Annotated in this window: 67 protein-coding genes, 3 tRNA genes, 1 rRNA gene, 1 pseudogene and 1 riboswitch (2 of these 73 only partly in view); of the genes and pseudogenes, 50 read left to right on the top strand and 22 right to left on the bottom strand. The window is 42.0% G+C overall.

All coding sequences use genetic code 11. The features are described 5' to 3' along the window. From BRLA_RS19320 to BRLA_RS19270, 11 genes are all read left to right on the top strand, one after another. A 23S ribosomal RNA gene (locus BRLA_RS19320) occupies positions 1 to 752 on the top strand; it begins 2,178 nt to the left of the window's first position. A gap of 55 nt (positions 753 to 807) precedes the next feature. Continuing rightward, positions 808 to 884, top strand: a tRNA-Arg gene (locus tag BRLA_RS19315). 9 nt (positions 885 to 893) lie between these two features. Next, positions 894 to 970: transfer RNA gene (locus BRLA_RS19310), tRNA-Pro, on the top strand. Between the two features lie 9 nt (positions 971 to 979). Continuing rightward, positions 980 to 1,062, top strand: a tRNA-Leu gene (locus tag BRLA_RS19305). 162 nt (positions 1,063 to 1,224) lie between these two features. Next, positions 1,225 to 2,886, top strand: a complete 1,662-nt coding sequence (locus BRLA_RS19300; RefSeq protein WP_003334732.1) for a dynamin family protein — start codon at positions 1,225 to 1,227, stop codon at positions 2,884 to 2,886. Between the two features lie 11 nt (positions 2,887 to 2,897). Then, positions 2,898 to 4,880 carry a dynamin family protein gene (locus BRLA_RS19295; RefSeq protein WP_003334733.1) on the top strand — a complete coding sequence of 661 codons (1,983 nt, stop codon included), beginning with the start codon at positions 2,898 to 2,900 and terminating at the stop codon, positions 4,878 to 4,880. A gap of 168 nt (positions 4,881 to 5,048) precedes the next feature. Next, entirely contained in the window at positions 5,049 to 5,252 is a 204-nt protein-coding gene (locus tag BRLA_RS19290) for a cold shock domain-containing protein (protein ID WP_003334734.1), read from the top strand. A gap of 130 nt (positions 5,253 to 5,382) precedes the next feature. Continuing rightward, positions 5,383 to 6,582, top strand: a complete 1,200-nt coding sequence (locus tag BRLA_RS19285; RefSeq protein WP_003334735.1) for a M20 metallopeptidase family protein — start codon at positions 5,383 to 5,385, stop codon at positions 6,580 to 6,582. 55 nt (positions 6,583 to 6,637) lie between these two features. Further along, positions 6,638 to 7,477, top strand: coding sequence for an alpha/beta hydrolase (locus BRLA_RS19280; RefSeq protein WP_003334736.1), 840 nt, complete (start codon positions 6,638 to 6,640; stop codon positions 7,475 to 7,477). Positions 7,478 to 7,711: 234 nt separating this feature from the next. Beyond that, the gene (gene cimA, locus BRLA_RS19275; protein ID WP_003334738.1) at positions 7,712 to 9,334 is read left to right on the top strand and encodes a citramalate synthase; all 1,623 of its coding nucleotides are present in this window, start codon (positions 7,712 to 7,714) and stop codon (positions 9,332 to 9,334) included. A gap of 116 nt (positions 9,335 to 9,450) precedes the next feature. Then, a complete protein-coding gene (locus BRLA_RS19270) occupies positions 9,451 to 11,568 on the top strand; it encodes a S9 family peptidase (RefSeq protein WP_003334739.1) in 2,118 nt (705 codons plus the stop codon). Positions 11,569 to 11,652: 84 nt separating this feature from the next. On the opposite strand, the gene BRLA_RS19265 is transcribed toward BRLA_RS19270, so the two are convergent. From BRLA_RS19265 to BRLA_RS19250, 4 genes and pseudogenes are all read right to left on the bottom strand, one after another. Next, positions 11,653 to 11,883, bottom strand: a complete 231-nt coding sequence (locus tag BRLA_RS19265; RefSeq protein ID WP_003334740.1) for a DUF1128 domain-containing protein — start codon at positions 11,881 to 11,883, stop codon at positions 11,653 to 11,655. A gap of 32 nt (positions 11,884 to 11,915) precedes the next feature. Further along, positions 11,916 to 14,408: a U32 family peptidase gene (locus BRLA_RS19260; protein WP_003334741.1), complete on the bottom strand. Its 2,493-nt coding sequence runs from the start codon at positions 14,406 to 14,408 to the stop codon at positions 11,916 to 11,918. A 492-nt stretch (positions 14,409 to 14,900) separates the two neighbouring features. Then, positions 14,901 to 16,662: pseudogene (ade, locus tag BRLA_RS19255) on the bottom strand (adenine deaminase). Positions 16,663 to 16,817: 155 nt separating this feature from the next. Next, a riboswitch (purine riboswitch) is annotated at positions 16,818 to 16,919 on the bottom strand. A 205-nt stretch (positions 16,920 to 17,124) separates the two neighbouring features. After that, positions 17,125 to 17,730: a TetR/AcrR family transcriptional regulator gene (locus tag BRLA_RS19250; protein ID WP_003334745.1), complete on the bottom strand. Its 606-nt coding sequence runs from the start codon at positions 17,728 to 17,730 to the stop codon at positions 17,125 to 17,127. Positions 17,731 to 17,898: 168 nt separating this feature from the next. Between BRLA_RS19250 and BRLA_RS19245 the strand changes: the two genes are divergently transcribed. The 9 genes from BRLA_RS19245 to BRLA_RS19205 all read left to right on the top strand — a co-directional run bounded on the left by BRLA_RS19245 (position 17,899) and on the right by BRLA_RS19205 (position 27,435). Continuing rightward, complete coding sequence (locus BRLA_RS19245; protein ID WP_003334746.1) at positions 17,899 to 18,387, top strand: N-acetyltransferase; 489 nt, start codon at positions 17,899 to 17,901, stop codon at positions 18,385 to 18,387. Between the two features lie 189 nt (positions 18,388 to 18,576). Next, on the top strand, positions 18,577 to 19,326 hold the full coding sequence (locus tag BRLA_RS19240; RefSeq protein ID WP_022585948.1) for a GTP pyrophosphokinase: 750 nt from the start codon (positions 18,577 to 18,579) through the stop codon (positions 19,324 to 19,326). Next, positions 19,313 to 20,764, top strand: a complete 1,452-nt coding sequence (pepV, locus tag BRLA_RS19235) for a dipeptidase PepV (RefSeq protein ID WP_003334748.1) — start codon at positions 19,313 to 19,315, stop codon at positions 20,762 to 20,764. The genes BRLA_RS19240 and pepV overlap by 14 nt, the downstream gene beginning before the upstream one ends. Positions 20,765 to 20,917: 153 nt before the next feature. Further along, entirely contained in the window at positions 20,918 to 22,378 is a 1,461-nt protein-coding gene (locus BRLA_RS19230; RefSeq protein ID WP_003334749.1) for a DEAD/DEAH box helicase, read from the top strand. 147 nt (positions 22,379 to 22,525) lie between these two features. Next, the gene (locus BRLA_RS19225; protein ID WP_003334750.1) at positions 22,526 to 23,284 is read left to right on the top strand and encodes a hypothetical protein; all 759 of its coding nucleotides are present in this window, start codon (positions 22,526 to 22,528) and stop codon (positions 23,282 to 23,284) included. Positions 23,285 to 23,472: 188 nt separating this feature from the next. Further along, on the top strand, positions 23,473 to 23,910 hold the full coding sequence (locus tag BRLA_RS19220) for a MarR family winged helix-turn-helix transcriptional regulator (protein ID WP_003334751.1): 438 nt from the start codon (positions 23,473 to 23,475) through the stop codon (positions 23,908 to 23,910). Continuing rightward, positions 23,907 to 24,566: an HlyD family secretion protein gene (locus BRLA_RS19215; protein WP_003334752.1), complete on the top strand. Its 660-nt coding sequence runs from the start codon at positions 23,907 to 23,909 to the stop codon at positions 24,564 to 24,566. The genes BRLA_RS19220 and BRLA_RS19215 overlap by 4 nt, the downstream gene beginning before the upstream one ends. A gap of 10 nt (positions 24,567 to 24,576) precedes the next feature. Then, a complete protein-coding gene (locus tag BRLA_RS19210; protein WP_003334753.1) occupies positions 24,577 to 25,797 on the top strand; it encodes an efflux RND transporter periplasmic adaptor subunit in 1,221 nt (406 codons plus the stop codon). 12 nt (positions 25,798 to 25,809) lie between these two features. Beyond that, positions 25,810 to 27,435 (top strand): DHA2 family efflux MFS transporter permease subunit, encoded by a 1,626-nt coding sequence (locus BRLA_RS19205; protein WP_003334754.1) that lies wholly within the window; start codon positions 25,810 to 25,812, stop codon positions 27,433 to 27,435. A gap of 202 nt (positions 27,436 to 27,637) precedes the next feature. On the opposite strand, the gene BRLA_RS19200 is transcribed toward BRLA_RS19205, so the two are convergent. Next, positions 27,638 to 28,417, bottom strand: a complete 780-nt coding sequence (locus BRLA_RS19200) for an AIR synthase related protein (protein WP_003334756.1) — start codon at positions 28,415 to 28,417, stop codon at positions 27,638 to 27,640. A gap of 31 nt (positions 28,418 to 28,448) precedes the next feature. After that, positions 28,449 to 29,147, bottom strand: a complete 699-nt coding sequence (locus BRLA_RS19195) for a class I SAM-dependent methyltransferase (protein ID WP_003334757.1) — start codon at positions 29,145 to 29,147, stop codon at positions 28,449 to 28,451. A 186-nt stretch (positions 29,148 to 29,333) separates the two neighbouring features. Here BRLA_RS19195 and hppD point away from each other — a divergent pair, with 186 nt between their 5' ends. From hppD to BRLA_RS19175, 3 genes are all read left to right on the top strand, one after another. Next, the gene (gene hppD, locus BRLA_RS19190) at positions 29,334 to 30,425 is read left to right on the top strand and encodes a 4-hydroxyphenylpyruvate dioxygenase (RefSeq protein WP_003334758.1); all 1,092 of its coding nucleotides are present in this window, start codon (positions 29,334 to 29,336) and stop codon (positions 30,423 to 30,425) included. Positions 30,426 to 30,656: 231 nt separating this feature from the next. Further along, the gene (locus BRLA_RS19185; protein ID WP_003334759.1) at positions 30,657 to 32,741 is read left to right on the top strand and encodes a carbon starvation CstA family protein; all 2,085 of its coding nucleotides are present in this window, start codon (positions 30,657 to 30,659) and stop codon (positions 32,739 to 32,741) included. Positions 32,742 to 33,126: 385 nt separating this feature from the next. Continuing rightward, on the top strand, positions 33,127 to 33,339 hold the full coding sequence (locus BRLA_RS19175) for a CstA-like transporter-associated (seleno)protein (protein ID WP_031413057.1): 213 nt from the start codon (positions 33,127 to 33,129) through the stop codon (positions 33,337 to 33,339). Positions 33,340 to 33,384: 45 nt separating this feature from the next. On the opposite strand, the gene BRLA_RS19170 is transcribed toward BRLA_RS19175, so the two are convergent. After that, positions 33,385 to 33,678, bottom strand: a complete 294-nt coding sequence (locus BRLA_RS19170) for a hypothetical protein (protein WP_238547453.1) — start codon at positions 33,676 to 33,678, stop codon at positions 33,385 to 33,387. Positions 33,679 to 33,823: 145 nt separating this feature from the next. On the opposite strand from BRLA_RS19170, the gene BRLA_RS19165 reads away from it, so the two are divergent. After that, complete coding sequence (locus tag BRLA_RS19165) at positions 33,824 to 34,690, top strand: inositol monophosphatase family protein (RefSeq protein WP_003342415.1); 867 nt, start codon at positions 33,824 to 33,826, stop codon at positions 34,688 to 34,690. Between the two features lie 296 nt (positions 34,691 to 34,986). Here the strand turns inward: BRLA_RS19165 and BRLA_RS19160 are convergent, their stop codons facing one another. After that, complete coding sequence (locus BRLA_RS19160; protein WP_003334765.1) at positions 34,987 to 36,102, bottom strand: FUSC family protein; 1,116 nt, start codon at positions 36,100 to 36,102, stop codon at positions 34,987 to 34,989. 354 nt (positions 36,103 to 36,456) lie between these two features. Between BRLA_RS19160 and BRLA_RS19155 the strand changes: the two genes are divergently transcribed. The 5 genes from BRLA_RS19155 (at position 36,457) to BRLA_RS19140 (ending at position 39,712) form a co-directional block, all read left to right on the top strand. After that, positions 36,457 to 36,879, top strand: a complete 423-nt coding sequence (locus tag BRLA_RS19155; RefSeq protein WP_003342421.1) for a hypothetical protein — start codon at positions 36,457 to 36,459, stop codon at positions 36,877 to 36,879. Positions 36,880 to 36,940: 61 nt separating this feature from the next. After that, entirely contained in the window at positions 36,941 to 37,405 is a 465-nt protein-coding gene (locus BRLA_RS24885) for an AEC family transporter (RefSeq protein ID WP_003334768.1), read from the top strand. Positions 37,406 to 37,416: 11 nt separating this feature from the next. Further along, positions 37,417 to 37,728: an AEC family transporter gene (locus BRLA_RS24880; protein WP_003334769.1), complete on the top strand. Its 312-nt coding sequence runs from the start codon at positions 37,417 to 37,419 to the stop codon at positions 37,726 to 37,728. 318 nt (positions 37,729 to 38,046) lie between these two features. Beyond that, positions 38,047 to 38,673, top strand: coding sequence for a YitT family protein (locus BRLA_RS19145; protein WP_003334770.1), 627 nt, complete (start codon positions 38,047 to 38,049; stop codon positions 38,671 to 38,673). Positions 38,674 to 38,845: 172 nt separating this feature from the next. Then, the gene (locus tag BRLA_RS19140; RefSeq protein ID WP_003334772.1) at positions 38,846 to 39,712 is read left to right on the top strand and encodes an ABC transporter ATP-binding protein; all 867 of its coding nucleotides are present in this window, start codon (positions 38,846 to 38,848) and stop codon (positions 39,710 to 39,712) included. Positions 39,713 to 39,847: 135 nt separating this feature from the next. Here BRLA_RS19140 and BRLA_RS19135 read toward each other — a convergent pair whose 3' ends face one another. Further along, a complete protein-coding gene (locus BRLA_RS19135; protein ID WP_003334773.1) occupies positions 39,848 to 40,609 on the bottom strand; it encodes a DUF3050 domain-containing protein in 762 nt (253 codons plus the stop codon). 304 nt (positions 40,610 to 40,913) lie between these two features. On the opposite strand from BRLA_RS19135, the gene BRLA_RS19130 reads away from it, so the two are divergent. Continuing rightward, positions 40,914 to 41,735, top strand: coding sequence for a stalk domain-containing protein (locus BRLA_RS19130; protein WP_003334774.1), 822 nt, complete (start codon positions 40,914 to 40,916; stop codon positions 41,733 to 41,735). Positions 41,736 to 41,794: 59 nt separating this feature from the next. On the opposite strand, the gene BRLA_RS19125 is transcribed toward BRLA_RS19130, so the two are convergent. Beyond that, entirely contained in the window at positions 41,795 to 42,829 is a 1,035-nt protein-coding gene (locus BRLA_RS19125) for a DUF418 domain-containing protein (protein WP_003334775.1), read from the bottom strand. Between the two features lie 173 nt (positions 42,830 to 43,002). Continuing rightward, positions 43,003 to 44,199 carry an MFS transporter gene (locus tag BRLA_RS19120; protein ID WP_003334776.1) on the bottom strand — a complete coding sequence of 399 codons (1,197 nt, stop codon included), beginning with the start codon at positions 44,197 to 44,199 and terminating at the stop codon, positions 43,003 to 43,005. A gap of 154 nt (positions 44,200 to 44,353) precedes the next feature. On the opposite strand from BRLA_RS19120, the gene BRLA_RS19115 reads away from it, so the two are divergent. From BRLA_RS19115 to BRLA_RS19085, 7 genes are all read left to right on the top strand, one after another. Next, positions 44,354 to 44,749: a hypothetical protein gene (locus BRLA_RS19115; RefSeq protein ID WP_003334777.1), complete on the top strand. Its 396-nt coding sequence runs from the start codon at positions 44,354 to 44,356 to the stop codon at positions 44,747 to 44,749. Continuing rightward, complete coding sequence (locus BRLA_RS19110) at positions 44,750 to 44,959, top strand: YqgQ family protein (RefSeq protein ID WP_003334778.1); 210 nt, start codon at positions 44,750 to 44,752, stop codon at positions 44,957 to 44,959. Positions 44,960 to 45,148: 189 nt separating this feature from the next. Continuing rightward, positions 45,149 to 47,155, top strand: coding sequence for a transketolase (gene tkt / locus BRLA_RS19105; protein ID WP_003334779.1), 2,007 nt, complete (start codon positions 45,149 to 45,151; stop codon positions 47,153 to 47,155). A gap of 330 nt (positions 47,156 to 47,485) precedes the next feature. Beyond that, positions 47,486 to 48,382: an EamA family transporter gene (locus BRLA_RS19100; protein WP_003334781.1), complete on the top strand. Its 897-nt coding sequence runs from the start codon at positions 47,486 to 47,488 to the stop codon at positions 48,380 to 48,382. A gap of 166 nt (positions 48,383 to 48,548) precedes the next feature. After that, entirely contained in the window at positions 48,549 to 49,145 is a 597-nt protein-coding gene (locus BRLA_RS19095; RefSeq protein WP_003334782.1) for a DUF4269 domain-containing protein, read from the top strand. 89 nt (positions 49,146 to 49,234) lie between these two features. Then, positions 49,235 to 51,790: a transglycosylase domain-containing protein gene (locus tag BRLA_RS19090; protein WP_041752382.1), complete on the top strand. Its 2,556-nt coding sequence runs from the start codon at positions 49,235 to 49,237 to the stop codon at positions 51,788 to 51,790. 254 nt (positions 51,791 to 52,044) lie between these two features. Beyond that, positions 52,045 to 52,392 (top strand): hypothetical protein, encoded by a 348-nt coding sequence (locus BRLA_RS19085; RefSeq protein ID WP_003334785.1) that lies wholly within the window; start codon positions 52,045 to 52,047, stop codon positions 52,390 to 52,392. A 172-nt stretch (positions 52,393 to 52,564) separates the two neighbouring features. On the opposite strand, the gene BRLA_RS19080 is transcribed toward BRLA_RS19085, so the two are convergent. The 3 genes from BRLA_RS19080 to ilvD form a co-directional block, all read right to left on the bottom strand. Then, positions 52,565 to 52,897, bottom strand: a complete 333-nt coding sequence (locus BRLA_RS19080) for a hypothetical protein (RefSeq protein WP_003334786.1) — start codon at positions 52,895 to 52,897, stop codon at positions 52,565 to 52,567. Positions 52,898 to 53,374: 477 nt separating this feature from the next. After that, positions 53,375 to 54,031 carry a tRNA (guanosine(46)-N7)-methyltransferase TrmB gene (trmB, locus tag BRLA_RS19075; protein WP_003334787.1) on the bottom strand — a complete coding sequence of 219 codons (657 nt, stop codon included), beginning with the start codon at positions 54,029 to 54,031 and terminating at the stop codon, positions 53,375 to 53,377. Between the two features lie 150 nt (positions 54,032 to 54,181). Beyond that, on the bottom strand, positions 54,182 to 55,855 hold the full coding sequence (ilvD, locus tag BRLA_RS19070) for a dihydroxy-acid dehydratase (RefSeq protein ID WP_003334788.1): 1,674 nt from the start codon (positions 55,853 to 55,855) through the stop codon (positions 54,182 to 54,184). Positions 55,856 to 56,082: 227 nt separating this feature from the next. On the opposite strand from ilvD, the gene lepB reads away from it, so the two are divergent. From lepB to BRLA_RS19040, 6 genes are all read left to right on the top strand, one after another. Continuing rightward, a complete protein-coding gene (gene lepB / locus BRLA_RS19065; RefSeq protein WP_003334789.1) occupies positions 56,083 to 56,601 on the top strand; it encodes a signal peptidase I in 519 nt (172 codons plus the stop codon). Between the two features lie 308 nt (positions 56,602 to 56,909). After that, the gene (locus tag BRLA_RS19060; RefSeq protein WP_022585971.1) at positions 56,910 to 57,863 is read left to right on the top strand and encodes a DMT family transporter; all 954 of its coding nucleotides are present in this window, start codon (positions 56,910 to 56,912) and stop codon (positions 57,861 to 57,863) included. Between the two features lie 225 nt (positions 57,864 to 58,088). Continuing rightward, positions 58,089 to 58,571, top strand: a complete 483-nt coding sequence (locus BRLA_RS19055; RefSeq protein WP_003334791.1) for a PaaI family thioesterase — start codon at positions 58,089 to 58,091, stop codon at positions 58,569 to 58,571. A gap of 80 nt (positions 58,572 to 58,651) precedes the next feature. Then, positions 58,652 to 59,434 carry an inositol monophosphatase family protein gene (locus BRLA_RS19050; protein ID WP_003334792.1) on the top strand — a complete coding sequence of 261 codons (783 nt, stop codon included), beginning with the start codon at positions 58,652 to 58,654 and terminating at the stop codon, positions 59,432 to 59,434. Positions 59,435 to 59,521: 87 nt separating this feature from the next. Then, positions 59,522 to 60,265, top strand: coding sequence for a UMP kinase (gene pyrH / locus BRLA_RS19045; protein WP_003334793.1), 744 nt, complete (start codon positions 59,522 to 59,524; stop codon positions 60,263 to 60,265). Between the two features lie 184 nt (positions 60,266 to 60,449). Next, positions 60,450 to 61,058, top strand: a complete 609-nt coding sequence (locus BRLA_RS19040) for an HD domain-containing protein (RefSeq protein WP_003334794.1) — start codon at positions 60,450 to 60,452, stop codon at positions 61,056 to 61,058. Between the two features lie 56 nt (positions 61,059 to 61,114). Here BRLA_RS19040 and BRLA_RS19035 read toward each other — a convergent pair whose 3' ends face one another. After that, positions 61,115 to 62,467, bottom strand: coding sequence for a hypothetical protein (locus tag BRLA_RS19035; protein ID WP_003334795.1), 1,353 nt, complete (start codon positions 62,465 to 62,467; stop codon positions 61,115 to 61,117). A 329-nt stretch (positions 62,468 to 62,796) separates the two neighbouring features. Here BRLA_RS19035 and BRLA_RS19030 point away from each other — a divergent pair, with 329 nt between their 5' ends. The 3 genes from BRLA_RS19030 (at position 62,797) to BRLA_RS19020 (ending at position 67,243) form a co-directional block, all read left to right on the top strand. Beyond that, positions 62,797 to 65,886 carry a DNA translocase FtsK gene (locus BRLA_RS19030; protein WP_003334796.1) on the top strand — a complete coding sequence of 1,030 codons (3,090 nt, stop codon included), beginning with the start codon at positions 62,797 to 62,799 and terminating at the stop codon, positions 65,884 to 65,886. A 40-nt stretch (positions 65,887 to 65,926) separates the two neighbouring features. Next, positions 65,927 to 66,331, top strand: a complete 405-nt coding sequence (locus tag BRLA_RS19025) for a hypothetical protein (RefSeq protein WP_003334797.1) — start codon at positions 65,927 to 65,929, stop codon at positions 66,329 to 66,331. Positions 66,332 to 66,499: 168 nt separating this feature from the next. Next, a complete protein-coding gene (locus tag BRLA_RS19020; RefSeq protein ID WP_003334799.1) occupies positions 66,500 to 67,243 on the top strand; it encodes an IclR family transcriptional regulator in 744 nt (247 codons plus the stop codon). Positions 67,244 to 67,311: 68 nt separating this feature from the next. Here BRLA_RS19020 and rsgA read toward each other — a convergent pair whose 3' ends face one another. The 4 genes from rsgA to moaD all read right to left on the bottom strand — a co-directional run bounded on the left by rsgA (position 67,312) and on the right by moaD (position 73,393). Further along, positions 67,312 to 68,376: a ribosome small subunit-dependent GTPase A gene (gene rsgA, locus BRLA_RS19015; RefSeq protein WP_003334800.1), complete on the bottom strand. Its 1,065-nt coding sequence runs from the start codon at positions 68,374 to 68,376 to the stop codon at positions 67,312 to 67,314. 367 nt (positions 68,377 to 68,743) lie between these two features. Continuing rightward, a complete protein-coding gene (acnA, locus tag BRLA_RS19010) occupies positions 68,744 to 71,461 on the bottom strand; it encodes an aconitate hydratase AcnA (RefSeq protein ID WP_003334801.1) in 2,718 nt (905 codons plus the stop codon). Between the two features lie 159 nt (positions 71,462 to 71,620). Continuing rightward, positions 71,621 to 72,649 (bottom strand): ThiF family adenylyltransferase, encoded by a 1,029-nt coding sequence (locus tag BRLA_RS19005; RefSeq protein ID WP_003334802.1) that lies wholly within the window; start codon positions 72,647 to 72,649, stop codon positions 71,621 to 71,623. A 39-nt stretch (positions 72,650 to 72,688) separates the two neighbouring features. Continuing rightward, positions 72,689 to 73,393, bottom strand: coding sequence for a molybdopterin converting factor subunit 1 (gene moaD, locus BRLA_RS19000; protein ID WP_041752380.1), 705 nt, complete (start codon positions 73,391 to 73,393; stop codon positions 72,689 to 72,691). A gap of 255 nt (positions 73,394 to 73,648) precedes the next feature. Here moaD and moaC point away from each other — a divergent pair, with 255 nt between their 5' ends. Next, positions 73,649 to 74,137 carry a cyclic pyranopterin monophosphate synthase MoaC gene (gene moaC / locus BRLA_RS18995; RefSeq protein ID WP_003334804.1) on the top strand — a complete coding sequence of 163 codons (489 nt, stop codon included), beginning with the start codon at positions 73,649 to 73,651 and terminating at the stop codon, positions 74,135 to 74,137. 98 nt (positions 74,138 to 74,235) lie between these two features. On the opposite strand, the gene BRLA_RS18990 is transcribed toward moaC, so the two are convergent. From BRLA_RS18990 to BRLA_RS18980, 3 genes are all read right to left on the bottom strand, one after another. After that, the gene (locus BRLA_RS18990) at positions 74,236 to 75,864 is read right to left on the bottom strand and encodes a YcdB/YcdC domain-containing protein (RefSeq protein WP_003334805.1); all 1,629 of its coding nucleotides are present in this window, start codon (positions 75,862 to 75,864) and stop codon (positions 74,236 to 74,238) included. Continuing rightward, entirely contained in the window at positions 75,848 to 76,387 is a 540-nt protein-coding gene (locus tag BRLA_RS18985; protein WP_003334806.1) for an RNA polymerase sigma factor, read from the bottom strand. Before BRLA_RS18985 ends, BRLA_RS18990 begins: the two co-directional genes overlap by 17 nt. Before the next feature lie 74 nt (positions 76,388 to 76,461). Further along, on the bottom strand, positions 76,462 to 77,934 hold the full coding sequence (locus tag BRLA_RS18980) for a YcdB/YcdC domain-containing protein (RefSeq protein WP_003334807.1): 1,473 nt from the start codon (positions 77,932 to 77,934) through the stop codon (positions 76,462 to 76,464). A 475-nt stretch (positions 77,935 to 78,409) separates the two neighbouring features. On the opposite strand from BRLA_RS18980, the gene BRLA_RS18975 reads away from it, so the two are divergent. The 3 genes in view from BRLA_RS18975 to BRLA_RS18965 are tightly spaced (at most 21 nt apart) and all read left to right on the top strand, a layout consistent with a single transcriptional unit that may run on beyond the window. After that, entirely contained in the window at positions 78,410 to 78,880 is a 471-nt protein-coding gene (locus BRLA_RS18975) for a MarR family winged helix-turn-helix transcriptional regulator (protein WP_003334808.1), read from the top strand. Continuing rightward, entirely contained in the window at positions 78,855 to 81,983 is a 3,129-nt protein-coding gene (locus BRLA_RS18970) for an efflux RND transporter permease subunit (protein WP_003334809.1), read from the top strand. The genes BRLA_RS18975 and BRLA_RS18970 overlap by 26 nt, the downstream gene beginning before the upstream one ends. Positions 81,984 to 82,004: 21 nt before the next feature. Beyond that, positions 82,005 to 82,329: the beginning of an efflux RND transporter periplasmic adaptor subunit gene (locus BRLA_RS18965; protein ID WP_003334810.1), read on the top strand. The gene runs 917 nt beyond the window's last position; 325 of the gene's 1,242 nt are visible here — the first part of the coding sequence; its start codon is at positions 82,005 to 82,007; its stop codon lies off the right edge, out of view.

Here is an 82,329-nt window from a genome sequence, read left to right as displayed (position 1 = left end):
GCCTTCGTGGAGCTGTCGTTGGGATACCACCCTTGATGTACGGAGTTTCTAACTTGCCGCCCTTATCGGGTGGAAGGACCATGCCAGGTGGGCAGTTTGACTGGGGCGGTCGCCTCCTAAAGAGTAACGGAGGCGCCCAAAGGTTCCCTCAGAATGGTCGGAAATCATTCGTAGAGTGTAAAGGCACAAGGGAGCTTGACTGCGAGACCTACAAGTCGAGCAGGGACGAAAGTCGGGCTTAGTGATCCGGTGGTTCCGCATGGAAGGGCCATCGCTCAACGGATAAAAGCTACCCTGGGGATAACAGGCTTATCTCCCCCAAGAGTCCACATCGACGGGGAGGTTTGGCACCTCGATGTCGGCTCATCGCATCCTGGGGCTGAAGTAGGTCCCAAGGGTTGGGCTGTTCGCCCATTAAAGCGGTACGCGAGCTGGGTTCAGAACGTCGTGAGACAGTTCGGTCCCTATCTGTCGCGGGCGTAGGAAGTTTGAGGAGAGCTGTCCTTAGTACGAGAGGACCGGGATGGACGCACCTCTGGTGCACCAGTTGTCACGCCAGTGGCACAGCTGGGTAGCTATGTGCGGACGGGATAAGCGCTGAAAGCATCTAAGCGTGAAGCCCCCTTCAAGATGAGATTTCCCATAGCGCAAGCTAGTAAGACCCCTTATAGACGATGAGGTTGATAGGTTCGGTGTGGAAGTGCAGTAATGCATGGAGCTGACGAATACTAATCGGTCGAGGACTTATCCACATTGCCTTTATGCTGACTTCGTTATCTAGTTTTGAAAGAACAATTCTTTCTTTTTGTGCCCTTAGCTCAGCTGGATAGAGCGTTTGACTACGAATCAAAAGGTCGGGAGTTCGAATCTCTCAGGGCACGCCATCATTATAACGGGAAGTAGCTCAGCTTGGTAGAGTACTTGGTTTGGGACCAAGGTGTCGCAGGTTCGAATCCTGTCTTCCCGACCATTTAAATATGCCGGTATGGCGGAATTGGCAGACGCGCGCGACTCAAAATCGTGAGGGAAACCGTGGGGGTTCAAGTCCCTCTACCGGCACCATACATAATCAAAGCCTCGAGACGATGTTATCATCTGTCTCGGGGTTTTTTCCTTTTATGCCAACTGTATACTTATGAAAATATTCGCACATATAGATTGAACCTGAGGTAGTAGTATGGTACATTCGGTCATGGTAGAGTCATTAAGATGGAGTGATTACACGTGATTGCATATACAGAAGAGATGAAACAAGAAAATAAGAAAGCACTACAACAACGAGTGGAGCAGCTAGGTCATGTGGCACTGCTCATGCGCCAACATGGTGATGAGTCGCAAGCACTTAAAATAGAACAGCTTGTGACAAAAGGAAATGCTGAAGAGATGAGCATTGCTTTTTGTGGACACTTCTCTGCTGGAAAATCTACAATGATTAACACCATACTTGGACAGGAGCTATTACCTTCAAATCCAATTCCAACAAGTGCAAATGTAGTAAAGATTCGTGGTGGACAGCCTGCTGCTAATGTATATACGCGTCATAGCGGAGTTCTTCATTTCGATCCACAAACGAACTTGGAGGAATTAAAAAAGTTTGCTGTAGATGGTGACCAAGTAGAATGGGTAGAAATATGCTATCCAGGACTGTTTCTTGATGAGAAATCAAGCTTATTGGATACACCGGGAATAGATTCCACAGATGCCGCACATAAAGTAGCGACAGAATCTGCGTTGCACTTGGCAGATGCAGTGATATATATGATGGATTACAACCATGTTCAGGCAGAAGAAAACTTTAATTTTACCAAAATGCTTACAGATCGTAAGAAGCCTGTCTATCTTGTCATTAATATGATTGATAAGCACGTTGATTTTGAATTAGATTTCGATGATTACAAGGAGAGTGTAGAAGAGGCATTTGCCACTTGGAATATCAAACCAAACGGGATCTTCTATACCACTCTAGCTGAACCAGAGCATCCGGAAAATCAATACGAGGAATTCCGTGAACAATTGATTAGCTTATATCACCACCGTACAGAATTGCTAGCAGACAGTATCCTACATGCGTCTCTTGCCTTGATTGAGGAGCATATTCGCTTTTTACGCCGTGCTAACCAGACCCAGCTTGAAGAAGTAATCGAGCAAATAGATAATGGTTTATCAGCTCTACAGGAAAAAGGATACGATGTAACAAATGAAGAGAGCCTGATGCAATTACTAGCTTTGACTGAAAAAGAATGGTCTCACTTACAGCAAAATAACCAACAAGCCTATAACGAAATGGAAAAGGAGCTTACAAGCTTATTACAAAACGCTCGCTTAACCTACTATAGTACAAATCAGGCCGCTGAAGCTTACGTAGAAACGCGCAAGCCGGGCTTTAAGGTAGGGTTCTTGTTTACAGCTAAAAAGACGGAAGAAGAGCGACAAGCAAGGCTACAAGCGTTGCTAAATGACGTAACAGAAAAAGTAGCCGGTAATCTCGACTTCCACTATAAACAACTACTGTTAGCCTTTGCTGATCGTTATAATATTCGTGATGAGGCTTACAATAAAGCTGTTCACGCTAATCAGATCGAACTTACCTCCGAGTGGCTTGCTTCTCTAGTCAAAGAAGGAGCAGGAACTAGTGAGTATGTCATGAATTACTGTCAGGATATTTCTGATAGCATTAAAGCAAAGTATCGAAAACAAGGCCTATCATTCATAGATCAATTAAATTCAAAACTGACTGAACAAGCGATCACTGAAGAAAACAAGGTAAAAGAACGCTTGGATGAATTAAGAAAATTAGAACAAGCGTTTAAGCAACAGAAGACTTATCTCGATCAGGAAACGAACACAAAACAAAAACTAACATCGTTGTTAGCAGGAGACATATAAAGGAGACTATTATGAACCAAGTAAAACAGATGTTACGTACAAGTGCAGGCAAGCTACGTCACGCAAGCGAGTTAATCAATCAGATTACTGGGTTAAAGCAACAAGCCCAAGCAATGACAGAGCGTGCGCAGCGTATGGAGGAAAATCGATTTACTGTTGCTTTATTCGGTGCGTTTAGTGCGGGAAAATCATCCTTTGCAAATGCATTAATGGGAGATATGGTCCTGCCCGTCTCTCCCAACCCTACTACGGCAGCCATTAATAAAATAATGCCACCAACCGATGAATATCCACATGGAACTGTACGTGTTGTACTAAAATCACATGAATCAATCGAGCAGGATGTTCTGCGCTCGTTAGAGGTGTTTGGTAAGCAGGCGCATGACTTGACTAGTGGATGTGAGGCGGTGTCTTCCATTGACATATCAGACATCGCTCCAAATGCCAAGCCTCATTACACCTTTTTAAAGGCAGTAATAAAAGGGCTGCCAGAGATTGAAAAGCATCTCGGTCAGGAGCTTTTGGTAGATGAAAAAGAGTTTAAAAAGTTTGTTGCTAAAGAGGAAAAAGCATGTTTTGCCGATTATATTGAGCTGTATTACACGTGTCCCTTGACGGAGCAGGGAATGGTATTAGTAGACACACCAGGAGCTGATTCTATCAATGCCAGACACACAGGAGTGGCTTTTGAATATTTAAAAAATGCAGATGTAATTTTATTCGTGACTTATTATAATCATGCGTTTGCCCAAGCTGATCGAGAATTTTTACTACAAATGGGTCGTGTAAAGGATACGTTTGAGTTAGATAAAATGTTCTTTATTGTCAACGCGGCTGATTTAGCACAAAATGATGATGAATTACAAGATGTTCTTACGCATGTGGAGAAAAACCTGTTATCCTGTGGCATTCGACATCCGCGAATTTATCCGGTATCGAGCCAGACAGCATTGCTTGCACACCTGCATAAAAACGGGAAGCTCACCTCCTCTTCTGAGAAAATTTATCGACAGCGTGTCAGCGTTAACGAAAGTGAACCACTGCCTGATTTTCATGAAGGATTGAAATTATCAGGCTTGGATAAATTTGAACAGGATTTCTTACACTTTACAATAGATGGTCTAGCTCATATGGCTGTAGCCGCAGCAGAGGGTGAGATTAACCGCGCTCGCACGATCTTAGCAGAGTTTCTAGACCTGTCGCAACAAGGAGAGACAGTCAGAGAAGAGAGACGCGCACATCTTGAAGAGGAAAGAGCGACTGTAATCCAACGCGTGCAGGCAGCTCAAATAAGCTCAGTTACTCGTTTTATGGAACAGGAGCGAGTTGAACTTTTATATTATGTGAAGCAACGACTATTTTTACGGTTGTCGGAGTTATTTAGTCAAGCATTTAATCCCTCTGTTTTAAAAGATGATGGTCGTAATCTGAAGAAAACGGCTCAAGCATGCTTGGATGACTTGCTGCGTTCGATTGGGTATGATTTAGCACAAGAGATGCGAGCTACCTCTCTACGATTAGAAAAGGTATTGCATAAGGAAGGAAATAAACGTATACAGGCTTGGCAGCACGATGTGAAGGAAACCTTTCACGGCTTGTTACTTGCCCCGTATACCCAACAGCAGATTGAAACACCAGCAGTACCAGAGCAACTGAAAGAAATATCCACTCAATACTTTCAACCTGCCTTACAAGCTTTTAAAAACCCACGTGATTTCTTTGAAGGGGAAGGCAAAACCAAAATGCGAGAAATCATAGAAAAATTATTGCAGGAACCAATAGATCAGCAGCTTGCTTGGGGAAACCAGATTTTAGAGGGCGTGTTCACAAAAGCGGTAGCGGATATGTGGCAAAAGGAGCAGGCCAAAGTGGAAGAGCAAGTGGATGAATACGTGAACGGTTTGCTGGCAGCGCTAGATAGTAATATTGATATAGCCAAGCTTCAAGCTGTACAGGCAGAGCTTCTTAGCATTTCAACAGAGTCTGTAAGCTAGTTGGCTTCTTCTTACAAATGTTTATAAGAACAAGCTAAAGAATACTGCTTCTTAGAAAGACAGATGAAATTTTCTTGCTTTCCCGCAAGCATTTGGGAAGATCCCTGCATAACATGCCAAGAAAGCATTTGTTGCTTTACTGATTGAGGGTAAGGGAGGCATTTTTGAATGCAAGGAAAAGTAAAATGGTTTAACAAGGAAAAAGGGTATGGATTTATTGAAAGGGAAGACGGTACGGATATTTTCGTTCACTATACCGGCATTAATGGTACAGGGCTCCGTAATCTGGAGCAGGGTGAACAAGTAACATTTGATATTGTGGAGGGGCAGCGTGGTCCACAAGCAGCCAACGTTGAAAAAGTGAATCCATAATGTTACACATAAATCACGACTACTTTTGCCTTTCGGGGCTTAAGTGGTCGTTTTACTTTTTGATAAGACTTTCGTATTGCTCATTGGTTTGTTATCATCAGAAAAAAGAGACAAAAGAGGAGTAATTGCTATGACCAGTCAAGTTGGAATGCCCTTAGGTGCATATTTGAAGGAATGCTTTACTCAAATGGTGGAGTGGCGCCGTCACTTCCATCAATACCCTGAGCTGTCATTTAAGGAAGAGAACACACCTGCGATGATTGCCAGCATCTTACGAGAAATGGGCCTAGACCAAGTACGTGAAAAAGTGGGCGGCCGTGGTGTCGTGGGAACTCTGATTGGAGGAAAGCCAGGAAAAACGGTTGCGATTCGCGCTGATTTTGATGCATTGCCAATTCAGGATCAAAAAGATGTCGAATATAAATCCAAGATTCCAGGTGTCATGCATGCATGTGGGCATGATGGTCATACGGCAGGCTTATTAGGGCTTGCTAGTGTTTTAGCACAGCATCGTGAAGAGATTCCTGGTACTATCGTATTCTTGTTTCAATTTGCTGAGGAAGAGAACCCAGGTGGAGCAACCTATATGGTGCAGGATGGAGCTATGGACGGAGTAGATGCAGTATTTGGAGCGCATCTCTGGGCTGATTTTCCATATGGCAGTGTAGGGATTGCACCAGGTCCAGTAATGGCTAATGCTGATGATTTTACTATTAAAATTCAGGGCAGGGGTGGGCATGGTGCCATTCCACATCAAACAGTGGATTCTATAGTAATCGGCTCACAGATTGTCAATAACATTCAAACGATTGCTAGCCGTAATGTGGACCCATTGGAGAGTGTTGTTGTGACGATTGGAACCTTCAACGCTGGAGATAACTTTAATGTGATCGCTGACTCTTGCAAAATGACTGGAACTCTACGTACGTTCTTGCCAGAAATCCGTGATTTGAGTGAACGGCGATTAAAAGAAATCGTGGAAGGTACAGCTACTATGATGGGAGGAACCGCTGTATTAGATTATGACAGAGGCTATCCTGCCGTTATCAACACAGCAGCGGAAGCAGAAATGGTACGTCAAGCGGCTATATCAGCGGTTGGGGAAGAGCGACTTATCCCGTTAAAGCCGACCATGGGCGGAGAGGATTTTTCATACTATTTACAAAAGGCTCCAGGGGCTTTCGTTTTTATTGGAGCAAGGAATGAAGAGATTGGCGCTTGTTATCCTCACCATCATCCACGTTTTGATATTGATGAGAGAGCCATGCTAGTTGCCGCTGAAGTATTGGGACGGGCAGCATTAGCCTTTTTACATAATCATCAGGGATAATGGGGATAGGATGAAAGAATATTGATCTATAACAAAATGGTGGGGGGAATTTATTATGCAACAAGCTTTTGTGTTACCTCTTGAAGATTCTTTTGTGATACGCGGAGATGTGCATACTACAGCGGGTCCAGGAGAGAAACAGCCTGTCCTGATTTTTTGCCACGGATTTAAAGGCTTTAAGGATTGGGGTAGCTTCCCTTATGTAGCAGATACCCTAGCCGCAAAAAATATGACAGTCATCCGCTTTAATTTTTCAGCAAATGGAGTTGGGGCGAGCCTGACTGAATTCGATGAGCTAGAAAAATTCGGAATCAATACGTATGCACGTGAGCTCGCTGATTTGCATGTACTCATGAGGGCGATACTAGACCGTGAGCTACCTTTGGCAGAGCATTTTGATACTGAACACATTTTTGTAATGGGGCATAGCAAGGGCGGCGGTGATTCTGTTTTATTTGGAGCGGATCATCCAGCTATCAAGGGAATTATTACCTGGAACGGCATAGCCAACGTCAATTTATTTGATGAAATTGTACGTCAAGAAGTAAAGGAGAACGGCATAGCTTATATGATAAACGGGCGAACTGGACAAAAAATGCCAATTACGCCTGAGGTGATTGAGGATGTCGATCAAAATGAAGAGGCTTATGATTTGGTGAAAAAAGTGTCCCAGCTTGATAAACCTCTCTTGATTGTACAAGGTGAGAAGGATTTTGGCCGCCTGGTACAAGGCGCTAAACGATTGAAAGAAGCCTATCCGAAAGCCATGTTGCACTGGATTGGCGAAGCGGACCATGTAATGAATACAAGACATCCGTTTACGGGAACGAGTGCGGAATTGGAAGAGGCGATTGAAGTTACTGCCCAATTTGTCCTACAAAATACTCAACTGTAATGAAGTAGTGGGGGAAGTCAGCGTTACATGTATTGTTTTCGATTTCCCCTGCCATTCCCTTTCATTTTTAAAAATCTTGCTCGATTCATTCAAATGTCGATTGTTTTTCCGATAAATGCCTTTTTTTCGCTCTTTTGCTTATGATATACTGATAGGCAAAATAGAGGGCTTGGATTGGAGAATGATTTTTCTAAAAAATCAAAATAAAAAGACGAATGATGGAGAGGGATCAGAATGAAGGGGAAAAAAATCTATCTGTACGATACAACCTTACGGGACGGTACCCAGGGAGAGGGCATCAGTCTATCTGTGGAGGATAAGGTTAAAATCGCTGTACGCCTAGATCAGTTTGGAGTCGATTATATTGAAGGCGGTTGGCCGGGGAGCAATCCTAAGGATATGGCTTTTTTCAAAAGAATGAAGGAGATAGGGCTAGAGCATTCGAGATTAACAGCCTTTGGTAGCACCTGTCGACCTAATCTTCAAGCTTCTCAGGATGATAATTTACGCGCAATTCTGGAAAGTGGTGTGTCTGTAGCCTCCATTTTCGGAAAAGCTTGGGATTTACATGTATCTGACGCACTAAAAACTACGCTAGCCGAAAATCGGCGTATGATTTATGATTCCGTAAAATATTTACATGAAAATGGGCTTGAAGTCATGTTTTTAGCAGAGCATTTTTTTGATGGATACAAAGCGAATCCTCTATATGCATTGGATGTATTACAAGCAGCAGAAAAAGCTGGTGCAGACTGGATCGTTTTATGTGATACGAATGGCGGTACGCTTCCTCACGAAATGAAAGAGATTGTTCTCCAGATAAAGGAAGCCTGTAGGAAGCCGATTGGCATTCATCCTCACAACGATTGTGAGTTGGCTGTGGCCAATGTGATTGCAGCGGTTCAAGCTGGTGCAGAGCAGGTTCAAGGAACGATAAATGGGATTGGTGAACGATGTGGAAATGTAAACTTAGTTTCTGCTATTGCTAATCTACAGGTGAAATTAGGCTATCATTGTGTATCTGACGATCATTTAAAGCAGCTAACCAGTCTTTCTCGCTATGTTGCCGAAATAGCTAACATTACGTTGGCAGTTAATCAACCATTTGTAGGTAATAGTGCTTTTGCTCACAAAGGCGGCATCCATGTGAGTGCCGTTATGAAAAACACAGCTACTTATGAGCATATTGAGCCGGAAGTTATCGGGAATCGCAGACGAATTCTTGTTTCGGAGCTATCCGGACAGAGTAATTTAGTAGCAAAGGCAGAAGAATTACAATTACATTTTCATGGAGAAAAATCAGTGTCAAAAGAAGTGGTACAGCGTCTGAAGGATAAAGAGTATGCTGGTTACCAATACGAGGGTGCAGAAGCTTCTCTTACCCTCATGCTCTTACAGGAATCGGGAGAAGAATCTGAGCTATTCCAGTTAGAATCCTTTAAAGTATTTATGGAAAAAAAGCCGGATAAATCCATTGTCTCTGAAGCGATGGTGAAATGTAAGATCAGTGGTCAAACCGTACATACGGTAGCAGAAGGAAATGGGCCGGTCAATGCGCTAGATAATGCATTACGAAAGGCATTAGAGCAGCACTTCCCAACTCTTAGTCACATGCATGTAAAGGATTATAAGGTACGTGTACTAGATGAGAGTGAAGCGACATCAGCTAAAGTGCGTGTGCTAATTGAATCCACTCATCAGGGAGAGAACTGGAGTACAGTGGGAGTATCAACGAACGTGATTGAGGCTAGCTGGGAGGCACTTACAGATAGTATTCGATATCTACTGTGGAAACAAGGGGCAGAGGCTCTGGAGCTTGAGCAGGAAGAGGTACGAGTAGGCATTGTTAATCATTAAACATCCATCCAGGACACGACCTATTGCTTTTAGGTAAGTCGTGTCTTTTTTTAGTAACATACGTGAAAGTACATGTGTGGTGTATAGCCACATGATGGACATGAGGGGGAATGAATATGGTGACCAGAAAACGAAAGATGACTGCGGAAGATTTGTTACGTTTTGAATGGTTGGAGGACCCGCAAATATCTCCTGATGGGAATAAAGTCGTATACATAAAAAGAACGATTGATTCTAGCGGAAAGTATATTTCTAACTTGTTTATCCGTTCTCTAGTAGACTCTTGGGAACAGCAGTGGACGTATGGTAACCACCGGAATTCTCATCCCAGGTGGTCACCAGATGGCAATTGGCTTGCATTTGAGTCAGATCGTTCTGGAGATACACAGGTTTGGCTCCTTTCTGTTAAGGGAGGAGAAGCTCACCAGCTAACAACGAACAGACATGGTGCAGCAAAGCCGGTTTGGTCACCAAATAGTGAAAAACTGCTAGTTCAAGTAAGATTATCTCCAAATGAAACGCTACATGAAACGCAGGAACAGGAAACGACAGCTTCTGAGGATTCACCACGTAGCTCTTTGCATGCTAAAACAACAAATATACCTGTCTTATCATCGGCATCGGACAAAGACAGCAATAGCAAGCCTGACCAGAAGGAAAGCATAATCAGCCCGTTACCTGCGTTACAAGGAAAGCCAGTTTTACAGGTGGATTATATTCGTTATAAATCTGATGACGCTGGTTTTTGGGATGGAAAGTACAGTCAACTTGTAGTTTGCGATCGAATCAGCGGTCAATTGCATCAAATCACGACTGAAGAGCAGGACCATTCGATGGCCGCCTGGTCACCGGATGGCAAACAGATTGTATGTTGTGTGATAGAGCGCAAAAGTGAACGATTTTATCCAACCTGCGATTTATGGCTACATTCAGTAGAAGATGGCTCTTGGAGTAATTTGTCTGGTTCAACGGGAACGTTCATGTATCCGACCTGGTCGCCAGACGGCAAAACGATCGCGTGTGTAGGCTACGAGCGGAAATTTGAACAGGAAAAATTAATGCATGTGTGGCATTTTCAAGTAGATACAGGGAATCGGTGCTGTTTGACAGAAAAGTGGGATGTACATTTTTCAGATGCAATGGTTGGAGATATGCGCAGTAGGCACGTTCATCCAGGTGCTGTCTGGAGTGCAGATGGTCAGGGCAACTATATCACGGTTTCAAAGCAAGGTAGAGTGAATTTTCATTATATCTCCGTCACGGGAGAGAACATTCCGATTGTAAGTGGAGAGCACCATGTATATGGATGGACTCTCCATCCTATGAGCGGTAAGGCTGTCGTGGCAATAAGCGATCCATTGACTCCTGGGGATTTGTTTTTCATTGATATAAAAAAAGGAAAGAGCAAACGGCTAACAACAAGTAATCAATGGTTAAAAGAAGTGGAGCTATCCAGCCCTGAGATGCTTACCTACCAAACCGAAGACGGATGGAAGATACAGGGGTGGCTACTAAAGCCGTCTTTTTATCAAACAGGTAAAACCTATCCGCTGATCCTGCAAGTTCATGGCGGACCACATACAATGTACGGCTATACATTTTTTCACGAGCTACACTTTTTAGCGGCTAAGGGCTATGCTATTTTGTACACGAATCCACGCGGGAGCCATGGATACGGTCAAAAGTTTGTCAACGCAGTTCGTGGCGATTATGGAGGAAAAGATTATCAAGACCTGATGAAGGGGGTTACTTATGTAGTAACCCATTACGATTATTTAGATGAGCAGCGGATGGGAGTAACCGGTGGGAGCTATGGTGGTTTTATGACGAATTGGATTGTTACACAGAATAAACGGTTCAAAGCGGCGGTGACCCAGCGCTCTATTTCGAACTGGATCAGCTTTGCTGGAGTAAGTGACATAGGCTATTATTTTGCGAAATGGGAAATTCATGGTGATTTGGTTACGGATCCAGATAGGCTCTGGCAGCATTCTCCGTTACGCTACGCTCAAAACGTTGAAACACCCTTGCTCATTTTACATGGTGAACGTGATTATCGATGCCCCATTGAACAGGCAGAACAATTTTTTACTGCTATTAAACAGCATAAAAAGGCTTCTGTACGTCTTATGCGTTTTCCAGATGCAACACACGAATTGTCGCGAAGCGGTGACCCTGGGCATAGAATTATCCGGCTACAAGCGATTGCTGGATGGTTTGACGAATATGTCTAAATGCTTCTAACAGAAAAGGACCACATCTCTAGGGGACGTGGTCCTTTTTGTTCTCATGCCGTTTCGGCACTAGTTTACTGCATTCTAATCTGTTTTACGCATGCTACCTAACTCTTCAACAATCGCGGTCATTTCATTCACGCTAAAGCTGGTTTTCTTTTGCACCATGTTATATAGATATAACAGGTCCTCATAGCTATCCATTTTAAAATCCTCTGGGCGCATTACTTGGGTATTTGCCATGTTTAGCTTGCTTTTAATTCCCTCGATAATAACAGTCAGGTTTTCTAACGTTGCTTCTTGCAAATTGGCCATGATCTACTCTCCTTTGTTTTCAACTTTTTTGTCTATTTGGTTAGTTGTCCGCGTGTTACACCAAGCTGATTGGTTGCTTTTAACGCCTTCCAAACCTTTGTGCCAGAAATCTCTCCGCGTAGAGCTTTGCGATATAAGTGAATCACTTCTTGTACGCGAGAAGGTTCTTCCTCTAAAAATTCTATGCGGTATGCCCCTACTCCTAATCGCTTAAATTCTGACAAATATTCGGCACCAGACTGGTCAATCGCATTATAAACCGTATTACGGCAACCGGTATCTACACGGACTGGATGAGAGAAGCCTACGCGATCTCGCAAGGAAGCGCGTGATGTTTCACAAGGAGTACCACAATTCGTGTGATCTGTCCCTTCACTCATGAATGTACAATAGATGCAATGCTCGGTATGGAACATTGGCAAATGCTGATGAATAACTAATTCTAACGGAGCGGCATCTGCATGTTCAAGCATGTCGACCATCTGTTGAATATTTAAGTCATAGGATGGTGTGACGCGCTCAAGACCATAGCCCATGAATAATTCAACAGCTTTATGATTAGCAATATTTAAAGAGAAGTCACCGATTAACGGAATTTTTATTTCATCACGGCGTGAGAGATAGTAGTACAACGCCCCTGTGTTACGGACTAGGATAGCATCCGGCTTACTTTTTGCAATGAGAGCCAGTACGCCATTTTCATCCGGCATATGAATACGCATAGTAGCAAGTCCAATTTTTTTTCCGTACTGATGTGCTAGTTTAACTGCTTGCGGATATTGCTTTACAAATTCGAAGTCTGCATAAATAAAGTCAACATCGGTTTTTGCAGCCGCTTCTATCTGTTCCAAGGAACGACAAAGCACAGTTAGTAGGGGATTTTCCACTGGTTTATTTTTGGCCACACTAGCATACACGTCTACTGGATTTTTTTGATAAACAGGCGGTTTACGGCGAAGATAAAGCAGTTGCTCGCTTGCTTCACGACGCATCCGATTCAACTCACTGACAGGAATGATTACCTCACCCTCCAAGTCTAAGGAGAGACGATCCTCTGGCAGATGGAACAAGGTTCCTCCAAGTCTGCTAAATTGATCATATAAGGAGGCATGGGTCATTGGTCGCTTCATCGCTTGCTCTAAAGGCATTGCAGAAGCAATCGTTACCGCATGATTAGCCTGCTCATCGATCCACACGGTTTGTAGTGGCTCTCCTACGCGTCCAGAAACATGCAGGGCTACTGGGAAGGTTGTATAAGGCTTTTCGGTTTCAAAGGTTTTACGCAGCTGCTTGTTTAATTCAGGATCATTCGTTTTCCACACACGATCACCTACATGGATACGACCTAGCTTTACATCGTTTCGACCCATGACAATTTCATATAAACCTTCCTGCACCTGACCTTCTACTTTGTCACCATGCACTAAAATATCGTAAACACGACCGCCTTCTTCTTTCTGAGTCGGATCACCTGCATCAAATACGATACCATCTCCACGTTTTAATGGAGAAGTAACTTCTACTAAGAGAGCGTGCTTTAACACCTTCTTTACAGTACCAAGGTAGACACCGCGGCTTTTCGGGAAGCTACCGTCTAATAAGAGGCGGTTATTTGTTCCCTCAAGAAAACCATGAGTAAATCCGCGGGAAAAGCTTTGTTGTAGCTCACGAATTTCTTCCTTGCTTGGCTTAGCGTTATTTCCAGCAAAATATCGATCAATAGCTGCTCGATACTTGCTAACTACGTTGGCTACGTATTCTGGTGTTTTTAAACGTCCTTCAATTTTAAAGGAAGTGACTCCTGCCTCAATTAATTCTGGCATGATTTCAATCGCAGCCAAATCCTTTGGAGAGAGTAAATAAGCGATATTCCCCATCTCTTTTTGGATTCCATCTACCATTAAATCATAGGGCAGACGACAGGCCTGTGCGCATTCACCACGGTTGGCAGAGCGACCGCCCCACATTTCTGAGGTAAGGCATTGTCCAGAATAGGAAACACAGAGGGCTCCATGAACGAATACTTCCATCGGTAATTTTGCCTTTTCACCGATTTTCCTGATTTCTTTTAATGAGTTTTCACGACCTAATACGACTCGTTCCATGTTATATGGTTTAGTAAATTCGACCGCTTCTGGAGAGGTGATGGTCATTTGGGTAGAACCGTGAATAGGGAAGTCTGGGCTGATTTCACGGATTAGCTTGACCAAGCCTAAATCCTGTACAATTACTGCGTCTACACCAGCTTCAATACAGGCATCAATTAACTCTTTTGCATCTTCTAATTCATTTTCAAAGACAAGAATGTTAAAGGTAAGGAAGCCCTTCACCCCGTACATATGCAGGTAAGCCATAATCTCAGGCAGTTCTTTCATTTGAAAGTTTTCGGCACGAGCGCGAGCATTAAACTTCTCTACACCAAAAAAGATGGCATTTGCTCCGTTGGCAACAGCGGCTTTTAGGCAATCCCAATTACCTGCCGGTGCTAGCAATTCAATATCTTCTCGTCTGATTTGATTCTTCACGAATGGTAACCCTCCAAACAAATATGACGCTCCTTTTCATAGGATGAAAAATACGAAAAGAGCAATTGAGAATAGCAAAACAAAGCATGTAGTAAAAAACAGACATTTGCTTTTAGATCGTAAGGCAAATGTCTTTGAGTCTGCGATATTATCGTTTCTTCAATAGGGATTAGATTTATTTTGCCCATGTTCTCATAAGGCTTAGACAGGCACAAATCTAGCAATCTAGAAAAAATCTCTACCCTCCATCATAGGAGAAGATAGGATGAGTCGCAAGAAAAAGATGTGCTGAAGAAGAAATTGGTCGTTGTTACTGCGAGTGATGATGATCTCTACTCATTCATTCGGCAAAATATAACATAAATTTACATTTTATTCACTTTTTTGTTTGTAATTTGTGGTAAACTTAGTGTATCGATGGTAGATAGTAAAAAAGGAACAACGGCGGTTCGTAAACACCTATTGTTCCTTATCTATTTAGCCTACTTATTTTTACTTCATCACTAATTCACGTTCATCGGCAGATACGTTCATGTGTAAAAATTNGCTTCACATCAAAAAGTCCCATGTCAGTCAGCTTCAATGCAGGGATGACGGGGAGAGCTAGAAAGGAAAGCGTCAGGAATTGAGAGAATTCCTGAGATGCCCCAATACGAAGTAGCGCTTGGTCTAACTGGTGGAGTTCTGCCATCACACGTTCTGCTGGACGTCTTGTCATTAGACCAGCAATTTCTAGCGAGAGGGAAGCTAGTACCTTTCCGTTTTCAACAATGACAAGCCCACCCTGCATCTCTTCTAGTGTTTGAATTGCAATCAGCATGTCCTCATCGTTAGTTCCGACAGTAATAATATTATGGGAATCATGTGCAATCGTAGTAGCCATTGCACCTGAGCGTAAGCCAAAGCCCTTTACAATTCCTACTCCGATATGACCTGTTTGGTGATGGCGCTCCACTACAGCCATTTTAGCCAGATCACGGTCGATGGAGGGCTGGAAAAATCCATTGGAGATGTCTACGTCTTCAATCAGATGCTCGGTTACAATGCTATTAGGAATGACACCAATTATATGTGCTTTCTTCCTAGTAATAGGTAGTTGAAGCTCATGTTTTGTCACCGGTTTGATACGTACGCTGTTGGTGATCGTAGGTGGTACATTTGCAGGAGAAGTGATATTTCCTTCGTAGCGACCGTTTTTAGCAACCTGCTTACCATTTTTCCAAACATCGGTGATACGAACTTGTTCTAAATTGTCCATGATAACTAGATCAGCTATATAGCCGGGAGCAACAGCGCCTTTTTCTGCAAGACCGTAGCATTCAGCAGCGGTAAGTGTAGCCATGCGAATTGCCGTAATTGGATCAACACCGCATTGAATAGCGAGACGTATGCTGTAATCTATGCTGCCTTCTTTAAATAGATCATCTAAATGCTTATCGTCAGTACAGAACAGACAGCGTGCTGCTGTACGTTCATTTACGATCGAAATAAGATTCTTCAAGTCTTTGGCAGCCGATCCTTCGCGAATGAGTAGGTACATTCCTAATTGAAGACGCTCCTTGGCATCTTGCAAGGACACCGCTTCATGATCTGTGCGGATTCCCGCTGTCATGTATACGTTAATGGCATCCTTGGAAAGTCCAGCGAGATGTCCGTCCAGTTTTTTACCACGTTGTCTGGCATCAGCGATTTTTTGAACCATATCTTCATTGCCGCTCATGACAGCAGGATAGTCCATGACCTCAGCTAGGCCAAGCACACGGGGATGATGATAAAAGGGAGCAAGATCCTTGGCATACAGCTTCGCACCTGAGTGTTCAAAGGAAGTAGCAGGTACACATGAAGGGAGCATCACATATACATCAAGGTCAAGCTCTTCGGATGAATCTAGCATGTATTGAATACCAGCGGCACCTGATACATTGGCAATCTCATGAGGATCGCAGACTACAGTAGTTACTCCATGAGGGAGGACAATTTCGGCAAATTGAGCAGGTGTTACCATAGATGATTCAATGTGAACATGTCCGTCTATGAAGCCTGGAGCGATATATTTACCTTTAGCATCCCAGACATCCTTACCTTCATAGGCTCCGATTCCAATGATCATACCATCTGTAATGGCGACATCTGCCTCGACAATTTCTCCAGTGAAGACATTTATGATTTTGCCATTTTTAATAACCAAATCAGCTTTCGTGTGTTTGGAGGCTGCTTGGATACGCTTTTGTAAGGCAGAAGGTTGAATGTTCATTTGAATCGCTCCTCTAGCAATTAAAGTTTTTACATAACGAGAAAAACCCCAGGAATCGACCTGGGGCTCTATGAACACAGAAGCACGTGATAAGACGTGAAGGATGCAGGGAATTTGTTATAGGTATAACAAAATAAACCGCTAGATCATTCGCAGTCTTATTGTATCATCCGCGTAGTCAGGCTATTTACGGTAACCCGGTAGAGACTTATAGGCCATATTCCTATGATTATACGTGGCTATCATGTTTAAAGTTGTAAAGGCATTTCTTGAGAGGCTTTTTAATATAGATATTGTTTTGTATTGTAGTAGCACAAGAAAGATAAGTCAATATATTTATGGTTCGTTAAGCAAGGGAGCTATTGGAAGGGGGTGGACTACTATTTGATACAGAAATCAATATCATAAACAAACCGGCTACCAAAAGTCTTCGGGTAACCGGTTCACTAGAAATCGCTATTCTTATGATTGGGTAGATACATCAAGTCCTTCAAATACAATCGAGACCTTTTCCTCCATGATCTCCTCCAAAGGCCAGCCACCATCGCTACGTACCCAATCATACAAGGCATTGTAATAGATGTTTTCCAGCATATTGGCAGCAATTAATGGATTAATTTTACTTTTCAGTCTCCCTTTTTCTTGGGCATCTTCAATCAAATCAGCAAATAATTCTCTTAGCTCAAAGTACATATTTTTCTTTTCTGATTCCAGAACCTTACGATGCTTCATAGAGGATTCAATCAATACTTTTAGAAAATCATAGTTCTGTATATTTACTTCGTTTAGGATTTTATAAATGCGTAGGACGCGTTGTTTACAACTATCTCCAAAATCCCATTCTTCGCGCCTATCTTCAATTTCCTGTAAGCGTTCATAGCCCCAATTGGCAAGAATCGCTTCTTTTGAGGTGAAATGTAAAAAAATGGTCCCTCGCGCCACATCCGCTTCCTCGGAGATCATATCAATTGTGGTCGCTTCAAAACCATATTCTTTAAACAATTTAATAGCGGCATTAAAAATACGTTCCTTTGTTTCACGCTTTTTTCGCTCTCTGCGAGTAATCAAGCTAACACCTCCTGGTAGAAGTATATCATAATCTTGCTGACTCACTAAGAAATCGTCAAGAAAATTGTGCGATTATTTCAACAAAAAACACTTTACGTTGGCAGAGTTTGAATGTATATTTATTATAAATTATGTATTTTTATACGTTACGAGTGGAGGAATATAACCATGAGTATGACAGGTACACTGGTAATTCGCCAGGCAACTATAAACGATGTAGATCAAATGTTGGAAATTATTAATCATTTTGCCGCAAAAGGCTTAATGCTCCCCCGTACGAAGCTGTCCATTTGTGAGCATCTGCAATCTTATATCATCGTACATGATGGGAAAGGTGTAATGGGTATGGGTGGCCTGCATATTTTATGGGAGGATTTAGCGGAGATTCGTTCGCTTGCGATGGCTGAACGAGCGCAGGGAATGGGGATTGGGAAGAAGCTTGTGCTGGCTTTGGTAGAAGAAGCGAGAAAATTAGGAATTCGGCGAGTCCTGTCCCTTACGTATCAGGTTGAGTTTTTTCACAAATGCGGCTTTCAGATTGTTCAAAAAGAGGCCTTACCTCAAAAGGTATGGAAGGATTGCATCAATTGCTCCAAATTACCGATGTGTGATGAAATTGCTATGGTACGCATATTAGAGCCAACTGAATATGAATAAATGAGGAGCAAAGCGGGAAGAATGTGCCAGACCTAATGGTGGCAGCTTTTTCTCGCTTTTTCACTCTCAGTTTATGCGTGAAGAACGCAATGTGTTTACATAATTGTGTAAGGGCTTTCAAAAGCAGGATATTCCTTATTACCTGTTGAATAAATATAAGGACAAGGAATCCAAGTCGGAGGGAAAAACGTGCAAAAAATGGATTGGGACTTGTATCTAATGCCTTATGAGCAAGCTGTAGAGGAACTAAAGGTTAAATTAAAAAATATTCGTAATGAATTTAAAAAACGGAAAGTTCACTCGCCGATAGAATTTGTTACCGGTCGAGTCAAATCAATTAATAGCATTTATAACAAAGCGACTCGCCTACATTTTCCCATCAATGATAATATTGCATGGGAAATTCGAGACATTGCCGGATTAAGAATTATTTGTCAGTTTATTGATGATATATCGTTTGTCGTAGATATGCTACGCGAGCGCAGGGATATGAAGATTTTTCTGGAAAAGGATTATGTGACACAGCCTAAAGAGACGGGATACCGCGGCTATCATCTAGCAGTGGAGTATCCGATCATGACCATAGACGGACAAAAAACCATACCTGTTGAAATACAAATTCGAACGCTGGGCATGAATTTTTGGGCCACAATTGAGCATTCCTTACAGTATAAATACGAAGGAATTATTCCAGAGGATATCAAGCTGCGTCTGGTTGAATCAGCCAAAGCTTCCTATACGCTAGATAACGAGATGAATAAAATTCGTGATGAGGTTAAGGAGGCCCAGATCGAATTTACTAGGAAAAAGGAGTCCCCGATTGACCCATTACTAAGCATTGTGGAGCTTGATTTAGACGTGGACACTGAATCGGTCTATTTTGATGAGAAGCCAATCGAACTACAAGAGGACAAGGAGGAAGAAAATGAACACAATTAATTGGCAGCAGGAAGTGGAAAAACGACAAGACGAGTTAATTGCTGCGACACAGCGTTTTTTGCAGATCGATAGCGTGCTGGACCCAGATACGGCTGGGGAAGGGGCTCCATTTGGCAAGGGAGTTCAGGCAGCGCTGCAATTCGCTTTGCAAACATGTGAGGATGCAGGTATGACTATCAAAAATATTGATGGATACGCTGGCCATGCTGAGTTTGGACAGGGTGAAGAGTGCATTGGCGTTTTAAGCCACGTAGACGTAGTCCCTCCAGGGGATGGCTGGACGATTCCTCCGTTTGCAGCAGAGATCATTGAGGGAAAAATAATCGCACGTGGAGCCTTGGATGATAAAGGACCTGCTATGGCGGCTATTTTTGCTGCCAAAATAATTAAGGAGCTTGAGTTGCCTCTTCAAAAACGGGTTCGACTGATTTTTGGTACGGATGAAGAATCGGGCTGGGATTGCGTAAAACGTTATTTTGAATCTGAGGAAATGCCGACAATGGGCTTTACTCCTGATGCAGACTTCCCGCTCATTTATGCTGAAAAAGGATTAACTCATCTAGTTTTACGCCAAACAAATGAAAGCTTTGCACAATTGACGAATTTGGCTCAGATGACTAGTAGTCAGGAAGGAACCGCGAAGCTTCTCTCCTTCCATGCCGGAATGCGTGTGAACATGGTGCCAGAGACAGCGGAAGCGGAGCTAGCCTGCTCGCCTGAACAAGCCGCGGCATGGACAGAAGCCTACCAACTTTATTTGGAAAAAGAACAGTGTCGAGGTCATTTCACACAAACAGAGAAAGGGATAGCATTTCATTTACAGGGAGTTTCTGTTCATGGAATGGACCCAGCGAAAGGGGTAAATGCAGGAGCTTATCTGGCACACTTTCTACAAAAATGTGATTTGGACGTACGGGGACGAGCATTCGTTGATTTTATCGCCAGTTATTTGTTCCAGCAGCATGATGGTGAGGCATTTGGAATTAAAGCAGAAGACCAGGAGATGGGAGCACTCACCTTGAATCCTGGAATTTTTCACTATATAGCGGATGAGGACGTACGTTTTGATCTGAACATTCGTTATCCTCATTCTATTTTGTTTGAACAATGGAAGCCAAGACTTGAACAAGTCGCAGCTGGGCATGGTTATCTGTTGGAAATCATTACTCATAAAAAACCGCATCGTGTAGACCCGGCTCATCCTTTAGTAACAACTTTACAGCGTGTCTATACGGAGCAGACCGGTGAAAAGGCTGAATTGTTAGCAATCGGTGGGGGAACATACGGGCGTGCCCTAGATGTTGGCGTTGCTTTTGGGCCACTATTTCCTGGGAGACAAGATACGGCTCATCAACGAGATGAATACCTGTTAGTGGAAGATTTATTGAAGTCGACAGCAATCTACGCACAGGCAATTTTTGAATTAGCCAAAGACTAAGCCATATCTTTCTTGTCTTTTAGGAAATACTTATATTACTATAGAGAAAGTGTCTTCTAGGACAAACATGAGCGAATAGGCTGGTAGATCCAAAAGAGAGTGACAGCAGACTGGATCAGACAGTACGGTTTTCGTTAAGAAGGAAGTGAAAAGATGGCTAAGTTCGAACAATTTGGTTTGCGACCGGAGATTATGCAGGGGATTTCCGACCTGTTTTATAAAGAGCCGACAGCTATTCAAGAAGAAGCGATTCCATTGATTTTAGAAGGTAAGGATGTCATCGGACAAGCGCAAACGGGTACTGGGAAAACAGCAGCGTTTGTATTGCCGATCCTCCAAAAGCTACAGGAAGGAAAAAAGGATATCCAGACATTGATCCTTACTCCAACCCGTGAGCTTTCTATTCAGATTGCTAGTGAAATTGAGAAGCTGGGGAAACACCTGAATATGAGTGTTTTATCCTTGCATGGCGGTACAGATATTGAACGTCAAATGAATAAGCTAAAAGGGACTGTTCATATCGTAGTGGGAACTCCAGGACGCGTACTTGATCATATGCGTCGTGAAACACTACATTTTGGCCGCATTCATACATTGGTATTGGATGAGGCTGACAAGATGCTAGAGATGGGCTTTTTAGAGGATGTGGAAAAGATTATTGTTTCCACACCAAGCAGCCGACAGGTATTGCTATTCTCGGCGACTATGCCTGATATGGTAAAGAAGCTGGGACAACGTTTTATGAAGCAACCGCCGCATATTAAAATTGAATCAAAGCAAAAAACGGTTGCTAATATCACACAAGAATACTATGTAATCAATCAAACAGATAAAATCGATGCGCTTCTTGATCTCATTGAGGTCACTAAGCCATTCCTAGGTATTATTTTTGCTAACACACAACAGCGCGTAAAGATCTTAACAACACGTTTACAAGAGGCTGGCTATGATGCCAAAGCGTTATACGGTGATTTGTCTCAAAAGAAACGCGAAACCCTGATGAAGGATTTTCGGAATATGAAATTCCAGTTTCTTGTAGCTACCGATATTGCGGCTCGCGGACTTGATGTCGAAGGGGTTACTCATGTATTTAACTACGATATCCCAAGCGATGTAGAAAGCTATATTCACCGTGTTGGACGTACGGGACGCGCTAATCAGCTTGGAAATTCTATTTCTTTTGTGACTCCACGCCAAAAAAGCGTCATGGCTCGCTTTGGTTCTGCAACAAAGGCGGATATCGAAGAAAAATTACTTACGCATACTCGTCACTTGGATGCAGGGCGCAAAGCACGTGCAGCAGAGCGTGAGCAGCATTATACTGAGCTCAAAACCGAGAAGAAGAAACAGCAGCAAATTGCAAAAGCAGAAAAAGAAGCTCCACTTAAAAATGCTCTTGTGAAAAATAAAAAGGTAAAGCCTGGTTATAAGCGTAAGCTGAAGCAAGAAATGGAAGAGTGGAAAACACAATACGACCGTAATCAAAAGCGTGAAGAAGCAAAGAAAACTGCTAAAGCAAATAAAGGTAAAGCAAAACCTCGTTCAGGAGGACAGTCAGCGGCTGGTCGTCCGGGACAAGCACCAAGCAGACCTGGTAAACGCTTTGGCAAATAAGCGTCTTTTCGCTCGGACAAAGTAAAATAACGCAACGGAGAAGCTCTTTTCCTATTTATGTAACGGGACTAGGGCTTCTTTCTGTTACAGAAAAGGATTTTGACGAAATATGGCGAAATGTATCGGGTGTAGAGTGAGGTGAAAAGCATGAAAAACTCCCGATCAGAAAGACATCGAATGCGCCGCCGAGCTGATCGAGATGTGAGCCGATTTTGGATTATGGGCTTCATCTTTAGCTTAATAGTCTTAACCGTTGAATTTTTTGTTACCATACCTGCTGAAGCAACGTGGCTGTTAGAAATGGAAATGATTTTGTTTAGCGCCAGCTTTACATTACTTGCTTTTTATCTGCTGGGCTTAACCTTTGTTTTTTCCAAACAAGGTGAAGCTGGTGGGGTTAACCATCAAGTGATTATCTATGTGTGGTTGGGAGCTATTTTGTACCATTTGTTTGTACTAGTAACCAATATAACCAATCAGCATGTATATAAAGCAGGGATCATTCTTTTTTTAGGTCCTCTATTTTTAACAATCTATCATTTTATTACGTACCTGTCTGCTTTGCTTCAAGCACGGCGTGAGGAAGAACAAACATCGGTAGCTGCTTTAGAACGAACTGCCTATCAACTAATCAGTGAAGCCACGAAATTATATGAAGAGATACGTAGGCTCAAAACGGAATTCCCAGAAGTAGAACAGATGCTTAATGCCAATCAATTTGCACACAAGCTCGAAAAATACACGCTTGAGATGCAACAGTATTTACAAGTTGATTCGTTCCAACGAAGAGATTTGGAGTTTCTGGAAGGGCATTATCTATTCATCGAAAATATTTTAATCATTGTAAAACAGCACCCCGGTATTTCAGAATCACGTAAATATCTAGCAAGAGAAAGAGTGCTATAACCCGAAGAATGGGCCATGAACATACGGTCCATTTTTCGGGTCTTTTTATTTGCAGATAGGAAAAGTGCATTTTTTATTAAAAAATTTCTTGCATAAATTTTTTTTCTCCCCTATATTATTTCGTGTACGAAATTTTTGAGTGCGAAATAATAGTAGCGATCGCGAATATATGTAAGAGGTGATATGAGGTGCCTAAAGGGCTGATCATACGTGATGGGGTAAGACAACTTAATAAAATCATTGGAATGATGATTACACAGGAGCTTAGCGAAGTAGGAATTACGATGCCTCAGATTAGTGTGATGCGCAAGATTAAGGATGGACCTATGACGATTGGCCAACTAAGTAAGGACCTCTATCTCTCTTGCAGTACAGTTTCCGGGATAGTCGATCGCTTAGAGAGGGAGGGGTACATCGAACGTGTGCGGGATACTGCTGATCGGCGCGTGGTCTGGATTCACATCACAAACAAATTCGAGGAGATGGCTAATTCCATCCCGGTGATGCAAAAGGAATATTTTACAGAACTCATAAAAGACCTATCGGAAGAAGAGATAGACAAAATCGTCGATGCCCTACAACTGCTCATTAGACAATTTGAGAAGAGGATTGAGGAGAGAACATGAAAAAGAAATTTATTCTATCCACCATACTACTGCTTATGGTTGTAGCAGGTGGAGGAATCGGTTATTACTATTGGTACCAAGGTACCCATTACATAACTACGGAAGATGCTCGTGTTGCGGGTGATACGTATCGTGTAATGCCACGGATATCTGGCAAATTAACTTCGCTAGACCTGTCAGATGGTCAAAGCGTCATAGCAGAGCAAATTGTGGGTCAACAGGATACAACAAATATCGCTGGCAACATGTTAGATAATGCTACTTTGCGTGCTCCGATTACCGGTACAGTGTTAAAGGTAACGGCTAAAAGTGGAGAAGTGGTAGCTCCTGGTCAGTCCGTTGCAACGATTGTGGATATGAACAAGCTCTACGTGTCAGCTAACATTGAAGAGACAGACTTAGGTCGGATTCATGTAGGGCAATCTGTTGAATTCACCTTAGATTCATTTAAAGGTCAGACATTTAGAGGACAGGTTTCCGAATTGGGAACAGCGACAGCCTCTACGTTCTCTTTGTTGCCAGCAACTAGCACAAGTGGTAACTTCACAAAAGTAACACAGCGAATACCAATTAAAATTTCTATTAACGATAAACAAAACAGCCGCATTTTACCAGGTATGAGTGCTGTGATTAAAATTCATTTGAAAGGGAATTAGGGTGAAGAGTATGAATAAAAGACAAAAAGGGATAGCAGGTACTTTTGCCATAATGGCTTTGTTGCTCGGTGGCTGTAGCAACAATAGCGACAATGAAACAACAAATGCTCCCATTGTACAAACGATGAAAGTTGTATCTACTACGAATTCTTCTGGCTTGATGGCATCAGGCAAAATTGTACCCGATCAACAGGTTCAGGTGGTTTCCAAATTGTCCGGTCGAGTAGCAAATGTCAACGTAAAAGAGGGCGATCGTGTCAAAAAGGGAACGGTGTTAGCAACTCTTGAAAACGCTGAGCTAGTACAACAAGTACGACAAGCTGAAGCTGGTATTGTTGCTTCTCAAGCAAAATTAAATGATACCAAGGCAGGTGCACGTCAACAGGATTTGGAGCGGCTAAACAGCGCCTTACAGCAAGCAAAAGTGGGATGGGATGTCGCTCAAAAAACCTATGATCGCATGAAGGCTTTATTTGATACAGGGGCTGTGCCTCAAGCTGAATTAGATAAAGCATCGCTTGCATTAGAACAAGCTAAATCAGGATATGAGCAAACCAAGGCACAGCTTGATTTAGCCAAAGCAGGTGCAACCTCCAATTCTATAACAGCTCTGCAAGCGGATGTAACGCGTCAAAAAGCAGGTTTGGATTTAGCGAAGACAACATTATCTAACGCAACGATCACATCGCCAATCGATGGAATGATTGCGATTCGCAATATCGAGCCGGGGGAAATGGCGGCGCCTAGTATCCCGCTAATGACCATCGTCAACATGGATACAGTAGTGATAAAAGCGAGTGTTCCTCAAGAACAAGTAAATCCTTTGAAAAAGGGACAGACGGTACAGGTTGTAGTAAATAAGGATAAGAAAATGGTAGGAACCATTGATTTTATCAGCCCTGTATCTGATGCAAACAGTACGACTTTCCCTGTTAAAATCAGAGTGAAAAATGACGGTTCGTTATTAGCCGGAATGATTGCTGAGGTCTATTTTGGCACAGATGCTCAAGTAGCTACAGGAGTAGAGATTCCGAAAAGCTCTGTCATTAATCAGGATGGTAAAAAATTTGTTTATAAAGTAGATGGAAATACCGTTCACATGACTCCTGTTGAAGTAACAGAGAAAAATCCTGATTGGTTATATGCAAAATCAGGTGTTACTGCTAACGATCAGATTGTTACACAACCAGCTAAAGATCTGCATGATGGTAGTCAGGTCCAAATAAACTAGGAGGCGATCAATTTGTCTGCTTCTAACAACAAGGAGAACGCTTCTTATAAATGGTTGGCGTTGGCTGCTATTGTAATGGGGACTTTCGTGGCCGTCTTAAATAATAGCTTAATCAACATTGCCCTCCCTAAGCTGGTAGCTGTATTTGGTTCCACCACTGACACTATTCAATGGGTGCTGACAGGGTATATGCTTGCTTCCGCGGTTGTGATTCCCATGAGCGGGGCGCTTGGAGATAAGTTTGGTTATAAGCGGGTATTCGTAACCTCACTTGCTTTTTTTACAATCAGCTCAACGTTTTGTGGATTTTCATGGAATGATAGCAGTATGATTTTTTTCAGAGTGGTGCAAGGGTTAAGCGGTGGTTTCATTATGCCGATCGGGATGTCTATCATCTACACGATTATGCCACGGGAACAAATCGGGACAGCGCTTGGCTTATGGGGGATTTCAGCCATGGTAGCTCCTGCTGTCGGTCCTACGTTAAGCGGATACGTCATTGAATATTTCAACTGGCGGTTTCTCTTCTTCATGGGTGTGCCAGTAGGGGTTATAGCGGTAATTATGAGTAGCATGATTTTAAAAGAAACACCACTAAAAAAGGATTTGAAATTTGATTTTCCCGGGGCCATCTTATCTATCATTGGTTTTGCTTCGTTATTGCTAGCCTTATCAAAGGGACAATCAGAGGGTTGGACATCATTGTACATCGTTAGCCTATTATTTGTGGCTGTGTCTAGCTTATCGTTATTGGTCTATGTAGAGCTAACTACGGAGCAACCATTGATTGAGCTCCGTATTTTAAAGAATGGAACATTCTCACTTAGTTTATTGATTGTTAGTTTTCTTACTATGGGAATGTTCGGTGGTATCTTTATGATGCCGTTGTATATGCAGAATATCCAAGGCTTATCTGCCATGCAGACAGGTATTCTATTGATGCCCCAGTCAATTGCCATGGCGTTAATGATGCCGTTAGGCGGTAAATTATTTGATAAATTCGGCGTTGTTCCATTAGGATTGATTGGATTGACTCTCGCGGGGATAACCACCTTCGAGCTTCAAAATTTAGCTCAGGACACTCCCCATCGTTGGATTGATGTGTTATTAACCATTAGGGGCTTGGGAATGGGGCTCTGTATGACACCACTTTCAACAGTGGGGATGAATGCCATCGAGAAATCTATGGTTGGTCGTGCTTCTTCGTTATCTAATCTGATTCGCCAAGTGATGGGCTCCTTTGCTATTGCGATTTTGACAGCACTGATGAGTAATCGGCAAACCTTCCATGCCGTGCGGATCAGTGAAAATATGCAAGTGACAAACGATACAGCAAATCAAATGCTGAGCATGCTATCAGGGGTATATGCACAAAGTGGGGTAGACTCCGCTACTTCAATGGGAGGCGCCTCTGCCATACTAGCGGGTTTGATTCAGAAAGAAGCCTTCACGAGAGGGATTGCCGACACTTTTATGGTATCGGCGTTGCCAATTCTTTTATGCATTCCATTGGTGCTGTTTTTCCTAAAAAAACGAAAAGCACCGGATGATTTCGTAGCAGCAAAAAGAGTTCCTGTTGAAAAACCAGCAGGGGCAACACCTCAAACCTCAGGTACTACCTCACCTATGGAGGGATAAATGTAAATACTGGCTTCCTCAGTTTGTTTTCGCTAACTGAGGTCTTTTTTTTGAGTGGGAACAGAAAGAGAGAACAGCTTCTTCTAAAGGTAGAAGATAGCTGTTCTCTCCCTTGCGATGGATACAGTCCACTGCTCTGCACTTGTTGGACAAGCTGTTTTCTTACTTAGTAGGCAATGCCCTTCACGCTGTCCCTTTTACTTTATTCAAGAATAGCTAAAACATGTACAGGACAACGTAATTGATTTCGAAATTCTTCAAGAAGCTCAACTGCCGCTGAAAAGATCACACAAGTAGAAGGGCCGCCAGATTGCTTCAGATCAAGAGGAAGAGGAGTAGTGAGACGATATGTAAGCGAGGCACTTGCAGCTAACTGCTCCATTTCATAAGCGATTCCTTTTGAGCCAACGGGCAACAGATCATGAACACCAGGATGAGCCCGTAGTTGGATTAAGTCAGCTAGGGAAAGCATCTCGGGATCGTCTAATCGAACCTCATGCTTGGGTCCGCTTTTTGGAATACCTGCACACATGATAGCTTCTTGAGGCTGGGCTGTTCCTGGGGAAAACTGAGCTTGCTGTACCAGCCCAAGTACGGTTATACCAATCCCTGTCTGCGTGGTTGGAATGTTTTCCTCTGTACTTCCTGTAAACTGTATATCCTCAGTGACGCCTGCTTCTTGCGCATATTCCTTAATACCACGGAGAATTTCTTCCCCATAGCCCTCAAGCTCTACCGCTAGCGTATCGCATATCATAAACGGAGTGGCTCCACAAGCAATCAATTCAAAAAGCGGTACACGAACAGCAAACCGTCCTAACAGATCGGGTGCTATTTGGACGATATCCTGTGGTTTGGTGCCGATGCCGCCATCTGAATCGCAGGCGATAACGATGCTTTGTGCTTCATTGATCCGAAGTAGCGTCAGATCACGTACCTTTTGCAAATGGTGTAATGGATTTGTGAGATAGGGTACTTGCATAGCTGGCTCCTTTACAAAATGAATGATTTGTTTAGAGATCTGGGTGCTTACGTAAGGCAAGCAAGGTTACAAAACTGACTGCTTCACGTAATTCCATGCTCAGAGAATGAGCGAGGACAGGAGGAAAATCATCTTTATACACATGTGATTCCTTTTGCAGAAAAAATCCATTCTCCTGTGCTAGCTGTTTTGCTTCCCAGGGCATGATCGTATTCTGGATAGTGGCTTTCCCATACAAACGTGGATAGCTATGTGCCCGCGGGCCTGCTGTGGGTCCCAAGACCCCCAGTAGTAGCAATCCATCTGGTTGCAGGATGCGTCGAAATTCTTGAAGGACAACTAGGGGAGAGGAAGTAAACTCCATCGCGTTAATGGATAAGATACCTGCAAAGGATTGGTCTGGATATGGCGTAGCAGAAATATCTCCCTCCATAAATTGTAGAGAAGGAGAATCGGTAAGCCGGTTGGCCTGCTTGGTGGCATAGGCTATCATTTCTGAGGAAATATCCAAGCCTGTTACATCATACCCTACAGAGGCTAGCTTGAAGCTAGCATATCCATCTCCACAGCCAGCATCCAGTATTTGACCCTTGCTGGCAGGAAGAAGCTCTGTAAATAAAGGGAGGATCGTTTTCCGACTGCCCTGTTCCCACATTCCCTTGCTTCGCTCATGCCAATCACCTGCCATTTGATTCCATTGCTCTGAAACAAATGTATTCCACTCCTGCATCGCACTTCGCTCCCTTCAACTATCCTTTTACCTATCATAACTGATTAGAGCAGATAGACAGAAGACTATTATTGATATTGCATGAAAGCGTTTAAGCGTTACTCCATATTCTTGCATGAAAAAAACAGACCATGTAATCTCAAATAAATAGGTTTAAAAATTCAGAATAGTCGGAGGTTGAGCGGTGTGAGCGTAAAAGACTTTTTCCCTATTCAAGATTGGGACTATGTTGAGTTGTATGTAGGAAATGCGAAACAGGCACTGTACTATTACGCAAAGGCATTTGGATTTGAGCCGTATGCTTATCGTGGTTTGGAAACAGGGAGTCGCACTCAGGTCTCTTATGCGTTAAAGCAGAATCACATTCGTTTGGTGTTGACAGGAGCATTAGAGCCTGATCATCCGATTACTGATTTCATTAAGCTACACGGCGAGGGAGTTAAGGACATTGCTCTTCGCGTTGAAAATTGTGAAAAGGCTTACCAGGAAGCGATTTCCCGTGGCGCTACATCTATCATGGAGCCTACGGAATTTAGTGATGAACATGGAACCATAAAAAAAGCAACGATTGCTACTTATGGAGAAACAGTCCATTCCTTTATTGAACGGAAGGATTATAAAGGGGTGTTTTATCCAGGCTTCCAACCTTATCAAGCTCCGTTTGCCTGTCAGCCTACAGGTCTAATTGGTATCGATCATATCGTAGGGAACGTTGAGGTTATGGACGAATGGGTTGGATTCTATGAGAAAGTTATGGGCTTTACATCTTCCCAAAACTTCAGCGACGATGACATTTCTACTGAATACTCCGCGCTCATGTCCAAGGTTATGCAAAACGGTACTGGGCGAATTAAATTTCCAATCAATGAGCCTGCGGAAGGCAAACGCAAATCGCAAATCCAAGAATATCTGGAATTTAACAAAGGGCCAGGGGTTCAACATATTGCTGTATTGACTAATGATATTTTGACAACTGTTTCGCAATTAACGGCAAATGGGGTTGATTTCTTAGGTGTACCGGACACCTATTACGAAAATTTAGCGGAGCGTGTAGGGGCAATTGAAGAGGACATCGAGAAATTAAAAGAGCTAAAAATTTTAGTGGATCGCGATGATGAAGGCTACTTATTGCAATTGTTTAGTAGGCCAGTAGTAGATCGTCCGACATTATTCTTTGAGATTATCCAGCGTAAAGGTAGCCGTGGTTTTGGGAATGGTAACTTTAAAGCGTTATTTGAAGCACTGGAGCGGGAGCAGGAGTTGCGTGGAAATCTATAACAATCCCATAACGAAATAAGCAGGAAAGCCACTTTTTACGTCGGTATGAAAAGTGGCTTCCTTTTTTATAATCAGCTATTTCTTGAAAAAAATGTATATTTTTCTAAAAAAAGCTTTTCAGCTTATCTACATGTAAGGTATCATAAAAAAAGATTCAGGTTATTTTGTTAAAAATCAGATAATTTAGATTATTGTTGTGTGTCTTACATTCTGAAAGGAGGAGCACTTTTTATGAAGCGAAAGTTACTTTCCATAATCATTTGGACAGTTATTTCTGCATTAGGAGGCATTGGATTTGGAGCGTTGGCTTTATCCAAGGGAGAACAGGTAAGCTCTTTTTGGTTATTAACGGCTGCTTTATGTACATATGCAGTAGGTTATCGATTTTATAGCCGTTTTATTGCCCGTAAAATAATGGGCTTGGATGACAGACGAGCTACTCCCGCCGAAATACATAACGATGGCAAGGATTTTGTGCCAACCAATAAGTGGGTTTTATACGGACATCACTTTGCGGCCATTGCAGGTGCAGGGCCGTTAGTAGGACCTACATTGGCAGCTCAAATGGGATATTTACCCGGTACCATTTGGATTATTGTAGGGGTTGTATTGGGAGGAGCCGTGCAGGATTTCATTATTCTATTTGGCTCGATGAGACGCAATGGAAAATCCTTAGGTCAGATTGCCAAGGAGGAGATCGGACCTATTGGGGGCGTCCTTGCGATGATTGGAATACTAGCTATCATGGTTATTCTTATTGCTGTATTGGCGCTTGTTGTTGTTAATTCTCTTACTCATTCTCCATGGGCAACCTTTACGATTGCGATGACGCTACCAATTGCTATTTTGATGGGGTTGTACATGCGCTATTTCCGACCGGGAAGAGTGCTGGAGGCCTCTGTTATCGGAATTGTGCTGTTGTTTGCTTCTCTTTATTTTGGCCAAGCAGTGGCAGAATCGCCTACCTGGGCCCCGTTGTTTGATTATGAAGGTACACAGCTTGCTATTATGGTTATCATTTATGGTTTTATCGCCTCTGTTTTACCGGTATGGTTTTTATTAGCCCCACGCGATTATCTCAGTTCCTTTCTAAAAATTGGTACAATCGCTTTTCTAGCCATTGGCATCGTTTTCACATTACCTAATCTACAAATGCCGGCTTTAACAAAGTTTATTGATGGTACTGGGCCAGTATTTACCGGTAACCTTTTTCCCTTCCTCTTTATTACGATCGCTTGCGGAGCCATCTCCGGCTTCCATGCTCTAGTCGCTTCAGGCACAACGCCAAAAATGATTATCAAGGAAAGCGATGCTCCTTTAATTGGCTATGGGGCAATGCTAACGGAATCTATGGTTGCTATCATGGCGATGATTGCGGCCTGCGTATTAACACCTGGCTTGTATTTTGCAGTAAATGCACCCGCATCAGCAATCGGAACTGATGCAGTTACAGCGGCAGCTACGATTACCAACCATTATGGCTTCCCAATTACTCCGGAGCTATTAACGGAAACAGCCAAGGATGTAGGAGAGACAAGTATTTTATCCCGAACAGGAGGGGCGCCTTCCTTCGCGTTGGGAATGGCACATATTTTTTCAGGTTTTATCGGCGGAAAAGTCTTTATGGCCTTTTGGTATCATTTTGCAATCCTGTTTGAGGCCGTGTTTATCTTAACTACCATTGATGCTGGAACACGTGTTGGCCGTTTCATGGTACAGGACATGCTGGGCAACGTGTTCCCAAAATTAAAACGCATGGACTACCTACCGGGCAATCTAATCGGGTCTGCTGCTGTGACAGCGGGATGGGGCTACTTTTTGTATCAAGGGGTTATTGATCCATTGGGCGGGATTAAAACACTTTGGCCATTATTCGGTATTGCCAACCAAATGCTAGCGGCAATTGCTTTTGTAGTTGGTACTACGCTCATTATTAAAATGGGCAAGGCTCGCTACGCTTGGGTTACACTCGTTCCAATGGCATGGCTTTCATCGGCCACCTTGTATGCGGCTTGGCAAAAGATTTTTTCTAATGATATTACGATTGGATTTTGGGCGCATGCCAACTACTTCAAGGAGACTTTAGCGGCAGGACTGTTGCCAAAAGGAGTAACATCTGTCGAGGCAGCCGAGAAAATGATTTTTAATGATATGGTAGATACCATTGTTTGTGCGATCTTTTTACTAATTACAATAGCCATTATTGTTGATGGAATACGTCTATGGCTCTCTATTGCGAATGGAAAGAGATACGAGCTGAAAGAGGAACCTTTTGTGCTAACCAAACGTGATCATAAGGGGAATCTAATCGCTTAACTAGACCAATAAAAAAGCGAAAAACCGCTCATGTGCTGGTTTTTCGCTTACCTTTAGCTTCAAAGGCTTGTTGCCAGTCCGCTTTCAGAACTGTTCAAAAAATGCTGTGAAGGAGAACTATAGGGGTGCGTTTTAACGCGGTTTGGGATAAAGTTCTACATTTTAGGAACAGAGAGCGGACTGACAACAAAACTAAGAAAATGCTCAATCTATATCATAAAACAGTCTCAATAAAGAAATCTATATGTTTACCCAAAGAAATTTCAAAAAATATAGTAAAAAATCATATTTTTTTAGTAGTGGAAATGTTTAATAAGGTTATAGTGGTATTAAAAATAATATAGTCAGTTATGGATATTATGTTGGAAAAGTGAGGTGTGTGAGAATGCGAAAGAAAATAAGATACTGGAAACGGCGACTCAAAAAGGTGCGTTCCATCATTAAAACAATTTTTGGTATGCCCGATTATGATCGTTATCTGGAGCATTGGTATACGACACACGGAGCTCCTGGAATATTTCCGATGACAGAGAAGGAATTTTATCTTTTCGCATTAAAAAACAAATATGAAAGCGGTGAAGTGAATCGCTGCTGTTGATGGGAAATAGGGCTATGTAGCAAAAAGGGGGCTACTACACTAGTCCTATTTATTTTTATGCCAAAAAGAACGCAGGAAGATATGTGCCTGAGTCTCATCCTTGTGCAAGACTTCTACATAGGAGAGCCTTTTGTTCGTAAAAAGATGGTAATCTTCAAACAAAGTAGCAGTTACAGAATTACGAATTCGACAGCGGATGCCCTGCTGTTGTAAAAACGTATATAATTCAAATGCTTCCCATTCAGGTCCCTCGTAAACCATGTGATATCGATAAGCACTTATCATATCCATTATTTTCAGGCTACTAAATAGTACGACTATCAATACAAAAAAGGTCAAGTATAATCACTTCCGTTCTAAATATGTCGCGAAATGGAGATAGTATTACTAGTGTAGCATTTATAATAGATAAACTATTCATCGCCGTTGTTTAGGAATGTAAGGTGTAGGAGAAGGGGAAATATGATACACTAAAGAAAATTGGATGGGTTGGGTGGCGATATCTTTGCAACCGAATGAACTGGAACAGTGGAAAGAATTGGCGATCACATGCGCCAAAACAGCCGGTAAGCTAAGTTTGGAGAAAATGAATCAGCCCTATACAGTCAACTATAAAACCTCTGCCTCTGACTTAGTCACAGCTGTAGATGAAGAAGTAGAGCAGATGGTTATTGATATGATTCTTAAGCAATATCCTGAGCATGGCATTTTGGGTGAGGAAAATCGGTTTCAGGGTATGGCCCCTTCTGAATATGATACCCTGTGGATCATTGACCCTATTGATGGAACAACTAATTTTGTTCATCAGCAAATTAATTTTTCGGTTTCAATCGCCGTGTATCACAAAGGGGAAGCAATTGTTGGTGTTGTCTATGACCCATCACGTGATGAGCTGTTTTATGCAACTAAAGGTGGAGGAGCTTATTTAAACGATCGACAGCTACGTATTCACCGTCAAGTAAAATTAGAGGAAGCCTTACTTTGTACAAGTGTGTTTTGGCATAAACGCGCTGAGCAGATAGGCATCGATGTTATTTTCAAAGAGTTAGCGGGGAAAGTTCGCGGTATGCGCTTGTTAGGAAGCGCGGCCTTGGAGCTATCTTACGTAGCAGCAGGACGACTGGATGGTTACGTCAGCTTGCAATTAAACCCATGGGATTTTGGAGCAGGCAAGCTTATTATTCAGGAAGCGGGCGGTACTGCTACCACAATGGAAGGCAAGGAACTTCCATACGATGCTAAAAGCAGTGTAATGGGATGTAATCCGACGTTTTATGAGGAGTTACAACAGTTTATTCGTAGTAACATGAACCTGATTCGTTCCGCGCAAGATGCAAAAGATCATACATAGGTATTTTTCCATAGCAATCTGCCTTTTTTGACTTTTATACGCGCTTATCCAAGCATCACATGACCGAAATTCATAGGGTACTAGCAGGAGTATGTGAGTCCATGCATTCTCCGCTACTAGACCGTGAGAAGGAGGAAGGATCATGGGATGCGGTAGAAGAGGTGGTATATTCGGTGGAGGCTTTTTATGGATTATCATTATTATTGTAATATTGGTGTGTTTCTGTGATGATTAATCATACGTAGTTTGCAGAAATAAAAGAGCCTTTCCCTTTTTGGGGTAAGGCTCTTTTTCTACTATGCTCTGTATGCGTAATTCGTTGACACTCGCTCGTCAGTGCAGTCTTTAGAAGCTGTGGATAACTCCCATACGTGAGCAGAATATTCCATCTCAACAATCATACGATTTATCTCTGCGTACAGGCAGCCAACCTCTCGTAAAGAGGAGATACCGGCAGTTTCTATTGATGTGATGAACTGCTGAGATTGTTGTTGTTGTACCCTGTATAACAGATTCAGTAGCTCCTGATGGGCCTCTGCGGACGGATTTGCAACAAAGGCGCCATATGTTGAAATGGCGGCACTAGCATCAAGCAAAGGCTGATCAAGAGTATGCCGAAGAGTGGGGAGATATTTTAATTCCTGAGCAGTATATAGGATACTACATATAGAGATCAACATCTTTTGAACAGAATCAATTTGTTGTTCCAGATAATAGAGCGTATTAAGGTCTTTTCGGTAAAATACATTATATTTTAGGCTTTTCTTTGCATGCTTTAATGAAGCCTCCAGCTCATTATTCCATTTTAAAAGGGAGGCAGGATCGACAGTCGGAGTAGTTGCACCATCAGAGTGATTATTTAATGCAGTGGCCATAATTGTTAATGTCTGTGCTAATTGCTTACAAGATTCGGCATGTTTCTTTTGAACAGTAGGAACATAGTTCTCTGGTCGAATAACCATTTGAATGAAAACAGCCACGATTGCTCCGATAATGGTTTCTAAAATCCTGCCAGTCGAATAACCTTGCATTTGTTGAAAGGTCATTACCATCACAGAACTAACACCGATTTGTGAAATAATTTGTGGATTTAAGCGTAAAGCGGTAGCGGTACCCATACCTACCAATAGAACAAGGACGAGACCTAGAATTCCATTTTCAAAATAAGGAAGAATAATAATACTAGAGACAACTCCGCCAATGACACCAATTATACGATAAATTCCCTTTTCCAGAGTGTCTGCAATGGTAAGTTGCATGGTTAATACCGCAGCAAGCGGAGCAAAGTAGGCAAAATGATTGCCGAACAATAGTGAGGCGATCAACAATGACAAGCCGGATGCTAAGACGGTTTTACACACATGAAACGTGAGACCAAAGCGAGCGCACCAATTCATACTGCGCTGCACCATGGAACTCACCTCCTTGTTTTTCTAAGCTGTTTTAGTGTTTGTTACAACCATCATGGTAAACCAAAAATGTTGATACAAATGCTTATAATTTTGACAGATTTTCGATAAAGTTCTTCTTTTCACAATTATAAGCGTTTTTTCATGAATGAAAGCGAATACATTTACAAACATGTGCATTCTTCGCATTTTTGTACAGGAGAGCTTGCTTCGATATGCTAAAATAAAGGATATCTTTTGACAAACAGCTAAAATGAAAAAAGCAGAGTCGAAGATAATATCTGTTACTGATGTTGGATTATTTTGAACAATATTACTTTTATAAGGTTGAACATAATGAATAAAGGGGCGAGGCGATTGAACGATTGGCGCATGTACACAGATGAACGCAAAGAAGAAAGAAAACATGTGTCTTGGCACGAGGTGCTGCGAGAAATTGCGAGCTTGGATGGGAAAATGAGAACGTTGGTACATGCTGCCTATGGCGACCATGTTGATTTGGTTGTGTCGGGCGGTGATGAAGGATACGTCTTAATTCAATGGAAAGAGTATGCACGTGACATCAGTCATTATGTACTAACCACGAAGCAGGGTGATGCGGAAGTGGCGGGAAGAATCATCACCGTAGAAGGCGAAGGGCTGCCAGTACCAGCAGATTGGGCTATTTCACTTGAAAAGGCCATTCCTTTACTTGGGGATTTGTTGCAAACCTGCGAGCAAAAAGAGAACGTAGATTTGCAATGGTTATTACTGGAGACAGAACCTGGGCAAATGTCTTAGGAGCATCAGACATAATCTTTGAATTTCACCATACTATTAGTGTAACAGGAGGGAAATTCGCTTGGCCCTTGCACCATTGTTCTCATCTGTGGGTATGATGGCTGTCATTATTGGAATAGGGGCAATGATTGGTCGAATGAAACCAGTCACTGCTGATGCTCGCCAATTGTTGATTACCATTGTTATCAATGTAGCCGTTCCATGCATCATTCTCAACGGAATTTTTCACACACAGATGAACCAGCAACTCTTGCATCATATTTTTCTCATCTTTTTTATTGCTGTTGGTCTAAGCTGTCTTGGAATGCTTCTTGCTTTTTTATTTGCAGTCCTATGTAAGGTGCCGATCAATAAGCGAAAAGAATTTTCCTTTATTGCTGGACTGGGCAATACCGGATTTATCGGGCTTCCTTTGTGTGTCGGGCTGTTCGGACCGACAGGGGGACTGCTTGCGGCAGTCTACGATGCTGGGCTTGATCTGGTGCTCTGGACAATCGGTGTTATGGTTTTGAAGTCGGTTTATTAATTCCCGATCTGTTGGTACGTAAACAACAAACAGCACAAGCACTCCCCATTTTAAGTTTGTCTATGCTTGTTAAGCTTTTCTTGTATCCAGTCATTGTTGCTGGTTTGCTTTGGAGCTTTCACTTAGCGACAGAGATTAGCCAAGTTACTTTAGTGATGGCAGCAATGCCTACGATGACGCTAGCCTCCATGTTATTCGCCAAATACGCGGCTGATGAAGATTTAGGAGCGATGGCGACCGTTAGTTCCACAATTATCAGCTTCGTTACCATTCCTTTAGTTGTTATGTTAGGTCAATTTATCTTGTCTGTATCACTTTTTTAAAGTGTGTAATCATGTAGAAAAAATATAAAAAAAGAGCCTATATTACCACTTGTTTGATTCATGAAGCGATTTTTATGTTATAATGAAAATGTAACTTTACAATGAAAGGATCGGATAGTGATGTTACCGCGAAGGACAATCTGGAAACGGTTTGATCTCTCAGATACGTAGCGTAGTAGTTAGAGCGTTCCACTCTTGATCTGTGAACACTAACTACGAAAGAGAGATGCTTTATGATACAAGCAAGCGATCCTGTCAGGACCTGCTTCGTAGTTAGTGGAGAAAGTGACTAACTAACTACGAAAAGAGGAAGCCTCGATGAGGACAAAACCATACCAACAAACCTTCATGATTTTACTGGGAACTTTTTTATTGGCCTTTAGCTATTACCACATCAACTTTCAGAATAATTTAAGTGAAGGTGGATTTGTGGGGTTATCATTACTTGGAAAATACGCTTTTGATTGGTCACCGTCTATTACGATGCTAGCATTAGACATTCCAGTCATTTTAGTTGCAATGATGATCAAGGGACGTAAGTTTTTGATTAATACCATTGTAGCAGCGACATCGTTTTCCTTTTTCTATGAACTATGTGAGCGTTTTTCGCCGCTAGTATTTGACTTTAGCAATGCCATGTTGCTCGCTGTTTTATTATCTGGAATCAGCACAGGCTTCGGTCTAGGATTGGTTCTTAGATTCGGTGGGGCAACAGGTGGAGACGATATTTTGTCTCTATTCATAAGTAAGTGGACGGGTATGTCAGTAGGTACCGTTTTATTAATATTTGACGTCCTTGTGTTATTGCTTTCGTTATTTTTCTTGCCAATACCTCAAGTCTTGTACACGCTTCTAGCAGTTTCAATCGCTGGTAAAGTGGTTACATGGACCTACGAATATGGTACAAAAGAAAAACAAACGAAGCTGGCACACAGTGCGGCGTAACGAAAAAACCAGTTAATAAGGTGAATGTTAGTCTGCTTGGCAGCTAACAATGCCCTTGTTAATTGGTTTTTTTATAGAAAATGTTTGACAATGATAATGAGAACCAATATCATTTTAAGGGAAGGTACTATCATTCAGGATATTATTGCGTGACATCGAAAGGAAGATGATCATGGTTCGCTTACATACACAACAGTTAAACATTGGCTATAATGATAATCTCATTGTGGAAGACTTAAACATATCATTACCTGATGGAAAAATCATTGCTCTGGTCGGTGCAAATGGATCAGGTAAGTCTACCATTCTAAAAACGATGGCACGTCTTTTGAAACCGAAAAAAGGTGGAGTCTTCTTGGATGGTAAATCCATTCACCAACAGGATACTCGCAAAGTAGCCAAGGATTTAGCTATTCTGCCGCAAAATCCAGTAGCTCCGGATGGACTTACTGTAGAAGAATTGGTTTCTTATGGACGCTTCCCTCATCAAAAGGGTATGGGGAGCATGACGCCAGAGGATAAAAACATTGTACAATGGGCACTGGAAGTTACCGGTATCAATGAGTTTGCTACAAGAGGAGTCGACCAATTGTCAGGTGGTCAGCGTCAACGTGCATGGATTGCAATGGCGTTAGCCCAGCAGACGGATATTTTGTTCTTGGACGAACCAACGACGTTCCTTGACATGGCTCACCAATTAGAAGTGTTACAGCTCCTAGCTAAGTTAAATACAGAAGAGAAGCGTACGATTGTTATGGTTGTTCACGATCTAAACCATGCTACTCGTTATGCCGATCATGTTATCGCTATTAAAAAAGGGAAAGTAATGGCTCAAGGGACCCCTGCTGAGGTCATGACGCATCAAATGCTGTGGGATGTATTTGGCATTGAGGCTGACATTATTCCAGACCCTCGCAGCGGTGTTCCTCTATGCATTCCATACGGATTGGCTTCAGGAAGTGTTTCTGGTAAACCAAAGAAAGATAGTGTCATTTTAGATTCAAATGAAGAGAACGCGACCTTGGCTGTAGCGCGTTAGCACCACAGATCACCAGAAGAATCTCAAAAGCAAAGAGCTTGTTTCCTCGAAAAAATGAAGAGGTGACAAGCTCTTTTTTTGTAAAGGATTTCCTACATAACCCCGTTACAGGAGAGTGTGAGTCCCCCAAAAGAATTATTTTTGAATATCTGCTAGAACACCATCCCATAAGGAAATGCGGCTGGTAAGGGATTGAATAGCTGTTGCTTCTGCTTCTTTCCATTTTTGGGCATCTTCTTTACAAAGAGAAGCAAGAAGTTTTTCAGCTAAAGGTCCATGTTCATCTCCATCTAGCTCAATGTGACGATTTAGATAATACAACAGGCAAGCAGGAGCTTCTCCTTTGGAGGTCAATTCCTGTACAAGTACCTGAAACATGTCTGGTATAATATCTTCACGACCAAAGAAAAAGGCAGCACAAACCTCGTGGGTTCCCCCCTCTTTAGCCAAGTGAAGAGTTTGTTTTACAAAACGCTGTACACTGTCAGGAGCGTTGCATAATGCTAGAGCTTCATCAGGAGAGGTACCCTTTTCTAGCAGCCCCAGAAAATGCTCGATCTTAGATGTATCAGCCCCTACTTCCTTCATAGCCTGCAAGTACAGCTCAAAGTGACTGGTAAAGCCGCCATTGCCATCTTCATCAGTTTCTTCTCCGAGTACAATTTCATTAATGAAACGAGCATATGCAGCATGAGGAGCAGGAAGCCAAGGTACACTTGTGCAAGTTACATCTAATTGTAAACGTTTTAATAAACTCATAAAATCCCATACAGCGAACACATGGTGTTCCATAAAGGTACGAACGCTTTCCGGTGTCTGCATAGCAATCGAAATTGGATGAGAAATCAGTTGTTGGCGAACCACGTCAACCTTTGGCATGGACATAAGTGTTGTCATTTGAAAACTCCTTTGTTATCGAGCTTAGTTGGTAAAATCTTCTTCGTACCTATAATTATCGCATAAATAAAAATAGGCAAAATAGCAGTGTGACAATTGTCACTCATTTGCCTTATTTATGTAGCCAATTGGTAAAAATTATGGGTAAATAGTAATATCAGCATGAAGCGAAAAAAAGATAATAAGATGTAGGTAAGAAAATGAAACATTATGGGGAATCTTTAAGTCAAACAAGTAGCATAAGAAAAATGAACAAAGTAACAATAGCGGAACCTGACGAAAAAAGCGAAGGGATTGAGTACAAATGTTACGAAAAACGACAGCAGTAGCCGTAATGGGGCTTACACTTGTAGGCTCAGCTATACCAGGCATGGCTCAAGCAACAGTAAAACCGGTGTCCACTTCTCTTATGATAAATCAACAGAAGGTAATCAAACACTCACCATTGATTAGTGTTAACCAACGGACAATGATTAACCTACAGGAATTACGTAATATAACAGGCGGTCAGCTCACAGAAAAAGCAGGAACCTATCAATTGAAGGTTCAACAGAAATCTCTGATATTTCAGACAGGTAAATCTACTGTAACGGTGAATGGAAAAGAACAAAAGGTAGAGCAGGGAGCTGTGCTTTATCAGGGCAAGGTGTATGTGCCCCTGCGCTGGACAATGGAATCCTTATCCGCACAAGTAAAGTGGGATGGTAAAACGGATGAAATTCAGGTTACAAATCTACCCGTGGTTCAGGGAGAGAAGCCTGCTTCTACCTTCCAAACACTGACAGAAGAGCAATTAAGCGCGGAGGAGAAAGCTTTTATCGAAAGCGTTAAAGGAGAACGCGGGGTTCATCAACAGGGTGATTTATATGTGATTGCCTATGGAGAAGCTCCTAATCCTGGGTATGGCTTAGTTGTGGATCATACGGAACAAAGCTGGGAAATGCTAAAAGTATATGTAAAACAGACCAAGCCAGAGGCAAATAAAATGTATCCGATGGTCATTAGCTACCCTTATGTCGCGGGTAAGATCAGTACGCCACCTTATACAACGGTCACCTTCTATGATGTAGATACGGGCAACGTGCTATTTGAAGGGGATAAGAACACACCTCAGAAAGGGAAGTAAGGTGTATTGCCTGAGGAGAACTTTGAGAGAAACTTTATAATAATCGAAAACGCATCCGACTACCAGGATGCGTTTTCGCTGTTACGTTTTATCAGAGGTGTAAATGTTCCATACGTCAACACACGCCAGCCCCATTCCAGTGGACCCATGGTAAAAATCGACAACCATAGGTAGCTGGCTAGCATTTGTAGTGCATAAATACCAAGACAGATTAGCGTAGTTTGCAAATGGCCCAGCTTGCCTGAAAGATTACATAAATCACGCAACGCAATAATGATCAGAGTTTGCCCGATATAGTTCGTTAAAGCCATGCGACCGTAATACTTTAAGGGAGCTAACCATTTCTGCACAGTTGTTTGCTGTAGCAGGCGGATAATGCTAGTTACATAGAATACAGCCATCACGAGTCCAACAAAGACAATGCACAGGCTGTAATTGTGTAAGGCATGAATATAGGAGTCATCGAAGTCAGTTGAAGCTGTTTTCGTCAAGAGCACATATTGAACAAAAAGCCCGACTATCATGAGAATGAAAGAAACCATTTGCCATTGCTTTATCTTGGGCATAAAGTCTGGAATATTTCGGAAGACTCCGTATTGTCCGATAGCAAGCCCTAACAAAAATAATGGGAAAACAACAAGAATCTTTCCTCCCAAAATAGAGGTAGGAATAAGCAGAAATAATGAAAGCAGTAGATTTTTTTTGGCCGATAAACGATAAAAAGGCAGTAATACAAAGCCAAAAATAGCATAGATGAATAATGCTTCTCCCGGCTGCAATAGCTGATGAAGATATCCAATCGCGAATAGGACTAGCAACCGGCGAATAAATAGCAATGTACTTTTGTGCCCTTTTGCTTGAGAGCGGCTTTTAAAAATATAAAATCCTACTCCAAATAAAAATGAGAAAATAGCAAAAAAACGAGATTCTACGGTGAAGTTAAGCATGTGCTCAATAAAAGCATTTGCACTGCTAACAGGGGCTGATTGTACTTTCATTAAAGCCAAGATATTAACAAGAAGAATACCCATCAGAGCAAAACCACGAAGATAATCAAGGGTATCGATCCGATCTTTTTGTGTGAAATCGTTCATTACTTACTCCTTCTTTTGTGATGTCATCTCATCTCTAATTTACTATAAGGAAATGCAGTGTTTCGTAACATCGATCCAGATTACCCTAAGCTTACAGGTTTGTAAGCATAAAAAAGGAACCAACTGGTGTATCCCAGCTCGTTCCTTTTATATGTATAGAAAAAATGAAATGGTTACTGAGAGGCGGGAGAATACGCGTCCGACTCAGATTCTGGCTCTGGTTCTGGCAGGTGATGCACTCTGCCTACATAGATCGCTAAAAGACCGAAGCACAGTATGCCACTGATTATAAATGGCAAGCTATGTGAGAAGGTAAAGAGCCACCCAGCTAAAATGGGACCTGCAATTCTCCCCATGGTATCCATGGCGCTCATGTTCCCGGATGTAGCCCCCTGTCCATCGGGCGTACGTTGCGAAATCATGGCGGTGTTCGTAGTTCGCATCATACCTTGACCTAGACCAAATAAGCAAAGGGTGAGTGCAAATTCTAGGAAAGTAGAAGCGAGTAAAACACAGAAGAATCCTAGAACATAAAAGAATATTCCTGTAGCCAGCAATTTTGATTCACCAAATCGTTTTACTAATTTGCCAATCCCACCCTGTAAACTAGCAGAGATTAAGCCCATGATAAGAAACATATAGCCCATGTCCTTGGAGGTCAGATTGAATTCATATGATATGTATAAAGCAAAGACCGTCTCCATCGCTGCAAAAGCAAGCGATGTAACCAGCATGATCTGATACAATAATCCTAGGTTACTAAAAATGGCTCCCAATGAACTGATAGGCTTTTTCTTAAGGTATTTACCGCGCTTTTCCTTGGGCAAGCTTTCTGGAAGTAAAACCCATGTAAAAACGAATGTAATAAAAGCTAGACCTCCTGAAACGAAGAATGGCAGTGACAAGCTAACGTCTCCTAGGATACCGCCGAGCGCGGGACCGAATACGAAGCTAAGACCTACACCTGCTCCTACAATCCCCATTCCTTTTGCCCGTTCCTTTGGCGGAAAAATATCTGCTACCATTGCTGTGATGGTTGGGATACCCGCAGCGGAAGTAATCCCAGCAAGTACACGGTAAAACAGCATTTCGTAATAGCTACTTGAAAATCCAAATAGAATAAAGCTGGCAGAAAATCCAAATAGGGCTAAAAGGATAAACGGCTTTCGTCCATAGCGATCCGATAAGCGTCCCCAGATGGGAGCAAATATAAATTGCATGATATTATAGCTGGCAGATAATATCCCCAATTGCGTTGTGGTCGCCCCGATTTCCGTAACGAAAAAAGGCAATATAGGGATAATAATTCCAAAGCCAAGCATCATTAAAAAGATAATGCTAAAGAGAAGGAAGAGATGTTTCTTTTCCACAGGAAAAACCTCTTTTCTATACAATAAAAAAGTTCAAGCTACTCTCCACCATACGAAATGGACGGAAAGAAGTCAAGGTGAGAACTGGGGTCTGATGCAGTTGACATGTTATAATGAAAGCACTTGGAAGTAAGGCAAAAGGAGAATGAATGAAATGGCCAGTAAGATGTTATATTATCTCGCAGCAGAAGAGGATCATTGGTTGGATGAGCTGTTAGATTATTTTCCTATTATGAATGCAACGGTACCTACTAAGAAGTCGCTTCAAATGATAGAAGAGCAGTTGAAGGCAGGCGAAATTACTCAGTCTGTACTTGTGATCAATGTGTCTGGATTGGAAGACCGTCTATCTACTTTACTGGAAGAATGTCAAGAGCTTGAACATGTGCAAAAGCAACCTCTTTACCTGGTAGGCATAAAAGAGGGAGAAGAGGAACAGTGGAGAAATAATTATCCACAGGCGAAAATTGTTGCCATTACTGGTTTCCTTGTCGAGTTTGACTTTGAAGCCGTATGCCGAGAAATTGAAGCTGATTTGGGAGGGAAATAAATGAGCGATAGAAATACGTTTCATCTTCCTGAGTTTTTACGTCGTTTTCAAATCATGATTTATACCGGAGATCCGCTGGGTGATTGGTTGATGATTGAAGATGAAATCCGCGATCTACTGACATCTAAGGTCATTGATAAAGAAGAGTTTTCTCTTGCGATGAAAGAAATTGATAAGCGTAAAAGAATGTATGCTGATGAAACTCAGTGAAAGTAAGATATAGCGCTTGGTTTTCTCTCATAAAAAAGCTAGTTATGCAACACACTAACCTAGCATGTAATGATAGGGAATTGTTACGTTTCATAGAAAATACTCTGTTTTTGTAAAGCGCTTTTACTCTATTCGCTTTTCCTATGTTATAATCACACTGCAGTTACTTGTAGGGGGGAATTAACCGTAATGACTACTCAACAAATGAATGTAGATCAATTGGCAATCAATACTATTCGTACACTATCAATCGATGCTATTGAAAAGGCGAATTCTGGACATCCAGGAATGCCAATGGGATCGGCGCCTATGGCACACGTGTTGTGGAGCCGTTTTATGAAAGTAAGCCCGAAAAATCCATCATGGATTGATCGTGATCGCTTTGTATTATCTGCTGGTCACGGTTCTATGCTGTTGTACTCTATGCTACATCTCATGGATTATGGCGTAAGCATGGATGACTTGCGTAACTTCCGCCAATGGGGAAGCAAAACGCCTGGTCACCCTGAATTCGGCCACACTCCTGGTGTAGATGCAACAACAGGCCCATTGGGACAAGGAATTGCGATGGCTGTTGGTATGGCTATGGCTGAGAGACATTTGGCCGCAACATACAACAAAGATAACTATGAACTAATTAATCATTTTACATATGTTATCTGTGGAGATGGAGACTTGATGGAAGGCGTTTCTTCTGAAGCTTCTTCTCTAGCTGCTCATCTTAAACTAGGTAAAATGATTGTTCTTTATGATTCTAATGATATTTGTCTAGATGGCGATCTAAGCCAATCCTTCACAGAAGATGTAGCTGCACGTTACAAAGCGTACGGCTGGCAATATATCCGTGTAGAAGATGGAAACAATGTGGATGCTATCGAAAAGGCTTTGGCTGAAGCACGTACAGATTTGGAGCGTCCAACACTGATTGAAGTGAAAACAACAATTGGTTTCGGTTCTCCAAATAAAGGCGGGAGCAGTGCCAGCCACGGTGCCCCACTTGGTACAGATGAGGTTGTTTTAACAAAACAAACCTATGCATGGGAGCATGAAGCATTCCACGTGCCACAAGAGGTAAAAGAGTACTACGCTACTCTAGTAGAGGCAGGTCAAAAGAAGGAAGCAGAATGGGATGAGCTGCTAGCAGCTTATGAAAAAGCTTATCCGGAACTAGCTGCACAATTTAAACAAGTAAGTAATGGAGAGGTATCCAAAGATTTTGATGCTGATCTACCGACTTATGAAATTGGCAGTAAGCTAGCGACTCGCGCGGCTTCCGGTAATGCAATCAATGGATTGGCAAAACGTATGCCTAACTTAATTGGTGGCTCCGCTGACTTGGCACACTCTAACAACACGCTAATTAAAGGTGCTAAAGACTTCTTGCCGGGTTCTTATGAAGGTCGCAATCTTTGGTTTGGTGTTCGTGAATTCGCTATGGGAGCGGCTCTAAATGGAATGATGTTGCACGGTGGTGTAAAAGCTTTCGGCGGTACGTTCTTCGTATTCTCCGACTATGTTCGTCCGGCAGTGCGTCTATCTGCTCTTATGAAGCTGCCTACCACATATGTATTTACTCATGACTCTATTGCAGTTGGGGAAGATGGACCAACTCATGAACCGATTGAGCATCTAGCTGCCTTCCGTGCTATGCCGAACCTAACTGTGTTGCGTCCAGCTGATGCGCATGAAACAAACGAAGCTTGGCGTTATGCGGCTATGAGCAAAGACGAGCCTATTGTACTAGCTTTAACTCGTCAAAACCTGCCTATCTACCAAGAGACCAAAGACTTGGCTCGCGAAGGTTTAGCAAAAGGTGCTTATGTTCTAAAAGAGGCATCTAATGGTGAGCCTCAGGTTGTATTGATTGCGACCGGCTCCGAGGTATCTCTGTGCATGGAAGCTCGTGAAAAACTAGAAGCAGACGGCATTCCAACACGTGTCGTAAGCATGCCTAGCTTTAATCTATTTGATCGTCAATCTAAAGAGTACCGTGACTCTGTGATTCCTCCGCATGTTAAAGCACGCGTTGGCGTAGAGATGGGTTCTCCACTAGGTTGGGAGCGCTACACAGGTGACCATGGAGCAATTATTGCTATTAACCAATTCGGTGCTTCTGCTCCTGGCGAGATTATCATGAAAGAATACGGCTTTACTGTTGAAAATGTCGTGAAAACAGCACAAAGCTTAGTAAAATAAGAAGTTACCATGTTTACTAAAGCCTCCTCTCTTTTAAGTAGAGGAGGCTTTAGACATGATTTTTCCCCTATAGATATAAAAGCTGTGACCGCTTTTATCCGATTTTTCGCACCTTTTCTCATTGACTTTTAATTCTGCTCTTCTTAAAATAAGTGAGAATCTTTTTAATTACAATGATGAGAAACTTGCTTGTATGACTACATGTAAGTGGCGAAATTTTCAAAAGAGATGATCAGATATGCATTTCTTTTTTTCGTTCGCCCCCTATCCGTTGGATGGGGGGTTTTGTGTTTGCAAAAATCGATGTAAGGAGAAAGGAAGGCAACAAAAATGCTTAAGTATGCTCTGTTGGTTTTTTTAGGGGCTTGTAGCTATGGAGGCTTGTCGACCATTATTAAGCTAGGTATGAAGGAAGGCTTTCAGGTAAGTCAGCTAGTAGGAAGTCAATTTTTTATTGGATGGTTACTGTTAATCCTTCTGACATTGCTGTTTAATAGAAAGCGTGTGCCTGTACGCTCTATTTTGCAATTGATAGCAGGCGGATTTGCATTAAGTGGCACCACCATCTTTTATAATTTGTCTGTAGCTGAATTACCTGCGTCGATTGCAGTAGTCCTCTTATTTCAGTTTACGTGGATTGGCGTCCTCTTAGAAGCTATTGTGGATCGGAAGAAACCCAGCAAGGAAAAGATATTTTCCATCGTTGTATTGCTTATGGGAACAGCTCTTGCAGGAGGATTACTAGAGCGTGGATTTGAATCACTTTCGTTAGCTGGTATCCTATATGGTTTATTATCGGCGGTGACATTTGCGCTCTATATTTTTGCTAGTGGTCGATTGGGCTTGGATGTTCCCGTGTTTACAAAAAGCTTAACTATGGTTACAACGGCTGTGATTGTTGTATTTACGGTGTTTTCCCCATCCTTCTTAGTGGATGGAGCTTTAGGGCAGGGTCTGTGGATGTATGGCTTGGCACTGTCTTCCTTAGGTATAATTATTCCCGTTGTCTTTTTCTCGATAGGAGTACCAAAGGTTGGTTCTGGATTGGGGACGATTCTTGGTGCAGCAGAACTTCCAGCCGCAGTGATTGCCTCTGTAACCGTATTAGGAGAACATGTAAGCACGCTCCAATGGAGTGGTATTCTGCTGATTTTATTGGGAATCGCTATACCTCCTTTGATGCTAAATAAGAAACAGACACGGCAGGCAAAAGCTGCTGTTCATTAAAAGGAAGTACATTATATATTCTATAGCTTTTATCTTCAGCTAAACGAACCTCTAAACGAAATGCTTTTGGCAGGAATTGTTTGGTACAAAGCAGCCACTTTATACTATCATGGTAGAGTGGCTGTTTTGTATCTGTGGTTCAATTTTGGAAAGCAGGTGAATATACATGATACATCTAGACAAGCCAGATTATTTACAAACAGGCACGAAACGGCAAAGGCAAGCATTTATTGTGTTACAGGAGCTTGATTTGTTTAAACAGCTGTCTTCCTACGATCCGATACTGACAGGAACGATTCCACTTGGAATTGAGATAGCGACAAGTGATCTCGACATTATTTGTCAGGTGAATGATTCCGATCTGGATCAGTTTACACAGCAGGTTGTAAAGGCGTATGGAGATTGTACAAATTTTCAATTGGAGTTTGTCGATGAACTACGAGGAGGAAGAGCCCTCGTTCTATCGTTCTCTTATCAAGAGTGGCCCATTGAAATTTTTGGTCAATCGATACCTGTACGACAACAGAATGCATATCGACATATGATTGTTGAAGAACGGCTGCTGCATTTGGCAAAGGACTCGGCACGTGCTGATATTCAAATTTTGAAGGAACAGGGATATAAGACGGAGCCTGCTTTTGTTCACTATTTTCAACTGGGTGGGGATGATCCCTATGAGCGTATGCTAGAGCTTTACGGTTACACAGACAGCCAACTGCTTAAGCTCATACACCCATCAAAAAGAACCGAGGGCAGTTACTAATTAGATGCTGCATTGTTTCGGGTCAGAAACTTTTTTTTGACTTAATCGTCTAAAAAGGTGGAGAGAGGAAAGAAATCTGGAGGTAATATATGGCTCAAGCCAAGAAGAAAAAAAAGAAAAAACAAGTAAATAAATGGATAATGCTTATTATTGGATTTGCTGTCTTTTTAATTTTATCCGTCATCGGAGGTTACTTCGCTCTCTTATATGCGGGCGGTAAAATGGTGGAGATGGATGAAAATAAATTAAGAGACATTAAACTGGAAGCAACCAAAATAATGGATGTGAACGGTAAAGAGCTATCCAAATTATATGTTCTAGAGGATCGTGAATACGTCACAATCGACAAAGTGCCTAAAAAGTTGGTGCAAGCATTTGTGGCTGTAGAAGATAAACGCTTTTTTGAGCACAATGGTGTAGATATGATCCGGATCGGTGGAGCGATTTGGAAGGATATTCGAGCAGGCAGTGCAGTTGAAGGAGCAAGTACAATAACCCAACAGCTAGCGAAAAATGTGTTTCTCTCTCATGAAAAAACGTTCTGGCGAAAAACGAAAGAGGTTAGTATTGCCATTAACCTAGAGAACAGATTCACGAAAGATCAGATTATGGAGATGTATCTAAATAAAATTTATTTAGGTCATGGTGCTTATGGAATTAAGGCAGCCGCTAATTATTACTTCGGTAAAGAAAAGGCAGAACACCTGGACACTCTAACGACTGCTGAAATTGCTCAGTTAGCGGCGATTCCAAAGGGACCGTCTATCTATTCTCCATTTAACAATCCGGCTAAATCTAAAGAACGCCGTGATACGATCATTCGCTTAATGGCCGAACAAGGAATCATTACGGTGCAGGAAAAAGAGGCTGCTCAACAAGAAGCGCTTCCTACTAAAAAAGTCACCGAGGGCAATTCGTATCAGGCATTCCTTGATTACGTAGTTGATGAGGCCGAAGAACGCTATGGCATTGCTGAGAATGAGCTATATAGCGGAGGATATCAAATCTATACGACGCTAAATACCGATGTACAGGATGCAATGGTGAAGAACTTTGAGAATGCCAAGAATTTCCCGAAGGATGGAAGCACCAATCAGGTTGATGCCGGAATGGTAGTTCTCGATGCTAAAACCGGTGGTATTGCCGGCATTGTAGGTGGCCGGAACTATGTGCACAAGGGCTGGAATAATGCGCTGAGTCTGCATCAGCCGGGTTCATCCTTTAAACCATTAGCTGTTTTTGCACCAGCATTAGATACAGGGAAATGGCATGCAGGTTCTCAGTTAAGTAACAAACGTCAAAGCTTTAATGGCTATGAGCCAAGGAACTGGAATAACCAATACAGCGAATCCATACGTATGGATAAAGCTGTTCAGATGTCACTCAATGTTCCTACGGTCTGGTTGTTAAATGAAATTGGAATTGATAATTCCTTGAAGTACATCAAGGATTTTGGTATTTCGCTTGATCCGACCGATCGTAATTTATCCATTGCATTGGGTGGTTTGCATAAAGGAACATCACCACTGCGAATGGCACAAGCGTATACAGCATTTACAAATGGCGGTGTAGTAAAAGAAGCACATGCCATTGATAAAATTAAAGACCTCAGAACAGGGAAAGAAGAGATTAGACCTGTAAAGGAAACACAAGTTATTTCACCTAATGCCGCTTGGGAAATGCACGAATTGCTACGTAATGCCGTTCAAAGGGGTACGGGTACCAGTGCGAAAATGAAAAATTGGCCGGTAGCAGGTAAAACGGGAACCACGCAATCAGCCCTAAGCTCCAAGGCAAACAAGGATGCTTGGTTTGTTGGATATAACCCTAGGTATATCGGCTCCATCTGGATGGGCTTCCCAAAAGAGGATAAGGGCCACATTATGTATGATGGTAGCGGTAAGACGGCGCGTATGTTTAGCATCGTGATGCAGGAAGCGTTAAAGAATGAAAAACCAATGGATTTTGAACGACCAAATGGAGTAAGCGAACGTCACGAAGTAGAAGAGAATCAGGAAGTAGCAACCACACCACCTGCTCTGTCTGTTCGACTTACCATTGAAGGTTCTCAGCCAGTAGCCTTATTAATGTGGGATGATGCTAACGAAAAAACGACGGGTTATGATGTAATGCGTTATTTAAATAATCCTGAGTCGGCAGAAAAGATATCATCCAAGCAAAGTGGTAAAACCTTTGTTGATCAGGTTAAGGAAGGCGTCTTATACAAATACTTTGTTGTACCTTATGATGAAAATGGTAACCCTGGAAGCCCATCTAATATTGGAGAAGTAAATACCAAACAATTAGAAGAGCTTCTGCAAAATGGTGAAAATCAGCATGAAGAGAACAATAGCGGAGATAACCAAAACTCAACTGAGGGTGATCAATCTCCGAATAACGGTTCAAATGGATCTTCTGAGCAAGAAGGCCATGGCAACACTGATAACAGTGGCAATAGCAATTCGACACCTCAGGGTTTACCAAACGGCAATAACGGAGGAAATAATCAGAACAACGGACAAGGACATGGACAGGGAAATGGCTCTTCAGGCAACGGTGCTGATCCCAATGCCAGTCAAAGACCAGCCGACATCCCAGACCCTACTCAATCAACTGATCCCTCCCAGCAAGGAACAGGTAATTAATAGAGACTATAGTAAGATGAATAGAAGAAACTAACGAACAAAGATTGAAAAAGGCAACCGTAGCATAGGACGGTTGCCTTTCTTCATAACCAAGGTGTCCTGTTCCATTTCATATAGTTAGATTGACAAGATTATGACTATTTTCACAGACTGCAGTGCGTGTTAGAATGGTGATATAAGTTTTGTTGATAACTCGGAATGACTCGGAATGGTTCATACAACGAAACTGTAAATGGAAAACTGGAGGGATTCATGTGTCTACCTTTTCTCAAAAGGATTTGCAATCTTACTTCCAGGAGAAACTGGAACACGCGAAAGTTCACTTTGAACGGGCTCTTGACTGTAAACATACAGAGTTTGATGATTTATATCCATATATGAATGAACAGCCGCAATTTTTCTGGTATAAGCGATATGTAGCTTGGTCAGAGCTACTCACGGTAGTGAAGATGGCGGAAGAGCTTCATGTAGAATGGAAAACCTGTTTTTCTGCCAATCAGATCGAGTTTATTGAAGGGCGTGTCCTTCAAGGTAAAGTATTGGATCATTGGCATCCCGAAGAGGAAAGAGAAGTTGAAGAGGTAAGCCAGCTAGAAGAATAGCTGATACAGCTTTACAGAGGCATATAGAAAAAACGCGTAGCGATGATGTTACGCGTTTTTTTTATTTTTGTAAGACAGTACCTATATAGAAAAAAGAGCCCCCAACAAGTGGAGGCTAATGACCAGTTTTTTAAAAAGAGGGTAAAAAAGAGAGAATTTTTATAGCAAGTAATTATCCGAAAATTACTGTGCTTTTAAAAACTTCACCTTTTGTTGCAGATTGGATACCAGTTGCTGGTGTTGTAGTATCTGTTACTTGAGTAGGAGCAGATACTGGAGTAAAGATAGAGAAATTTACTACTTCACCTTTTGTAGTGTCACTAGTAAATTCAGTTGGTACAACAACAGATGCAGGTGCAACTGTTTGTGGTGCTACCTGAACGTTAAAGAATGTTTGTGGTGCCATTGTTTCGCTTTTTGTTGCGTTCTCCTCAGCAGCAAATGCAGAAGACGCAGAGAATACACAGGCTAGTACAGTCATGCCTAAAATTAATTGTTTTTTCATAGAGTCCACCTATCCTTCCAAAAGTACATATATTTTTTGTATTGACCAGTCAGCACAAAAGTCCTTCAGCAATTATTATTTTACTCTTTTTATTTGATTTGTAAAGTAGTTATCTGCTGAAAAAGTGCTGTTCAATAAATTTTAAAATTTTGTAAAATATACAATTCATCATATATTATAAGCAATTAATGGAAAATATATACTGGTTAAAACTAGTTAACACATTAATACTTGGGTTTTTATTGCTTACTTAGGAAATTTTACACTAATTTTGAGAAAATGAAACAGCTTGCGTGCAAGAAAGTGCAAGTAACTATTCCCAATTTATTAGTTGTTTTATTTTTCAGATAAATATAATTGATATATCTTTATATTTGAAATATTTTTGACATTATGGTGAATATATACAAAAAAAGCAACCATTCCAAAAGAATGATTGCTTCGCTCAAGACGTTATACGGTAAATAAGAATAATGATTAATTGGTGGGTGCTATTGGCTTACAAAGAGCCTCTGTGCGGAAGATGTGTTGTCCGCGATTGGAAAAACGTTCTTCATATTCAGTCATCACATTCGTTGCAGCCTGTTCGGATGAATGAAGATCAAATGTGATATGGCGTAATTGAAACAGTTCGTTAGCGAATTGATTGAGAGAGAATTCAAACAGATGTTGATTATCTGTTTTTACATGAATTTCTCCATCTTGTTTTAGCACAGCTCGATATTGGCGCAAAAAGGAGAAATGCGTCAGGCGGCGTTTGCTGTGACGTTTTTTCGGCCATGGATCACTAAAGTTTAAGTAAATACGATCTAATTCCTCTTGCTCAAACAGTTCTGTAATTTTGAAAGCATCAAATTGAACCAATTTTAAATTAGGAATTTCCTTTTGTTCCGTACGTTGGGCTGTGCGATACAGCACTTCTGCTTTTAACTCGATTGCGATAAAGTTGATGGAAGGAAAGCGAGCTGCCAATGTATTAATAAAACGTCCTTTACCACTGCCAATCTCAACATGAATCGGATTGTTATTGCCAAAGCAGTCTGACCATTTTCCCTTATATTGACTAGGATTATCTACATAGGTTGGAAATTGGCGCAGCATATCTTCTGCACCAGGGATATTGCGTAAACGCATAAAAACCTCCTTGCGAGCATTTGCAATTCATCGGGTCTAACTCTTCTACTTTATTATGCATGGACGCTGGTTTCAAGTTAATTTTGTTGCCATTCTTTTTGTTCCGGATGAAAAAGACTCCCTCTTCATAGGGGAGTCTGGATTTCAACGTTAAATTTTTAATACGCCGCCAGTTGATGCATTGGTGACTAGCTTAGAATAACGAGCAAGATAGCCTGTTTTTACTTTTGGTTCGAATCCTGCCCAGCTTTCTTTGCGTTTTGCCATTTCCACGTCAGAAATTTCTAGCTGCATGGTACGTGCTTCCATATTTATGCTGATGATATCCCCATCATGGACAAATGCAATCGGTCCGGCTTCGGCTGCTTCGGGGGAAACGTGACCAATACTAATTCCTCGGGAAGCGCCGGAGAAACGTCCGTCTGTTACGAGAGCTACCTTAGTACCAAGCCCCATCCCGACAATCTGAGAAGTGGGTGCGAGCATCTCCGGCATACCTGGTCCGCCTTTTGGTCCTTCATAACGAATAACCACAACATGTCCTTCTTTAATTTTTCCGTTTGCGATGCCTTCTAAAGCTTCCTCTTGAGAGTCGAAGCAAATAGCTGGCCCCACATGTTTTTTAATGGAAGGGTCCACGGCTCCCGTTTTAATGATGGAGCCTTCTGGGGCTAAATTTCCAAACAGAACAGCAAGTCCCCCGCGTTCACTGTAAGGTTTATCAAGAGGATGTATCACAGCTTCATCTAAAATCGCTGCTTCAGCTACATTCTCACGTAGTGTCTTACCAGTTACAGTAATGCGATCAGGATGCAGGATTCCTTCACGTTTCATGAGCTCCCGTAAAATGGCCGATACGCCGCCAGCATTGTGGCAATCCTCGATATGATAATCGGAGGCAGGAGCTAACTTGCATAGGTGTGGTGCGCGTTCAGCTACCTGATTGATTCTTTCTATCGGATATTCAAAGCCGGCTTCATGGGCGAGCGCTAATGTATGCAGAACAGTATTTGTAGACCCGCCCATCGCCATATCTAAAGCAAAGGCATCATCTAGTGCGTCCTTGGTAACAATATCGCGCATTTTGATATCATGTTTAATTAAGTGCATTAGGGCACTTGCAGTAGATGTAACAAGTTCACGACGTTTGGGAGAGGTAGCTAAAATTGTGCCGTTTCCTGGGAGGGCAATTCCCAATGCTTCAGCCAAGCAGTTCATTGAATTAGCTGTAAACATGCCTGAACAGGAACCGCAGCTTGGACAGCCATATTGTTCTAATTCCAACAGCTTATCATCATCAATCAGACCTGCCTGATGGGCTCCTACGCCTTCAAAAACGGAAGAGAGGGAGATTGAGCGTCCATCGCTAGTTTTTCCTGCTTTCATTGGACCACCTGTGACAAAAATGGTTGGAATATTAACACGTAAAGCTCCCATAATCATGCCTGGTGTAATTTTGTCACAATTCGGAATACAGATAAGACCATCAAACCAATGAGCCGAAACTACTGTTTCTAAACTATCAGCAATCAATTCTCGGCTTGGTAAAGAATACCTCATCCCGATATGCCCCATGGCAATTCCGTCATCTACTCCAATTGTGTTAAACTCAAAAGGAACACCGCCTGCTTCACGAACGGCTTCTTTTACGATCTTACCAAACTCTTGCAAATGGACGTGGCCAGGAATAATATCTATATAAGAGTTGCAGATGGCAATAAACGGTTTATCGAAATCCTCGTCCCGTACACCTGCCGCTCGTAGTAAACTCCGATGAGGAGCTCGGTCAAAGCCTTTTTTGATCATATCGCTTCTTTGTCTCATGTCGCCTATCCTCCAGTATGGTTCAGATATCGTAAGAGTTATTTCATTGGGAATGAAGCCGTACGACAACACCCTATCCAAAGTATTTTCACTATTGTAGCACTATACGAAAGTATGAAACAAGCAAAATGATCTGAACATTTGTTCATTTCGGGCAAGAAAAAATTGACAAAGAGTGAAATTGACTCAGCCTGTTGCTCGTATACTTAAGAGGAGGGATCTTTATAATGAAGAAGTTACCAAAAATAGTTAGAGAGTGGCTACCCATAATAGCTATTGCTCTTGTGCTGAGCTTTACAATCCGTACGTTTGTGGTTCAAGCTGTTTATGTTCCATCTACGTCTATGGTTCCTACCCTGCAAGTGGATGACCGTCTTTTCATTGAGAAAATATCCAATCCAGAAAACTTTCAATATGGTGATATTGTTGTGTTTTCCCCACCAATTCAGGGAAATAAGGACTTGTTTATTAAACGCTTGGTTGGAAAAGGGGGAGATACCATCGAGATAAAACAAGGTTTCTTGTATCGCAACGGTGTAAAGATAGAGGAACCATACTTAAAAGAAGCGATGAATTATGATTTCGCTCCTGTCCATGTACCGCCAGACCACTACTTTTTTTTGGGAGATAATCGGAACGGTAGTTTTGATTCACATTTATGGCCAACGCCATTTGTTGAAAAAAAAGCGGTGGTAGGTAAAGGTATCTTTTTATACTATCCGTTTAGTCATATGCGAATCATGTAAAAAAACATGTGAAACAGAAGAGAAAGCTCGTGAAACAGTAACTGGTTTCGCGGGTTTTTATTTTGGGTATTTTGGTATAATTATTCACCAGTATGTATATTATATTCAGTTTATTTTTATTTGATATCTGCATAAACGTTGTAATAGCCCAATACAGAAACGCTTTTGTGTATGAAAGCAATGAATAAACGCGTAATTTTTAAAAAATTCAGATACACTAAAAACAGTGTTTCTAGGTGATACAATAACAACGAAACAAGTCTGATTGTAACAAGTTCTACATATTTGATGGAAGGAAGGGGATCAGATTGGGTACTCAAGGTAAAAAAGCTAATCGGATCGTCTATTTGATTCCCCTGTTAGCAACTTTGTTATGGGGAAGTAATTTCTTGATTGGCAAAAATATTTTACATCACGTCCCACCATTTACTCTTAGTTTTTTACGTTGGTCTTTTGCTCTTCTTGTACTGTTACCTTTTACATGGAAGTTATTGCGTGAAAATTGGGAATTTTATCTGAGGTTTTGGAAAGAAGTAGTAGTGATGGGCTTCTTAGGAATTGCATTATTTACGGGATTGGTGTATTGGGGGATGGAGCATACCAACACGGTCAATGCATCTTTACTTTCATCCTTATCGCCAATCTTTATCACTGTCGTTGCTTACTTTATGCTGCATGAGAGAATTACTAGCAACCAAGTAATTGGTATTCTTTTATCGTTGCTAGGCGTTTTGTGGATCGTCAGCAAAGGACACCTTGGAACCTTTGCTGACATTCGGTTAAATAATGGCGATATCGTATTGATTCTAAGTAATGTCCTGATGGCCATTTATTCTGTTATGCTTCGTAAAACAGCGGACAAGCTACCGGGGTTGATCGGCTTTACTTTGATTGTCTTTGCAGGTGTAATTACTACAGTGCCGTTGATGATGCTGGAGCTAAGCTATCGCCCTGTGCAGTTATTTCTCTGGGAAAATCTATGGTCAATTGCTTACTTAGGTATCTTCTCGTCGGTCATTGCATTCTTTTGCTGGACGAAGTCAGTCCACTTTTTAGGACCAACAAAAGCTTCACCGTTTATGAATGTAGTGCCGGTTTTTGCAACCTTATTTGCTGTATTGTTTTTAAGAGAGGAATTGCTTTTGTCTCAAATAGTAGGCGGTGTGCTCGTGCTATTAGGTGTCTATTGGTCCTCGCGTCCGAAAAAAAGTCTTGCCTCGATTTCAAGCACGAATCCGCAGGTGCAGGAGTTAAAATTATAACCTTGTATGAATTTCGGAATTACATTACAAACTATACTCTAGCTATCTCAGATAGGCGGTCTTGATCCGAGGCATTTTCGGAACAGAGATTGCCTGTTTTTCTATTCAGGGATAGGAATGCCACATTTGGACATGCCTGCTTTTGTTTCTACTGCTTTTTATGTATGATCGTAGAAGGTCATTGCCTATACCAATATGTCAGGATAGTAAAGGGGGCTTTATTAGATGCAAGAGGAGTGGCAACAAATTATGATGGAGGGAACCGATGAGGAACGTGAAATTCTTCGTTTAGCCCTACAAGCAATTAAGCAGAAGCGGGAGCGAAATAGTGCCTATCTATCTGGTTTCTTAGGATTACAAGGAGCCTTTATTGATGAAAGAACCTATCAATTTGAGATTCCGATCACTCCATATATGCATAACTCCCTCAAGATTGTGCATGGTGGTGTTACGGCCACATTAATTGATAACACGATGGGGTCTCTGATCAATAAGGTAATGGCTAAAGAGGAAAAGGCTGCTGTTACGAGCGATTTGCAAATACGTTATCTACGTCCTGGTAAAGGTCAGAAGCTAAAGTCAGTTGCTAAACTGATTCATCGAGGTGGACTAATGGCCGTAATGGAGGGGTCTGTCTATGACGATCAGGATCGGTTAATTGCGCATGGTACTGGAACCTTTGTCATAATTGACCGCGGAAGAATCTAGCTTATTCAAATAGAAAGTCCAGAATAAAAGATATAGATATGAAGAAAGATGAACAGATACAAGAGTGAGGAGAATTAGCCATGCTAGAAATTGCAAAAGAGGCAGCACTTACAGCGGGAGCTTATTTAAAGCAACGTTTTTCACAACAATTGTTCCCTGAATTGGAATCGCACAATGATGTCAAGCTAGTAGAAGATAGAGAGAGTGAAAGCCGCATTATTGAAGTAATTCACCGCCACTTTCCCGATCATTCTATTTACTCTGAAGAAATCGGTACGATTAGCCGAGGTGACGAGTATTTATGGGTGATTGATCCAATGGACGGAACCAATAATTTCTTTGTGGGACATCCTTATTTTTCTGTTTCGATTGCGCTAGAGCACCGTGGAGAGCTGTTAGTAGGAGTGGTATACAACCCGATAGCTAACCAATTATTTTGGGCAGAGAAGGGCAAAGGAGCCTATTTAAATGGCACCCCAATGCATGTCAGTAATAAAAATGTACTCGCCCGTGCGACAGGTTCTTACGTACGAGGTAGAGAGGCATTGACAAAAGAGCAAGAAATAGAGACCACTAGAGATTTGTTCCTACACACGAAACGTTTAATGAGAAATTATTCTCCTGCGCTAGATTTTTGTTTGTTGGCAAATGGCTGGCTTGATTACATTGTAATGGAAAAAACCAACATGATGGATGTGGCGGCTGGCGTCTTAATTGCACAAGAGGCAGGGGCGAAAATGACTGGTTGGTGTGCAGAAGCATTTACATATGAAGCTTATCATCCCGAATTACTGGTTAGCATGATTGTAAGTGGGGGAGCGCTGCAAGATGAGCTATGCAATATGATGCGAGATTATTGTTAGCTATTTTTTTCTTGAAAAGATTGCCAAAACCCCTAATTTCTGATTACAATACGGAAGGAATTCTTCCACAAAGTAAGGGGGAGAGCTATGCCAAGATATAAGCGTGTACTGGTCAAATTAAGTGGTGGTGCTGTAGCTGGAGGCAAAGGATTTGGTTTTGATCCAGATAGGCTGACACACATTGCGGATGAAGTAGAGGCACTGTTACGGTTAGGCGTGGAGGTAGCTATCGTCATTGGTGGTGGCAATATTTTTAGAGGGAATATGGCCAATGAATGGGGGATTGGCCGTGTGGAAGCGGATAATATCGGCACCATGGCAACGGTTATTAACAGTCTTATGCTCAGAGGTGTGCTGAACAACAGAACTGATCATGAGGTACGTGTGATGACTGCTAATCCAATTAATTCAGTTGCCGAGCCATATATTCGTCTGCGAGCGATGCATCATTTAGAGAAAGGACATGTCATTATCTTTGCTGGCGGAAATGGTCAGCCTTATGTCACAACAGATTATCCTGCCGTACAGCGCGCTTTAGAAATGGAAGCTGATGCGATCCTTGTTGCCAAGCATGGGGTAGATGGTGTACTCAATGGAGACCCGCGCATTTTGGCAAAAACAAAGCTGTATGAATCGCTTTCCTATGATGATGTGATTCGTCAGGGATTGAAGGTAATGGATCAATCTGCCATCATTTTGGCCCGTGACTATGCTTTGCCTATCCATGTTTTTAATTTTGATAAGAAGCATGTCATGAAGCGGATTTGTGAAGGTGAGAATCTAGGAACACTGGTTTCGGATCAGGTTGGTACTGTACTTTCATCTCATTAAAAAGGAAAGACGGGCTTTTTGCCGAATCTTTCTTTATAAAGGAAAGAAGAACCTCCTGTACATAGCGGGAGGTTTTCCTACACTCACTTATAATGATTCGGTTATTTATTATAAGTAAGAAAACTTTGAATCATCTGCAAAAAATACAGCGCTTACAACCAGAAAAGGTAGAGGGGAGAATAACATGATTTTGAATCAAACAGGAGTACGAATTGAACAGCAGCTCCAATTTTTAAGAGAAATTGATCAAATGAAGCATATCTACCGACAGACCTTACTTTTGAATGGCTCTAGGCGTGAAAATGATGCTGAGCATTCATGGCATGTAGCGATGTTAGCAATGGTTTTGCAAGAGCATGCTAGTGGTACTGAGGTGGATTTGTTACGAGTGATAAAAATGCTGTTACTGCATGATATTGTAGAGATTGATGCGGGAGATACATATGTGTACGATGATCGGGGATATCTTGACAAAGAGGCACGAGAGAGGGCTGCTGCTGATAGAATCTATGCCTTATTACCTGACGATCAGGAGGTAGAGTTTAAGGGCTTGTGGGAAGAATTTGAACAAAGAATTACTCCGGAGGCCCGATTTGCTGTTGCTCTCGATCGGTTTCAACCCTTGTTATTTAATTATTACACAGAAGGAGCCACCTGGAAAACCAATCATATTACAAGGGATCAGGTGATTAAGCGAGTGAAGCAACCGATTCAGGAGGGGTCTGAATCACTTTGGACATATGCTGAAGAGCTGATTAACAGTGCGGTAGAAAAGGGGTATCTACTGGCGTAATAGATCAAGAAAGACCGTAGAGGAATCGCTCTACGGTCTTTTCTTACATCAGATGCTTATTTTGTTTTTGTTTCAGGAGCTTTTGGTTTAGCCTCAGGAGCTTTTGGTTTAGCTTCGGCCGCTTTGTCTTTAGCTTCAGCTGCTTTTTCTTTTGCTTCTAGGGCTTCCATTTCAGCTTCAAATGCTTTCATTTCTTCTTGTTGTGCTTGTACTTCCTTAATGATCTTATGGAAGAAGCCTTTTTCATCAAAGTTTTTGATGGCTTCTTTATCTTTCGCTAGATCAGCAAAATTAACCACGTCGTTTTTACTAGGAACTACGAATGGTGTTGCTTTGCCAAAGTTCCATTGGTAGCTATCGCCAATGAAGCCAAATGTAATTGGAGTTGCATCTTTCGCTGTAGCTTTTGGATCTTTCATAGTAACATCAATTGTTACAGTAGAACGTACTGGCAATTTATCCTTATCGATCCAGTAGTCTAATTTCAGCTTCAGGTTTTGTAGCCCGCCTTCTGTTTTAGCTAGCTCTACTAGCTTTTCAGGGCTGTTTTCTTTTTCAAAATCAGCAATGCCTACTTTTGCAGCAGCGATCATTAAGTCTACTTGATCAGTGGCATTTTTACGATATTCTTCGTCTTTTAGAAGAGTTTTCTTCGCTTCAATAGCTTTATCTGAGAACTTGGTAGCCATTGTGGTCAAATCAATAGCAAAAGAGCGAACCTCTGGATTAACTGTTGCATCTTTGGCAATGTAGTAAGCAAGTTCAATCAGATTTTTCGTATCTAGCTCAATGATCAGGTGGGTTGCTTTTAATTCCTCGCCGTTTGGTAATTTAACCGTTTCTTCGCCTTTGTTTTGTACAGAGGAACCTTTAAAGTCGAAGCCCTTGATATATCTGTTAGCGAATTTCATGGAGAGGTTGTTTACATCTTCGCTGAATTTTTTCACAAGCTCCGGATCTATGTTAGTTGTTTCAGTCAATTGCATATCTTGTGCATATTTCAAATATTTCTTATCGATAGGGGATTTCACATAGATATCTTGTTTATCTACGATCATTTCAATCGATGCTTTGTCTTTACCTTCCCATACTTTGTGGTCGCGTAAAGCTTTATCGTTGTTGAGAGACATGGTTAGTTTAGAACTTGCAGTGTCGCCTTTCACACCTTCAAACGAAATACCTTCTTTTACGCTTTCTAGAATTCCAACTTGTTCATCTGTTAACGCCTTTTCTTTTTTCAAAACTTCATCAAAATTCCCAGTTAGTTTAAAGGAACCAGCAAGGTTGTAGCTTCCTTTTTCCATACTATTTACGGTTGCATCTCGAAGTAGTGTCCCATCGGTTGAGCATCCTGTCATTACTAAAACAGATGATGCCAATACAGCAGCCCCTACAGTTGTTTTTTTCATAAAAAAAGCACCTCTTTTCAAATTGGGTAGTCATGGATGAATATTCTAGGTTGTAAAATAATTTCCTTCAAAAGGTTATACGCATGAGAATGCAGATGGTTTCGAATTTTGTTCAAAAAATTGAATTGACGCCTCTGTTTGCCCTTTTCGTGATAAAATGGATGACGTACCCTTCTGTGCAACAATAGGAAGCAGAAGGACGAGGAGTAAAAGTAAATTCCTCAATATCGCTTCTCTGAAGTTTATCGGGAAAAGCAGCCAGTGACACAGTGAAAAAGACAGAAAAGCCAGCTTTTCTAAATTAACAGAGGAAGAGAGGACTAGTAGAGATGGCTAGTTTGTTTGAACGTTTAAAGAAATTTTGGCAAGAAATGATGGAAGTAGAGGTAGAAGTACATGAGCAGGATGATAATCGGGAAGCTAAACACGTTCCTATAGATGAAGAGCAACCGATAGAATTTGTTAGCCGTCAACCGAGGCAGACTTCTTCTACGAGGGCACGTACCAAAAATATTTACCCAAGGAATCATAACGAGCAGGAATTAAACGAGTTCATGGAAAGAACGCGTCCCCGATTTTTCCGATTTCCTGTCGTGCCGGACAGTGAGTTTGAAAAGCAGAGGAAAACGAAAAGGCGCTTAACTGATATTGCTTCGGATAAGATGCCATCCCAGTATCAGCGTAATCAGGGTCAAAGTGAGCAGGGGCTATGGGATTCCAGAGAAAGCAGGAACAATACAGATTATGCTTTTACACAACAGGAACGAATTGCGTCGGAATCAGAAGGCCGCCAGAGATGGAAAGCGGGTTCTTTAGAACAGCCTGTTACAGATAGATACGCTCAACGAGGACAAAAGGAATCCGATTCACGCTACAGTAGACATTCCTCTCATGCTACTTATCAGGAAGAGCATGTGCCTAGCTCAACCTCAGGCGATAGTTACAATCAATCTGAGCCGTATAGCTTTAAAAAGCCTTTTGCACCTACAGAGCTGTTCTCACCGATCTATGGGAAAATTAAAGAAGGAGATAACACGGTTAAAAAGGAACAAATTCGACAAGCCCGAATTAACGAGGACGGACAGATTGTGATTGTAACGGTGGATGAACCGGTTCGGGAAGCAGAACACGAGGAGTATGAAAAGCCAGAAGTTGATTCTTTAAGAGAACAGGCTGCTGCTTTGGCAGCTCAACGATTGCAAGCAGCAAGGCAAGGTAAAACGTCTGAGCTAAGCGTACAAGAGAAAGTATATCGTTCAGAACTGGAAGCAGCAGATATTAGTAAACCAGAGGCAGTGGAACAAGCTGAATCAGAAGTATCAGAGGTGGTCCAGCCAAAGGCAGTTTTTGAACAAGCAGAACCGGAAATGTCAAAGGCTGTTGAACCAGAGGCGGTGGAACAAGCTGAATCAGAAGTACCAGGGGCGGTCAAGCCAGAGGCAGTTTTTGAGCGAGCAGAACCGGAAAGGTCAGAGGCTGTTGAACCAGAGGCAGTGGAACAAGCAGAACCAGAAGTATCAGAGGCAGTTAAACCAGAAATAACGGCCTATGAGCAGTCGGATACGCCAGCAGTTTCTAGTGGGCTAGTAGATTTTGAGCAACAGGAGCTAAAAAATGTTGTTTCCGTTCAACATGAAATGAGTGGGGCAGTTCATGCAAGGGATGTAATGCTCAAACAGGAGCATGTACACAACCTTTCCATCTCGGATGAGAAGAATACGGTAGAGGAAAAGCAACCAGTTTTACCTATTCCCTTTTCCTATGTAGCAGCAAAAGAGGATAGTATCACTGATGAGGTTCATATAGACCGAGTAGAACAGGTACAAACAGTGGAGGAGCCGAAGACAACAGCGATATCTACTGTTCAACCAGAAGCGCCTGTTTTTCCAGCAGTACAACCAACAGAGTCTGAGCTAGTAGGAGAAGCATCCCTAAAGATATCGCCTAATGCTTCTCAAAATCATTCGGAAAAGCTGACATCTAGAGAAGATTTGCCCGAAGAACGACCCATGTATGAATTTCCATCGACCTCGCTATTAACGCCTACTCAGGCTTTAACCGAGGATGATTACGAACATACATTGGATCAAAAGAATCTACTAGAGGAAACGCTAAGTAACTTTAACGTAAATGCAAATATAGTGAATATAGTTAAAGGTCCGTCAGTAACACGCTTTGAGTTACAACCGGCACCTGGGGTTAAAGTCAATAAAATTACTGGTCTTTCGGATGATATTAAATTAAATTTGGCTGCTAAGGATATTCGGATAGAAGCTCCTATTCCTGGACGAAATGCGGTCGGCATAGAGGTTCCAAATAACAAAAGCGAGCCGATCTTTATCCGCCGTATACTGGAATCAGACAAATTCAAGAACCATCCTTCGCCTCTTGCTATAGCGCTTGGAATGGATATTGGTGGGGAGCCGATCGTGGCTGATATTAAAAAAATGCCACACGGTTTGGTGGCAGGGTCTACTGGATCAGGGAAAAGTGTTTGTATCAATTCGATTATTATTAGTTTGCTATTTAAGTCCACACCAGAACAAGTACGATTGTTGCTGATTGACCCGAAAATGGTGGAATTGGCACCCTATAATAATCTACCGCATTTGGTTACTCCTGTTGTTACAGATGCTAAACAAGCAACTGCGTCTCTTAAATGGGCTGTAGAAGAGATGGAAAAACGGTATGCCCTGTTTGTTGAGGCTGGTGTTCGGGATATTGAACGCTACAACCAAACGACAGATGATCAATTACCGTATATTGTCATTATAATAGATGAGCTAGCCGATTTGATGATGGTCTCTCCGCAGGATGTTGAGGACTGTATCATCCGTATTGCTCAAAAGGCGCGAGCTTGCGGTATTCATTTATTGCTTGCTACGCAGCGACCATCTGTAGATATCATCACTGGGAATATCAAGGCTAACGTTCCTACACGTCTTGCGTTTGCTGTGTTCTCGCAAATTGATTCCCGGACGATTTTGGATCAAAGTGGAGCAGAAAGATTACTTGGAAGAGGGGACATGCTCTTTTTAGAAAGCGGAGCGCCTCCGATTCGTTTACAAGGAAATTATGTCAATGATGACGAAATTGATGCAGTGACATCTGTAATCAAGAAACAACGCAAGCCGGAATATATTTTTACTAGGGAAGAATTAGAGGCTCAGGTCTCATCCATTGAGATGGGAGATGACCCATTATTCCATGAAGCACTTGTATTTGTAGCCGAACAAGGGCAGGCATCGGCATCAAGCTTACAGCGCAGATTCCGTATCGGATACAATCGTGCCGCCCGCTTAATTGAAATGATGGAGGCTAGCGGTTACGTTGCAGGACAAAATGGAGGGAAGCCCCGTACAGTGCTAATTACGGCAGAGGATGCCCAAGCGTTAGGGGAAGGAAGTAATTTATTTTAGTGGTTCATAAAAAAGCGGCCAACTATTAGGAGGTTGTAAAATGGAAGTGAATCATGATCAAAAGTCGTACCAGCTTGTTACCGATGAGCTGGCGCTATTTAATGAAGAGTACTATCTTTCTGTATGGCGTATCTCGATTCCTACAACTCAAGACGTGACAACCTCTGAACGATTTAACACACTGTTTGCTTTTGAAAATCCTGATATCGAGCTCTCTGTAGATGTATCGGAGGAAGCGAAGGGAATCTGGTACTATCAACTGCTGGTCCCAGCCATGCTGACAACTCCCGATGCCGCTATGAGACGCATGGAAAAAGGAACAAAAGCTCTATCTGAATATCTAACGCAGCACAACATGCTAACTGAGTATGAGGTTTTACAAAGACAGGAAATATTTCATTACCTCAAACGCTACAATCCAGGTGTAATCATGGAGGTACAGTAAACAAGAGAATGCTTCAAAGGTATCCAACAGTGATCTGCTTCCAAGGAAGGGATCACTGTTTTTTTGGAAGGGAAAATTAGTTACAGCGGCCAATAAATCAGGTATACTTATTAAAAATAGAACATGGTTTCACTAGATGGAACGACCGTGAGAAGGAAGGGAATAGTCATGGAAGAACCCAAGGCAACCGTTCGTAGCGTAGAAAGGGCTTTAGATGTCCTTCTTTGTTTTACGGATGCAACGGAATTAGGATTAAGTGAAATCGCTGCTCGGATTGGTTTGCATAAAAGTACTGTACATCGGTTGTTGGCCGCACTTGAAAGCAAGGGATTTTTACAACGCAATGTTCAAACGGAAAAGTACCGTTTGGGATTTCGTGTGTGGGAGTTATCAGCTAATTTGACCCGGGAGGATGATCCGGCAGTCATTTTATTGCCAGAGATGGAAAAATTGCGCGACCTATTAGGAGAAACGGTGAGCCTGTATGTCATAGACGGGCTTGAGCGCATTCGCATTCAGGCAGTGCAAAGCAATCAACCGATTAGAAGAGTAGCTCCCGTGGGGGCTAAAATGTCGTTGGCGGTAGGAGCTTCCAGTAAGGTACTGGTGGCTTTTGCGGATCAAATGCTACTGCAAGAACTATTGACGTCTCCAAATTGGCCTGATTCGGTAGAGAAGCCTCAATATCAAGAACAGCTAAAACTGATTAAGCAAGTCGGATTTGCCACCAGTAGTGAAGAACGAGAGGTAGGAGCGGCAGCGGTGTCTGCCCCCATTTATGACAAACAGGGAAAGGTATTTGCTGCTTTATCTGTTTCTGGCCCATCAAGCCGATTAACGGAAGAGAAGATGAAGGAAATTGCGGCTCCCATCATGCATGCAGCCTTTCGGATGGGGAAAATGCTTATGTAGGCATCAAAAAGACTCGAGTTTAGTAGCTCGAGTCTTTCTTATTAGTTGAAGACAGAAAAAGTACAGGATTATCGCTTTTTAGGAGCATCACGCAGCGATTTGTTTATTTGTTTCCAGCGATTCTTTTCCGCCGCTTGAGCCTGTCTGTTTTCTTTACGTGCTAGAAAGGCTAGCTCACGCTGTAGCTTTACATAGTTTTGATAGCGCTTGTCTGTGAGCGTTCCTTCCTCCAATGCAGCTTTAATAGCGCATCCCGGTTCAGTTGTATGCCTGCAATCGTAGAAGCGGCAGCGTTCTGCCAATTCCTCTATATCTTTAAAGGTATCTGCTAAGCCTTCATTGGAATCCCAAAGCTGGAGCTCGCGCATTCCTGGAGTATCAATCATGAGGCCCCCAGATGGCAACAAGAATAACTCGCGATGGGTGGTCGTATGCTTTCCTCGGTCATCACCGCTGCGGACTTCCTGTACAATCTGAAGCTGTTCCTTGCTTAATGCATTGACTAGCGAGGATTTTCCAACCCCAGATGATCCAAGTAAGGCAACGGTCTGCCCAGTTTGAACATAGGGGAGAAGCTGCTCCAATCCCTGATGAGCGAAAGTGCTAATCGCATAAATCGGTACTCCCAATGCTATCGATTCCACTTCAGCGATCTTGCTTTCAATATCCTCACATAAATCAGCTTTGCTAAGTACAATCACAGGATTAGCGCCAGATTCCCATGTGACCAGCAGATAACGCTCAATACGACGAAGGTTAAAATCTAAATTAAGAGCATTAACTAAAAACACAGTATTTACGTTGGCTGCAACGATCTGTTCTTCGAGAGCATTGCCAGCCGCTTTACGTGAAAACTTACTTTGCCGTGGTAAAATAGCATGAATCGTAGCTTTTTGCTCTTCCCAGCGAGGCTGCATGACGACCCAATCGCCTATTGCTGGATAATCTTCTCGATCAAAAGCCTGATATCGCATTTTTCCACTAATTTCAGCCAGTAGCTCGCCGCCTTCAGTCATGACGCGATAGATACGTTTATGCTCTAAGGTAACTCGGCCTACAATATATGTAGGATCAGAATATGCTGCAAAATGTTGTTCAAAGTTTTGATTCCAGCCTAATGTTTTGAGATCCAAAGTAGGACTCCTCCTCTAATCATGTATAAAGCTTTAGACATGACCACAGAAGAATCCGGTTTTAGGAAATATGCCCATGTTAACAGGATTCTCTGCGATCCTCACCAACAATTTGATTTTTGACAATGCTATTTCTCATAGTACACATCTCCTTTCTGGTAAAAGCAGTTTGTTTCCAACAACAGTTTACTACATTTTTCTTATAAAGGAAAAAGGAAGTTATGCCTTTTTTCAGAAAGTTATTTGAGCTTTTTTACTCCGTGGCATGAAGCAGTCAGAAATTGATGTTACAAAACTTTTGTTTCATGAAACCTTTGTATAAAAAAATCCCCCGCTAATCAGCAGGGGATGTAACAACTCTCAAGTATTATTTGCTTTCGTCAAATAATTGGCGAAGAACTGTTTGAAGGATACCACCATTTCGATAGTAGTCGATATCAACTGTGCTATCTAGACGAGCGATAGTTTCGAATTCAAATGTAGAGCCATCTTCGCGAGTACCTACAACCTTCAAGATCTGGCTTGGTTGAACTTGATCACTCAGGCCAAGAATATCGAAGGTTTCGCGTCCTGTTAATCCTAATGTATGCCAGTTAGTACCTTCCAGGAATTGAAGCGGAAGTACGCCCATGCCTACCAGGTTAGAGCGGTGAATACGCTCAAAGCTCTCAGCAATAACGGCTTTGACACCTAATAGGAATGTACCTTTTGCTGCCCAGTCACGGGAGCTGCCAGTACCGTATTCCTTTCCAGCAATAACGACTAGGTTTTTGGTGTCAGCTTGATACTTCATAGATGCATCATAGATTGACATCACTTCATCGGTAGGAAGATACTTCGTTACTCCACCTTCAGTACCTGGAGCCACTTGGTTACGAATACGGATATTGGCAAACGTACCACGCATCATAACGTCATGAGACCCACGACGAGCGCCATAGGAGTTGAAGTCTTTTCGTTCTACACCGTTTGCTTGCAGATAAACACCAGCAGGGCTAGTAGGTGTGATGTTACCAGCTGGAGAGATGTGGTCGGTTGTTACGGAATCACCAAGGAGTGCTAGGACGTTAGCGCCTTTGATTTCTCCAATATGACCAGCTTCTTTTTCCAGATTTTTAAAGAATGGTGGCTCTTGAATGTAGGTAGACTTGCTATCCCACTCATACAGATCTCCAGTTGGAGCATCAATTTTGTTCCAGCGTTCATTTGCTGTAAATACATGCTCATATTCAGCACGGAACAGGTCTGGATTCGTCGCTTTTTTCATCGCTTCATCCAGTTCAGATGGAGTTGGCCAGATATCCTTTAGATATACAGGCTTACCATCGTTACCAATACCGATAGGCTCTGTAGTTAAATCGATATTTACTGTACCGGCTAATGCATAGGCGATAACCAATGGAGGTGATGCTAAGTAGTTCGCTTTTACCTGCGCATGGATACGGCCCTCGAAGTTACGGTTACCAGATAGTACAGCCGCTACTGTCAGATCATTGTCAGCAATAGCCTGACTGGTCTCTGTAGGCAATGGACCGGAGTTACCAATGCAAGTAGTACAACCAAAGCCGACAATATTAAAGCCAATTTTATTTAAAGAATCGATTAGTCCTGCATCTTCTAAGTATTGAGCTGCTACGCGAGAACCTGGTGCCAAGGAGCTCTTAACGAAAGCAGGTTTGGTTAATCCGCGTTCTACCGCTTTTTTCGCTACGATTCCTGCGGCCAGCATTACGCTAGGATTAGACGTATTTGTACAGGAAGTAATCGCAGCGATCACCACGGAACCTGTTTTCAGCTCAGCTTTTTCCCCATTCGCATAGGTAACGTTAGCAGAGGTGTTGATTTTCTCTTCACTTAGTCCAAACCCGCCTTTTTCAATTGGAGTGCGGATGCTGGAGTTAAAGGATTCTTTCATACTCGTAAGTTCAATGCGATCTTGTGGACGTTTTGGTCCTGCAAGGCTTGGTACTACTGTAGATAAGTCAAGGGAGAGCGTTTCAGAATATACAGGCTCTTCTGTGTCATCTGTGCGGAACAAGCCCTGAGCTTTGGTATAGGTTTCAACTAGATTGATTAGCTCTTCACTGCGACCTGTTTGACGCATATAGTCTAGTGTCAGGTGATCCACCGGGAAGAAGCCCATTGTTGCACCGTACTCTGGAGCCATATTGGCAACGGTTGCACGGTCAGCAAGAGAAATATTAGATAGACCAGAACCGTAGAATTCAACGAACTTGCCTACAACGCCTTTTTTACGAAGCATTTGCGTGATGGTAAGAGCTAGATCTGTTGCGGTAGATCCTTCTTTTAAAGTACCAGTCAATTTAAAGCCAACGACCTCAGGAGTAACGAAGTAAAGCGGTTGTCCAAGCATACCAGCTTCTGCCTCGATACCACCGACACCCCAGCCAAGCACGCCTAATCCATTGATCATGGTAGTATGGGAATCCGTTCCTACCAAGGAATCTGGATAAGCAAATGTTTCACCATTCACTTCACGATTAGCCACTACAGATGCTAAGTACTCAAGATTAACCTGATGAACGATACCTGTAGCTGGTGGCACGACACGGAAATTATCAAATGCCGTTTGGGCCCAACGTAGGAAGCGATATCGCTCCTCATTGCGTTCAAATTCTAAATCCATGTTCGTTGCCAAAGAATTAGCTGAACCGAATGAGTCAACCATAACGGAGTGGTCAATTACCAAATCCACTGGGACAAGTGGGTTGATACGACGCGGATCTCCGCCGTTATTCTTCATTGCCACTCGCATAGCAGCCAAGTCTACAACCGCAGGTACACCGGTAAAGTCTTGAAGAACGATACGAGCAGGCATTAATGGAACCTCTTGATTACTGTCACGGCCCTTCGTCCAGTTTGCGAGAGATGTAACATGCTCCTTAGTTATTGCACGATTATCAAATTGGCGAACAGCTGCTTCCAACAAGATTTTAATGGAGAAAGGTAATTTAGATACCTCACCGATTCCTTGCTCTTCCAAACCTTGCAAACGATAGTACTTATAGGTTTTGTCACCTACTTGCATGGACGATTTTACTTTGTAATCATCTTGAAAAGCCAAAAGAATAACCCCCTTCGAGCAAATAAATTCAACTGTTACATAATTCCTTACCCGTTCGTTTCACTAGATGAAACCACGTTTCGTTTCCGTTGCAAATTTATTATACTCGAAAGCTTGTTACTCTTCCACCCTATTTTCACAAAATAGTAACAAAATTACCTAATTACCGATAAATTTGGCGAATAAGCTACGTGCAGTGGCGATATCGTCGGTATTTTGAACGAGCACACGTCCGTCTGGAAAGATTACTAAAGTGTAGGGATCGATGTAAAACCGCAATAAGAAACGATTCTGTTCCACAGTTCCAAGTGGAGCGAGTCGTTTTGCTAGTTGAGACAAATCAAGCGTAATTGCTTCACGAGGGCTTAGTTGTACCGTATCTCGACCACATAAGGCTGTAGCTAGTTCATCATCAGGGCTAGTCTCCAGAAACTCAAATTGTCGTTGTCCACAAGTAGGGCAGTCCGGACGCTTCGCTTTGAGAACTTTAATTTGCTGGTGGGTATTATTCCATAAATCGAAATGCTCCAGATGAGGATTGTAGGCATTTGTTGCCTGTAAAAGGATTTTAAAAGCTTCTGTCGCCTGATAAGAGGCAACCACATGTATGATTGGGCCAATTACGCCGGCTGTATCACATGTGGCGGTTGTGCCTGGCTTCGGTGCTTCGGGAAATAGACAACGTAGGCAGGGGGTTTCACCAGGACGAATAGCAGTATATGTTCCAGTTGCGCTAACAGCTCCGCCATAAATCCACGGGATATTATGTTTAACCGCTACATCATTAATAAGATATCGCACCTGAAAGTTATCGGTAGCGTCTAAAATAAGATCAACATCTGATAAATATTTTTCGGCATGAAAAGCAGTAACATCCGCTACGATAGGCTCCAATGCTACATCTGAATTTATTTTAGATAATTTCTCATAGGCGGCTATCGCTTTTGGCAAATGCTGTCTCGCATCTTCCTCGTCATATAGCATTTGACGTTGTAAATTGCTTGGTTCTACAAAATCTCGATCTATAAACCGTACAAACCCGACGCCAGCACGAACGAGATGGTTGGAGAGCACTGTTCCCAGCGCTCCCATCCCAACAATGGCAACACGACTGTTGCGCAAACGTTCTTGTCCAGCCACTCCGATCGGGGCGAATAAAATTTGTCTCGAATATCTGTTCTCATTCATGACTTCTATGCTCACTCCATCCTAACAATCAGAAATACACTACTTTTTCTCACTATCCAAGTCAGCGGTTGGATTCCAAGGCCCTAGCTGATGCCCTTTCCACTCGTTTCCATCCTCCCATATTTCCTTTTTCCATATCGGGACGATTTGTTTTAAACGCTCAATCGCATAGCGACCAGCTTCAAAGGAATCATTACGGTGTGGGGAGGAGACGGCAATGACTACTGCGATTTCTTCAATTTGAAGATCGCCAATTCGATGGTGGATGGCTACACGTATATTTTCCCAGCGCTCATGAATTTCTGCCTCGACCTGTTTAAGCTTTTCGATGGCCATGGGAATATAGGCTTCATATGAGAGGTAGACAGTACGCTGACCTTGCGTCATTTCACGTACTGTGCCGATAAAGGTTAAAATAGCTCCGCAGTTACGGTGAGAAACTAGTTTGATTAACGGTTCTACCGAGAGAGGGGCTTCTGTTATCGCAAAACGTGGCTCTTCGCCTCCGCTGACAGGAGGGAGAATAGCTACTTCGTCGTTTTCCTTTATAATAGTATGGTGATCTGCGTACTCTTGATTGACTGATACAAAGCAACTGGATAGCAGTTCCTTCAAAGCCGGATATTCATGTGGCAGCTTATCGAGTAAATCTTGTACGGTACTAGAATCAGGTAATTCGATCTGTATGCTATTTTGTCCGGCGCGTTCTGCTAAACCGGCGAATAATAATAGGGTAACCTGCATGTTATTGGCCTCTTTTCTTTCGTTCTGCTTACTATTTTCCGTTTCTCTCTTGAACATACCATATCACTATGGCGAAATGAAGGGCGGAAGCTAAGTCATGAAACAATCGATCCCTTCTTTTAACGGAAAAAGACAAAGAAGGCGAACCGTGGAAGAGAGTAGTAGGAAGATTTACTTATTTGATTAGTCAAATCGAATACATTAGCATAGAATCAAAACAGAGATAGTACGTTTGTAAAAAAGGAGAAATCATTTATGTCTACACACGATCAGCTTACACATTTTAACGAACAAAACAGGGCGCGCATGGTAGATATCTCAGATAAAGATGTTACGAAACGTGAGGCGGTTGCTAGAAGCCGTGTTGTGATGAAGCCGGAGACCTTGCTACGCGTAAAAGAAGGGAAAATCAGCAAAGGGGATGTACTGGCTGTAGCACAAGTAGCGGGCATTATGGCAGCAAAAAAAACCTCAGATATGATACCAATGTGCCATCCTTTAGCCCTAACCGGCGTAGATGTTACATATGAATTTGAAGGGGAGGATACGATCGGGGTATGGGTTAAAGTGAAAACAACAGGGAAAACAGGAGTAGAAATGGAAGCACTGACGGCTGCGAGTGCTGTAACACTCACGATCTACGATATGTGTAAGGCAATGGATAAGGAAATGGTTATTGGTCCTACCTATCTGGTTAAAAAAACGGGTGGCAAGAGTGGAGACTATGAGCGGGTAGAGGGATAGATGCGCATCATGCAGAGAGAGTAGCCAGCGTTTCATTATGGATTCATCTATAAAAGGAGCCACCTTTTCTAGTAGTAGAGAAGGTGGCTGATTTATGATTAGTCTGTATCCTTTAGCAGTTGCCCCGTTTTTGCATCAATGGTATGGCGGTCGATATTTACTGGTAAAGAAGTATACACCAAACTAGGCGCTTCATTGTGAGTAGGCAAGATATAAGCTAGCTGAAACGGATAGGTCTTAATATAGGCCTGTGTGGCTTCTTTAATTGAAAGTATGTTTGTTTGTTTAGGTAACAATTCCGGATCAAAAGAGCTACCCTGATAATTCGTGATTGTACCTGTATTCATATCAATTGTGACATGATAAGGATGACTTATCACAGGAGCTCCTTCATAAACGGGATAAAAAGTAAAAGTAATGGAAGAATTATTAGTCATTTCCTTGCTGATGTCTAAATTAAGCTCTTTTATTTGTACGGGAACGATATGCTCGAGTAGAGTGATCGCCTTTTGCTGAGCTTCTGCTTTATTTATTTGAGTAGAAGTATGATTTGTTTCAGGTTTATAAAAATATTCTAGAAGCTGACCACTGGACCAATCTACCTCCATACTCCCACGTTTTCCTGTTTCGTCTACCCAAATATATTTTTGAGATTTTTTATAGGATGAACTACTCTGCATGCTAATTTTTTGCGTGTTCACAGTGAACAAATCAGCTAAGATTGACTGTGCTTCTTCTTCGGACTTAGCAGATAATTGCTCTGTTGAAGTAAGGAGAATAGTCCTTTCACTTGATTTATCAAGCTGTCTATATGACGAATCTAGCCATTCACCGTTCTTTGCATCAATATATCCATAGATAGCAGGTTGGTATCCTAATACATACTGGTTTGCTTCTGTTTTCAAATAAACAAGGCGCATCTCTTTTTCAAGAAATTCTTCTACTTCTGTTTTTGGCAATACATCTTTAGGGAGAGGGAAATGATGTGGATCAATTCCTTCCATAATATTACCTTGAATAGTAGAATATACGTTTTTTGTTTGGACACTTATTGATAGATTTATATTTTGATCGAGAATAGGAGTATTGTGAACCATTCGATAATATACTACTTGACCTGTTACTTTTCCTTTTGTACCAACAAAGCTTTGAAAGTTATTGATAGAATCTCCAAGCCTTGGCTTTAGATAATCGAACGCTATTTGTTCAAACTCAGTCATTTGGTGCTGTTCTACAAAAGGGACCTCTTTTTTATCCACAACCGACTCTGATATCTTTTCTTTAACTTGATCAGAATCAAGAATTGGCACTGGCTTGTGATCTCGATCTGATACTAAGGGTAGTGCTGGTACTCGATCTGGAACTTGGATCGGAGTGGGTGTAGGAACCGGAACAGTTGGACGAATCGTTGGCCCTTTTTTCTCTATAGGAGGTTTGGGAATAGAAGGTAGGGGTTCGTTATGTAACGGTTCTGTGACAATAGGCTCTGTTTGTGACCATTCCAATGGCTGATAACGCAGAGGAGAGCCAAGCCACATCACTAGCATGACGGCAGCGCCGATACAGGATATTTTCACAGTTCGAAGATACCAGATGTGGGTACGTTTCTTTTTTGCAAGCCTTTTGATAATTGCTACTTCACACTCTTCTACAAATTGAGATCGCGGTTGTAAATCTTCTCTTTGCTTTAAAGCGTGTAAAATCTCTTTTTCACTTGGCAAGTTCATCGTATAATCCTCCCATCGTGGGAATAAGACATTTCTTTTGCATAATCTTCAGGGCACGATGGTAGTCGACTTTTACTTTTGCCTCACTACACCCTAAAATTTCCGCAGTTTCTTTAATCGAAAGCTCGCGTAAACCGCGGAGGATAATGACCATTCTATGCTTCGGCTTCAGTGACTGAAAGATTTGCTGTAGGTTCTGCTGTAATTCCTTCTGCTGTAATTCTTTTTCAGGTAATCCAAATGTGGCCGGTATTTTTTTTATCCAATAGTCTGAAAAGACATATTTAAGCTTTTTTTTACGATAATGATCGATTGCTGTATAACGAGCAATAGAAAGTATGTATAGCTTTAGCGGAGAACGTCCATCATAGCTGGACAAAGAGCGGAACAGACGAATAAAGACCTCCTGTGTCAAATCCTCTGCTTCGTTTTGATCGCCTGTAAAAAAGACTAGAAATTGATAGATGTCCTGATAATGAGTACGGTATATATGCTGGATATGTTCCTTTTCGTCTTCCGTCAAGGCATAATTCCCCTCCTGGATAAAAGCCATCCTCAACAAAAAGGATGGCTTTGGAGTGATTGGTTATTTATAGATTATTCTTCTTCTCGTTCTCCAGTAATTCCATTGATACGTACGTCTCTGTCTACTGTATAGGCAAGATATGCGTCTCCTTCATTGCCAGTGGTTTTTTCAGTAATATAGACAAGCGTAAGTGGAGTTTCTTTAAGTAGAGCTTTTGTAGCTGTTTCAGGGTCAATAATAGAATCCTTGTCTGGTAGCTTGTCAGAAGTTGTACCTAGGCCGCGAATGGCTGTTACTTTGCCAGTAGCACGGTTCACTGTTACTGAATAAGTACGGTCGGAAACTAAAATTCCTTCATGAGCTTGATGGATTTTGTAATGGATTACAATGCCTGGTCCTTTGTTTGTTTTCCAAGATTTATTGATTAATTCTTTTACATCGTCACCTAAATACTTTTGAAGAGTTTTTACAGCGAGTTCTTGACCTTTCTCCGGAGAGATTGCAGCTTTTTCATCATCTTTGTTTTCATCATCGATTACTACTGACAGTACTTGGTCGTCTTTTGTCTTAACCATAGCTACAGCCTCGTCTTTTTTGTACCATGTATACACTAAAGTGTCCTTATCTGGTTCTTCAGCTAAGGTCAATCCTTTTACATCAAAGCCTAATACTGACTGTAGAATTTCAGCAGCCTCATCAGGTGTATGAGCTACTAATTTTTTACCACTTGCATTTGCTGGATAGGCATCAGAGTAGAAAGTATCTTGGAAGGTGCCGATTTTTTCTCCCGTTTCAGCATTCACGTAGGGAGTACTGTTAAAGAGATAGACTACTCTTCCATCATCTGCTGAAATATAAGAGAAAATCATTTTAGACAGTGTTTCTTCTACTTGTTTTTTACTGATTAGTTTTTCCGGCTTTGGTAGTTCTTCATCAGAACTGGTTGCATTTCTCTTTTCCATACCAATAATATCTCCATTTGGATTTATTTGAAGATAATATTGATCATCCTTAAGTTCAATGTCATCGATTACACGATTAAATGAGATGTTAATCCAAGCGTGTCTATCAGTAGTGCCATCTCCTCCTCCAGTTCCAATTTTTTCTTTGACTTTATATTGATCAGCGCGATCACCTAGAAGTTTTTTCAGAAAAGCTTCTCCTTTTTCCTTGGCCATTTCTTTGTTAGCTGGTTCATCGGAATAAATATCTTTTTTTCTAATATCAAATTCTTGAATAACCCCTGACTTAGAATCTATTATGATATCAGCAGATGGGAACTTCATACCTTTTTCTTTAGAAAGAACAACTCTTGTTTTTCCTTCAGAATAAGGTAAAACCTCAATTCGAGTTAACTCTTTTAATTCAGGAAGAATTTCAGTCAATTGTTTGATGGATTTTTTTACTACCTGATCTAACTCCTGTATAGTTTGAATTTTTTCAGGTTCTTCTGAAATTGTTTTGGCACTAGCCCATACCGGAGTTGATGAAAGCATAAGAGCTGCCATAAGACTCAAGACTGTTTTATTCGTTGATTTTTTCATAATTATCTTCCTTTTCTTTTCATTTTTCTTGCTCACATACAAAGTCGAGAATAAAAAAAGAAAAGTTACAATTATTTTTAAAAAGGAAATTTTATAAAAACGAACTTCTTCAAGGGAGTGACAATAGAGGGGGCACTCGGTGGTAAGAAGCGGTCCCCAGCTTGCTTTCAAGCTGAAGTTACGCAGGGAGGAGCATTTATCTGAGTAAAACGTTGAAAGGGCATGCTGTTTACGCGTGATTGTCGACATTCTAATGAAAAAAAGATAAACTTTTCTATAATTCACACAAAAAAGCACATCAAATTATTGGAAAGAGAAATTTTTTGTAAGGAGTTACGTATTATCAGTTAGACCAATGACAGAAGCTGCTTTTAGGCATAAGTAGCTTTGGAAAATTCTTGATACAAGGTAATCATCATGACATAATGTTTCGTATAGCGAAATAAAAACAGTAGGAGGAGGTTGCCGTGATTCTATGAATGAGCTCACTGATCGATTGATGGACATGTGGAATTTATACATCGGGATTTTTACACAAGAGCTGGTGGAGAGCGGCATTACTAAACCTCAGATTATGGTGATTCATCAAGTAAAAGAAAATCCGAAGACAATTGGAGAAATAAGTAAAAGTCTAGAATTATCCTATAGCACCGTTTCTGGCATCATTGATCGTTTGGAAAAAGCGAACTTAGTAATTCGCAAGCGAGATCATAACGACAGACGCATAGTCTGGGTTTTTCTTGCTCAAGATTTTTCTCAGCTTCAAAAACGATTTCCACTAATGAAAGATCAGTACTTACCCGAATTATTTGAGGGGATGAAGGAACATGAACGAAAACAAATTACTCAATCTTTAGAATTGCTCAATCATTATCTCGAGAAAAAATATCATTCCTTATTAAAGGAGAGAGGGAACAGAGATGAACATTTCAAGGTTTGCGATTAATCGACCCGTAACCATCGTGATGCTGGCATTAGCCGTCCTCATTTTTGGATTCGTGTCGCTACCCAAATTGGCGGTAGAACTCTATCCTAACCTGAACCTGCCGGTTGCTGTTGTTGTAACCTCGGTTGAGGGCGGGACACCTGCATCAGTGGAAAAATTAGTAACAAAGCCTGTAGAGGAAGCATTAGGGACTGTTCCTAATGTAAGTAAGTTATCGTCGTTTTCCATGAGTGGAGCCTCACAGGTTATCGTCCAGTTTAATTGGGGCACCAACATGGACCAAGCCACGCTAAACATGCGTGACAAGGTAGACCAGGTGCGGGGAGCATTGCCAGACACGGCTAAAGCGCCGCGCGTTCTTAAGCTAGACCCAAATAGTGAGCCAATCATGACGTTTGCACTAACAGGTAATAATGATATTACGAAGCTAAAGGAATTAGCTGATAATGTTATTAAATCTCGAATTGAACGTATTGATGGAGTCGCTTCTGTCGGAGTTAATGGTGGGAAGGAACGTATCATTGAAGTAACGCTTGATTCTGACAAAATCACTGCTTACGGTATTACTTTAGAACAAGTACAGCAGGCTTTAATGGGGACTAACCTTTCTGGAGCAGCTGGTATGGTACGTGAAGGAGATAAAAAGCTAAGCATTCGCGTCCAAGGAGAATATACAACGATTAAGGATATTGGTGAAACACCTATAGTGGTTGGTGCTTCAACTATTCCGCTAAAAAATATTGCTTTTGTCGAGGATACGTATAAGGAACAAACCCAGTTCAGTTATTATAATGGGAAACCGACTGTAGGAATTTCTGTTACAAAAGCTTCAGGTGGAAATACCATTAAAGTTGCAGATGCAGCCAAAGTAGAGATTGAGAGGCTAAAGGAGAATCTGCCACCAGGTACTGAGATTTCCATGATCACGGATTCTTCACAGTTTATTAAAGATTCAATCTACACAGTGGCTGAGCATGCCTTGATAGGGGCGGCATTCTCGACCATTATTCTACTCTTGTTTTTAAATAGCGTTCGCTCTGTTTTAATTATTGCAGTTGTAATTCCGATTTCTGTAATTGCTACCTTCTGCTTAATGTATTTTACGGGTCAGACAATCAACCTGATCTCGCTTGGTGGTTTAACACTTGGACTAGGCTCGTTGGTTGACTTCGCTGTCGTTATCCTAGAAAATATTTTCAGACATCGACAGGAAGGCAAATCAATGGTGCAAGCTGCTCGCTTTGGTTCCCAAGAGGTGGGAACAGCGGTCATGGCTTCTGCTCTTGCCCAAATTTGTGTATTCTTGCCGATCATGTTCGTTGAAGGATTAGCTTCTCAATTATTCGGACCATTGGCACTAACGGTTGTGTACTCACATATAGCGGCACTTTTAGCATCTATTGCTCTTGTGCCTATGATGTCTGCACGAATTTTGAAACGCATCCCGGATGAGGAAATCTACCATTCTGGAACGTATCGGGGCTTCAATCCGATCACATGGTTTAACATTGGCTTTACGAAACTTTCTCATTACTATGGAAGATTCCTAAAATGGGCAATCAATTGGCGTAAGACCGTTTACCTTGCTGTAGCCCTTATGTTTGTGGGTGCTATCATTTTGACACCGTTTATTGGAGCGGAATTTATTCCTTCCATGGACCAAGGAAAAATTACTGTAGCTGCGAAACTAGCTAATAACACGCGCATTCAGGAAACGGAAAAAGTTATTAACGAACTTGAAGGAATAGTGAAAAAGGTACCTGAGCTAAAAGAATTGTATGTATCCATTGGGAGTGCGGGTGTATCTGTGCTAGCGAATAGTGCTACGAACCGCGGAGAGCTACAGCTTACCCTAGTAGATGCAAAAGAGCGTACACGTACCACAGATCAAATCATTGATGACTTACGAAATCAGGTTAAAAATATACCTGGTGCAGAAATTACGGTTAAACATTTGGATGGCATGGGTGGCATGGGCGGTACGCCACTGGAAATCAGCTTACGTGGTGATGATTTAGAGGTATTAGATGATATCAGTAATATTATTATGGGTGTGGTCGGCAAGGTTTCTGGAACGGCAAACTTAACCACCTCTTTAGAAGAAAAAGACCGAGAGTTCCAGGTAGTAGTCGATCGTGAAAAGGCAAGTCAATATGGCCTAAGTACACAACAGGTTCTGTCATATGTACGGACGGCTTTTGAAGGGCAAACCTTAACTCGTTATCAGACAGGTGACGATGAGGTTGACGTAAAAGTTCGTTTGCCAAAAACGATTCAGGATGAACCAAAGCATTTAGAGCGTTTGACGGTTACTACTCCTAGCGGGGCGCAAGTATCGATAGGTGCTATTGCTAAAGTGGAAAAAGTGGAAGTAGCACAAATGATTAAACGTGCGGATCAGACTCGTGAGGTTACCATTACCGCTGATACTAGTGGTCGTGACCTGAACTCGATTATGGGTGAGGTTCAAGAAAAACTGGCACAATTGAATCTTCCAGATGGATACCATATTGAATACGGCGGTCAGTCTAAAGATATGGAAGAATCCTTTGGCAGTCTAGGTCTGGCGATTCTCTTGTCTATTGTTCTTGTCTACATGGTTATGGCGAGCCAATTTGAGTCCCTATTTAGTCCGTTTATCATCATGTTCTCTGTACCGCCTACCTTTATTGGGGTTGTGGTTGGATTGTTTGTGACAGGTCAACCATTGTCAGTACCAGCCCTGATTGGTTATATCTTGTTAGTAGGTATTGTTGTAAATAATGCGATCGTTCTTATGGATTACATTATTACAGCTCGCAAGGACGGTTTAGATCGAGATGCTGCAATCTTAAAAGCTGGTCCAATTCGTCTGCGTCCGATCATGATGACTACGTTAGCAACTGTTCTAGCCATTACTCCACTAGCATTTGCAGGTGGTTCCGGTAACGAATCCCAAGCTCCAATGGCAGTGGTGGTTATTTTCGGTCTAACATTCTCCACGCTAATCACTCTTGTACTTGTCCCTGTTGTATATGTCACATTTGATAACTGGGGCCGTAAGTTCAAGAATCGTTTTAATCGGAAAAAGAAGAATACGCCAACTGTAGTAGAAGAAGTGTAATGAGGTAAAGGAGGACTAACAATGGTAAAAAGTAAATGGGGCTTACCGCTTATACTCGTTGCTGCTTTAACAGTAACGGGATGCACGGGCGAAGAACCTGCTGCAGCTCCTCAGGTTGCCGAGGCGGAAGCGCCAACTCCGGTGCAAATAAGCCCAGCAATAGAAGATTCTATCGCTTCAGGAGCAGGCTATACTGGTAAATTGGCTCCGAGCCAGGAAGTAAAAATTTCACCAAAAGCACCAGGTAAAATTCAAACCCTAAATGTAAAGCTGGGTCAATATGTACAAAAAGGCTCTGTACTATTTACGCTAGACCAAGATGACCTCAGAAATGCGGTTCGTCAGG

Source organism: Brevibacillus laterosporus LMG 15441 (genome assembly GCF_000219535.2).
Classification (GTDB): Bacteria; Bacillota; Bacilli; order Brevibacillales; family Brevibacillaceae; genus Brevibacillus_B; species Brevibacillus_B halotolerans.
Note: the sequence above shows the minus strand (reverse complement) of the source record. Positions and strands in the feature narration are given on the sequence as shown.

Excerpts from the sequence above, each read along its gene's own strand:
- cimA (WP_003334738.1), top strand. The coding sequence starts at position 7,712 with ATGAAGGGGAAAAAAATCTATCTGTACGATACAACCTTACGGGACGGT.
- BRLA_RS18980 (WP_003334807.1), bottom strand. The coding sequence starts at position 77,934 with ATGAAAAAATCAACGAATAAAACAGTCTTGAGTCTTATGGCAGCTCTT.
- BRLA_RS19185 (WP_003334759.1), top strand. The coding sequence starts at position 30,657 with ATGAAGCGAAAGTTACTTTCCATAATCATTTGGACAGTTATTTCTGCA.
- BRLA_RS19025 (WP_003334797.1), top strand. The coding sequence starts at position 65,927 with ATGGAAGTGAATCATGATCAAAAGTCGTACCAGCTTGTTACCGATGAG.
- BRLA_RS19280 (WP_003334736.1), top strand. The coding sequence starts at position 6,638 with ATGCAACAAGCTTTTGTGTTACCTCTTGAAGATTCTTTTGTGATACGC.
- pepV (WP_003334748.1), top strand. The coding sequence starts at position 19,313 with ATGAACACAATTAATTGGCAGCAGGAAGTGGAAAAACGACAAGACGAG.
- BRLA_RS19270 (WP_003334739.1), top strand. The coding sequence starts at position 9,451 with ATGGTGACCAGAAAACGAAAGATGACTGCGGAAGATTTGTTACGTTTT.
- BRLA_RS19040 (WP_003334794.1), top strand. The coding sequence starts at position 60,450 with ATGATTTTGAATCAAACAGGAGTACGAATTGAACAGCAGCTCCAATTT.
- ilvD (WP_003334788.1), bottom strand. The coding sequence starts at position 55,855 with ATGAGACAAAGAAGCGATATGATCAAAAAAGGCTTTGACCGAGCTCCT.
- BRLA_RS19295 (WP_003334733.1), top strand. The coding sequence starts at position 2,898 with ATGAACCAAGTAAAACAGATGTTACGTACAAGTGCAGGCAAGCTACGT.
- BRLA_RS19210 (WP_003334753.1), top strand. The coding sequence starts at position 24,577 with ATGAATAAAAGACAAAAAGGGATAGCAGGTACTTTTGCCATAATGGCT.
- BRLA_RS19160 (WP_003334765.1), bottom strand. The coding sequence starts at position 36,102 with ATGGTGCAGCGCAGTATGAATTGGTGCGCTCGCTTTGGTCTCACGTTT.
- BRLA_RS19175 (WP_031413057.1), top strand. The coding sequence starts at position 33,127 with ATGCGAAAGAAAATAAGATACTGGAAACGGCGACTCAAAAAGGTGCGT.
- moaD (WP_041752380.1), bottom strand. The coding sequence starts at position 73,393 with ATGCAGGTTACCCTATTATTATTCGCCGGTTTAGCAGAACGCGCCGGA.
- BRLA_RS19215 (WP_003334752.1), top strand. The coding sequence starts at position 23,907 with ATGAAAAAGAAATTTATTCTATCCACCATACTACTGCTTATGGTTGTA.
- BRLA_RS19125 (WP_003334775.1), bottom strand. The coding sequence starts at position 42,829 with ATGAACGATTTCACACAAAAAGATCGGATCGATACCCTTGATTATCTT.
- BRLA_RS19055 (WP_003334791.1), top strand. The coding sequence starts at position 58,089 with ATGCAAGAGGAGTGGCAACAAATTATGATGGAGGGAACCGATGAGGAA.
- BRLA_RS19225 (WP_003334750.1), top strand. The coding sequence starts at position 22,526 with ATGAAAAACTCCCGATCAGAAAGACATCGAATGCGCCGCCGAGCTGAT.
- BRLA_RS19095 (WP_003334782.1), top strand. The coding sequence starts at position 48,549 with ATGATACATCTAGACAAGCCAGATTATTTACAAACAGGCACGAAACGG.
- BRLA_RS19230 (WP_003334749.1), top strand. The coding sequence starts at position 20,918 with ATGGCTAAGTTCGAACAATTTGGTTTGCGACCGGAGATTATGCAGGGG.
- tkt (WP_003334779.1), top strand. The coding sequence starts at position 45,149 with ATGACTACTCAACAAATGAATGTAGATCAATTGGCAATCAATACTATT.
- BRLA_RS19115 (WP_003334777.1), top strand. The coding sequence starts at position 44,354 with ATGGCCAGTAAGATGTTATATTATCTCGCAGCAGAAGAGGATCATTGG.
- BRLA_RS18975 (WP_003334808.1), top strand. The coding sequence starts at position 78,410 with ATGAATGAGCTCACTGATCGATTGATGGACATGTGGAATTTATACATC.
- BRLA_RS19285 (WP_003334735.1), top strand. The coding sequence starts at position 5,383 with ATGACCAGTCAAGTTGGAATGCCCTTAGGTGCATATTTGAAGGAATGC.
- BRLA_RS19140 (WP_003334772.1), top strand. The coding sequence starts at position 38,846 with ATGGTTCGCTTACATACACAACAGTTAAACATTGGCTATAATGATAAT.
- BRLA_RS19200 (WP_003334756.1), bottom strand. The coding sequence starts at position 28,417 with ATGCAAGTACCCTATCTCACAAATCCATTACACCATTTGCAAAAGGTA.
- BRLA_RS19195 (WP_003334757.1), bottom strand. The coding sequence starts at position 29,147 with ATGCAGGAGTGGAATACATTTGTTTCAGAGCAATGGAATCAAATGGCA.
- BRLA_RS19265 (WP_003334740.1), bottom strand. The coding sequence starts at position 11,883 with ATGGCCAATTTGCAAGAAGCAACGTTAGAAAACCTGACTGTTATTATC.
- BRLA_RS19020 (WP_003334799.1), top strand. The coding sequence starts at position 66,500 with ATGGAAGAACCCAAGGCAACCGTTCGTAGCGTAGAAAGGGCTTTAGAT.
- BRLA_RS18970 (WP_003334809.1), top strand. The coding sequence starts at position 78,855 with ATGAACATTTCAAGGTTTGCGATTAATCGACCCGTAACCATCGTGATG.
- BRLA_RS19080 (WP_003334786.1), bottom strand. The coding sequence starts at position 52,897 with ATGAAAAAACAATTAATTTTAGGCATGACTGTACTAGCCTGTGTATTC.
- BRLA_RS19145 (WP_003334770.1), top strand. The coding sequence starts at position 38,047 with ATGAGGACAAAACCATACCAACAAACCTTCATGATTTTACTGGGAACT.
- BRLA_RS19035 (WP_003334795.1), bottom strand. The coding sequence starts at position 62,467 with ATGAAAAAAACAACTGTAGGGGCTGCTGTATTGGCATCATCTGTTTTA.
- BRLA_RS19165 (WP_003342415.1), top strand. The coding sequence starts at position 33,824 with ATGGGTTGGGTGGCGATATCTTTGCAACCGAATGAACTGGAACAGTGG.
- BRLA_RS19090 (WP_041752382.1), top strand. The coding sequence starts at position 49,235 with ATGGCTCAAGCCAAGAAGAAAAAAAAGAAAAAACAAGTAAATAAATGG.
- BRLA_RS19110 (WP_003334778.1), top strand. The coding sequence starts at position 44,750 with ATGAGCGATAGAAATACGTTTCATCTTCCTGAGTTTTTACGTCGTTTT.
- trmB (WP_003334787.1), bottom strand. The coding sequence starts at position 54,031 with ATGCGTTTACGCAATATCCCTGGTGCAGAAGATATGCTGCGCCAATTT.
- BRLA_RS19135 (WP_003334773.1), bottom strand. The coding sequence starts at position 40,609 with ATGACAACACTTATGTCCATGCCAAAGGTTGACGTGGTTCGCCAACAA.
- BRLA_RS19290 (WP_003334734.1), top strand. The coding sequence starts at position 5,049 with ATGCAAGGAAAAGTAAAATGGTTTAACAAGGAAAAAGGGTATGGATTT.
- BRLA_RS19005 (WP_003334802.1), bottom strand. The coding sequence starts at position 72,649 with ATGAATGAGAACAGATATTCGAGACAAATTTTATTCGCCCCGATCGGA.
- BRLA_RS19030 (WP_003334796.1), top strand. The coding sequence starts at position 62,797 with ATGGCTAGTTTGTTTGAACGTTTAAAGAAATTTTGGCAAGAAATGATG.
- lepB (WP_003334789.1), top strand. The coding sequence starts at position 56,083 with ATGAAGAAGTTACCAAAAATAGTTAGAGAGTGGCTACCCATAATAGCT.
- pyrH (WP_003334793.1), top strand. The coding sequence starts at position 59,522 with ATGCCAAGATATAAGCGTGTACTGGTCAAATTAAGTGGTGGTGCTGTA.
- BRLA_RS19050 (WP_003334792.1), top strand. The coding sequence starts at position 58,652 with ATGCTAGAAATTGCAAAAGAGGCAGCACTTACAGCGGGAGCTTATTTA.
- BRLA_RS19100 (WP_003334781.1), top strand. The coding sequence starts at position 47,486 with ATGCTTAAGTATGCTCTGTTGGTTTTTTTAGGGGCTTGTAGCTATGGA.
- BRLA_RS19245 (WP_003334746.1), top strand. The coding sequence starts at position 17,899 with ATGAGTATGACAGGTACACTGGTAATTCGCCAGGCAACTATAAACGAT.
- moaC (WP_003334804.1), top strand. The coding sequence starts at position 73,649 with ATGTCTACACACGATCAGCTTACACATTTTAACGAACAAAACAGGGCG.
- BRLA_RS19130 (WP_003334774.1), top strand. The coding sequence starts at position 40,914 with ATGTTACGAAAAACGACAGCAGTAGCCGTAATGGGGCTTACACTTGTA.
- BRLA_RS18990 (WP_003334805.1), bottom strand. The coding sequence starts at position 75,864 with ATGAACTTGCCAAGTGAAAAAGAGATTTTACACGCTTTAAAGCAAAGA.